This is a genomic window from Leptolyngbya sp. CALU 1928 (assembly GCF_056784215.1).
Genome location: NZ_JBXBCE010000020.1, coordinates 115,344 through 230,686, shown reverse-complemented (window position 1 = coordinate 230,686; position 115,343 = coordinate 115,344). Strand labels below are relative to the sequence as shown.

The window sequence follows — 115,343 nt, the reverse complement described above, 5'->3', positions numbered from 1 at the left end:
GAGGATGAAGAAGGGCTGAAAAGATTCTTCAAGCAATTCTCTTTCCCTGGCGGCATTGGTAGTCACTGTACTCCTGAAACTCCCGGTTCCATCAATGAAGGGGGTGAACTGGGCTACAGCCTCTCTCACGCTTACGGTGCCGCTTACGACAATCCAGACCTGATTGTTGCCGTGATGGTCGGTGATGGCGAATCCGAAACCGGACCCCTGGCAACCGCTTGGCACTCCAACAAGTTTATTAACCCTATCCGCGATGGAGCAGTGTTGCCAATTCTGCATCTAAACGGATACAAGATCAACAACCCGACCATCCTTGCTCGTGTGAGTCATGCAGATCTAGAAGACCTGTTTAAAGGCTATGGCTACAAGCCTTACTTCGTGGAAGGCTCTGATCCTGAAACGATGCATCAGGCGATCGCTGCGACGCTTGATCGCTGTATCCGAGAGATTCAACAAATTCAGGCGGAAGCTCGCAGTACGGGGGTGGCGAAGTGGGCACGCTATCCGATGATTGTCCTCCGTAGCCCCAAAGGATGGACATGCCCAAAAGACATAGACGGGCACAAAGTCGAGGGGTTCTGGCGCGCTCATCAAGTGCCAATGTCAGATGTGGCTAAAAATGAAGGTCATTTCCAAATTTTGGAACAGTGGATGCGGAGCTACAAGCCAGAAGAACTCTTTGATGCCAGCGGCAAGCTAATTCCTGAACTAAAGGATCTGGCACCTACGGGCAACCGCCGTATGAGCGCGAATCCCATTGCGAATGGTGGTGTGGTGCGTAAAGCACTCCGGATGCCGGACTTCCGCTCCTATGGGGTTGAAGTCACTGATCCCGGTGCGATCGAGATTGGGAATACCAAGCCCTTGGGTGTCTTCCTGCGCGACATCATGCAGATGAACATGAATAACTTTCGGGTGTTCGGTCCTGACGAAACCACCTCGAATAAACTTGATGCGATCTACGAAGTTAGTAAAAAGCTATGGCTGGAGGAGTACTTCCCTGAAGATCAAGATGGTGGTGAATTAGCCACTGACGGTCGGGTGATGGAGATGTTGAGTGAACACACGTTGGAAGGATGGCTAGAAGGGTATGTGCTGACCGGGCGGCACGGTTTCTTCTCCACTTACGAATCCTTTGTTCATATCATCGACTCTATGATCAATCAGCACTGTAAGTGGCTGGAAGTGTGTCAGCATATTCCCTGGCGGTCTGCGATTTCTTCAGTGAATCTGTTGATTACCTCTACCGTTTGGCGGCAAGACCATAACGGCTTTACCCACCAAGATCCCGGCTTTCTGGATGTGGTACTCAATAAAAGCCCATCCGTTACTCGGATCTATCTGCCCCCTGACGTGAACTGCTTGTTATCAGTCGCTGACCATTGTTTGCGGAGTGTCGATTATGTCAATGTGATTGTGTGTGACAAGCAACTCCACCTCCAATATCTAGACATGGATGCTGCGATCAAGCATTGTACAAAGGGTCTTGGCATCTGGGATTGGGCAAGCACCGATCGCGGCAGTGAACCTGATGTGGTTGTGGCGTGTGCTGGCGATGTTCCGACTCTGGAAGCTTTGGCGGCGACCGTCATGCTCCGAGAGAACTTCCCCGATCTCAAGCTCCGATTCATCAACGTCGTTGATTTGTTCCGGCTACAGCCAGATACAGAACATCCGCACGGTTTATCCGATCACGACTTCGACAGCCTATTTACCCTTGATAAGCCCATTATTTTCAACTTCCACGGCTATCCCTGGCTCGTTCATAGACTCACTTATCGGCGCAACAACCATCACAATTTGCACGTGCGCGGTTACAAGGAAAAGGGAAACATCAACACGCCATTGGAGCTTGCCATTAACAACCAAATTGATCGATTCAGTATCGCGATCGATGTAATTGATCGCGTTCCCCAACTTCAGGTTGCAGGTGCCCACGCTAAGGAAGCGTTCAGGAACCAGCAGATCGAATGCCTCAACTATGCACATGAGCAGGGCATCGATATGCCAGAAATTCTTAACTGGAAGTGGACTGGCGCGCTCATAGGAACAGTCCCTTCTCATGAAGATGCTCCACACTGAATACTTTAATTCAACCATTTTTGAATTCAACCATTTTTGGAGTGCTTATGTCCTCTTTCTTAGCTCAAGGTATTCTCGTCACAATCATTGGTGAAGCGGTATTGCAGGATCGTTTGATCCAACTGTTAACTAAGTTTGGCGTGTCCGGTTATACGATCATTCCAGCGCAGGGTGCAGGGAGTCATGGTAGACGAATGGGTGATATAGCGGGCTACAACACCAATATTGAAGTCAAGACTATTGTCACACCAGAAATATCTGACCAGTTGCTGGCAGATTTGGAGCCATTGCAAGCGGCTCACGCCTTGATTACGTTTCGGCAAAAGGTAGAAGGGCTATTTGACTAGACATGCCTGGCGTTGCTGAATACAAGTATGATTTTTGACTGTAGGGGTAGGTCTTGTGCCTACCCTGACGGGTATGAAGGGCAACCACAAGGGATTGCCCCTACAAATTTCCTCCCCAGATTCAGCAACGCCACATCCTTTCGGTTCAGCATGAATCACGCTTTCAAAACTGCGATCGCAAGACCCAATTCAAAAGTTTGACTACTGTCCAAACAGTTTAGCCCCATAGATCAATTGATAATTAAATTACCACCATCTTTGGATGGTTAAAGAGTGAAATATGAGTCCCTGGTATATGTTGGACTCAGCCGAAGTACTCCAGCAACTAGACACAAATGTTGCTGATGGTTTGAGCCAATCGGAAGTTACTCGCCGTTTAAAGAAATATGGCTATAACGAGTTGACAGAGCAGCCAGGAGAAAGCCTCAGGCAAATTCTGTGGAAGCAATTGACGGCAACAATGGTTGTGGTTTTAATCGTAGCGGATGTTGTTGGCGAATGTACTACAGTCAGTTTGGAACTCAACACAAAGGTGAATCATTCGCTAACGCAGCGAAGCGAGAAATTCGAGTGTGAACATGAGGAATTCCCATCAACCAAGATGTAATTCTTGTGATATTCATAGCGATACCAGTGAGAACGTGTTGAAGATGTGTTTTCGCTAATCCAATGTATCGAGTGCGTCGTAATCCCAAACAATGGATTCCTTGCGATAAGGTTCCTTCAATTCCGGCCCGTTGATTGTACTTTTCCTGCCATTGTTGAGTTTGCTGCTGCTGTCTCAGGCGCTGCAATACCTCATATTCTGCTTGAGGACGCAAGCCAATTGAGCGAGCTTCCGTTGCCGAGCGAGTACATAGTGCTCGCTTTGAGCATAAGCGGCAGTCTGTGCGGGAGAATTTGACATAGATTCCAGGGTTTCCCCACGGGTCTTGTTTGGCTGTCCAACTCTTACTTTTCTTTCCTTGTGGACAGGTGACTCGATGGGTTCGCCAATTCACTTGAAACTGGCTTAAATCATAAGCTTCCGGTTGCTTGGTCTGCCAACTTCCGTTCGGGCGCATTGGTCCCACCAATTCAATGCCGTATCGCTTAGAACTACCAATAAACAATTCGCTGTCCATATAGCCTGCGTCCACTAAATGCACTTGAGGCAGGAGTTGTTTCTTTTGCAGAGCTTTGTGAACCGCTTCAGTTTGTTCAATGTCTGGGATGTTTGCAGCAGATGTAATGATATGAGTGACTAAATGCATCTGATGTTCATCGCAAGTTTCTGTGAGGTGGACTTTGTATCCTGTCCAAGTCGTGGAGCGCTTGTTGCCATAACGGGCTTCCGGGTCATACGGGGAGTCAGATCGTTTTCCCACAGGCGGTAAATCCTTGGCATCGCGCAGGCGCAAGCGACCGTTATCCACCCAAAACTGACCCATCCAGGTTTGACGTAGGTGGTCTACAACTGGAATTTCCCGTAAGTACTGCGGGGCTGCGGCTGACCAAATTCGTCCTAACAACTCCATGCCGTCCTTGCCAATCATTTCAGCATAGCTTTGCCGAGCTTCCTTCCCTTTAGGCAAGCGATACTCCTCGACCGGTCATCCATAACGCTCAAACCACTCTTGGGGAACCCAGCTTTTTAGCCACTCTGGTTCTACGGTTGCGACGGCATTGAGCGCGGCTCTAAGCGCCTCTCCAATGCTCTCTAACCGATTGAGCGTTCGGATCGCAGCGAGCACGTGGGTAGAATCGGTGCGTTGCTTGCCGCGCTCCTGAAGCCAGCCTTTTTGTTTGCATTGTTCCAACAATTGATCGAGCAGTTGTTGCTCCAGGTGCCCTGCAATGATCCGGCTCCGAAACTCTGAGAGCACCGAAAAGTCAAAGCCTGAATCCCCTAAATCTAGGCTTAGCAAATACTTCCAATCGATCCGACTCCGAACAGCATCTGCTGCTTGGCGATCAGTCAAATCCTCGAGAAACTGCATCACACAAATCAGCGCTAATCGCCAGGGACTAATGGCAGACTGACCTTGAGCCGAGAACAACACTGCGAATTCGTCATCAGTGTAAATGGTGCCTAACTCATCGCGCAACAACAGATAGCGATTGCCTTTGGGAAAAGCTTGGCGAGCAACACGAGCCGTGGATTCAGGAATCGGTTCGATCAGACGAGGATGCAACGACATGGTTGTTCCCTCCTAAAACTCATCAGGACAACTTGATCGTAGGAGAAATATTTCGGGGTTCGGTACTGCGTTTACCCTTTGTCACACCCATACTACACAAACAACGGTAAAATCAGCCTTTCAGCCTCCTCAAAGCTATTCGCCAACAACATCCGTAGCGGCACTGATCTCTATTGCGTTGCGCGACTACACCAATGCCGTCGCAATTTTCGCCATCGTTGCATTTAATGGCATTTTGGGAGTCCGACAGGAATATCAAGCAGGACACGCGATCACAGCACTCAAAAAGCTTACCGTGCCCACCGTTAAAGTGCATCGAGATCATTGCGTGCAGGAGATCTCAGCCCGTCAGCTTGTACTGGGTGATATCGTTCTCCTTGAAACCGGAAACCTAGTGGCAGCCGACTACCGTTTGCTGGAAAGTTCCAGTCTGCGAATTCAGGAAGCTTCTCTCACGGGAGAATCGGAGCCAACTGATAAAGATGCTCAGAAGCTGGAGCAGGCTGACTTGTCAATTGGCACACTGCCGCAGGCTGTTTCTTCTGAAAGATCAGGTTGAATATTTGATTCGTAAATGCTAAAGGCTGATTGATATTCTTCTCAATAAAGTACTGTTGTAAAAGTTTTTCCTCAGTCGAGACGGGATATAAACTCCTCATTTCTTCCGCATCACCATCTGCAACCAGTAAATCTTTTAAGTTTGAACCGAGAGCAAATTCAAATTCATGAAAACTAACGGCTGTTCCCATTCGGGTTAATGCTTCTTCAGCAGTGTTAGCACCCAGTTTGTCACGATGATGTTTGAGTCCTAGCTTAACCATCTCCCTAGGAGATCGTTAGTAATACTCCACCGCTAAATCTAGAGGCAAGAAATGGAAAAATGGCAGCCAGGACGTGTGATGGTCAAAATAGGTTAAGCGATTTGGAGTTTCCGCCACAATCAAAATTCCGTCGGGTAACAGCAGATCCCACGCCTCCTTCAAAGTGTCAAGTCGCTCTTGAACGGTCATGTGTTCCAGTACCGCAAATAATAAAACGACTGACACTCCAGAACGATGGTTTGATTTCAATGTTTCTAGTAAATCATCCGGCTCAGACTGGATAATGGAAACATTATCAATTCCCATAATCTGGATTCTTGCCTTAGCCGCTGAAGTAGACGACTCGGAAACTTCATAGGCGTAAATATGTTTAGCAAAATGAGCAAAGGCGGCGGTGCTAGAACCTGTTCCACAGCCAATTTCAACGATCGCTTTATCACTTAGATCGAATACTTTTGTGACCCAAGGAATATATTGAGTTAAAGTTCCCTCGTATCGCCGAAAGACATGATCTTTGATGTCATTCTTCACCTCTTCAGTTTCAAATAGGTGTTCATCAATCCCTTTGTAGTAAGTTTCACGTAAAGCCTGTTCTATCTCAACACGAAACTTAGTCTGTTCAAGCCGAAATTTCTCAATGTCTTTTGCTAGTGTCATTAATTTTTCCCTTGAACCCAAGTTTTTGAGCGTAGAAACTAAGCTTCGACATTAACTTTATCGGAAACTACCCAGTTATGATACTCATGAAAGCCTCTTTGCCCTACCGCCCAATACCCGCATAGCGAAACCCATCGACTTCCAAAATCTGCGGCTGCAACCAGTTGTGTCCATCGATTAGGCAAGGTGGTAAGTTTGGTCAATTTCCAGGCGAATTGGCTCGGTGATCTCGTGGCGGATCAACTCGAAATAGGGATGCCCGATCCACTTCAGCACGCTGCCTTTACGCCCCGTATAAAAGTTGTCCAGACAGATGACTTCGTGCGCCTCTGTCATCAGGCGATCAATTAGGTGAGAGCCAATGAAACCAGCGCCGCCTGTGACCAATATTTTTATCGGTGGAGTCATCTCTAGAATAAGCGGTACAGGAAATACCAGCGATGATTGTAGGCTGAAAAACTAACTGCAATCAATGCTGGATTTCAATTAATTCTGTTAGAGAAGTTAACTCAAAATTAGCATTGTCGAATATTTAATTAATCGTGGCTAAAGATTCAACCTCTTTTTAGCTCCAGCATATTTCCAAGGAATCACGACGTGTACTGAACAAGTGTTCAAGGTCATGAAAACTCGCGATAGCCAACAAGTTACAAAAAGACCTGAAATTTGCCCAAAAGACCCGACAATTATGATTTGGGTGTAAGGATTACCAAAGATGGCTACAAGCCTTTGTTAACAGCTTTGAGCACTCGATTCGTAATCGAGCGGTCGTGGGTTCAAATCCCACCATCGGCTTTAAATAACCTCCCCTTAAATCCAGGCGTTTAAGGGGTTTCTACATTATTGGCTACTTTTAGGAAATAGTACAGATAGTACAGAGGTTTCAGAAAACAGCGGAAGAAGTAACCATAGAGTCCTTTCGGGAACGGTTACGATTACGGTGCAGATTCATATAGGCTACGATCTTTATCTGGCTATAGAGCGTGAAATAGATGAATGGGTTCAGGCTATTGATGGCGTAAAATTATCTTCCATCCAGCATTTCAAACATCATCATGTGCGACTACCTGCAACAAATTTTGACGGCGCGTGTCTATGATGTCGCCCAGGAAACGGCGTTGGACTATGCATCCAACCTCTCCACGCGGCTGAACAATCGATTGCTACTGAAACGAGAAGATATGCAGTCGGTCTTTTCCTTCAAGTTGCGCGGTGCTTACAACAAAATGGTGAAGTTGCCGCCGGAGGTGCTGGCGCTGGGCGTGATTGCCGCCTCAGCCGGAAACCACGCTCAGGGGGTCGCACTGGGGGCACGACAGTTGGGCACGACGGCGCTGATTGTCATGCCTGTGACCACGCCTCAGGTAAAGATTGATGCGGTTAAGGCGCGAGGCGGCGAGGTGATTCTGCATGGCAATACTTATGATGATGCTTACGCCCATGCCCGACAACTGGAGGCAGAGAAGGGGCTGACCTTCATCCACCCGTTTGACGACCCGGATGTGATTGCCGGACAGGGCACGATCGGGATGGAGATTTTGCGCCAGTGTCAGCAGCCGATCCATGCGATTTTTGTGGCGATCGGGGGCGGTGGGTTAATCTCTGGCATTGCGGCTTACGTGAAACGAATTCGCCCTGAGATCAAAATCATTGGGGTGGAGCCAGTGGATGCGGATGCTATGTCTCAATCGTTGAAAGCAGGACACAGAGTCCGTTTGCCACAAGTGGGTTTGTTTGCCGATGGGGTAGCAGTGCGAGAAGTGGGAGCAGAAACCTTTCGCCTGTGCCAGCAGTATGTAGATGAGGTGATGCTGGTGGATACGGATGCCACTTGCGCGGCAATTAAAGATGTGTTTGAGGACACGCGATCGATTTTGGAACCAGCGGGGGCGCTAGCGATCGCCGCTGCCAAAGCCTACGTCGAGCGGGAACAGATCAGCGGGCAGACTCTGATTGCGATTGCCTGCGGTGCCAACATGAACTTCGATCGCCTCCGATTTGTAGCAGAACGGGCAGAATTTGGCGAACGGCGAGAGGCAGTGTTTGCGGTCAATATTCCCGAAGCACCGGGTAGTTTGCGCCAATTTTGTCGATGTTTGGGCGATCGCAACCTCACCGAATTTAGCTATCGGATCGCCGATCAGCAATCGGCTCATATTTTTGTAGGCGTGCAAATTCAAAATCGTGCTGATGCCGTCGCCATGGTGATCAAATTTGAACAGTGCGGCTTCAAAACCATTGACCTCACTGACGACGAACTCACTAAACTACATCTGCGGCACATGGTCGGCGGACACTCTCCCCTCGCCCATAACGAGCTGCTCTATCGCTTTGAGTTTCCCGAACGCCCCGGTGCCCTGATGCAATTTGTCACCAGCATGAGTCCCAATTGGAACATTAGTCTGTTTCACTACCGCAATCATGGTGCAGACTACGGGCGCATCGTAGTGGGAATGCAGGTGCCCCCCGAAGAAATGACAGAATGGCAAGCATTTCTTGAAACGCTGGGCTATCTCTATTGGGATGAAAGCCAAAATCCTGCCTACAAGCTATTTTTAGGTTAAACGCTAGATTGGAAGAATTGAGCGATCGCCACCCTCTCACTCAGGAGTCACGATGCAAGTTCAGCCCAAAATATACACCGCCGAAGAATATCTTGCCCTAGAAGAAACCGCCGAGTTTCGTAGCGAATATTGGAATGGAGAAATCATACCAATGACAGGAGGCTCATTTGACCACAACACATTATTTATCAACTTCTGTGCGCTGCTAAAATTTGCATCACGGGGCAAGGACTTTACAGTTCGAGCCGGAGATATGCGGGTTTGGATACCTCGCTACAATCTCTATGTTTATCCTGATGTTTTTGCGATTCAGGGACAACCCGTATTTCAAGAAAACCGCAAAGATGTGGTGCTAAACCCTAAGTTGATTATTGAAGTGCTATCGAAATCAACTCAAGATTATGACAAAACTGATAAATTTCGCTACTATCGCTCTATTCCTGAGTTTCAAGAATATCTGTTAGTCAATCAATATGAAATATATGTAGAACAGCATACAAAAACTGATGACGGATGGATTTTGAGAGAGTATGAATCGGATTCTGCAACTATTCATCTTTCATCGATTGGGGTAGAAATTGCGATCGCTGACATCTATGAAGGAGTTACCTTTGAAAGCGAAACAGAAACCGCAATATCACCGTCAGAAAACTTTGAATAATTACTCAGATTTATTGATTTAGCATGATTGAAAAACAGGTTCAATATCTTAATATTGACTTTCTTCAGACTTCCAATCCTGCACCAGCGGCTTACCTAGAACAGGGTCAGGGAACACCAGTGCTAATGCTGCATGGGTTTATGGGCAGCGGTAAATGCTGGTTGCCACTGATGGCACATCTAAAGACTCACATGCACTGTGTCGCGCTAGATTTATTGGGTTTTGGCGACTCTGCCAAACCTACCATTCAATATGATGTTGCCAAAGAAGTTGAGTTTATCCGACAGTTTATTCAGGCTCAAAATTTGGAACCCTGCTATCTCATGGGGCATTCTTTCGGCGGTTGGGTCGCCGCTGCCTATGCGTTGGCTTATCCCAGTTCAGTCAAAGGATTGATTTTGCTGGCTCCAGCAGGAATTCGAGATGACAGCTTTGCTGGACGCTATGATCATTTGCGTCCGATTCTGTGGCAAACGCCCCTAGTAGACTGGGTGCTGAATGGAATTAAGCCTTTTTCAAGCTGGTTTGGGCAAAAAGAGACCCTCGAAACAATTGCTTGGATGCGGGGCGAATTGAACAGCCAGCCAGCCGCGCGATCGTTTTTAGTCGATCGCATTCGCCCTGAAGACGCGATCGATACTGTCGAAAAAGAAATTCATCGCCTCCAAACTCCAACCCTGGTGATTACGGGCGATCGCGATGACACGATTCCCCTGTGGCATAGTCAAACCTACGCCAATGAGATTCCCCAAGCTCATCTGGTAATCTTGCCAGAAGCGACCCACTCCTTACCGCAAGATTACGCCGCTGGAGTTGCCGCTCATGTTTTACCGTTTTTGATGGCGCGATCGCCGCAATCCTGACAATGCGTTGGGAGATAAAGGGTGTAAGCGATCGCCCGATTCCTTTTCAAAATCCTCGAAATCCTCACAATATCCAGTTTTCAAGGGATAGCCTCTCTTGTTATGATTATTCATATCGATTAACACATCGCAATAGAACAGGTAGGGAGACATTGTGACCGGATTTATCAGAGGTTTATTTTCCAAGCGGCAACCCGACGACGAAGCTGCACCAAAACCTGAAAAGGTGAAACCTGCACCTCAACGAGTTCAGAAAAATTCTGATGCCTATTTCTTAGATGCAGATAGTGCAACCAGCATGGGCAACATAGACTATATGCGAACCGTGAAAAGTATCAAGCGCACCTATGCAAAAGGTGTTAATGGAATAGTGCCTGATCTAAACGTAGAAGTCTCTTCAATGACGGCTAAGAAGCAAAAGAAACTGGACGCAGCACAGTCGTCTTTTGGTGCTGCCCAACCCGACACTCCTGCGGCAACGCCGACTCCAGCCCAAGTGCGTGAGCGTCGCCGCGCCGACTCTAGCATGGATATGTTCCGCGATATGGCAAAGGATATTCGCAAGCCATAAACCATGCCTAAGCTCAATTCAAGGTGAGTTTTCTCTAAAAAAGGAACTTTCTAGGCAGAAATGGGAGCGTTAAGGAATGCTCCCATTTTTATAGAATCTATAAAGCCCCATCGCTTCTGCAATGGAGTTATCCCTTAAGTTTTTGAAGGATTGAATGGATGGCTAAGAAACTGATACCGCGACCGCCACTAATGCTGCAATTAATCCCATTCCTAGTACCCCTAAAATGATGTAGTTGCGCTTTTGGTTTCCGTTTGGGGGTTCTGCCTTATACATCTTTGGCTCGATCGCAAAGTTGTTTAAGCGCCCACCATCTTCTACGGTGTATCTCATAAATAATCCTCAAATTTGTCTTAACCTACCTGAGAACAGTATAAATTGATATTTCTCTTTGCAAATCTTCTAGCTTTAGAAAAAATCTACGATTTTGAAAAAGTCATTTCTCATGGGTAAGGGTTTCATTTTTATCAGAATGCGACCATACCAATGTACTGAAAAGTAGAGGTTAGAATAAGCGAAATTTCTTCCTACCTCCTCTTAAAGCAAATTCAGTTGTGACTAATAGTAAGCCGGTCGTTTTTACAGCCCTCAGCGTTTTCTTAATGGCATTATCTGGGCATTCCACTTTGGATACCGCCCAAGCATCTAGCAAACGGGTTATTTATCTGCAAGTTGCTCAACCTACCCAAAGTCCCACGCCTCAAACCGTCTCAAGCCCTGCTGCTCAACCAATTAACCCTCCTAGCACTCCATACAAGCAGGTTATTGAGTGGGTCAAGCAGCATCCGCTTCAAGCAAGTGTGACAAGTACATTTTTCATTTACTTAAGTGTGGTGATGGGTAGCTGGATATTTTATCCTCGGCTGCTTCTGAGACTGATCCCATCAACAGAGATCAAAATACCGAAGACGGAATTTAAGCTCCCGATTGGAATTCTACTCTGGCTTAAGTATCCACCAAGAACTTTAGATGCATGGGTTAATCAACAAATTGCTCCGGCACAGGAAGAATTTTATCAACGACGAACCGTTGGAGAACGGAGTATCCATATTCCTATACCAGTTGAGTTAAACGGGAGTCAGCCATCGATCGCAGATTTCAGTGCTAACGATTTGAAAACTATTTTTTCCAAACGGAACACTCGCTTGTTGATTGTGGGAGAAGGCGGTATTGGTAAAACAAGCCTTGCCTGTCAAGTTGCAAAGTGGGCAATGGTAGAGAACAAGGCTGAGCGATTATGCAAGCATCGAATGCTGCCTGTATTAATTGAGGAAGAACTGGAAGCTGGTGAAGGAAAGTCGCCCTTGCTGGAGGCGATCGCTCGTCAGATCAAAAATTTGAGAGATGAGGAAAAGCCCGTTTCAGAAGAACTCTTGAAACAATTACTGGAGAAGCGGCGAATTCTAGTGATTGTGGATCACCTTTCAGAAATGAGTGAGGTAACTCAGAAAGCTGCTCGTCTGAAAGATTCAAGTTCTCCAGTGAATGCGTTGGTTATCACATCGCGAACTGAAGATATTTTAGGCAAGGAAGTGACTCACACAACGCTTAAGCCCCAGCGAGTTTCGGGTAAGCAGTTGTCTATTTTTATGGATGCCTATTTGACCCAGCGAGGAAAACGTGACTTATTCGACGACTCAGAATACTTTGATGCGCTGCGTCGCTTGTCGCAAATCGTGACGGATGAGCGAGATGTTACCGTTCTGTTCGCTAAGCTCTATGCCGATCAAATGATTGCCATTGCAGAAGGGTTAGTTGCAGAAGATTTGCCAGACAATGTACCGGATTTGATGTTGAGCTACGTCAATGAGGTGAATCGGGAGAAGGACGGCAAGCTAGATGACGACATTGTGCAACGAGATCTAAAGGCGATCGCCTGGGAATGCCTGAGGCACACGTTCAAACCAGAAACGGCTGAACAAGAACAAGTGATCAACTGTTTGGCAACTTTGGAAGGTGAAGGCGAAACAGCAAAGGAAAGTGCTAAAAAACGACTGAAATACTTAGAAGAACGCCTTGCGCTAATTCACACCGTTTCACCTGCCAAAACAAAAATTCGTTTTGCGCTCGACCCTCTTGCTGAATATCTTGCAGGTTTGCATCTGGTGGAGCTTTACGGTGAAGATGGGCAGAAATGGCAAGCATTTCTAGACGAGGTGCGAAATAAACCAGGTAATTTAGAAGAAATCCGAGGTTTTTTACTTGCAGTAAGAGATTGCTGCATTACCAAACTAAGAGAAGCAAAAATCCCTAATTTTGTCATTGAAGAACTTAACGAGCTTACGGGTATAGATCCAGAAGTTTTAGAACGAGAGCGACTAAGACGGAAAATCAAACTTTTGATACTCGATCTTGATGTGATAGATGATAAAGAAAGAGTTTTATATGCAGCACAAAGACTAGGAATAATCACTGAGGATATAAAAGCTAATACACCAAGTCTAATTAGTCTCTTAAAAGATGTGATTCCTAGTCTAACTAAGTTGATTAGAGTTGAAGATGAGCAACTTCGCAGCTCTGCTCAGTCAACATTAACTAAGATAGGTTCACTAGCAGTTCCTGCTTTGATATTTTTGCTAAAAGATAAAAATGTCGAAGTCCGTCAGTTATCTGTTGGAATCTTAAGACAGATAGCCTCAGAAGCTACGGCAGCAGTTCCTGCTCTTACAACGGCACTTAAAGAAGATCAAGACCCTACTATACGCTGGAACAGTGTCATTACTCTAAGCAAAATTATAATGACGGCAAAAGATGCAGTCATTATTTCTCCTCTTGTTAAAGCTCTCATCCAAGCTTTCAAGAAAGATTCAGAAGTAGGTGTGCGTTCCTATTCTGCCTTTGCTTTAGGCAAATTAGGTTTAGACGCTGAAGAAGCAATTCCTGTTTTCCTTAATGAACTTTCCAAGGAAAAGATTGAGGACTTTAATTTGTTCCTGGCAATTGTTGAGGCGCTTGATGCTATTGGATTTGATCTAGATTCGATAAAAGTTGAAATTATTCTAGACGGCACTAAGATAACTCCGAAGAAAGTAGTTTTGGATCGCAGGGAAAAACTACATAAAGAGGCAGAACTAAAACAACAATCATCTAAAGGAATTCATCTTGAATGGCTACCATTACTAGCCTCGTTTACACCTCCACAAAAAGATTTCTATGGCATAGGTGCGGACACTCCAAAATGGTTGTAAGTATTGAACTACCGATCGCTAAAATCACAGCCTTTTGTCAACATTGGCAAATCACAGAATTTGCGCTGTTTGGGTCTGTATTGCGAGATGATTTTCGTCCTGATAGCGACATTGATGTGTTGGTGACCTTCTCATCAGAAGCGCATCACACTTTGTTTGATCTGGTACATATGGAAAATGAGCTAAAGGAAACCTTTCGGCGAGATGTGGATTTAGTCAGTCGTTGATGCATAGAACGGAGTCTGAATTACCTGCGCCACGAGGAAACGCGCTAAGTAATCACTGTTGGAGTGGATCGGTTGGTGAATGTCTGAATTTGGGCAACCTCTGCGGCGATCGCAATTAACTCTTTCAAGGCAACTTGAGGCTTGAGCGCGTGATGGGCAACATTTGGCTCGTAGCGTTCTAAGTAAACTCGCAAAGTCGCGCCCTCGGTGCCTGTACCCGAAAGCCGAAACACGATGCGCGCCCCGTTGGTAAAGCCCAGTCGAATTCCTTGGTGGGCACTAATGCTGCCATCCACCGGATCGATGTAGCTGAAGTCATCGCAGTAGTTTACTTGATGGCTGCGAAACTGCCTACCTTTGAGGGTTGGCATGAGGCTGTGTAGGTTTTGGATCAAGGCATGGGCGCGATCGCTCTCCAGATTCTCGTAATCATGGCGAGCGTAATAGTTCCGTCCAAAAGTGTGCCAGTGTTCTTGGATGATCGCCGCGACTGACTGCTGCCGCACCGCGAGAATGTTTAACCAAAATAATGCTGCCCACAAGCCATCTTTTTCCCGCAGGTGATTTGATCCGGTGCCAAAGCTTTCTTCGCCGCACAGAGTAATCTTGCCCGCATCCAGCAAGTTGCCAAAATACTTCCAACCCGTCGGAGTTTCGTAGCAATCAATGCCTAGGTGAGCCGCAACCCGATCGGCTGCTTGGCTAGTGGGCATAGAACGGGCAATTCCTGCTAACCCAGCGCGGTAGGCAGGCACCAGTTTTGCATTGGCGGCAAGCACGGCAAGACTATCGCTGGGAGTGACGAAGAAGTGACGACCCAAAATCATATTGCGATCGCCATCCCCATCAAACGCCGCCCCAAAATCAGGGGCATTGTCTCCAAATAACTGCGCCACTAGCTCATGGGCATAAACCAAGTTTGGATCAGGATGTCCGCCGCCAAAATCTTCCAAACTTTCCCCATTTTGCACCGTGCCCAGCGCTGCACCCAATCGCTGCTCAAATAGACGATGGGCGTAGGCTCCGGTGACCGCGTGCATTGAATCGATAGACAATTGAAATTGCCCGTTGGTCAACAGTTCACGGATGCGATCGCAGTCAAACAACGACTCCAGCAGTTGAGTATAATCATTCACCGAATCGATGACTTCTATTGCCAAATTGCCCAGTTTGGTAACACCCAATTGATTCAGATTTATATCGGGTGCAGCCAAAATTTTGTAGCTACGAATCGTTTTGCTGCGGGAGAAAATCGCGTCTGTCAGTCCTTCTGGAGCAGGTCCACCATTTCCACTGTTGTATTTGATGCCAAAGTCGCCTTTAGCCCCCCCTAGATTGTGACTAGCAGAAAGAATGATGCCGCCAAACGCCTGATTTTTCCGAATAATGCAGGAAGCAGCGGGGGTAGAAAGAATGCCATCACGTCCGACTAATACCCGTCCAAATCCATTTGCCGCTGCCATCTTCAGGATAATTTGGACTGCTGGGCGATTGTAATACCGTCCATCACCGCCAACCACCAGCGTTTTTTCTTCAAACCCCTGCAAGCTATCAAAAATCGACTGAACGAAATTCTCTAGATAGTGCGGCTGCTGAAACACTGAAACCTTTTTACGAAGTCCAGAAGTTCCAGGCTGTTGATCGAAAAAAGGCTGGGTAGAAATAGTTTGAAGCATGAAAAGCAGGTTGTGAGTTTTGAGTGATCCGCGATCGCGTAGGGTGTGTTGAGCGTAGCCGAAACGTACTACAACTTCATTCTTGTTTACGATAATCGCCGGACTTGCCACCTGTTTTGCTAAGCAGATGAATATCTTCAATGCAAATTGATTTTTCCAACCCTTTTGCCATGTCGTAAAGCGTCAGAGCCGCGATCGCCACGGCAGTTAGAGCTTCCATTTCAACGCCTGTTTCGGCTTTGATCTTCACGATCGCCTGAATGTGATAGCCCGGTAGCGTGGGGTCAGGCGTAATTTGAACGTCTACTTTGTGAATGGGTAGGGGATGGCAGAGCGGAATCAGGTTGGCGGTTTGTTTTGCTGCCATAATTCCCGCTAGTCGCGCCGTTCCGAGCACATCACCTTTGGGCGTGTTGCCAGCGGCGATCGCGGTAAGGGTTTCAGGTAGCATCCGCACTCGTCCCACTGCAACGGCTTCCCGAACCGTTTGAGCTTTACCAGAAACATCCACCATCTGCGCCTGTCCCTGTTCATCGAGATGAGTCAGCGCCGGAATGGAATTGTCAGAAAGGGAAAGAGAATCTTGTGTCATTTGAATTGAATGTGTTAGTATAGCAAAGCTAATAAGGGTGTGTAGCTCAGTGGACTAGAGCACGTGGCTACGAACCACGGTGTCGGGGGTTCGAATCCCTCCTCGCCCGTTTTAATAATATGGTTAGAAGGACGCATTAGACCGCGTCTTTCTTTTTATCTAGTGGTCTTCCGATGCTTTATTCGGTTCATCCGCCTAGCCCGTTTATGTATCGGTATGCTGATCAACTGTTACCCGGTTGGTCGTGTCCGATCGCGTCTATGTTGATTGTGCTACAGCGGTCAGAATGCAGGTTGAGCGATCGATCGGCGCTCACAGAAACGCAAAAGCGTTTACTGCGCGATCGCTTTTTGCAGATAGGCGGCGCGATCGCGACAGAATTACACGCGCACGGGCATCATGCCGATTTATTTGATCCTAAAACGGGGTTGCCAGTTTTGTCTGAAGCAGGGCGATCAATGGATGATGTCGCGGTGGTTAGAGCGTGTTTGGGTTACAATACAATAGACATTGATGGCTGTTCTATTCTGCTGCATCCAGAGTGGGGAACGGCGGTTTATCCGGCTGTTTTAGTGTCGTCGGCAGTGCCTACTGTAGTAGAACGAGTTGCCAACCGGGTTATAGGTGTCGGCGGGTGGATAGACAGGGACACATCTCCTTTGAGGCGATCAGAATACCACCATTCATTCATTGGTTGCGGCAGCTTCACCCAGTAACAAGTCAAAATCATGGGTTCCAAGGAGTCTATTGATTGGCTACTGCGGCCTTGCTCGACCATTTCAACGCTATAGGTTGGATGAGCGCGACTTGCCATATCTAAAATTAACCGCCGCCCAATTCGCCGCCAACTGGGTTCTTTGCTGTGCCACTGCAATCGGCAACAGGGCCACGGCAACTGTTCGCGATCAAATAATCGACAGCAAGCGCCAATCACCCGATAGCTAAAATGGCAGCCGGGGCTGGTGATGATTTGTCCGTGTTGCATGGGATGAAGCATGGCAGTGATTTTGCCACACTTTGCCGCCTTTATGAGCCGCGATCGCCGAAAATCTCACAAACGATGCCCCCGCCGCTCCTCTAAAAGCCGAAATGTACTCCATTTAAGGCATCTTCATCATTGGTATAGACACAGCCTATTGTCTAACCCTGACAATGCCCACACCACGGCAACTCGTTGAGCAACCCCGCTTTTCCTAGCCGATTAATCATGGCTCGTGGCGGCTACTGTATCCAATCACCGCAATTTTGTGTCGATAAATCAGTTCAGCGCCAAACCATCCTGTAATTCCTAGCAGTGTCGCCACAACTGCCGAGATAATCAACCCGACGGGTAAGATTGCCCCTTCCACGTTGTTCAAACGCAGCACCCAATTGACTAAGGTTAAAACCATTGCGGCTACATTGCCCGCCATATGAATCCAGCCAGCACTATGCTTCTTGACGCGATCAATTTTCAGGAAATCCAACATGCCAGTGAGCGCTGCGACTAAACCTGCAACAAACCCAGCACCGATGAGCCATAGAGAGGCGCGTGCCCAAAAAGGATCTTGAGTGAACCAGTAGCCTAGATCAGTCGCAAATGCGCCCGTCAAAAAGGCGATCGGAAAGGTGACGATCAAAGGATGAAGCGGATGACCTGAGATCGCAACAGTGCTAGGAATCCCACTATCTTGATATTCACGCTCATCCCCTTCAATGAAGGGTGGAATATTAGGGGTTTGTGTCATGGTTTCTCCTGAAGATTACTAATAAAAGTAGGAAAAAGAAATGCTCAAATGATGTTTAGTGAACACTATTCAAAAATTACTGTTTAGTGAACACTATTCATCAACTACTACATTTCCCCTACATTAGGTTTTTGTTACGATCTAACTTCTTTCATTGATTAATAATTTCATTGATTAAGAAGTCGATACTCATCCCTTCAATTTCTATTTATATTTCAGCAGAGATAGATTAAAGGTCAATCTATCTAAAGAGATACAAGCACTCAATAAATAGATACAAAAGGCTCAGAAGCAAGTTGGAAATCAATCTATCTAGAGAAATATAATTCTCAAAAGTCTGGTTTTCTTAATAAAAATAGGAATAAATTAGACTGATTTGTTGTTAGGAAAACTTGCATACAGCTTGGAAAGTGGGATGCACCCTTGGAAAGTTTTTACAGTTCTATAAATTTAAACAACCTATCCGTTTTAAGTTGAAAACTATAACTTTTGCTAGAGGGATAGCTTTTTTTTTGCAAGTAGGCTTAGGTTTATGTTCAAAATTTCAGGTGACTTCGAGAATTAGCATCCCGAAAACACCCATTTTGTGCATTCAAACTTGAAAAAAATATCAAATACTCTAAGGAGTTGTAGCATGATGAATTTGTTTTCCCACGCGATCGCTTACATTCGTTTCCAATTTAAGAAACTTCACCTTCAGCAATACTTTGCTTTCGTTTTAGTGGGTGTTGTATTCCTTACCACCAATGCGAATGCTGCACCTCACAATGATGCATTAGGGGCAAAGGTTCGTGAAAGAATTGAACAAACCGATCAGGCAGATCGACCTAAAACAACGGGTGAATGGAACCGAGAAGCTGAAGAGACTGAAGGGAATCCTGGTGAACGGCTAGGCAGAATTGCTAAAGAGTCAGGAGAAGCCTTCAAACAATTTGGTTCAGGTTATATCAAAGGCGCTCAAGAAACTGCAAGCGACATAAAAGGCGGTGCAGCCCGAATCGAGCGCGAGTAAGCAATGTGCTTGAAGCCAGTACATGAAGTCAGTACATATAGATGCTTAGTTGAAGAGCGTTTGAATTAAGCTCACATCTATTTGGCGAATATTTTTGGCGAATATTTGCTTTTCTCTAAGTGTATGTAGGTTCTGGACAGGGCGTATTAAGGTATGCCCTACATGATTGGTTTAAGCAGCATCTAGTCTGAGCAGAACATACAGCAATTGATCAGCTTGAGTAACGTGGATTTTCAGCAGTAGATTTTCAGTGCCGGATGTCGCCATATTGGGTTGACCCATCTTGATTTTAATTATGCTGGCAGCTTAGAGGATTTTCCAAATGCGATCGCCCATGGGATGCAACCTGAAATCGTCCAATAATCACTACTAGAGGTATTGAGTATGAGCCAATCCATTAAGGTTGAAAAAACATTAACGATTAATAAACCAGCCGCAGAGCTTTATCGATTCTGGCATGACTTTGAGAACTTGCCGCATTTCATGAAGCATCTAAAATCGGTGACCGTGCAGGATGCTAAGCGATCGCATTGGGTAGCCAGTGCTCCTTTAGATAAAACCATTGAATGGGATGCCGATATCATCGCGGATCGCGAAAACGAACTCATCGCCTGGAAATCTACGCCCGGTGCAGATGTTGATAATTCTGGGTTTATTCAGTTTCAGCCAGCCCCCGACAATCGTGGAACCGAGGTAAAAGTTGTTACTGAATATACTCCGCCGATGAAGGAACTCGGCTCCGTGATCGCAAAGCTGTTTGGCAAGTCTCCAGAACAACAGATAGGCGATGATTTACGTCGCTTCAAAATGTTGATGGAAACAGGTGAAATTGCGACGACCGAAGGGCAATCGCGGGGTAATGAGTAGGTTGCACGAATAGTCATTTGTCAAGTCGCTTCTATAGGGGCTTGGGCTGCTTAGTTCACAAGAGTTTGTTCTATGCAAGCTCAAGTTCAATGCGTATAACCACTTTAATGTAGGAGATTTCAAGCGATGAAAGCAGTATGTTGGCATGGTGCTAATGATGTACGGGTTGAAACTGTCCCCGATCCTAAACTGATTAACCCACGAGATGCGATCGTAAAAATTACATCCACTGCAATTTGTGGCTCTGATCTTCATCTATATGATGGCTTCAATCCCACGATGCAAAAGGGCGATATCTTAGGTCACGAGTTTATGGGTGAGATTGTTGAACTAGGCAGTGGCATTCAAAATAAGCACCTAAAAGTAGGCGATCGCGTCGTGGTTCCTTTTACCATTTCTTGCGGTAGCTGTTTCTTTTGCAATCGCGACCTCTGGTCACTCTGTGATAACTCTAACCCTAACGCTTGGATGATCGAGAAGGTGATGGGCTATTCACCAGCAGGCTTATTTGGCTACTCTCACCTCACTGGCGGCTATGCAGGCGGGCAAGCAGAGTACGCTCGTGTCCCTTTCGCAGACACAGGATTATTCAAAGTTCCAGAAGGTTTGTCCGATGAGCAAGTGTTATTCCTAACGGACATTTTCCCTACCGGATATATGGCAGCAGAAAACTGTAATATTCAGCCGGGTGATACGGTGGCAATTTGGGGCTGCGGACCTGTGGGGCAGTTTGCCATTCGTAGCGCTTATATGTTAGAAGCAGGGCGCGTTATTGCGATCGATCGCGTTCCTGAACGCCTACAAATGGCTAAAGAGCAAGGCAAAGCAGAAATTTTGAACTACGAAGAAGTCGATGTAGGTGAAGCCTTAAAAGAAATGACTGGAGGGCGCGGTCCTGATTCGGTTATGGATGCAGTGGGAATGGAAGCTCATGGTATGGGATTAGAAGGACTGTATGACAAAGTGACGCAGGCAGTGCGAATGCAAACCGATCGCCCCAATGTGCTACGTCAAGCGATCGTTGCCTGCCGTAAAGGCGGCACCGTCTCAGTTCCGGGTGTCTATACGGGCTTTGTAGACAAGATACCCATGGGGGCTTTTATGAATAAAGGACTCACCATGAAAACAGGACAAACTCATCTACATCGATACCTACGTCCGCTACTTGACCATGTTCAAAACGGCGATATCGATCCATCATTCGTTATCACTCATCGTCTTTCCCTAGATGAAGCCCCTCATGGTTACGAAATTTTCAAGCACAAAAAAGACAACTGCATCAAGATTGTCCTTAAGCCCTAAAGTCAGCTACTTTTTTGATACCACCTTCAAACTAAAAATAAGCTTGGCTAGTAGATAAGTTTCTCTGGTCAAGCTTATTTTCTTGTTTGAATAGGATGTCTGTTTGAGCGGTCTTTCGGCTTGCTCCTTCTCATGGCGGGGTAGAGTGCGCCAAGCAAAAGTTATGGAATAAGGGCAGTCTGACGATTTGCCAAGTTGACAGACTCTTGATGCTTTCTACTTTGGTGCACTTTTGGCAGGTTGTACCAAGCGATATCTGGATACTCATGATGCTCCCAGTGATAGCCAAAATGGTAGCAGGTGAGGAATGACCAGATCAAAGGATAAGGACTACTGACAGCATGATGACGATCTTGGCTATCAATATCACTCGATCCATGGGGTAGATAAGTTCCAAAAAAGAATAGCTGCAATGAACTAAGAACAAGCGGCAAAAGCCAAAATAAGAATATGTTAGGACCTGCGACATGAAACCCAAATCCTAGACTGATGGAGCCAACAACTATGAACCAAAACAGCTTCTGCCGTAGCTCTACGTCTACATATTCTTTGGTCATAAACTTGAAATACCAGTCAAAAAAGCCCTGATGCACTCCATCATGAAAATCAGGGTCATCGGCTTGTCCTGGCGATCGATGATGTTTCCAGTGATTCAAAGACAACTTCTTGTAAGGCAGAAACCCATACAGTGTAATCGCCAAGGTTCCAACCCAATCGTTTAAGGTGCGACTTTTAGGAAACACGCTGCCATGGATTGCATCGTGAACTACGATAAACAGCCCAGTTTGAATAAAAGTGCGCCCTATGACAGCAGGGAAGATCCACAATAATCCGCACTGAGAAAAGTTCGTAGACAAGGTAAAGACCAAGCTGCCAATCCAGAGAAGAATGATTACTAAGGCGGCGAAGGGACCTACCCACAGATCTGATTTCAGTTTACGTTGCATAGAGATCTACTTCTTGAAGAAACACCATAGTCTCTGCGCCAATTCTGCCGAAGTTTGGGTTAGTCCCTAAGGGCATTTCGACTAAATAAGTCCAACGTCCTGCTTCGTGTTTGCAGCTTCGTATAATGCCTTCTCCACCCATAAAAGTTACCCTTTGAGCCTGATGAAAACTAGATGGCTGAACTAGAGTTGTAGTCATGGACACTCCACAAATTGATATCAATCAGCTTAACTGTTCTTAACATTAACAAAAGTTCTCTGAGATCGCTTGTATCTTTTTAGAGAAAAATCAATTTAATCTCTATATCTTTTGAAGGGTTTTCTAATTTTGTGTCATCAAACAGTTTTGTAGGCGAACACAAATCTGTAGTGGCAAAGACAACGCAACGATTGGAACAGGTGAATGGCGTTGTCTTTGCATTGTTTTTGCAGGCATAGGGTGAATTGGCAAGCGATCGCTCTTTCGCATTAGCAAGCGATCGCCGCCGATTTTGATTGGATTCACCTCAACTAGCCATACCCTCTAAACTGGCACTATCAGTCAAATGGGCTTCATTTAAGATAGGGCAGGCGACAGACTTTTCTCCAGACCCATCGGTGAAAGTGGTCTCATCTTTATAGTGTCGAGGAGTTTGCAGCATGATTTGCCATGCTTTGCCAGCATCCAGTAAATTAAATCGCTCTGGATAGTGAGTTTGTAGCAGAGTTTGAACCATTGGGTAGTAGTCAGAACTTAGACCCGGAAAAATATGATGTTCAGTGTGATAAGAAAAGTTTAGGTGGAGCAAGTCGAATAGTTTGGGTACGCGAATCGATAAACTATTGACCAGAACATCATTGAGACTCGTCATCCGACACGCCATATGGTTTGTGTAGATGTAGAACATTACGCCAGCGTAGCCAATCCAAATTGGTAAGAAATAGCTCAAGAGTAACTTCACAGGATGCCACCCTAAATAAGCTAGCAACCCTAGATGAAGTCCCACAATCCCCAAGAGTTCAAGCGCGATCGCTCTTCGCTCTTTGTTGCTAACCTGAAAGGCAAAGACCGGATATTTGGTTTTGCCGTCATTAAACAGCAGCACTGAAGTGAGATTCCGAAACCCATGGACTCCCCAAGCGTGTGCCATCCCAATCGTGAGTAAGATGGGGTTTACTTCAGCCGAAGGAACGAACGCATTCTGAATCCATTTTCCCCAAGTGTTGGGCTGAGAGGATAGATAATTGCGATCGGGATCTTGCAAAGAATTAGTCTTGCCATGGTGTTCGCGGTTATGCACGGCTTTCCACAAGGTTGGCGGCATCCAGAATAGGGCTAAACCCAATAAACTGATGATTTTCCTAACCCACAGATTGCTAATTGCGCGGCTGTGCATAACATCATGAGTGCTAAATAGAAGCACAATCACACTATTTCCCATCACCAATGTCAATGGCAAATAAAGCCAAAGAAAATACCATTGCCACTGATCAAGATGATTGGCGATCACCCACCCTGCAAGTAAGATCGCCAGATTAATTAACAAGATCCAGACTTTATCTGGATTCGGCAGAAACGCTTCGGGTGGAAGGAGCGGGCGCAGTTTTTTTGCGTAGTCTGCTTGGGTCATCCAAGCGACCGGTTCAATAGAACCCATAAATCTTTGTAAGTTCCTTTAAAGAGTAATTAGATCAATCTCGTGTGATTTTTGAACAAAGTGAAGTTCGCTTTCTCACTTTTTATGTCACAGCTAACTTGCTTCTAATCAAAGCTAGATTGACATTAATCGTAACCCTAATCGTCAATTAACCTTCTCTACCTACGGGGAAATATTTTGCATAAAATCCGGCGTTGCATAACAAAGCCATGAATTGAGGCTAAATCTGATGCAATCCCCTGAGGATGGATTGCCAGCATTCTCGCTATGAGTCAACCCACACTTCCAAAGTTAGATTCTAGAGTTAGCAGGGCGATCGGCTTGATACACTAAACGGTGTAGTGCTTAACCTAGGTGGTGCCCCTTGCTGAACGAACAAGCAAAAAAAACGATGCTCCGTAAAATTCCCCATGGACTCTACATTTGTGGCGTAAAAGAAGGGGATGAAGTGAATGGCTACACTGCAAGCTGGGTGATGCAAGCCTCTTTTACGCCGCCTCTCGTAGTCAACTGCGTTAAACAAGATTCTAAATCTCACGCTATGCTCAAAGCCAGCGGCGTTTTTACTCTCAGCATTTTAGAAGCTGGACAAAAAGATTTAGCGCAAGCCTTCTTCAAGCCGCAGCGACGGGTTGGCAACAAGTTTGAAGATGTAGAATTTTACCTGGGTGAAACAGGCTGTCCAATTATTACCGATTCTCTAGGATATGTAGAATGTCGCGTGGTTGGCTCCGTTGAGCAAGGCGACCACACTGTCTTTGTGGGAGAAGTGATCGCGGCGGGAGTTCACCGAGAAGGTGAACCGCTATTGCTAGAAAGTACGGGTTGGCAGTATGGAGGATGAGTCGGGTCATAGGGGGCAGATAACAGAAGTCAGAGATTTATCATGTCATCTGAAACCCGTTCGCGTAGCGTCTCCGAAGGAGTTAACCCGAAACCTTGCACCTATTCACTTAACCAAGCGATCGCGGCTCGAATCCATTCTTCCGCATCATCCCGTTTAGAGAGTGTTGTGCTGGTGCCAACGGCTTGGAGTGCCTGAGAAATTTCGCTGTTGGTGTAGCCCAAGGCTAACAGTGTCATTTCTACGTCTTCTTGAAGGGCGATCGCGGGACCTGCGGCGGGAGCGGTAAGGATGCCTGCTTGCTGTCTCCATTCGGCTAATTTGGTTCGCAGTTCTAGAGAAATCCGTTCGGCTGTCTTGCCGCCTACTCCCGGCGTTTTCGAGAGGGCGCGGGTGTTGCCAGAGACGATCGCCTGCACCAAGTCTTGTAAACCGAGGGTATCCAATAGCGCCACCGCAAGTTGGGGACCAATGCCGCTGACGCTGACCAATTGACGAAACAAATCTCGTTCGGCAGCGGCTCCAAAGCCAAACAGGGTTACGACTTCTTCGCGAATTTGGAGATGGGTAAACACCTGCATGGTTTCGCCAACCGTGGGCAACTGCATCACCAGACGCGGCACAATCTGCACGTCATAGCCGACTTGATTGACTTCCAGGGTGAGAATCACGCGATTTCCAGCTTTTTGGATGCTGGCAATAGTGCCTTTGAGGTAGCCGATCATGGTGTTTGGATGTCGATGCCGCGATCTCGTAGCTGCTGCAACAACTCTGCTCGTAACTGCCGCTCTTGAGCTAGTTGTCGCTCTGCCTCTTCTGCCCGTTGTGCTGCTACATCAGCCCGTTGCTCTGCTTCAGACCGGGCAACAGTTTCAGCTTGCAGAGCTTGGGCAAGTTCTTCCGGCAACAGCAGCTTTTCACCCGTATCCAGCCTATAAAACCCGATCAGTTTCCCTTCAATTTGTAGCTGTAGGTTGAGCGCTCTACTTTTGAAATCGTCAATGGGGCTATAGCGCCGGATGGCATCGGGTTGCAGCACATCATCAATGAACCGATAGCCCACAAGTTGACTTGCAATCCATTCACCCTTGGGGTCGAACAGCCAGTACTCCTCAACTTCAAGCTGTTCGTATAAGTTTTTTTTGTATTCAAAATCCTCGTGTCGGGTGCTTTTGGAGGTGATTTCAAAAATCACTTTAGGCACTTGCCCTTCTTCCCAGGTCTTGTAGTTATCCCTTCCACCCGGTTCCACCCCAAAAATGACCATGACATCGGGAGCGATTCGCAGTTTTGAATTGCCCTCGGCATAGTACAAAAACTGATTTGCTAGCACCGTGGCTTGTTGTCCTTGCAGGAATCGCCGCAGGACTTCCAAAACCATCACGATGGCGTAGAAGTGGTCGTAGGTTTCAGCCACGGGCTTTCCGTCTGAGCTTGGATAGTGAACGATGCTCGGTGATTGAGAGACAGGGGCGATCGCGCTCATACACACTAAATAAAGGGACGAGTTACTCCAAAATTAGCACGTCTATTTGCGAACGGAAGAGTTATTCAGATCAACCAATCTTCAAGTTGCAGATTGGAAATGTTCTCAAAATGGCGAGTGTTGTTAGTAACAAGAACAGATTGATGCGATCGCGCAACAGCAGCAATCATGGCATCTTGTTCGCCTGTTGGTTTACCAATCTGTTTGAGTTCGCCTTGAATTTTACCAAACTCCACCGCTGCCGCTCGATCGAAATCAATGACTCCAACCAAGGTAAGAAAATTCTGTAACCCAGTCGCGTTCCTCTCAAATTGCTTTGAGCAATAAACGCCTTTGTAGAGTTCAGCCAGTACAATCGTTGAGATGTGGCAGTCGATCGCTTTAACCTTGAAAATTTGCTTTGGCACTGGGTTTTCTTTAATCAAAGCGATGCAAATATTTGTGTCTAGTAGGTACATTGTTGAAATTTAATCATCAAACAAATCGATTTGTCTTCCTCGATTAGCGTGGCGTTCTCGATCAATTTCAGCGAAGAGTTCGTCCAGATTAGGATCGTCTTTCCAGCCACCTAGTGCTGAATCGATTTGCTTATGCCTTTCTGCTGGCATAAGTTGACTTAGTGGATGCACTCTAGAGACTTCAATCATGACTTGCTCCCCGTCGGGAATATCAAGTGTTTCAACGAGTTCGATCGTCTGTCCGCGTTTGATACCTTTGACCTTCATCGCTACGCTGCCTCTTTAACCTACGCTGCCTCTTTAACAATATTAAAATTCAGGCGTTGCTGTCTTCCTACTTCTCTCTTCTCTCTTCCTAGCGTTTTTTCTTTTTAGCGCGATCGCCTTTAAATCCAAAAGCGGTGTTCCCTGAGAGCGATCGCGCTTGTTTGGAAGCCTGACCCATGGACGAACCGCTAAACAAAACTTGCTGCTGTTCCTGGGCGCGAGTTTTTGCGTCTGCCTCGCCATAGAAGAAAGTCAATAAAGCAAACCGTTGTCCTTGAGTCACAGGCATTGCTTCATGCAGTAGCGAACAGGAAAAAATGACAGCCTCGCCCGTATCAGGACGGTAAAGCGTTGAGCCGTATTCGGGAAATCGCAGATGCCCACCCTCATAGGCTTCAGTATTGAGATTGAGGGTCATGGCAAAGCGGCGATGTCCCGTTCCCGGCAAAGTATTATCGCGATGGGCTTTGAAAAAACCGCGATCGCTTTCGTCATAACAGCCCACCACATAGCGTTCAAAGTTGGTGATCTTGAACTGGAATGCTTTTTCAATTTCCGGTTTTACCCGTCGCCAAATCAGATCGTTTACTTGCTTGAGTATCTCGGCATCGCTCAACACCCAATCTTTGCGGCGTTTCACCTGGGGATTCGTCACTTCCGTTAGCTTGTCGCCCACGGTTTGCATAAAGCCCGATTCTCGTCCGCCATTGCGCTCGTATTGTTGAATGAGAAATTGACAAAAAGCGCGATCGAATACGTCGGGCACAAATAGCACGGGGGCTTGTCGAGTGGCAATGTTGGGAGAAGTTTGAGTAAGCGCAGTCAGTGTTTCCACAGTTTCTAGCAACCGCTCCACATAGCCCACGGGTTCCTCAAAGGGAAACACAGCCCGAATCCGCAGGTTTTCATCCACGATAAAGGTGGTGAGCTTGTAGCGCAGATGTCCACTGATGCCTTCTGCTTCCAGCGATTCGCTCACTCCATATTGGCTGCTGACCGTGCGTTGAAAATCCCATAACATACCGCAGTGGGTCGTTTTTTCGATCTGCTCTTTGAGATAGACATCATTCGAGTCAATGCTAATGCCAAAAAAGCGGAGACTGCGTTGTTCAAATGAGGACTGAAGCGCGAAAACAGTTTCTAGCGTTTCGCTGACATGCTCGATTTGGGAACTGCCAAAGAAAAATAGCAGGCTGTAGCAACCGCCCATTTCATCCAGTGCGGCTGTGGGGTTGACAGTGGATGGAACGGAAAAAGCAGGAGCGGGATCGCCCACTGTCAGTAGTGGCATAACACACTAAAAATCAGAGCATAGACAATTGTTACTGTATCAGGCAACCTCGCGTTGCGGCAGGAAACCAAAATATTGAAGTCCTTCCAAGATGCCACCCGCACAGGTTCTTTGAGCTAGGTAACGGGTAGAACTAGGGTTGGCATGATGCCAGGTGAGCAGTTCTGGCATGGCGTTACCCACGATGATGCCTCGCTCGGCGCGATCGCAAAACATCGACAAATCATTTCCTGAATCGCCACAGGCAACGGTGAGATCGGGCGATATATCTAAGTTTTTTCGTACAAACGTTAGAGCTTTCCCCTTATTCGCTCGACGCGGCAAAATGTCTAGGTCTTTGTTGCCGCTGTAGACCAATTGGGCAGCCAAGCCTTTAGCATCTAACAAGGCTTGGAGTTTGGGTAAGAGTTCCACCGCGATCGCTTTCTCTAGAAAATAGCTGACCTTAAATGGACGCTGCTCGGATATGGGCTGAGGAGTTAGGTTGAACTGGCTGGCGATCGCTACCACTTGATCTCGATCCCAATTAACAGATAGGACTTCTGCCCACGTTGGATCAGGCGAATCATTACCTGCGAAATAAATCTCGGTGCCGACGGACACAATCAATATATCGGGATCGAGCAGGGGCTTTTCGGCTTTGAGTTGGCGATAGCTGGTCAGCGATCGCCCGGTGGAATAAACAATCGTTGTGCCATGCTGCCGACGATGAGCATCAAGCTGATCGTTCAGATCCGCCATGGCGGGGTCATCGCCCACCAGCGTATGATCCAAATCGGTCACAAACAAAAATGCAGCCACAGTCATCCCTTAAGTCATCTCGATTCCAACTCTTTCTATCATGACTATGCAACTAATTCACTCTGTTTGGAACCGATTTATCTTCAAATCGATTGTTAGTTTTGCTTTGCTGGTTAGCATGACTGTCAGCGCGGTTACCCTAGGGTCATCCCTGAGTGATGGGCAACCGCTCCCTTTAAAGAGCGCATCAACATTGCCGATTTCAGCCACTTCCACTCAATCAAGTCCCAATCTTCCATCTAATTTTGGTAATTTAGTACGAGCATCCATTCTGCTAGATGGACGCGAGATTTTTGATATTGCTGCTGTCGATTCTGAGCATCATCAAAATGACAAGCATGCACTGAATCCTATCAAAAACCGCGTTCAGCAGATCGAAACGCAACTTTATAGCGCGATCGCTCTTTCCCGTGATCCTACGACTCTTAAGACGCACATTGAAACCGTTAAAGGGGAACCGATTATCATCGCCGCCGACCAAGATAAGCTGCCGAATTTACCCATTATGCGGGTCACGGCGATCGATGCTGGTATTCATGGATTTACCCAATTAACTTGGGCAGAAGAACTAAACTTGAAAATTCAAACGGCGCTGGTTCAAGCTCGTCAAGAGCGACTGCCATCATCATTAGCACGGCAAGCTTTCATTGCAGGAGGAACCCTGCTGGGGCTAATAGCATTCAGTGGACTTCTCTTTTTAATCCAAAAATGGCTTACTCAGCAACGCCGCAATTTTCAATCAACGCTTGTGATGGAGACTTCAAAAGCTATTAATTTGTCTGATGTCTCTACACCTATCGTAAACACTTCATCCCCTGAGGCTCAGCGTTTTGCCCGACTTCGTTGGTTAGACATTAATAATCTCAAACGGCTGCTCATTTTAACTGCGCTAATTTTAGTTTGGGTGGTTGGCTTTGCCTGGATTGCTGGACTATTTCCTTATACTCGCTGGGCACAAACTGCAATTCTAAAGGATCCAATTGAACTTCTTCTCATTGGTCTAGGAACAGCTTTGGCAATGCGAGTGATAAATGTTTTTATTGATCAATCTTTGAAAGCTTTACAGGAAAGGTATTTTTTAGGATCGGCTGCGGCTCGCAGGCAATTTGCTCGCATACTCACTTACGGCATTGTCTTAAAGGGGATAACCCAAATTGGCTTTGTAAGCATCGCGATTGTGTTGATGCTTCAAGTTTTACAAATTCCTTTAGCCCCTGTCCTTGCGGGCGCAGGTATTTTAGGCTTCGCCGTCTCTTTTGGATCTCAAACCTTGATTAAAGACGTGATCAATGGAGTTTTTATTTTGGCAGAAGATCAGTTTGCGGTTGGCGACGAAGTAGATTTAGGTGTTGCCAAAGGAACAGTGGAAGCGGTCAACCTCCGGGTTACGAAAGTGCGTGGAGCGAAAGGAAGATTGAGTACGGTGCCAAACAGCAGTATTACAGTGGTTCATAACACGACCAAGGATTGGTCACGGGCTGAGATTGCTGTAGAGGTGAATCATGATGCAGATGTGGATAAAGCGCTGCACATTATGAGGGAAGTTGCAGAAGGAATGAGCCAAGAGAATGATTGGAGTTCGCAAATCATAGAGCCAGTAGCACAGCTAGGGGTGGGAGCGATCGCACGCAGTGGTGTCTTACTTCAAATCTGGATTAAGACTCAGCCTGGAGCCAGCGAAGCAGTAGAACGAGAATTTTATCAACGAGTTAAGTTAGCGTTTGTTGATCAAGTTATTTCGCTGGGAGTGCAACAAAAAGTGTGTGAGTGGTGAAAAATCAGCTAATTGTTTGAGTAGAGCCATTTGTTGGGCGGTTCAATCCAGTCAATTGTCCCTTCTAGAACGATGGTAGAAGGCAAGAAGTATCTGAGAATAATATATTTAGCTGGTTATGTAAGGTGAATGTGCCTCCTGTGCTATGAAATTACGGCGATCGAAATTGACTTCTTGGCTACCCCAGTTAAACTATCAGATTTGGATTTTGGCGATCGGGCGGCTGCTCTCACAAATGGGATCAGGCTTCACGCTGTTTTATGCACCCATCTTTTTTGTCAACCAGGTGGGGCTATCCGCAACCTTGGTTGGGTTGGGGTTGGGCAGTCAATCGATTTCGGGGGTGATTGGGCGCTTTTTGGGCGGGTCGCTTTCGGATGGACAGTTTGGGCGTAAACGCACGGTATTGTTGTCGGCAGTGATATCGGCGATCGCGGCATTTGTCATGGCGTTTGCCATCAACTTTCCATTGTTTGTGGTGGCTAACTTGCTGATGGGTTTGGGAATTGGGCTATTTTGGCCTTCTGCTGAGGCGCTTGTCGCCGATTTATCTGATCCTCAAGATCGCAATGAAGCCTTCGCGCTAAATCGGCTGTGTGACAGTTTAGGTTTAGGAATTGGGGTCGTGCTAGGGGGCTTAGTTATCAGTACAACAGGAGATTATCGATCGCTGTTTATCATTGATGGCATTTCCTTTTTCGTGCTGTTTGCCGTCGTGCTGTGGGCAGTTCGGGAAACCTTTCAAACCACGGGCGAACATTCCGGCTTGAAAGGGTGGAAGCTGGCATTACGCGATCGCACCTTGCTCATCTTTTGCGTCGTGAATGTACTGTTCACCACTTACATTGTGCAAATTAGCAGCACCTTACCGCTCTATTTCACCAACTTTGTGTCGGGGACAGCCGATGAAAAAGGATTCACGCCGATAGTAATCAGCGCCCTCTTTACTTGGCATCTCTTGGCTGCAGTGCTTTGCCAGTTGCCAGCCGCCCGATTGCTCAATCGATTTCGGCGCACTCGTGGATTAATGCTATCTGCGTTGCTGTGGGGTTTGGGTTTTGCAGTCGTTTGGCTAACTGGGGTGGCTTCTACAGGCAGCATTATTTGGGCAGTGCTGGCGTTGGGCGTTTTGGCGTTAGCAACAGTGACTTATATGCCTGCTGCGTCATCGATTGTGGTGGATTTGGCACCAGAATCACTCCGAGGAGTATATCTAGCAGTCAACTCTCAATGTTGGGCGATCGGATATTTTATTGGACCGCCGATTGGGGGGTGGGCACTGGATCAGACTCCCGCGATCGCCCATACATTTTGGCTAGGATTGGCGGCTACCGTTGGATTATCTATCCTAATTTTGCAGATTCTAGAGCAAAGAATGAACTTAAAGCCGCTCGATTGAACCAGTACACCCCTTCTCATGAAGATTGCGAGATTTAAAGAGAGTTTAAGAGTTTCATAGATTCGGGCGATCGCTGGGAAAGAATGGCTTAGAAAAGGAATCTTAGAAGAAGAGCGAATACTTAAGTCGTATTCAAGCCACACGAATGATCGCTAGTGACTGCGATCGCTGATTCAGTCAAGAGGACGCACCATGCCTGAAAAATTAGACATCATCAACTCTGGATCGCAACAACACGGAGTTACAAACCTTGAACATTCAACTCCCATAAACACAGCAGAACTGTTAGTTCAATGTTTAGAAAATGAAGGAGTTCACTACATTTTTGGGTTGCCGGGTGAAGAAAATCTGCATGTGTTGGAAGCCCTAAAGCACTCCTCAATCCAATTCATCACCACACGCCACGAACAAGGCGCGGCATTCATGGCAGATGTCTATGGTCGCCTCACCGGAAAAGCAGGCGTTTGCCTGTCTACTTTGGGTCCCGGTGCCACGAACTTGATGACGGGTGTGGCAGATGCTAACCTCGATCGCGCTCCCTTAGTTGCTATTACGGGACAAGTCGGTACTGATCGGATGCACATTGAATCCCATCAATATTTGGATTTGGTAGCAATGTTCGCGCCTGTGACCAAGTGGAACGCTCAGATTGTTCGCCCCAGCAACACCTCTGAAATTGTGCGGAAGGCGTTTAAGATTGCTCAGACTGAAAAACCCGGAGCCGTTCACATTGATTTGCCGGAAAATATTGCGGCGATGGCTGCCACGGGCAAGCCCCTAAAAACGGATGGGCAGGAAAAATCCTATGCCTCATTTCAAAGTATTGAAACCGCGGCAGCAGCCATTTCTCAAGCGAAAAATCCGTTGATTTTAGTCGGCAATGGTGCGATTCGAGGACACGCCAGTGCTGCGTTGACGGAGTTTGCGACCCAACTCAATATTCCCGTAGCCAACACGTTCATGGCTAAAGGCGTGATCCCTTACAGCCATCCTCTGGCGCTGTGGGCGGTGGGCTTGCAGCAGCGCGATTACATTAGCTGTGGCTTTGATAAGGCAGATCTGGTGATTTGTGTGGGCTATGACCTGATTGAATATTCGCCGAAGAAGTGGAATCCTGATGGCGCGGTGCCGATTATTCACATTGGCATGACTCCGGCAGAAGTAGACAGCAGCTATATTCCCCTTGCCGAAGTAGTGGGGGATCTCTCCGATTCACTAGCAGAAATTTTGGCGCGCTGCGACCGCACCCATCAACCTACTCCCTATGCTTTAGAACTGCGGGATGAAATCCGGGCAGATTATCTGCAATATGCCAAGGATGAAGCTTTTCCGATTAAGCCCCAGAAAATTGTTTATGACTTGCGCCAAGTGATGGGAGCCGATGACATTGTGATTTCTGATGTGGGCGCTCACAAAATGTGGATGGCGCGGCATTATCACTGCGATCGCCCCAACACCTGCATTATTTCCAATGGGTTTGCGGCAATGGGGATTGCGATTCCGGGGGCACTGGCGGCAAAACTGGTGCATCGCGATCGCCGCGTCGTTGCCGTGACGGGCGATGGCGGCTTTATGATGAACTGCCAAGAATTGGAAACTGCCCTGAGAGTCGGCACTCCCTTTGTCACCCTAATCTTTAACGATGGCGGCTATGGTTTGATTGAATGGAAGCAGCACAACCAGTTTGGCTCATCCTGTTTCGTCAAATTCAAGAACCCCGATTTTGTCAAATTAGCTGAAAGTATGGGCTTGAAGGGCTATCGCGTGGAATCTTGCGCCGATTTAATCCCCACCTTAAAAGAGGCGCTAGAACAAGATGTTCCGGCTGTAATCGATTGCCCAGTGGATTATCAAGAAAATCTCCGCTTCTCCCGTCGAGCCGGCGATCTGACCTGCACCATTTAAGAGTTACAAACTATACCGTTTGCGGGCTGGTTGCGTCCTATTCTGCGAAAGGAAGCTCAACTGTTTCCGAAACACCGCACACAAAGGAATTGGATTATTCATGGCAAGCGTTGAAATTCCCGCAATCACCCAAACCCTATTGGCAGCAAAAAAAGCTAAAGGCATCACCTTTACCGATTTGGAAGCCTTGCTAAATCGCGATGAAGTGTGGATTGCGGCGGTTTTTTATGGGCAGGCAAGCGCTTCGGAGGATGAAGCTAGCAAACTACTAAATGCCTTGGGACTTAGCCAAGATCTGGTTGCGGAGCTAACCGCTTTCCCCTCCAAAGGCTTGGGTGCGATCGTGCCCACTGACCCGCTGATCTATCGCTTTTACGAGATCATGCAGGTGTATGGGATGCCAATCAAGGAAATTATTCACGAGAAGTTTGGCGATGGAATCATGAGCGCGATCGATTTCACCTTGGATATAGACAAAGTAGAAGACCCCAAGGGCGATCGCGTCAAGATCACCATGAACGGTAAGTTCCTAGCCTATAAAAAATGGTAGTCCTCATTAGATTTATGTAGGCTTCAGATTTATGCAGGCTTCGCCTTAGCGATAATCTGACGTTTGAATATCGTTTAGGCGTGCTTCTGGGCGAACAAATCGATCCATTTGCGCCTCAAAGAATTTGCGGTTTGCCATCAAATGCTTGGGGTTGGGATCGTCCAGTGGATACAGTAAGGCTGCACGCAACGCTTGAATGACGGCGGATGTCACGCAATACATCGAGCGCTGAAAGGTGACCCCCAACTGAACCAGCATGTCATCTTCACCCCGGCAATGCTTTTGGTAGTATTCCACCAAGTAGGGCGGCAGAAAGTGCAGCATATCTTGGGCTAAGAGCGTGGGAGGAATGCCTGCGGTGCCTACCGGAAACTTATCGGCATAGAGTACGCCGTAGTGAAAATCCTGTTGGTCGTCGGGAACTTGCCCTGCTTGGGCGTTGTAAGATTTGGTGCCTCGGAAGGGCGCAGTCCGATAAAACACTGCTTCTACATAAGGAAGTGCCGCTTCATAGAGCCAAGTGAAGCCTTTTGACTTGGGAATAATTTCGTAGCACTCGCCTTTAATATAGACATGGTGATAAATGGGGCGACCGGCAATCGCAAAGATTCCGTTCACCAAAAAGTTCATCGCATCCGGCACGCTGGCAATTTTGCCCTCATCGTACAGGTCTGACATTTCAAAAAAAACGGGAGCCATCACTTCCCAGAACAAACCCAAATTGGCATAGTAGGAAGACTGACGGCACTGCTCCAAAAACATATCTGGGAAGAGTTTGTATAAGCCCAACATTGCCGGATTGCCTTTGAAGTAAGCCCGAATTGCGCGATCGGCGTTGGCTTTATATTCATCACTGTCCAAATAGGGATCAAATTGATTGACAGGCGAATACATATTGCGGTGCCACAACATCGCTTGCATACAGGCTTCGGCAAATTCCATGTTGATGCGATCGTGCCAAAGATGATGCAGCAGGCGCGGCATATTTTTCGTTTCACCCTTCTGCATGAATTCTTCTAGTTCTGGGTGAACCGTTGCGGGTCCCCGCCAAAACCGCAGGTCAGCATCGTCGCCTGCGTAGTGGTTGTGACGTTGCAGGTATTCATCGGAAATAAAGTACTTGAAAAATGGCAACGGATTCAGAAATACCTGTTCGCCAATATATAAAAGGTCGCGCCAGTAAAAATCCATTGGCACAGCATAGGCTTTGTAAATCCCGATGATTTGCATCAAGTTTTCTGGAGTATCGGGCAGCATGGCTCCCCCTGCTTCCAGCCGATAGATGATGTCAGCGTGGGGATGGTTGGAAGGGGGAATTTTGGTGGTTGGGGCGGACATATTCATAGCGCTTAAGCCAATGAGGGATAGGGGTTTGATGAATTTGATAAAACTTTTTAGGAAGCAATGAACCGTTTTTGGAAGGCTTGCAGCGATCGCCGCAATGTTGCCCTTAGGAACTTCCGTTGATCCAAGCTATGGAGTAAAACAAATGCCAGAAACGAGTAAGACAGCCAGAAATGGAGACTTCTGCCCACTTCTGCAAGTTAGGTAAACGACAAGTTCTGACACCAAGATTAGACACCAAGATTAGACGCTTACCCAAGTTCCGAAGTTCATCAACGAGCAGCCTGGTCTACAGGTTGGGCGATCGCCGTTAAGGAGACGCTTTGCGAAATCCCAGGTTGATTGATCGCGATCGAGCGATTGATGGGAGCCGCTGCTGCTAATGCTGTCGTGGTGGTTTCGCTCCACCGCACTAACCAAGCAGGCTGCACCCCTAGGAAAACAATTAACCCAGTCAAAATCAAAGCGGGAGTCTGCTCTTTCCAGGTAACACGGGGATAGTAAGCTGTTTTGTTGTCTAATCGACCGAAACAAGTCCGGTTTAGCAAAATGACAAAATAAACGGCGGTCAGTCCGGTTCCAGCCACGCACAACAGGGTGGGTAGCGGAAAAGTTGTAAAGCTGCCTTGAAACACGAGGAACTCTGCAACAAACCCGACCATTCCTGGAATTCCGGCGCTTGCCATACCTGCTAATACCAACAGAGAACTGGTGAGCGGTAATCCTCGAATTGGGTTGAGCAGCCCATTCAACACATCGAGATCACGGGTGCCCACTTTCACTTCAATCACACCCACAATGTAAAACAGCAGCGCCAAAATCAACCCATGACTGACCATTTGGGAGACGGCACCGACCATTCCCAAGGGCGTGAAAGCCGCCATTCCCAGCATCACATAGCCCATGTGCCCGATGGAGCTATAGGCAACCATGCGTTTAATATCCTTTTGGGCGATCGCTGCCAATGCCCCATAGATCACACAAATTGCCGCCAGCCAAGATAATGCAGGGGTGACTAATGACCAAGTTTCAGGAAATAAGCCAATGCCAAACCGGACTAAACCATAGGTGCCCAGCTTCGCCAACACGCCGCCGAGCAAAATCGCGGTGGGAGTTGACGCTTCCACATAGGCATCGGGCAACCAAGTATGCAGCGGAATCAGGGGAATTTTAATGCCAAAGCCAATCAGCAACAGAGTCAGCAAAATCAACTGGGTTCGCTGGGGTAAATCAGCCGTGGAAATGGCATTGTAGTCAAAACTGCCCGACCCAGACAGCCAAACCGTCGCCAAGAATGCCGCCAGAATGAGAATGCCAGAGGTTGCCGTATAAATCAAAAACTTCATTCCGGCATACTCGCGTTTGGCTCCACCCCAAATCACGATCAACAGATAAAACGGAATTAGCTCCAACTCGTAAAACAAAAAGAACATCAGCAGGTTTTGTGCCATCAAGGCTCCTGCCATGCCTGCATTAATTAAAAAGACTAGGGAATAGAACAGGCGAGGACGCTGCATCACCTGCCCTTGGGCAACTAAAGACTCGGCGCTGTAGATTACACCCAAGGTGAGTAAGTTACTTAACATCACCAAGGGAAGCGATAAGCCATCGACCGATAAGGAATAGTTAATGCCCAAGGTGGGAATCCAAGACAGATATTCCTGCATCTGCATGGCGGCGGTGGAAATATCGAACTGGGTAAACAGTGCTGCCGTCCAGACAAAAAGCACGCTGGCGATCGCGATCGCCCCTAAACGAAATTGACTGGTCGCGATCGTTCCCGGCAAGAAACCCATCACAGCAGCACCGAGCAAAGGCAACCAAATTAAGGTACTCAGCATAGATTTAAACAGCAGTAATAAAGATCTAGAGGGATGCTAACCAACGGTTTGATGCATGAAATTTGCCGCAAATACCAATGCCATATTGGTTAAGAACGGAAAGCACAGGAAGAATCCGAACAACACCACTCCGAATAAAATAGTGAGTGCGTAAAACTGCGACTGTCCAGAGGTGCTGTATTTCAGATTTTGTCCACCCAGAATAGTGACGGAGCCAAACAAATTCACCACCCCGTCCACTAAATATTTATCGATCCAGGCGGTTATCCGAGAAATCAGATCGACTCCAAACACAAAGCTAGACCGGTATAACGTGGGGGTGTAAAAGTCGTAAGCCACAAGATTTTGCAGAGATTGCACTGGAAAACGCACAGGCTTAGGAACAGCATTACCTAGGTAGACCACGGCGCTGAGGCTGCCGCCCACAATGCTAGACCCAAGCAACAGCAGCGCCATGGGCACATCGACTGCGACCCAGGTTGGCAACAGGTCACAGGCTTGTAACACCAAGGGCACATGCAACGTGAAACCTAGCAGAACCATCATGGGAAGCATCATGGGCCAATGGACTTCAGGCGATCGCTGTGCCATGGGTTTCGCTTCTCCACCAAACAGCAAGCAAAACACCCGTGTTAACCCAAACGCCGTCAAAACATTCACCAGCAGCAGCACACCAACCAACCAAGGGTGAGTTTCTCGCAGCCCATCAACCAACTCCAACAGCGCCCAAAAGCTGCCAAATGGCGGAAATGCCACCAGCCCAACTGCTCCGACAATAAATGCCAGCCCAGACATGGGGCGACGAGACCACAGCCCCCCCAACTGGGTCACATTCTGGGTAATGCTGTTCCAAATAATGCCGCCAATGCTCATAATCAGCAGCGCCATAGAGATTGCATGGGTAAACACGAGCATTAAAGCGGCTTGGGTTTGTCCCGTTCCTACTGCGATAAACACAATCCCCATATAGGCGCTGACCAGATAGGATAGGGTTCGCTTGACATCAATTTGCGCCAGTGCGATCAAAGAACCCCCGACTGCTGTGACTGCCCCAATAAAAATGGTCGTAGAAAGGACAAAGGGCGACAGCGCCAGGATCGGCTCCAGCTTCACCAAAACCCAGGCTCCAGTGGCAACCACCACCGAGTTCCGCAGGATTGTTGAAGGAATCGGACCTTCCATTGCCTCATCTAGCCATAGGTGCAGCGGAAACTGAGCGCATTTCCCCATGGGACCTGCAATTAGCCCTAATCCAATTAAGGTGATCACCGTCGGATCAACCTGCGCGGTAGCTGCCCACACCGCCATCTCAGAAAAATCCCAGGTGCCTGTCAAGGGATAAATCGCCAGCACCGACATCAGCAGAAACAAGTCCCCGATCCGTTTGGTGAGGAACGCATCGCGTGCGCCGGTGACCACTAGGGATTGGTTAAACCAGAAACCCAACAAAAGATAGGTGCCCAGAGTTAATACTTCCATGATCATGTAGCTGAAAAACAGAGAGTTGCATAAAACAAGCGCCGTCATCCCCGCTTCAAATAGCGCTAACAACGAATAAAAGCGCGCCCAGCCCCAATCCATTTCCATGTAGCCGATCGCAAAGATCTGCGCCAGCAAATTCAGCCCCGACACAAGGGCGATCGCGCCAACGGTGAGCGATGAAACCTGCACTGGCAGGGTCAAATCTAGCCCAGCCACATTTAGCCATTCAAAAGACACGTCATAGGCAGGCTGATTCCAGGTTAGTGGCAATGCCAAAAGCGCATGAATAAACGAAAATAAGGTCATCCCTGCATTAATGTAACCAGCAGGGCGAGGACCAGTACGTCGGGTAATGGAAGGAAACCAGACCACCGACAGTGCTGCCCCAATGAGTGAGTAAACAGGCACTAGCCAGATATTTTGAACGAGCAGAGGAGCCATTCAACCACCTTTATTAGAATCAAAATTTTAATTATGAAAAACTAGCGGCTCAGAAAAAAGACCTAGCACCACAACCAGGCAGGGTATTTAGTTTTCTCAATCTTCAACTTCATTACTATTTAGCATAATCAATGTCCAAAGGTGAATATGCTTAGTCGATAAAAATAGAGACATTTAGCTCTGGGTTGCGACTACAGCGTCATTCAAGCAAATATCAAAATCTATGATGATTGGTATGAATTTTATCTACTCATGTCGTCCATTGAAAAGATGCCAACAAACTATAAATTAGGCTCTATGCTAATTTTACTTGCTCTAGCTAAGGCATCTTGAAGCTTGTTTAACACAGAAAACAGAGTAGGAAAAAAGCTTTTTTGCCGATCTCAGAAGAAATCACAATCTGATTCCAACCCGTTATTTGATTGATGAAATTTTCTTTTCGACCTGAGTTTTTCTGCTAGTGGAACATAATTATCCCACGGGTTGAGGCAGGCAAACTATCCCATTAACATCACGGTATCAATTACATGAATGATGCCATTATCGGCTTCTATATCTGCTGCTAAAACAGTTGCATTCTTCACTTCAAAAGCATCTGAGCAGTCAATCGGAATAGTCGATCCTTCCACTGAAGTGACGGTTCCTAATTGAGCTAGGTCAGCTTTTGTTAGTTTTCCTGAAACAACATGAAACGTCAGAATACGGGCAAGCTGAGGGATATTTTGAACTAATGTTTGAATGGTTCCAGGTGGAAGTTTGGCAAAGGCAGCGTCGTTAGGAGCAAACACTGTGAACGGTCCTGGGCTTTTGAGTGTTTCTACTAACCCTGCGGCTTGAACAGCGGCTACAAGTGTAGTAAATGATCCGGCACCTACTGCAATATCAACAATATCTGGCATAGAAAACAGGGGATAGGGAACAGGTGACAGGAAAAAAGGAGGCTTGGATTAGCTTATTCGTATCGCTTAGATCAAGCGGCAGCTTTGTGCGATCGCGACAGAATACAATCTCTTATCAAGAATAAGTTAACCACTTAACCTTGCTAAAAAGTCACATATTAAATTTTATTGGAATAGATCCAGAAAATTTAAATAAGCGTTGCACGTATCAGACGTTAGCATTATTTGGTTTTTTCAGAAAAACTTGGCTTGTCAGAAATTTTGCTAAATGTCTATCTGTGCAACGCTGTTTTGGAAGGGAGCATAGACTCTTGAAAACTATAATAACGTTTCAGTCCATAAACAAAAATCATTGTTTCCGATTAAAATAATCGAATCTAATCTATGATTCTTACATCGTTTGGGAGATTATCTCTTGAGGCAAGCCACCCTCCATCAGCTCAAAGTTTTTGAAGCCGTCGCTCGTCATAATAGTTTTACGCGCGCTGCCGAGGAACTATTTTTAACTCAGCCGACTGTCTCAATGCAAGTGAAGCAACTCTCTAAAGCAGTGGGACTGCCCTTATTTGAGCAAGTGGGTAAACGGCTGTATCTGACGGATGCAGGCAAAGAACTCTATACGACTTGTCAAGAGATTTTTGAGCGCTTGTCCCAGTTTGAGACGGCGATCGCCGACATAAAAGGACTCAAGCAAGGGGCGCTAAAACTGGCGGTGGTAACCACTGCAAAATATGTGATTCCTCGATTGTTGGGACCGTTTTGTCAACGCTATCCAGGGATAGATGTTTCGCTGATGGTGACGAACCACGAATATGTGATCGATAGCTTGATAAATAATCGCCACGATTTATATATTCTCAGTCAGCCACCCGAAGATTTAGATGTCACAATTCAGCCGTTTTTAGAGAATCCTTTGGTGGTGCTGGCGTGGCGCAACCATCCTTTAGCTAGTGCATCAAACATTCCGCTGAAACGTCTAGCGGAGGAAACATTTATCATGCGAGAACCCGGCTCTGGAACGCGCAAATCCATTCAAAAAGTGTTTGATGAGAGTGGGTTGCCCTTGAAAGTGAAGCTAGATTTGGGCAGCAACGAAGCGATTAAGCAAGCGATCGCGGGGGGGCTGGGCATTTCCGTGCTTTCGCTCCACACGCTTGCCTTGGAAGGTCTTAATAGCCAACTCACCATTTTGGATGTGGAAGACTTTCCGATTCAGCGGTATTGGTATGTGATTTATCCGGCTGGCAAGCAGTTATCGCTGATTGCCCAAACTTTTTTTGATTATTTACTGAACGAAGGCAAAACTATTGCCGAACAAACCGCTTTTCAAGGCGTTTTTAGCCAGGGACACAAGACCGATGGACATGATGGGGCTTCTGAACACTGAGATCACCACCCAATTTCTGGAAAAGTTTTTATGAAACTTGACAGTAACAACCACGCAATAGAGATTATGGATATGTTTTAAGTTTAAGGAAGAGACGATAGCATAAATAAGTTAGAAACAAGTTCCATAGAGTTTCTTACGTCCATAGCCTAGGCGTATTCAGTATCCATGCGTGTTCGGTGGGATGAAGCAAAACAACAGCGAGTTTTAGCAGACCGTGATATTGACTTTGATCAATTGAACGATTTGCTCTACACTCCCTACCTTGAAGACCAGCGCTCTGAGATTCCAGAACAATATCGAATCGTCGGTTTTGCAGATGGGAAATTGACCACATTCATTGTTGAATATCGAGCAGATGATGTGGGTGAATATATTTGGGTTGTCACAGCTTGGAGATCAACGAAACAGGAGCGCAGAAACTATGAACAGCAAATCTACAGAGATTAAAGACATTGAAGAAATTGCTCAGCAGGCTCAATTAGGAGCCGATGTCTCTGAGCATTTCACAGGTCACTTTCAAGCAAAACAGCAAATTAAAATCACTTTGCCATTAGAGTTGCTGCGAAGCATTGAGGCAGAGTGCCAACTGCAAAAAATTGACCAACAAGACTGGATCAAAATGGTTTGTGCCGAAAAAATTCGTGATCTGCAAGTGAGCCGAATCTCAAAAGCTGGTTAACTCTAGTCCATCCTGAACATTCCCCGCACAAGGCGAATTGCATGGAGGTTGGCGATCGCGGCGACAAAGTTAAAAGCACTTTATTAAATTTAGTAACTAAATCCTAAAAGTTTTCGGGTTTAAGTCACGAAGTAAGAAATATGCAAGTAGGTCTACTAAATAGCTCCTTCGCTAGAAGTATGCATGGATAGCCGCGCAAAGCATCAGGGCAATTTAGTTTATACCAGCATAAAGATCTTCAAGATGACCACTCCTCAACCAAAACCTTTAGAACTTGCTAAACAGGGTAATGAACAAGCAATTGCTTTCCTGATTAATCGATCCTTAATATCTAAAGGCATTACAGCAAAGACCGCTTTTAAAGATGGTTGCTTGCAGATAATGCTAGAAGCTGCTCAAATACCAGACAAACAAACTCTCGCTCCATTCATTCATAGAGGCGTAAAAGGTTTAGGAGTAGCATCAGTCCAAAAATTGAAAGTTTATGGAAGGCAAGCAGGCGTAGCACGTCCAGCTTGGAGTCAAGAATTTGATTTGTCAGAATTGTCTGAAACCTCTGCTAATAAGCTAGGCGGCAAACAAACTGAGCAGATTAATGAGGCGCGATCTGCATCTCCAGCAAGTTCTAGTTCGGATGGTGAAGCTAGGAACAAAGAACTCGATGGGACAGATAAAAACCTTTTTGAGAAGATCCAAGCCATGTCAACCATAACCCTTCATCCCTTGGTTGAACCAGCGATTGGTGTTTTGATTTTTCTTATTATTGGTGGACTTTACATGGTTAGTTCATCTTCTAGCAGCAAGCAGTCTAACCGTCGTACTGTAAGCAGTGCAGACTTTCCGGGCGAATGGATGCTGACTATAGATAAGGGTGAATTGATCTGTAAAGCTCCCAGTACCATCGTGTTCATCGCCCCCGACGGAGCACAATACGCTGTGAATGGCACAGCAACCAGTAGAGGTTATGCTGATATTCAACCTATTTGGAAAGATAATCCTGAAATTCCTGGTACTAGAATTAATATTAGTCCCTTGATTAGTAAAGGTCTGGAACTTTGTAAGTAGGGCTAGGGATGGAGTATGGTACAAGCAACTGCGAAGCATTACGCTAATTGCTTATGTGCTACGTAGTCGGCGAAATCGCATGTCAATTTTTTATTGGTGAGCCAATTAGTTCCATCTAGCTGCAAAGTTTCTGTTCTCGACTTAATAACTTTATCAATGCATCATCGATCGCACCGCTGGAAAACAATTGGAATGTATGTCCTATTAGGGACGATCGCGATCGCGATGCTGATTCCGCTGGTGTGGCTGGTCAGCACCTCGCTGAAGTCGCCGACGGAGGATATTTTTCAGTTTCCGCCGCGTTTGATTCCTAGTCAGCCGACGTTTCAAAACTTTGCCACGGTTTGGAAGTCCCATCCGTTTGGGCGCTATATCACCAATAGTGTGATTGTTTCCGTGCTAACGGTAGCCCTGAATTTACTGTTTTGCTCTCTGGCAGCGTATCCTTTAGCGCGGCTCCAGTTTCGGGGGCGGGAGGCGATTTTTGCGGCGATCGTGGCAACGATTATGATCCCGTTTCAGATTGTGATGATTCCGCTGTATGTGCTGGCGGTGCAGTTGGGCTTACGGAATACTTATTTAGGAATTATTTTTCCAGCGATCGCGTCTGCTTTTGGCATTTTCCTATTGCGACAAGCGTTTCAAGGGGTGCCCAAAGAACTCGAAGAAGCCGCGCGGATTGATGGCTGCACTGAGCTTGGCATCTGGTGGTATGTGATGCTGCCGTCCATTCGTCCCGCTTTAGTCACTCTGGCAATTTTTGTTTTTATTGGCTCTTGGAGCGATTTTCTGTGGCCCCTGATTGTCCTCGATCGCCCAGAATATTACACGCTGCCTCTGGGCGTTGCTTCTCTAGCTGGCACGTTCTCTCTGGATTGGCGCTTAATTGCCGCCGGGTCTGTGATTTCCATTGCGCCGATTATCCTATTCTTTTTGCTGATGCAGCGCTATATTGTGCCGACCGAAGCCGCCAGTGGAGTGAAGGGGTAATCTTGCTAGACTAAGTGAAACAAAGAAGGATTCTTTAATGCTGACTGCGCTGCTGTTTGATTGAGATGGCACCCTGACGAAAACCGATCCGATTCCGAACCTGGAAAGAGATATTACGGGACTATGGGCTGGAGATAGACCGCCTATTTTATGACGGGTAGGTGTCTAGCTAAGTAGCTTTTCATGCCTATCTGAATATTTGAAGGACTATTCTGTATGATTCGCCCTTTTTTTGGTAAAAAATCCATCACGGCATCGATCGCCCTAGCGATAGGAATAGCGATCGCAATTTCGCCCCTCGTTGCCCTAGCCCAACAATATACGCCTCCTAGGCGCGGCATCCCAGGACGACGAGACGGGGCAGGAACCCGTAGCCCCAATGACTGTGTTTCTAGTAAAATGCCACTGACCGCTTTATCTCCAACGGATAGTTTTAGCACCACCACGTCTCAAACTCCGACGCTATTTTGGTATATTCCCAAAACGAAAGCTGGGATGGGAGAACTGCGAATCACAGATGATAGCGATCAAGATATCTATAGCGCTCTGATTCCTTTGAAGGGTGGCTCCGGGGTATTGAGTCATCTATTATCCCAGTCGGTGACCAATGACATGGAATTAGGAAGAGACTATCGCTGGCAATTTACATTGATCTGCGATGCCGGACAGCCAGCCAGAAATCCATTTGTGGAGGGTATTGTCCAGCGAATTGAGATTAGTAGTGGGCTGACCAGTGCGTTGCAAAAGGCGACCAATGTCCGCGATCGCGCTTCAATCTATGCGTCTTCTGGTATTTGGCAAGATGCGATCGCGACTTTGGCACAAGAACGCTGCACCAGCCCCAAGGATCTGGCGTTGCTTACCAGTTGGAACACCTTGCTAAAATCGGTGCGGTTAGAAGCCGTTGCCCAGGAAACCCTCAGCCTGACCTGCACAACGATTAGCGACAAAAAATAGGATGGACGAATATTAAGCTTGCAAAACTAAATGCCGATCTAGTCCCTGAGGATGCTACAACATTCACAATATTTAGGCACGGGTATGCGCCCTCACGTTTCGATTGTCATTACGACTTACAACCGAGCAGCTTTTTTAGGCACCGCGATTGCCAGCGTTTTACAGCAGACCTATCAAGATTTTGAGCTATTGATTTGGGATGATGGCTCCACCGATGGGTCGTTTGAACTGGCTCAGGCGTACGCTCAACGCGATCGCCGAGTGCGGGTGATTAAAACTGAAAATCGAGGGCGAGTCGCCGCGCTTGCTGCCGCCATTGCTCACACCACTGGCACCTATCTCGGCTGGGTGGATAGTGATGATTGGCTGGCACCCACTGCCCTAGAGAAAACGATCGCTGCCCTAGATGCGGATGCCAGCACTGGCATGGTTTATACCGACTATGTAGATGTGGATCAACAGGGGCAGATCCTCCAACGGGGGCATCGCTGTCATGTGCCCTATTCCAAAGAGCGACTGCTGGTTGAGTTTATGACCTTTCACTTTCGCTTGCTGCGGCGATCGCTCTATGAACAGGTGGGCGGTATTGATGGTTCCATAAACTTTGTGGAAGATTACGATCTCTGCCTGCGTCTATCTGAAATTACCCAAATTCGCCGCGTCCGTGAGCCGCTTTACTACTACCGCATCCACTCTGGCAGTTTTTCTCAGCAGTTTGCTTTAGACCAGGTGCTGCATAGCCGAATCGTGATTCACCGGGCATTACAGCGGCGCGGGATGGCTCAGACCCATGAACTTGAGGTAGACCTACCCAACGGACGCTTTATTCTACGGCGTAAGCCTTCTCTCCCAACACCGTTTGCTCGACTGATTCCACTGCTAGCCGTGTTTCCAATCGTGGCAAGTATGGGCACCGTGGCTCAGGCTCAAATTGCGCCTGCTGCCGATGGCACGAATACGATCGTGACCCCTGCGGGCAACCGCTTTGACATTGGGGGTGGCTCTTTGTCGGGCGATCGCGCCAACTTATTCCACAGCTTCGAGCAATTTGGACTCAACCCAGGACAAATCGCCAACTTTCTTGCCAATCCTCAACTGCAAAACATTTTGGGGCGCGTAGTTGGCAACAATCCTTCGGTGATCAACGGGCTGATTCAAGTCAGCGGCGGCACTCCGAATCTATTTTTGCTCAACCCCGCCGGAATTGTTTTTGGTACGAATGCCAGCTTGAATGTCCCCGGTTCGTTTACTGCCACTACGGCAAACGCGATCGGGTTTGGCAATGGCGCTTGGTTTAATGCGATCGCTGCCAACGACTACGTTAACTTGACTGGCAATCCCAATCGCTTTGCATTTTCTGCAATCGCGCCAGGGTCAATTATCAACGCTGGCAATCTGGCAGTGGGACAAGGGCAAAGCATTACCCTCCTAGGCGGCACCATCGTTAACACGGGCAGTCTCTCCGCCCCCAATGGCAGTATTACGATCGCTGCCGTCCCTGGAGAAAACCTGGTACGCCTCAGTCAGTCAGGGAGTTTACTCAATCTAGAATTTCAGCCGCTTGCCGCCTCGGCTCTCCCTGCATCCCCCGCGCCAACCCTGCCCCAACTTCTTACAGGCGGCAATCTCAGCAACGCTACCGGACTGACCATTAACCCCAATGGCTCCGTTCAGTTAACCAATGGTGTCATCATTCCGACCACTGCTGGCACCGCGATCGTCAGCGGTCAAGTGTCTGTGGCAAATCCTCAAGCCTCGACTCTATCCCCTAGCTCCTCTATCACCGTTGTGGGTAGCAAGGTCGGTCTGGTTAATGCCAACTTAGATGCCTCCGGACTCAATGGCGGCGGCACTATCCGGGTTGGCGGCGACTATCAAGGCGCTACTACCCTACCCACTGCCAGTCAAACATACATCAGCCCTGACTCGACGCTCAAAGCCGATGCGGTGCAGCAGGGCAACGGCGGCAGAGTGATTGTCTGGGCAGATAAAACAACCCAATTTGGCGGTACTATCACGGCTCGCGGCGGTGCAATAAGCGGCGACGGCGGTTTTGTGGAAGTATCAGGTAAGGAGAAGTTGCAGTATCGAGGCACCGTGGATACGTCGGCGGCAAACGGCAACATCGGAAGGCTGTTACTTGATCCAACTGACATTTTTATTCAGGCAGGAGCAGGGACGAGCGGGTTTACAGGGCAACTACTCTTTGCAGATGTAGGTCCAACTACCATTTTTCAAAGTGAACTACAACCCTTAGCGAATCTTGTCATTCAGGCGACGAATAGTATTACGTTTGACCCCGCGATCGCAACGCTTACTTTTACTCCTATTTTGGGCAGCATTGCGTTTCAAGCGGGCGGCTCGATTAATACCAATGGAACAAATATTGTTGCCCCGCTAAAAAATATTACCTTTACCGCCGACAGCCTTTCCCTTGGAAGCATCAACACATCCGGTGGGACTTTTGGAAGTGGAGGTAATATTACATTGCAGGCAACCGGAAACATCACAGCAGGTGAGTTAATTGCCAATGGCTATGGCTATGGTTTGCCTCAAACAGGGGGAGCTATTCGCGTTACCAGTACTACCGGATCGATCGCAGTGGGTGCAATTCAATCCTCAGCAGCAGCGGGATCTGACGGTCCAGTTTCGGGCAATACCGTCTCCTTAATCACCAACAGTAATGGGGGAAATATCAGCTTTCAAAGTATTGACACCCGGGGTGCTGATTTCGCAGGTTCGCAGGGAGGCGATGTGATTATCTCCGCGATGGGGCAGGTGAGAGGAACGGGGCAGGTTGCTACGTCCCTAGGCAATACCATTGTGACCAGCGGAGGGGGAGGCGCACTCAGCGGCACGATTCGCATTACCCATGATGGCGGACCGACGAATCAACCGTTCACAGTGCAGAATGGGGCGATTACTGCGACCAGTGGTAACGGCACAGCATTTGCTCTCAACGCTCTTGATGTAGGAGCCGCAGATGCGCTAATTTCGGGGCAAACTTTTGGATTTTCCCCGGCTCCCTTTACGACCCCCAGCGGCAAGATTCAGATTACTTTCAATAACAGTACGCCAACACTCAATCCGATCGCGCCTTTACCTGCTACGACGATTAATCAACCATTAAATTTTTCAGTTGCCTCTTTAGGGTTAGTCACGGCTGACCTGAATGCGGATAGCCCTTTGACGATCCGAGTCGTCGCGATCGCCCCAGGAGCCATCCTCCGAATTAACGGAGTTGATGCCATTCTAGGGACGGTCATTCCACCAGATGCAACGTTGGAGTTTGTGCCGCCACCTGGATTTTCTGGGCTGCTGAGCAATGCGTTTTCCGTGACGGTGGATGATGTGATTTCGGTGTCTGCGCCACGGGCGATCGCCCTCAATGTTCGTTCAACTGATATTCCCAATATCTGCGTGTTAACGACTTGCCAAGTCCTTGATCCCAAATTTGATAATCCTGCTGCACCCGAATTTTCGCTTGAGAGCATTGCTGCGGAACAGCGCTTTACCGATGCGTTTTCGGTTCATTTAGGGCTACCTGAAACGCCACCGAAATCCATTGATCAGCAAAAGGAAATTGCCCAAACGATTGAGCGAGAAACTGGGGCAAAACCGGCTTTTATTTACATTAACTTTGTACCGGAATCTTTGAGGGCGGCGGATGAAGCGATTTTAAGCGGGAATGGAAGCAGTGAGGTTAGCCGCGATCGCCCTACCGATCAGCTTGAAATTTTGGTGGTGACTGCAAAGGGCGATGTGATCCGGCGACGGATTCCGGCGGCAACCCGTGGCGAAGTGCTGGCATTGGCGCAGGCATTTCGGCTGGAAGTCTCTGATCCGCGTAAAACTCGGACTAAGCGCTATTTGGAAATGGGTCAAGAGTTGTATGGCTGGTTGGTTGCACCCGTGATTGAGCAACTCCAGCTTCGCGAAATCACCAATTTGGTGTTTTTGATGGATACCGGGCTGCGATCGCTGCCGATTGCCGCCCTGCATGATGGGCAAAGCTTTTTGGTAGAAAAATATAGCATTGGCTTAATGCCTAGCCTTAGCCTAACGGATACGCGCTTTCGGAAGATTCAAGACTTAAAGCTGTTGGGGCTAGGCATTTCTGAAAGTACGGGAGGACAAATTCCGCTGCCAGCCGTGCCCGTAGAAGTTTCGACCCTGGTGAATCAGCTTTGGTCAGGGAGATCTTATCTGAACGAAACTGCTACCCTCGACGCTCTAAAAGCGGCTCGACAGCAGCAGCCCTACGGAATTATTCATTTGGCGACTCACGCAGACTTTCAACCGGGCAGCATTGGCAATTCTTTTATTCAGCTATGGAACGAACGGCTGCGAATGGATCAGATCCGTCAACTGGGCTGGAATGACCCGCCTGTTGAACTGCTGGTGCTGAGTGCTTGTTCAACGGCACTGGGCGATCGCGATGCCGAACTGGGCTTTGGCGGACTGGCGGTGCAGGCGGGCGTGAAAACCGCCGTTGCAAGCCTGTGGGCAGTCAATGATGTGGCAACCACCGCGCTGATTGCCCGATTTTATGGAGAGTTGCAATCGGCACCGATTAAAGCCGAAGCGCTGCGCCAAGCCCAAATTGCCATGATTAAGGGACAAATATCGATTGACGGCAACCAAATTTTAGGCGCAAAAGATACGCCAATTCTGTTGCCGGAAGACACCCTCACCACCCGCGATCGCGTCCTCAGCCATCCCTATTACTGGGCACCCTTCACCATGATTGGTAGCCCGTGGTGAAAATGACGAAGTGCGAAGTGCGAAGTGCGAAGGATAGAGTTTTAAGTTTTGAGTTTTGTTCGCGTAGCATTGACCTAGGAAATATTTTGAGTTTTTAATTCGTAATTCGCCACTCGTAATTCGCCACTCGTAATTCGTCACTCTCGTTCGACCAAAATGACATTTTCAGTGACTTTTTCAAAGGTGTCGTCGTGGCTGATGACGAACAGTTGGCGGAAGGTTTTGATGTTGGCGATCGCTTCGGCGAGTTGATCCCGGCGCATTCGATCCATGTTGGTGGTGGGTTCATCGAAAAAGGCGATGTCGATGTCTGCCAGAATTTTCAGCAGTGCCAGCCGAACCGCGAGGGCAGCGCACATTTGTTCGCCCCCGGACAAGTTCACAAAGCGGCGAGGATGCGCGCCTTCTTGAATCACAATTTCGTAATCCCGCGTCCATTGCAGGCTGACATTGGGACGGTTGAGCAGTTCTCGCAAAAGTTTGTCGGCTTCACGGGAAATGCTGTGGATGTAGCGTTCGGTGATGCGAGGTCCCGCTTCTTTGTAGGCTTTGCGGGCAAATTTGATGAAGCGTTCGGTTTCCTTTTTCTGGTCTAAAGCAGTCTGAGCGATCGCCCGTTTTTGGCTCACGGCTTCCAGTTTGCTCAACTGCTGATCCAGTTCTGCCAATAGTTTGAGTTCCACGGGCAGCAAAGCGCTAAGAGCAACTTTTTGATCATTCGCGGCTTGATAGCTTGCCTGCACGGTTTGAAAGTGGTTTGGGTCAAAGGTTTGCTGGAGGCGATCGCGTTCTTCCGTGGCTTTGAGGGTTGCCTGCTGCAATTGTTGTAAAGCAGCGGTAGCTTCCTCAACGTGCTGCTGGCGTTGTTTGCGGGTGTTTGCCAGTTCTCGCTGTGCCATATAGGTTTCGTAAGCAGCGCGATACGTGTCTTTAATAGTCTGCTGAGCCTCTACCTGTTCTGAAAGGGTGGCAAAGGCGGTAAGTTGAGTGTTGATGTGGGAGATCGCGGCTTCCAAAGTGCTGAGGACGGCTTGAAGTTGGACGGCTTCCGTTTGCACCGTTGCCGCTTGCTGCAATTCTTCTTGCCGCAGTTGAATTCGTCCTTTGGGATTATTCAGCGTTTCTAATTCTGCTGCCAGAGTTGCCTGCTGCTGGCGCAATTCGGGTTCTGCGGTTAAGTGATTTTGTAGCTCCACTAGGCTGGCTTGTAAATCTGTTTGCTCTTGGCTGAGTTCCGCCTGATTATCCAAAAGCCGCTGTAAACTGGCAACCTGCGCCTGGTGCTGACGGGCGGTTTGTAGGGTCGTTTGAATCGTCTGTAACTGCTGCTCTAGTTTGGTAACAGCGGTTTGTTCTGACAAATCCTTCAAAATAGTTTGCAACGCGGTAATAAATTGTTGCTGACAATCGGTGCCGCTTTGCAGCGTGATTAACACTGCTTCCAGCGAAGCTGCCCAGGGTGGAGCTTTTTGCTGAAGATCTTTGAGCGTGGCGATCGCCTGTTGTGCCTGAGTAGAAAAGCGATCGCTGGCTACCTGAGATTGAGTGAATAATCGCTGCAAATCGGCTTCAAACTGGCTGGCGGCGACAATTCGGCTCAGATGTTGTTGTAGGCGCTGTTGCTGTTGCTCCAGCATCGGAATTTCATCCACGGATAGCTGTAACTCTCGCAGTCGGGCAATGTCTTTGGCAAGCTGAGTTTGGCGGGTTTGCGTTTGCACCAGTCGTTTCTCTTGTTGCTGGAGGGTTTGCCGCTGGCTGAGGCAGTTTTGTAGATGCTGAGTCAGTAATTGCTGCGCTTTTTCTAGCTCAATTTGGCGGTGGGCAAGCGGTTCTAGCTGTTGGATTTCTTGCTGAGCATTTGCCAGACGGGCAAGCTGCACGGTGACTTTGGCAAGAGCCGTTTGGCGATCGCTGCGGGTTGCTTCCTGCTGTCGCCGTTCTTTCTGGAGTCTCTGTTCGACTTGGCGTTGTTGTTCGAGATCTTGCTGGGCTGACTCCGCTGCCAAAAAAGCCTGATACGCCTCTCGCTGTGCCGTACAGATCGCCACGGCTCCCTCTGCTTGAGCAAGATCATTCTGAGATCGCTGCAACTGCACCGTTTGAGTTTGGTGCTGCCCTGCTAATTGCGCTAGCTGAGTGTCCAACTGCTGCGATCGCGTTGCCAAGGATGCCAGAGTTTCCTGCTCCTGCCTCAAGTCCGCCAATCGTGTTTCTGATTGCGATAATTCTGCTTGGGCTTGGGCGATCGCGGTTTTCTGCGCCAGTCGTTTCTGCTGCAACTCCTCTAACTGCTGCAACTCTTCATCGTAATGGGCGATTTCTCGCTCCAATAGTTCCACCTGGTTTTTGGCATATTTTTCCAGGTCGTTCAGTTGCTTATACGTCTGCTGGTATTCCTCAACCTTAAGGATTTTGTCAAAAATTGGTTTACGCTTTTCCCTAGTCAGCAAAAAATCTGCGGTGAAGGTGCCTTGGGGAACGCCAATCGTGCTGGAAAAAAGCTGGCTCAAATCCGTGCCCGGTGAAACGCCCAAATGCTGCCGCAACCAAGGCAACACTTCCTCCTTAATCCGGCTGTAGGGCAGGCGCTCGTTTAGTTGAGGATCATACAAAGTGTAGCTTTTAGTCGTGCAGCGCTGAACTTCATAGGTGCGCCCATCGCGCGTGGAAACAAAAGTGACTCGCACTTGGGCACTCGCCGCCCCGTTGCGGATCAGGTCGTCTTTGTTATAGTCGCCGGAATAGTCAAATAATACCCAGGCGATCGCTTCTAAAATACTGGTTTTGCCTGCACCATTTTCACCGCAAATTGCGTTGGTTCCCGGTTGAAACGCAAAATGGCGATCGCTGTGAGATTTAAAGTTGTTGAGCGTAACTGAAAGAATTTCCATAGACCATCTAACTAAAAAGAAGAGAGAAGGAAGAAGAGAAGGGAAAACATGTCACTTTCAACTTCTTACCCATCTTTTCCAAGAGTGATTGAGTCTCCTAAAGCAATGGGATACTCTTAATCTAAGAGGGATAGGGAAGTTTTGAGTTCTGAGTACAAAGATACTTCCTTTTTGCCCCTGCCTCCTGATTCCGTTTGGCTGACCCTGCCCTTTGCTTCTCGCCTTAAGTATGCCCGTTAGATTGAAGGACGATTCGATCGCTCGCAGTATGATGATGCTGTGTTTAGGAACGGCGGGAGTGCTGGCGCTGACTCAATGGCAAATCATGGCGGGTCGTTTTGATGGGGTAACTTCTCAAATGGTGGCATTGCCAGATAAAGAGCGATCGCAACAGTCGCTTGTGGTCATAAACCAATCCATGCAACCGCCCACAAACCCCGATCCTCAACCTGCTGCCAATTCTGCAATTACACCGCTAGAAGCAAAATCTGACCCTGTAGCAAAAACAGATGCTCGTGTGGTTGTGAATTTAAGTGAACGGCGAGTTCAGGTTTATCAGGGTAGCCAACTGCTCGATAGTTACGCGATCGCGGTTGCCAAACCGGGCTGGGAAACGCCAACGGGCACCTTTCGAGTATCAGAAATGGAGCCAAATCCTACCTGGGTACATCCCATCACAGGGATTGCCGTTCCACCGGGAAACGATAATCCTTTGGGGGCTGCCTGGATTGGCTTTTTGTCGAATGAAGCAGGGGAAATCGGTTTTCACGGCACCAATCAAGAAGAACTGATTGGAGAAGCGGTTTCCCATGGCTGTCTGCGGATGCGAAACGAAGATGTGAAAGCGCTATATAGTCACATTGTCACAGGAACGCCAGTGGTTGTTGAGCAATAAAACACCGCCTGTGACATGGGTTGCCCTGTCTGTACTCTAGTGCGATCGCCCCAACTCACCTGGTTAGAAACCGCCTAACTTTGATCAATCGAAGTAGCCGCAGGGTGTGCAAAGCAGGGTTAGAATAAGGGCGAATTAGTTGGCACCGCAGATAATGTCATCTCAAATTAGAAAACTTACGGGTATCCCGACTCAGCAACGCCCTAAATTTATAATTAAAGATTAAAGCTTGATTTCCTAATGCTGAACGTACATTTAAGCCCGTAAAAGTTATTTCAATTTTGCCAACCAATTCGGTGCTTGACAGGTTTTATAGGTCGTTTGAAGGGGTTGATTATGCAGACCGAGTTTTTCCCATCCGGGATGCAAGAGACTTTTTCCGACTTGCAGCAGCGATTGCGTGATTTGTGGCGATCAGTAGAAGCGCTTGAGTTAGGGGATACCGATATTGTTGTGGTGCCATCTCTTAGCCTCGATCAACGAGAACTGCAAAAAATTGATGGGTTTCACCACTACGAAGAGCGGCTACTGTTTTCGCTAATTCGGCTGCAAAATCCTCGTACCCGATTGGTCTATGTCACTTCACAGCCGCTACACCCTAGTGTGATTGATTATTACCTGCAACTACTTCCCGGCATCCCTTTTTCCCATGCCCGCGATCGCCTATTGCTACTCTCCACCTACGATTCTTCACTAAGCCCCTTAAGCCAAAAAATTCTCGATCGCCCCCGGTTGATTGCCCGGATTCAGCAGGCGACCCGCCCTAATCGTTGTTTCATGATTTGCTACAACTCCACAATCACAGAGCAAAACTTAGCCGTTCAACTGGGAATCCCCCTCTATGCGCTTGATCCCGGCTTGTTGAAGTGGGGCACTAAAGGGGGTAGCCGCCAAATTTTTGCCGAAACAAACGTTCCCCATCCTGATGGCAGCGACTCGGTGTGGAGCGTCAGTGAACTGGCAACTGCTGCCGCCGAGTTATGGGAGCGCCAACCTAACCTTAAACGGATGGTAGTCAAGCTAAATGAAGGGTTTTCGGGTGAAGGGAATGCGCTGCTGGATCTTCAGCCGATTCAAAATGCTGCACCCGATCGCACCAGTCACTTAGCGCGAGTCGATGCCTTAACAGAGCAGTTTGATCATCTACGTTTTGAAGGAAAAGGCGAAACGTGGGATAACTTCAGTCAGCGTATTCCCGAAATGGGCGCAATTGTCGAAGCCTTTTTGGAAGGAGAAAAGCGATCGCCCAGTGTGCAAGGGCACATCACTCCTCTAGGCGAGGTTGAAATCCTGTCTACCCACGATCAAATTTTAGGTGGACCCAGTGGGCAAATTTATTTGGGCTGTCGGTTTCCAGCCGATGAAGCCTATCGCTTAACGCTGCAAGAGTTAGGAATGCGAATTGGGCGCAATCTGGCACAAAAAGGCGCGATTGAGCGCTTTGCCGTCGATTTTGTCGTGATACATCAACCCAATCAGCCCCAAAAACCAGAATGGGACGTGCAAGCGATCGAAATCAATCTACGAAAAGGCGGCACCACCCACCCGTTTATGACGCTCAAGTTTCTAACCAACGGACGGTATGACCTATCCAGCGGCTTATTTTATAGCCAACAAGGACGACCTAAGTACTACATCGCTACAGATAACTTGCAAAAAGACCAATATCGTGGCGTGCTACCCAATGATCTGATGGATATCATTGCTCACCATCAGCTTCACTTCGACACCAGCACCGAAACAGGCACCGTATTTCACCTCATGGGCTGCCTGTCTGAGTTTGGCAAGCTAGGGCTAACCAGCATTGGCAATTCGCCGCAACAAGCAGAGGACGTTTACAAAAAACTGACCCAAGCAATGGACGAGGAGACACGGTTACTGCCCAAAAACCAGGTCAATCACCACCTCCGCCTACCCATGAATTGGCGAGAGCAGTGTTAAGCCCAAAGGGTTAAGCCAGAAAAGTGAGTATCCGCTTATCGAAGGAGCGGCGTGTTCTGAGATGGAGATTGGATGGTAGATGGAGATTGGATCGATTGAGAGGGAAACAAATCTGGATAGAGTTGTTGTTCTAAAGTTGGGGTTGCAGTTGTTGGAGTTGCAGTCGTTGGAAAGTTTGTAGGGGCAGCAGGAATATTATTCGTCCCATTGATGGGTTGGGTCGTCCCAGCGCTAGATCCGTTTGGCGCGATCGCACCGGGAGTAGTAACAGTAGGAGTAGAGCCATTAGGGATAGGGCGAACCTGCCCAGGCTGCAAAACTTGTCCAGGCTGCAAAACTTGCCCAGGCTGCAAAACTTGTCCAGGCTGCAAAACTTGCCCAGGTTGCAAAACTTGTCCAGGCTGCAAAACTTGTCCGGGCTGCAAAACTTGTCCAGGTTGAGCAATAACCGTCGTGGCAGCCGATGGGGGAGGGGGCGTGAGTCCTAGTAAAGATTGAGCCGTAGGATAGTAGGTTGCCCAACGACCCGCATTAGGATTACTACGCCACTGGTTGCGATTAGCGCGTAGAGTCAATACTTGAACCGTAGATCCTTGATTTTGCCCAGTGACTACGACTGAAAGATCTGAAATTGAACTATTACCATTAAATGCGCTCTGCGTTGCGGCTCTGGCGGCGGCGGTTGCTCGTTGCATAAAGGCATCATAGGTTTCCCCAGCCTGCACATCCAGCACCACATTGGCACGCAGAGGAGCAGTTTGAGCCACCACAGGCGCGATCGCAGTTTCTAGCATCCAGCCTGCCGTCAAGCAAGTGCAGGTGATACTCATCCAAGCGGCGCGCTGCCATTGCTGATGCGTAGTTTGAGCGTTGGAATGCGATCGATTTAATAGCAGCATAACGGGATTCCTAGTCTTAATAAAAGTAACGAGTCAGTCAATAGTTCTTTGATAGTCCGAAAAAGGAAAGCTTTACCAATTGGAGTTAGCCCTTATAGTAGTGATACAGCTATCCAAATAGTGAAATAATGCTAGTGATGAAGCGGTTAGCTGCAAACTACTAATAAGCTCACAAACTAGCTCGGTACTCACTCAATAATCCCTTCTTTAACCCTAGTTCAAAACTATCTTAGGAAAGACTTAGAAAGATGATATGGCCTTCCTTAGACGGATAAAATAAGGTGTATGTCACCTTTGCGCCTTCACCCTAAATCTGGGGAAAGGAGCTGGGGGATGTAGCTTGCTTCCCGCAGAGTGGGCAGTTCTGGAGTCTTCCAGACTGATATACTTCCGTAAAAATACGCCTTAGCGCTAATCAAAAGGAGCCTGAGTCACTTGTCTGCATCCTAACTTTACGTCAGTAAGTTATATCAAGAAATTTAAGATTTTGTCGTGTAAAAACTCAGTTTGGGCACGTTAGTAATAGAAGACATGGGGCATCTGTGATGAAACACTGGGCAATCTTAATTGGAATTGATAACTATCAATCTTTTCAACCTCTGAACTGCGCTCAGCAAGATGTTCAAGCACTGCATCATTTTCTGGTATCTGAAGCAGGTTTTCCCCTAAATCAATGTCTTTTGTTCACGGAACTATCTCCTTTTATAGCAGGACGCTCAACCTATCCCAATCAAGAAAATCTATGTAATTGGATTGAGTTTCTTGCCCAAAACTATTTTCAATCGGATGATCAGGTTTGGATTTTTTTAAATGGCTATGGGGTTTGTCATCATGGGCAGGACTACTTTGTGCCGATCGATGGAAGCCCTGCCGAGATCGAGACAACCTGCATGGCGATCGCGCCTTTGCTGAAGCGGCTAAAAGCTGCCTTACCCACTGGACAGCCGCTTTTGTTGCTCGACATCAACCGCAGCCAAGCAACGATTGCTCATGAAACCGTTGGCATTCAAACTGCCCAAATCGCTCATCAAATCGGCATCCCCACGATTCTCTCTTGCCAACCGGGGCAATTCTCTCGCGAAATTTCTAGCCTAGGACATGGATTGTTTACCGCATCGCTGTTAGAAGGGTTGCGCTACCAACAAGGGGCAACGTTAGCAACCCTGAGTCACTATCTTAGCGATCGCCTACCCGAACTCAGCGAACACTATTGGCAACCTAACCAACATCCCGTCACCATTTGCCCGCCTCAGTTCGTTCACCAACCGCTGTTATCCGTCGCCGCGTCTGCATGGAATGGTGCCTCAACCAATGGACATACTCCTCCAAGCATGACTGAAATTCACTCACCTGAAATTTACTCTGCCGTGAACACGCTGAACTCAACTACAGCATTCACACTACCCACTATAAATACTCTGCCTCAAACCTACTCCACCCATCAAAATGAGCTTGTTAGTAGCCCGTTGCGATCGCCCAATCACCTCCCTCCCCTCCCCCATCATTCGACCCAAGTTGAATCGTTAGAAAATTCCTATCGTCAGGCGGCTCCTTCAATCGCTACTCCAGCTAGTGTTCCCCCTGCCACCCTGGATGTCATTGAGCCTGAGCCGATTGAAGAAGCGACCTTGTGGCGACCTTTTTTGCTGTGGGGCGGCTTAATTTCGGTGATTCTATTGAGTGCAGTTTTATGGCGTAACTGGTCTGTTGTGCTAGCCGCGCCTCCCTCTCAACCATCGCCAGTAGAACAGCCAGCAGAGCAGCTACCAGAGCAACGAGTGGCAAACTTCAATTCTTCTGTACCTCAGCAAAATGACTTTCGCGGACAAGCCATTCTGCAATCTGCGCGTTTACTGGTGCGAAGCGATCAGGCAACCCCTTACCGGAATGCAATTCAGCAAGCCAGACAAATTCAGGTAGATGACTTGGTGTATCAAGCAGCCCAGCAAGATATTGCTAATTGGAACCAAACAATTTACGTCATTGCTCAAGAGCGGGCATTGCGACAGCAGTTTGATACGGCAATACTGGCAGCAGATCTGGTGTCTTTAGAAGACAAAAAACTACGTCCCCAAGCAGATGCCGCGATCGCGCAGTGGTGCGGCTTTTTACGTCAGCAAAACGGTCAATCGTTTCAACAGCCGATAAAAGCCAATTGTGAAAAGTTCATGCCACGCCTATGATTTTGCTGAGCTTATACCACTGTGGAAAATAGCTGCACTCCGCATTTTCCACAAGCACTTCTTTGATGACTGCCCCGTCTAACAGAAGACTTAGAATAGTATTTGGTCTTCGTTGGTTAAAGTCATCATGGTTACGCTGCCGTCTGATTTGCAAAAACGCCTTGCTACACCGCTAAAAATTGGTCACTTTGAACTCCATAGCCGTGTATTGCAATCGCCCTTATCCGGCATATCAGATATGGTGTTTCGGCGACTAGTACGGCAATATGCGCCCACTTCGATGATGTATACCGAAATGGTGAATGCGACTGGGCTGCACTATGTGAAAGAGCTACCCAAAATTATGGAAGTTGACCCAAACGAACGCCCCATCAGCATTCAGCTATTTGACTGTCGTCCTGATTTTTTGGCAGAAGCCGCACAAAGGGCAGTCCAAGAAGGTGCGGACACAGTGGATATCAACATGGGCTGCCCCGTGAACAAGATTACCAAAAATGGGGGCGGCTCCTCCTTGCTACGACAACCAGAACTCGCAGAAGCCATTGTGCGATCGGTGGTGAATGCAGTTGAGGTGCCTGTTACCGTTAAAACCCGCATTGGTTGGACTGATCAAGAAATCAACATCCTCGATTTTGCTAGCCGGATGGAAGCGGCTGGGGCGAAAATGATTACCGTGCATGGACGTACCCGCGCCCAAGGCTACAACGGCAATGCTAAGTGGGAATGGATTAAAAAAGTGAAGGATATTCTTTCGATTCCGGTGATCGCGAATGGCGATATTTTTTCGGTGGAATCGGCGGTGAGGTGTTTAGAAGAAACTGGAGCGGATGGCGTGATGTGTTCTCGTGGCACGATGGGCTATCCTTTTTTGGTTGGCGAAGTCGATCATTTCCTTAAAACGGGGGAACTGAAACCAACCCCAACCGCGATCGCCCGTTTGCAATGCGCGAGATTGCACCTGCAAATGCTGTATGACTATAAGGGCGATCGCGGGGTGCGTGAAGCTCGAAAACACATGACTTGGTATGCCAAAAGTTTTGTAGGTGCTGCCGATCTGCGTGGACAGCTTAGCCTGATTGAAAATGTGCAGCAAGGGTTAGATTTGATCGATCGGGCGATCGCGTGCTTAATGACTACTGCTGAACCCGATGTTCAATCCCTCTTAAACCAATTAGCGGCAGTCCCTGCCTTCAGCGAAGCCGGGTAGGCAGGGTGGTTTCATACGAGCAATTCAAAAGATAGACGCGATCGCCCAGTTTTACGAGGCATTGATCCAGCACTTCATCCATGCGGAAATGCAGAATTGGCAATCAACTACACACGCCAAGAATGGAATTAATACTTGAACAGGCGATTTGAACTTTTATGACGTGGCTGCATAAAAGACGTTTTACAAGTCCTATGGTTCAAATGGCTGCTCATCATGGGGTTGGATTATGATACCGCCAAATCGCGCTTCATCCGCCCAACACTCCACTCCTTCGATGTAGCAAATGTGACTTAAATACTCTTCTTTGGTATCCGCTACAGTCGCTTCAAAACCTCCACCCATTGAAACATTGTAAAAATTCAACTTTCGCCCCCTATCATCACAAGCTTTGTCGTAGCAAGCACTACATGCAGTACGTGGATACCTTGCCCAATGGGGCACTGGGGTTGAACAGAGTGGACAGGGATGAAATGCGTATCACTCATATCTCAACTTACACAGTGGACATACATTTAAGATTCTAACCTCCCCAATCTAGCCTTATCGCCAAATTTCTGAATACCTTACTTATGAGGAGCGATCGCCCTAAAGCTCCTACCTATTGCACGGCTGTTAAGGATAAGTTTTCTACAGTTATCTAGCAAAAAGCGCTAGAGATAAACACACCTCTAACGCCATCATTGCAAATTAGTTGAAAAGTCTAAACTACCAGCTAGATTTAACTACGCCAGGAAGCAAGCCTTGGTGTGCCATTTCTCGGAACACATGGCGAGACAGCCCAAAGTCGCTGTAATACCCTCTAGGGCGACCCGTTGCCCAGCAGCGATTGCGGTGGCGGGTAGGGGCGCTATTGCGGGGAAGCTGCTGGATTTGACGGTGGATAATCAACTTCGCTTGCTGATTGGGTGCCGCTGCAAATTGCTCTTTCAAATCTGCCCGCTTTGCCGCGTATTTTGCGATTAGTTTCGTGCGCTTTTTCTCGCGCTCAATCATGCTTTTCTTAGCCATGGATCATCCCAACACTTTTCCGAATAACACAGTCTTTCATGGTACCTGAATATCCTTCTCCAGCGCTACTGATTTGAGAAGTTTTTTGGATGCGGTGGCTTTGACAGTTGTTTTGCTCAGTTTTTTTGCAGGACTATGGGCAGTGGCATTGAAAGCAGACGGACACAGATCGGCAAGCAGACAGCGATCGCAGGCGGGTTTACGGGCGTTACACACGGCTCGACCATGATAGATCAGCCGAATCGACCAATTTTCCCAATCGGGGCGCGGCAACAATTTGATCAGATCTTGCTCGACGTGAACCGGATCAAGATGTTTCGTTAAACCCAAACGATAGCTCAAGCGTTTCACATGGGTATCCACCGTTACGCCCATATTGATACCAAACGCATTTGCCAGCACCACATTGGCAGTTTTTCGGGCAACTCCTGGCAGGGTCAGCAATTCTTCCATGGTCTGGGGCACTTCCCCCCCAAACTCCGTCATGATCAAGCGGCAAGCCCCTTGGATATTCTTCGCCTTGTTGCGAAAAAATCCCGTGGACTTAACCAAGACGATGATGTCATCCAACTCCGCAGCCGCGATCGCAGCGGCATCGGGAAAGCGGCGAAACAATTCTGGCGTAACCTTATTCACCCGTTCATCGGTGCATTGGGCGGACAGAATCGTGGCGATCAACAACTGCACGGGCGTTTCATAATCTAACGAGCAGGTGGCATCGGGATAAAGTTCCTTAATCCGTCGCAAGACTTCCAGCGCCCGTTGCTTGGTTGAAGGTTTTCGAGTCTTCGTGTTCGCCTGAGTATTCACTGTGGAATTAGGTTTGCCGTATCGCGGATGATCAAAAAGATGCCCAAGCCTAACAGCAGCATCAATCCGGTTTGCATTACACCATCTTGAATTTTGCTAGGGACGGGCTTGCCACGCAACCCTTCTAGCAAGAGAAACGCCAAATGTCCACCATCCAAAGCGGGTAGCGGCAAAATGTTGATGATTGCCAGGTTGACGCTGATTAAGGCGGCAAAGTAAAACAGATTGGCTGCGTCAGATTGAGTAATCCGAGAGCCTGCCGCCACGATCGCCACGGGGCCTGCGACCTGATTTGCCACGGTGTTAAAGCGGCTGACCAACATGCCGAAGCCTTCTATCGTGTCGTAAACAATTTTTTGGAACTCATTGGCGGCTGCACTAAAGGCGGCTAATCCACCCACCCGCTTTCGGGCTAGAGCGCCATTTGCATCCAATCCTGCCCCAATGCGCCCTTCACCCGTCGCGATCGTGTCTGGAGTGACCGCCAACGTCAATAGTTGGTCGCCTCGCTGCACGGATAAATCAACGGGCTTGCCCGGATTGACTTCAATAATTTTTCGCAGCGCCCCTTGTTCGTCTATCGCTTGACCAAAGGTGCGCCCATCGGCGGACACAATCACATCTCCTGGCTTAAGTCCGTAGCGCATAGCAGCATTAGGCTTCAACTTAATGTCAAGGACAGCGTTTGCAGGCAACGATATTTTGGCAAGTTCTGGTTTGCCACCCTCACTTTTATGCTGCACAGGCAACTGTACGGCTTGCTCAGAAGGCTTGACCACCAACTGGGCCGTGTTCGCTTGCGAATTATAGGTGTAATCAAATTTTTGATCAAAAAAGACCGTATCCCCGACTTTGATGCCTAAGTCAGCGACCTGAGGACTTGCCGCAGTCACTTCGGACACAATGCGCGACACCAAAACTCCTGGCTTCTCGGCTTGGGGCGCGCCCACGGTTGCCATTTGCAACACCAAAACCAAATAGGCAAATATGAGGTTGGCAATCACGCCAGCGCTCATGACGATCGCTCGATCCAAAATAGGACGGTTTTTCAGCAGATTTGGATCTTTGGGATCAATCGTATTCTCTTCTGGGTCTTCTTCCGGAAAGCCAACAAAACCACCTAAGGGAAATGCACGCAGGGCATATTCGGTTTCAGGACCTTGATACTTCCACAAAACGGGACCAAACCCAATGGAAAACTTGTTTGCGTAAATTCCTTGGAGACGGGCTGCCATGAAATGCCCCAGTTCATGGACGATGATGAGAAGCGCCAGAACTGCGATCGCTGGCAAAGCATACAAAATCCCCGAAATTGACATAGAAGTTTACAACACGTTAATTTGCGATTTATCTATTCTAAAGGGTGTTTCAAGGTTCATGCCTTAAATCCACCCTCTAGACCGTTCGGAGTTCTTTCAACCAAAAGTCCAGAACCATGCGCTATCGACGATTTGGCAAGACCAACTTGCCGCTATCCGTTTTTTCGTTGGGAACGATGCGCTGCTTGTCATCGGAATCGGTGGCGATCGAAACGGTGCAGCGGGCAATCGCGCTAGGCATCAATCATCTGGAAACCGCCACGGGCTACGGAGACAGTGAACGCTATTTGGGGGAAGCGTTGCGATCGAGCTTAACATTGCCTCGCGCTCAGCTTTACCTAACCAGCAAGATTCCGCCCACGTTAGATGCGGATGCTATGGAGCGCACCATTGACCAATCCCTAGAGCGTTTGGGTGTGGATTATCTAGATGCTCTGGCAATTCACGGCTTAAACACGGAGGAACATTTGGCGTGGGTGACTGCACCCGATGGCGGTATGAAAGCTGTGGGAAAAGCGATAAATGATGGACGAGTGAAACATGTCGGATTTTCGACTCATGGTTTTTTGGAGTTGATTTTGCAGGCGATCGCGACTGACCAGTTTGAGTTCATTAACCTGCACTACACCCTATTTTTTCAGCGAAACGATGCTGCGCTTGACCTCGCCCACCAAAAAGATATGGGCGTGTTTATTATTTCTCCTGCCGATAAAGGCGGTTTACTCTACACGCCATCTCCAACTCTAGAAGCCCTATGTCACCCTATTTCTCCCTTGGCATTGAACTATCGCTTTTTGCTTAGCGACTCACGGATTACCACCCTCAGCGTGGGAGCGGCGAATCCGACAGAACTGGAGTTGCCTCTAGCACTGGCTGATCAAGATGGGGAATTATCCGTGGCGGAGTTAGAAACGCTGGAGCGATTGCAAGTGCAGCAAGAACTGGCACTGGGCAGCGATCGCTGTAGCCAATGTTATGCTTGCTTGCCCTGTCCTGAAGGCATTCATATTCCTGAGGTGCTGCGGTTACGAAATTTAGCCACTGCTTACGATATGACTCAGTACGGAGAATATCGCTATCGCATGTTTGAAAACGCTGGACATTGGTTTCCTGGGAACAAAGGAAATCGCTGTACAGACTGCGGCGACTGCCTGCCCCGATGCCCAGAAGCTCTGAATATTCCTGCCTTATTGCAAGATACTCACGAAAAGTTAAAGGGTGCTGCACGACGCAGACTTTGGGAATAAAAATTAGCAATAAAAAAGGGATGCCTGATTGCATCCCTTTTTTAGACTAAAGCTTACTTAAAAAACAGGATTTGAGTCTTAGCTTGCCAAATATTCTCCAATGGTGGCTTTGCGCTTACGAAGCTTGCTCAAAGCTTCTCGCTCAATCTGACGAACTCGCTCACGGCTAATGTTGAGATAGTCACCAATTTTTGCCAGAGTCAATGCCTGACCATCTTCTAGCCCAAACCGCATAGTCAACACTTGACGCTGCTGGGGAGTTAGATCCGACATTAAGCGCTCCAAATCCATCCGCAGAGAAGATTGAAGCGTGAACTCTTCAGGAGATGCACCCGTGTCTTCTAACAGTTCGCCCAGTTCAGTATCCTGGTTATCCCCTACACGTAGGTCGAGGGACAAAGGAACACGAGCTTGCTCCAAATAATCTCGAACCTGCTTGGGAGTCAGTTCTAATTCAGCAGCGAGTTCAGTGGCGGTCGCCGCCCTGCCTAGCTGTTGAGATAGCTGGCGCTGAGCTTTTTTGATCTTGTTGAGTTTTTCGGTGATGTGAATCGGTAAGCGAATGGTGCGCCCTTTTTCAGCGATCGCACGGGTAATTGCTTGCCTGATCCACCAATAAGCGTAGGTCGAAAACCGATAGCCTTTAGTTGGATCAAACTTTTCAACGCCGCGCTGCATTCCAATCGTGCCTTCCTGGATCAAATCCAACAAATCCACGTTACGTTTTGTGTATTTTTTGGCAACTGACACCACGAGTCGAAGATTGGCTTCTACCATTTTGCGTTTTGCAGCTTCGCCCTCGGCGATCGCCTGTTTAAGGTCTGCTTCAAGTAGGTCTGCTTCCTGCGCCCACTCCACCAAAGTAGGCTCATATTCTAGACGAGCAGCCAAAGCTTCTTTGATGATGTGCAATGCTACTAAACGCTGCACTTGCTTGCCTAATACGACTTCCTGCTCATGAGTCAGCAGAGGAACACGACCAATTTCTCGTAAGTAAGTGCGGACTAGATCCGATGATGTCTGAGCGGTTTTCATAACGCTACCTGAAGATGAGAAGAGTAAATAGAAAATGGATCGAGGAGCAGCAAGCCCTAGGTAAACGAACAGGCGCAAAATGGCAACCAACTCAACAGATGAGGGCTTGATAAGGCGAATCACTTCCCAAGGGATCTATTTTTCGTTGGAACGGATAGGAATTGGAATCGCGGCTGGCTGTTGATCTGCCAAAGCGTTCAAGGCTAGTCCTACTAAAGCAATTGCGGTCAATCCCAAAGCAGAGTTGAAAAATAGGATAAATGAAGTTTCCATAAGTTTTGAGCAGTTTTTTAATTGGGTATATTAACTATTGTATCTTTCCTGAGTCACATTCCTCTATCAAATGAGAGATTATTTGCGATTTTGATAAAAAGCTTTAGGAGCATTGAGCTTAACTGTCCTGTAGAAAGATTACCCGCAATCTTCTCTGATAAATGCATCCTGGAAAACAAAATATGCATACTTTGAGTGGGCGTGCGTTGGGTGGCAGAGGGCGATCGCCAATCATCCGAATACAAAGGCTGACTCGCTCTCAGGAAAATTTAATCTTTATTAATGCTTAACTTTAGCAGTGTAGTAAAAAGCAATGCAGTAAAAGTAGGTTCGGTAGCCCATAGCAAGCAAAATAACGGTAATGGCAGGATGGGGAGTGAGTTTGCAGCTTTGGTTTTTCGCATAAAACTGCTCTACCCCAACGGTAGCTTTGTCTCTCACAATCCTGATCTCTCAGAAATCTGATTATTCTGAGAGATGTTTAAGTAATCGGCTGAGAGCAACGCGCTGGCTTACTCGTTTGAAGGGCTTCTTGTCGAAAATTACTTGAGGTCTCCCACTAATTTAGGAAATCTCAACCAGATAGGAGACAAACACAGCGTAAATGTCAATTTTTAGCCAAGGTATTCTTGTAGCGCTTTGACGGAAAGGGGCTGAGATTGCAGGGATTGAATCGCGGCAGTCGTGGCTTTAGCGCCTGCCATCGTTGTGACAATCGGAATTTTATAGGTGAGCGCAGTCCGACGAATCGTCCGACCATCGGCTCTGGCTTCCTCTCCCGTAGGAATATTCATAATGAGTTGAATTTTCCCATTTTTGATCCAATCCACAATGTTAGGTCGTCCTTCGTGCAGCTTAAACACCAGATCAACGTCTAATTCATGATCGATAAGGACGCGCCGCGTACCTTCAGTGGCGATGATATGAAATCCTAAACCGATTAGGTCCTTCACCACTGGCACCACGGCATTTTTATCGCGATCGCTCATGGAAACAAACACCGTGCCTTTCAGGGGTAGGCGCTGACCCGCCGCCAGTTCTGCCTTGGCATAGGCGGTGCCAAAATCTGCGTCAATCCCCATCACTTCACCGGTTGAGCGCATCTCTGGTCCTAACACAGGGTCAGTGCCAGAGAATTTTTCAAAGGGCAACACGGCTTCCTTGACTGAAATGTGGCTAGGAATAACTTCTTGCGTATAGTTTAGCTCAGCCAACGTTTTGCCAGACATGACGCGGGCTGCCATCTTTGCCAGCGGAATCCCAGTCGCTTTCGAGACAAAGGGCACGGTTCTTGAAGCGCGGGGATTTGCCTCTAGGATAAACACGGTTTCGCCCTGACAAGCAAATTGAATGTTCATTAGCCCGATCACCTTCAGCGCTTTTGCCAATCCGATTGTCCAAGTGCGGATTTGATCTAGCACCGTAGGGCTAAGGGACACGGAGGGTAAAGAACAGGCAGAGTCGCCAGAGTGAATCCCGGCTTGCTCAATGTGTTCCATGATGCCGCCAATCACCACGTTTCCACTGGCATCGGCGATCGCGTCTACATCCACCTCGATCGCGTTTTCTAAGTATTGGTCGATCAAAATCGGATGATCCGGCTCCACCTGAACCGCGTAGGTCATGTAGTGCTTCAGTTCATCATCGGAATAGACGATTTCCATCGCCCGACCGCCTAACACATAGCTAGGGCGCACCACCACGGGATAGCCGATCCGGTGAGCCACCGCCAGTGCTTCGTCTGTGCTGCGGGCAAGACCATTATTCGGCTGGCGAATGTCTAGCTGGCGCAGGATTTTTTCAAAGCGCTCCCGGTCTTCTGCCACGTCGATCGAGTCCGGTGAAGTCCCCCAAATCGAAGTTTTAGGGGAATCACCTGTAATCCCTTCTAGATATTTTTGCAAGGGCAGCGCCAATTTCAGGGGCGTTTGTCCACCAAACTGAATAATAATGCCTTCAGGATTTTCGGCTTCGATGATGTTCAGCACATCTTCTTTCGTGAGTGGCTCAAAGTACAGGCGATCGCTGGTGTCGTAATCGGTGGAAACCGTTTCAGGATTGGAGTTGACCATAATGGTTTCAAATCCATCTTCTTGTAAGGAAAAAGAGGCATGACAGCAGCAATAGTCAAACTCAATGCCTTGACCAATCCGGTTAGGACCGCCGCCTAGAATAATCACTTTGCGCCTTGTAGAAGGCAGAACTTCGTTTTCTTCCTCGTAGGTAGAGTAGTAGTACGGAGTCAGCGCTTCAAACTCAGCGGCGCAGGTATCCACGGTTTTGTAAACGGGAATTACGCTCAAGCTCTTGCGGTAGGCGCGCACTTCGTCTTCAGTGGTTTTGGTAGCAAAGGCAATCTGGCGATCGCTAAAACCCTGCCGCTTCACATCCAGCATTTGCTCTTTGGTCAAGCTTTTAAGCGCAGTCCGCTTAAGAAGTTTCTCGGTCTCTAATAACGCCTGCAACTTATCCAAAAACCAGGGATCGATCGCGCTGAGTTCATAGATTTCTTCTGCCGTCATGCCCATCAAAAAGGCGTGGCGCACGGTGAAAATCCGGTCTGGCTGAGGGGTTCGTAACCCGGCTCGAATATGTTCCAGGCTAGGTAGTTTTTCCGGTTTGTCGCAGCCCCACCCCGCTCGACCCGTCTCCATTGATCGCAATGCTTTTTGAAACGACTCTTGAAACGTGCGCCCGATCGCCATCGCTTCCCCCACGGATTTCATTTGGGTGGTTAAAGTAGACGTGGCATCGGGAAATTTCTCAAAGGCAAACCGAGGAATTTTAGTGACGACATAATCGATCGCGGGTTCAAAGCTCGCAGGCGTTTTCTTCGTGATATCGTTGGGAATTTCATCCAGCGAGTAGCCCACCGCCAGTTTTGCCGCAATTTTGGCGATCGGGAAGCCCGTTGCCTTCGATGCCAGCGCCGAACTGCGAGACACGCGCGGGTTCATCTCAATCACAATAAAATCGCCTGTATCGGGATTAACCGCAAACTGAATATTAGAACCGCCTGTCTCCACGCCAATCTCACGAATGATTTTGATCGACGCATCCCGCAGCCGTTGATATTCCTTATCTGTCAGGGTTTGGGCAGGGGCAACCGTAATCGAGTCGCCCGTGTGAACGCCCATGGGATCTAAGTTCTCGATCGAGCAGATAATCACCACGTTATCTGCCAAATCCCGCATCACCTCTAGCTCGTATTCTTTCCAGCCGAGTAAGGATTTCTCAATCAAAATTTGGGATACGGGACTGGCATCAATCCCCGATGTAGCAATCTCCTCAAATTCTTCCTGGTTGTAGGCAATGCCGCCCCCCGTACCGCCCATAGTAAAAGCCGGACGAATAATCAGCGGATAGCTGCCAATTTGGCGACCCACTTCCCGCGACTCTTCCAACGTCGTTGCTAAACCCGATGGACATACAGGAACATCGATCCGCGCCATTGCTTCTTTAAATAGCTTGCGGTCTTCTGCCATTTCGATCGCGGGTAGTTTCGCCCCAATCAGTTCCACGTTGTACCTGTCTAACGCGCCGCTTTTCGCCAGAGCCACCGCTAGGTTGAGCGCCGTCTGTCCGCCCATCGTTGGCAGCAGTGCGTCGGGGCGCTCTTTTTCAATAATCTTTTCAACAATTTCTGGGGTTAATGGCTCAATATAGGTGCTGTCTGCGGTATCTGGGTCAGTCATGATGGTGGCTGGGTTGGAGTTGACCAAAACCACTTCATAGCCCTCATCTCGCAGCGCCTTACACGCTTGGGTGCCGGAGTAGTCAAACTCGCAGGCTTGCCCAATTACAATCGGACCAGAGCCAATCAGCAGAATTTTGTGGAGATCATTACGGCGGGGCATAGTCAAACAGTCCAAGAAATTCCCAAATATTGTAAAGGAAAGCTCACACTATATCGGTAGTGATTTAACTAATCCCACAGTTTTTTGACAAATTTGCTCTAAATTGCTGGCTCAATCAGGTCTGTTTGCTCTGTGGTTGTGCCATTTTTTAATTCGTTTAGGCTGTCAAACTCATACTAACTGAGCATCTTTGGTGAAATACTGGCGGCAGATACCCCGAGTGATGAGCAAAATGATGATGAGCGTGGCAAGAATGATCATGAACAGCACCACAATTTGGTAAGCCGTGGCGGTTAGGGGCGGAACGCCACCAAGGAGTTGAGCCGCCATAAAGGTGGGGACGGTGGAAAGCCCGATGATAGTGGCGGTGTTAAGGGTGGGGAGTAATCCTGCACGGATGGCATCGCGACGGTAAGCCGCGATCGCCTGCTCTGGTGTCGCCCCCAAACTCAGATGCGTTTCAATTTCCAGGGGATTTGCGTCCAGGGCATTGACTAGGCGTTCTCCAGCGATCGCGGCTCCATTCATGGCATTTCCTAAAATGATGCCCGTCAGCGGAATCAAGTATCTTGGGTCAAACCAACTGCGGGGTTGGATGACTAACAGACTGGTATAAATCAAGGTCAAAGCGACACCAATTAACAAGGATGCTGCGACAATCGGCACCAACTTAGGAATCTTTTGGCTAATCCGGTTGCGGGTGACGATCGCAGTGACCACAAGCATGACACCAACAACACAGAGTCCAAACCAGGGATTATTCACTTCAAAGGCAAGGGCGATCACATACCCCAACACCACCAACTGCAATACGCTGCGCCCGGTTGCCAATGCTAGATTCCACTCTAAACCCAGCTTTTGCCATGCGGAAAGAGCGATCGCGATCGTCATCAATCCCAACGCCAACGCCAACTGCAACAATGAATCCATTTGCTCTGCTTGAGATTACTTTTTAAGCCATTACCATACCGCCATCCACATTCATCACTTGTCCGGTAATATAAGCAGCGGCGGGATCAGCGGCTAAAAAGCGAATCATTCCCGCCACCTCTTCGGCTTGTCCGTAGCGATTCAGCGGGATAAATTTCAAAATTTCGTCCGATTTTACGTCGGCAGTCATATCGGTGGTGATGAACCCTGGAGCGACTGCGTTCACGGTAATCCCCCGACTCGCCAATTCTTTTGCCACTGTTTTTGTGAAGCCGATTACGCCTGCCTTGGCAGCGCTGTAGTTCGCCTGCCCCGGATTGCCCATTTGCCCCGCAACGGAGGTGATGTTAATCATGCGTCCTGATTTTTGCTTCAGCATGATTTTACTGACCGCACGGGTACACAGAAACACGCCCGTCAGGTTAAGGTCAATCACCGCTTGCCAGTCTTCTAGTTTCATCCGCAGGAGCAACGTATCGCGGGTAATGCCAGCGTTGTTAACTAGCACATCCACTCGCCCAAATTTTTCCATCACTGCATTGATTAAGCCATCTACTTGATCAGCTTTCGACACATCGGCAGGCAGGGCGATCGCTCCACTGCCCAACGCTTCAATGTCAGCCACAACCTGTTCAGCAGATTCTTTAGAATTAGCATAGTTAACCACCACACTTGCCCCCTCGCTTGCCAATGCGATCGCCGTCGCTCTCCCAATTCCGCGTGAGGCTCCTGTGACGATCGCCACTTTTCCCTTTAACCGCTGTAATCCTTCTGGCAGTGCTTCCATGATTATTTCTCCCAACGCCCCCTAGTTAAATTGAGGCTAAACTAATCGCCCAATGATCATAGAGGAAAAGGGGAAAGGGAATAGAAAGCGGAGAATTAGAGCACAGGGATTAAAGATAAAAATTAGAGAGTGAAATAGGGAAGTTAAGTCCCTAGCGTTTATTGTTGCTTTTAAGAACTAGATCACTAGAGAGTAAGAGCCATGACTACGAAAAAAGAATTTACGAGCTTTGATGAAATGATTGCGGGATCAGAGCTACCCGTCTTGGTTGATTTCTACGCAACTTGGTGTGGTCCTTGCCAGATCATGGCGAAGATTTTGGAACAGGTGAATGCTCAAATGAAAGAGCAAATGAAAATTGTCAAAGTTGACACGGATAAGTATCCTCACATTGCATCTCAACACCAAATTCACGCGTTGCCCACCTTGGTTTTATTTAAACAAGGGCAACCCGTGGATCGAATTGAAGGAGTTTTGCAAGCCGATCAACTGGTTCAACGGTTGCAACAGGTAATTTAAGTGAGTTTCAGTCGTCAGGCACGTAAAGTTTTAAGACAACGCTTTTGGTAAACGTGGCTTATGGATGGAGCCGTGATCCAACGCGATCGCGGTCGGGGCTGATCTGCTTGAAAATCCTAATTTTTGTCATTTTTAAAGCAGCGTTTAACCAAAAATACAGATCATATTTCATCAGCAAATCCTATACCTACTAAGCTTTTCGAGCGTCGAGATCGGTTTTAGGACAAAGAGATTTGCGATCGCATTTGGTTACCCAGAGCGATCGCGTTTACTTGAAATGAAATTGCTTAAAAGTTAGTTTGAGCCGTTGTAGGAAGGCTTTTTGATAGGAGTGGCTTATACGCCTAAAACACAGAATCCTAGGGGAAATGCCCAAAAGCCAAATAACTTAAAGGTTTTGGGGATGCGGATTTGAGAAGCAGACCCTAGAATAGAGCATTGAAAACTTTAGTCAGTAAGAGTTTCAGCGTTTTAGTGAAACTTTTTCCACCAATGGGATTTTGTAATGAGATCCTGTTTCCAATTTGTCCTGTAGTAGAAGGAAATTCCATGAACAAAGGTGAATTAGTGGATGCAGTGGCTGATAAAGCCAGCGTGACTAAAAAACAAGCGGATGCCGTTCTATCGGCGGTATTGGATGCCATTGTTGAAGCCGTTGGCAGCGGTGACAAAGTGACTTTGGTTGGGTTTGGTTCATTTGAGCCACGGGAACGAAAAGCACGGGAGGGGCGCAACCCCAAAACTGGCGCTAAGATGGATATCCCGGCGACAAAAGTTCCTGCTTTTTCGGCTGGAAAGCTGTTTAAGGAAAAAGTCGCTCCGGTTGGAAAAAAATAGTAGAAATTTGGGTGGGGCATCCATGCCTGCTTATCGTCCGTCGCACGGGGGAAACTTGGTTTGGGCTGCATCGCTTGCCCACTGTTCTCCCGCTGCGATTCTTGATTTTTCGGCTAGCATTAATCCTCTGGGTCCTCCAGCGTCGGCGATCGCTGCTATCCAAAGCGCTTTGGGAGATCTAAATGCCTATCCCGACCCGACCTATTCCCAGCTTTGCCACGCTATCAGTGACTTTCACCACATTTCACCAGAGTGGATTTTACCCGGTAACGGCTCCGCAGAACTGCTGACTTGGGCATGTCGAGAACTCGCAGACCTAGGCTCAACCTATCTTTTTACCCCTGCATTTAGCGACTATCGGCGGGCACTCACAGCATTTGGGGCAACCATTCAAGCGCAGCCTCTGAAGGAATGGAGAGTTCCGAGTTCCGAGTTCCGAGTTCCGAGCAACGATTTTCGGGTAGCATTCGACATTCAACATTCGACCCTCGACACTCGTTCTGGTTTGCTGTTGAATAATCCCCATAATCCCACTGGTCAGTTGTTTACACGGGATCAGATCGCGCCCTATCTGGATCAGTTTGAACTGGTGGTGGTGGATGAAGCCTTTATGGATTTTTTGCCGCCCGGTGACGATCAAAGCGTGATTGACTGGGTGCAGCAGCATCCTAATTTGGTAGTGCTGCGATCGCTGACCAAGTTCTATAGCTTGCCCGGTTTGCGATTAGGCTATGCGATCGCCCATCCTGATCGAATCCAGCGCTGGCAGCAGTGGCGCGATCCATGGTCGGTGAACTCGCTGGCCGCCGCCGTGGGCAGTGTGATTTTGCAAGACACCGCCTTTCAGCAACAAACCTGGGATTGGTTAGCCACTACACGCTCAGAATTTGAGCAGCAACTTGCCCATATTCCCGGCATACAACCCCTGCCCAGTGCCGCAAATTTCTTCTTGGTTGAGAGCGATCGCAGTGTGCCTGACCTGCAAGCCCACCTACTAAAACACCATCAGATTTTAATTCGCGACTGCATGAGTTTTCCTGAACTGGGCGATCGCTTCTTTCGAGTCGCCATCCGCACCACAGAAGAAAATCAGCGCCTAGTTGAAGCGTTAAGCGAGGGAATAGGGAAGGTTCCTGAAACCCGAAACCTGAAACCCGAAACCTGAAACCCGAAACCTAAAATTCTGCCTTCTTTGAAAGCGGCTTACCACTCCCCCCGCGACGTACCAAAATTAGTTCTGCGGCAATGCTCACGGCGATTTCTGCGGGAGTGAGTGCGCCGATATCTAACCCAATGGGTGCATATACCGTTGCTAGTTTTTCTAGAGAATTATCTGTTTCAAGGCCTTGATACACTTGCTTTACCCGCTTTTGGCTGCCAATCATGCCGATATACTCACAGGGGATTTCGCGGTGGAGCAAAGCTTGGAGAGCAGCGCGATCGTATTGATAGCCGCGAGTCACCAATGTGGCAGACAGATGTAAATGTTGGGTGAGTTGTGCCAGAGTGTCTGGGATTGATTCGTTGAAAATGTGAGTGGCTTGGGGATAGCGATCGCGGTTTGCCCACTCTGGGCGATCGTCCTGCACGACAATTTGAAATCCAATTGAATGGGCGACTTGGGCAAGTTGTTCGCCCACATGACCTGCACCCACAATCAGCAGTAAGGGAGGAGGAAGCAGGGTTTCGGTGAAGGTGGAGTTCAGAGTGCGGGGTTCGGAGTTTGGGGTGATTAGGTGCGGCAGTGAGGTCGAGGTGAGCGAGGTAACCAGAGTGGTGGGCTGTCCAGCTTCGAGACGGGTGAGGATTTGATCAACGAGGGCGATCGCCCAGTCTCCAGACCAGCGCTCGACTAAAACTTGCATCCTGCCACCACACACGCCTTGAGTCTCCCGTTGGGGCGAACCGGATAGATCAATTTCTACCAATTGCTTGTCGCCCGTCCCCAATACGGTTCTTGCGTGTTGAATAACTTTTGCTTCGCCAGCACCGCCGCCAACAGTGCCAAACGTACGACTGCTCCCCCAAATAATCATCTTGGCTCCCACCTCACGGGGAACAGAACCTTTAATGGAAATGATGGTTGCCAGGGCGATCGGCTCAGTCTTTAAAACTTGAGCCAACTGACGGTAGAAGTCACAGATCATAGTGCATCACTCCTCATTCACTGATGACGTGCTAAATGAGTACATTCACTCGGTTTATCTCTCATCCTTGAATGGGCATCCCGCTGTTTAAGCAGAAATAGGATAGGGGAGGCTCATTTTCTGAGGCAGACTTGGACGAGGGGGCAGTGGTTAACGGATCACAATCATCTTGCAAATAATAGTGATAGCGCTGTTGATCAAAAATTGGGTGCCGTGGGGAGACGCAGTTTACTGGCGTGGTTTGGGCTTGTTCTGCGATCGCCACATTATTAAACAACTCCTGCACAATTTGCCGTCCCTGCTGGGTCGCTTGCAGGTAGCGCAAGGCTGGTTGAATCAAAGGATAAACCACCGTGCGGAAAAATTTAGGAAAACTTGACCGTAAATCATCCGAGGTTTGATAACCCATCGTTTTGTTGGTTCCAGATTCGGCAAATTCATGAAAGAGGGCAGGTAGTTTTTCTAGGTAGTGGGGATCTGCCAATTGCCCAATTAAGTCGGCTGCCCGTGCCAAACCAGGATAGTTGTCTGTGTCTTGATAGTCCGCATGATCGGGAATCGGAAAGCGGGTTAGCTCAATCATGCGTTGAATGGTTTCTACCTGGATCAGATGATAATTGCCAAAGGTTTCTGCCATAAATTGTTGGCTGCGATCGACATGGTAAGGGGCAAGGCTGGCATCCGTTGCACTCGGCGCGATCGCCACCTGTTCAGTCCCAACACCCGTTGCATAGCGGGATTGATTGGGCTGGTCATTACGACAAATGCCCTTGAGATACCCCACATCATGACACAGCAAGGCAAGGATGAAATGAGTCCATTCTGGCGGAGTGACTGCGCCTTCGAGCAGATGCTTACCCCGCAAAATTTCTTGCCCAACCATGGTAACCAAAATGGTGTGTTCCACATTGTGATATAGGGCATCAGTGTGGGCGATCGCCGTCAGGGTCGTCATCGCGGCTTGACTAATCAGATGCAAATACTTGGGCTTGAATGAGCCATAGACTTGGCGATAGCTCGTTTGCAAGCCTGCGATCGCAGAGTAAATCATCGTTTGAGTTGGGTTAAATGTGGGGGTAAACATCGTGACGATCCTCTAGTAAATTTAGCTAACTTAAAATGAAGAATAACTGCGTAAAAACCTTAAAAGGTAAATGCCCGTTGTGAATACCTTCGCAAGTTTCTAACCAAACGAGAACCAAGAAAGCTCAGTTTATAAGTGATCTTGATCAACTATCTGAGTGATTAAAAAAACTCATAAAAACCTGTTGCCAAATCAATTAGAGAGAACCTCATAAAACCTCATAAAACCCTCATTAACGAAGATATTTTTGAAGGTTTAAGGGATTTTCAGTGGCTTCCTAGGTATTCATCTAGAAACCTATCAATCGATTTTTACTTAAGCAGACCGCGTATTCATCAAGGGTTTAATATTGCTGTAAGCTTAAAAAATATTCTCAGTGTGATCTCGATCAAGGTATCAAATTTCGTTGCCACTAGAATTAAGCAAGATGAGAGCAAATACTAATGCTCATTCATTTTCAACTGGGTGCTATCTAATTCGTTATAACTACCTTACAAAAGTGACCATAGTGGTTACTAAAAATGGATATTAAAGAAGCTCTAGAAATTACCGATCGCCTGCTTTATCTTCACACTGGAAAATATCTAACTGACTTGGAACGGGAGATATTTATGGGTTCCTGGAATGGGAAAACCTACGAAGAAATTTATCCAATTAATCCAGAATATGTTGAGAAATATGTTGGTTATAAATTGTGGCGAAAACTTTCGGATGCGTGCGGTGAAAAGGTTACTAAAAAGCAATTTCGAGGTGCTTTAGAACGAGCATTACAACACCAACCACTCTCCACGGCTACTTTAGTTCAGCCTGCTATTGGCTCCATTCAAAAAGTTTTTATTAGCCATCGCCATCAAGAACCAGATAGGAGCTTGGCGCAAGAATTTTCTGAGGCGATCGCCGCCGCTGGACATGAACCCTTTATCACCGACGCTAATCGGTCTACCACTCCCTCTTATAATCAAGACTGGCTTCAACAAATTGATAGTCACCTGCAACAGTGTGATTATTTTTTACTGCTGCTGTCTCCAGAAGCAGCGGTCAGCGAAATGGTAATAGAAGAACTGGAGCGCGCTAAATACCTCCAAGGTATTCGCAACAATAGTAAACCCGTCGTTCTCTTCATTTGGGTTAATTGGCAGTCTCACACGCTGCTGAATCATGATGTGCAAACCTACCTGAAAGATAGCCCCCAACGAGAATGGCATAGCCCCGTTGATACGCCTGACCTCGCTCAAGCAATTGTGCGGTACGTCAACGGCACCGAATCCTGGACGCTCAGCGATCTCCCAATCCCAGACCAGCCTCAAGACCATCACACTATCCAACCCAAAGAAACTTCAGCCACTCAACACCTTCTAACTCAAAACTTAAAACTTAAAACTCAAAACTCTTCCCCCCCTCACCCCTCACCTTTTCTGCCTACCCCGTCCCCCACTGCCGATCCCGAACTCCCCCAAGGACAGGTGCGCCTCGACTCTGCCTTTTATATTGAGCGATCGCCCCACGAAACCCAGTGCTATCGAGAAATTTTGCAGCCGGGAACCCTAATTCGGATCAAAGCACCCCGTCAAATGGGCAAAACCTCGCTGATGTCGCGTATTTTATATCAAGCCAGAGAGCAAGGCTTTCAAACAGTGCCCCTCAGCTTTCAACATGCAGATGTGGGCATTTTCTCCAGCTTGAGCGCCTTGCTGCAATGGTTTTGTGGCAAAGTCGCCCGGAAACTCCGCCTGCCCCATCAAATTGACCAATATTGGACAGATACCTATGGCAGCAAAGATAATTGCACCTTGTATTTTGAAGATTGCCTCCTATCCAAAATCGAAAGTCCCTTAGTACTGGGATTGGATGAAGTCGATCGCGTCTTTCAATATCCCAAAATTGCCGATGATTTCTTTGGCTTGCTGCGTGCCTGGTATGAAGAAGCCGGGTATGGCGGCAATGACAGCGGATTGTGGGAAAAGTTGCGTCTAGTCGTGGTGCATTCCACCGAAGTCTACATTCCCCTGGATGGCAACCAATCGCCTTTTAACGTCGGCTTGCCGATTGAGCTATCGGAATTTAACCCTAGCCAAGTGGCAGATCTGGTGCAGCGGCATGGATTGGACTGGCACCCGATCGAGGTTGAGCAACTGATGGCGATCGCCGGAGGGCATCCCTATCTAGTTCGGCTGGCGCTTTATCACCTTGCTCAACATTCGCTCACCCTCAGCGACCTCATCCAAACTGCCCCCACCGAAGCAGGCATTTACGGCGATCACCTGCGCCGTCACCTATGGAACCTGAAACAGCATCCCGAACTCGTCCACGCCTTTAACCACGTCGTCACGAACCCCGACCCCACGGAACTCGATTCTATCCTCGCCTTCAAACTCCACAGTATGGGCTTAGTTCACCTCCAAGGAAACGAAGTCACCCCCCGCTTTGATCTCTATCGTCACTATTTCCGCGATCGCTTAGAAAAAGATTAAGGGCGTAGCATTCGGCAGAGAGTCTTTGATTGAGCCATCAAGGGATTGCCCGTAGCTCGCTTCCCGCAGGGTATGCCACGCCCCTACAGGAATCTGAAAATTAAATTCCACCATTCGCCACCACCTGCCCATGTCTAACTTACCCTTCACCTACAAAGTCGGCGGACACCTGCCGCTCGATGCGCCCAGTTACGTGGTGCGGCAAGCCGATCGCGATTTATATGAAGGCTTAAAAGCAGGAGAATTTTGCTATGTGTTGAACTCGCGGCAAATGGGCAAAACGAGTTTGCGAGTGAGGGCACTGCATTACTTGCAAGCGGAGGGTATTGTGGGGGTGGCGATCGACCTCAACAAAATTGGTAGCCAAGAGATTACGCCCGATCAATGGTACGCGGGGTTGATGCGGCGATTAGTTACCAGTTTTAACCTGCCTGTAGAGTTGCGAGGTTGGCTGCGCGATCGCGAATATTTGCCGCCTGTGCAACGATTAAGCGAATTTTTGGAACAAGAACTATTGGCAGCAGTTCCCGAAAAAGTAGTGATTTTCATTGATGAAATCGACAGTATTCTGAGCTTAGGATTTCGGACTGAAGACTTTTTTGCCTTCATTCGTGCCTGCAATGAATATAATCGATTGACCTTTGCCTTACTGGGTGTTGCCACTCCTTCAGACTTGATTCAAGATAAAAACCGAACTCCCTTTAACATTGGTCGCGCCATTGAATTGAATGGCTTTAAACTCTCAGAATCTCAACCGTTAGTGGATGGGCTAATTCATAAAGCGAGTCATCCTTGGGCAGTGCTGGAAGCAATTCTAGAATGGACAGGTGGGCAGCCTTTTCTAACTCAAAAATTGTGTAAGTTAATCGATGCCTCTAACCAAGTAATTCCCACTGGAAAAGAAAGCTTGTGGGTTGATCAATTTGTGCGATCGCACTTGATTGACAATTGGGAAGCAACCGATGAGCCACCCCATTTAAAAGCCATTCGCGATCGCTTACTACGGATTGGGCAGCATAGCCGAGGCGTAGTTGATGTCTACCAACAGCTTTTGAAACAAGGGACAGTGGAAGCCGTGGAAACTCCCGAACAAATGGAGTTACGCCTTTCTGGATTAGTCGTCAAACAAGCTGGAAGAATCCGCATTAGCAACCAACTTTATAGCACTGTTTTTAACTACAGTTGGGTGATCAAAGCCTTGACTGATTTGCAAGCAGACTTTATGCAAGTGGTTTCCAGTCAGGAACAAAAGCTGCTCTCCATGCTCAGCGTCATGGAAGGGAAAGATTTTGCTGATATTCTCTATGAAATTTTAGGATCAATTACCCTGCGGATGGGCGATTTATTGGGTGCCGATCGCACCACCATCTTCTTTATTGATGAAGAAAAAAATGACATCTGGTCGATTATCGCTCGACATGAAGGAGCCGATTTTCCTGACATTCAAATCATTGCCAATCAGGGTATTGAAGCGCAGGTGACTAACATCACAAAAAAGGTGTCGCGGGACGAGTCGGAAACCAGCGATGGCTACCATATCTACAATGAAATACTGCTGCCACTGATGAATGATCATCATAAAGTGGTTGCCGTGGTGCAGTTGGTTAACAAGCTGAAACGATACTCACCGTCCCAGCGGCTCACTGCTGTGCCCCATGCCATGAGGCCCCTGAGCGATCGCGTCAATCTCCACGGCTTCACCCAATCAGAGCAACGCCAGCTAGAAGAATATGCCCCCGCCATTCTTCGCATTTTGGCGCGCTGTCAAGACTGCTATAAATTGACCCAGCGGTTGCAGGCATCGGAAGCGCTCACAGAAGCCACGAGATCGGTGTCTCAAAGCAGCCTCGATTCAGACGAAATTATTGGGCGGGTGATGGAAGCGGCAAAAAAACTGATGAACGCCGATCGCACCACACTTTGGCTGATCGATCGCGTCAACAATCAGCTTTGGACTCGCATTCCATTTCAAGATGGCACCTTCAAAGAACTGCGAATTCAAATTGGTAAAGGGTTTGCCGGCAAAGTTGCCGAAACAGGGGAACCGCTGAACATTCCCTTCGACCTGTATGAAAATCCTGATTCTGATACCGCCAAACTAACCGATCAAAAAACTGGCTATCGCACCTGTAGCCTCCTTTGTATGCCTGTTTGGAGTCCCGATGGGGCGTTGTTGGGCGTGACCCAACTGGTGAATAAGCGTCGCCAAGGGGAATTTCCTGATTACGATCCGGCTGGTTGGCCCCAAGCTCCAGACTGCTTTCAGGCGAGCTTTGACCACAATAGCCAGCGATATATGCAAATTTTTAACGCCCAAGTGGGGGTAGCCCTTTACAACGCTCAACAGTTTGCCGCCATGAAATATCAGGCAGAAAACCACCCCCAAAGCGTCGTGCTGCAAACCCTGTCGATGCTGAATCAGGTGATGGATAATCAGGGTTTTGATGACATTCTGGATACCACGCTGCGATCGATTACCTTGAAAGTTGGCAAATCTCTGGGTGCCGATCGCAGCACTATTTTCCTGCTAGATGACGAGCGCAATGAACTGTGGTCAATTGTGGCAGAGTCGGAACAAAGCGATGCCACCGCAGGAGGGCGATCGCTGGAAATTCGGATCTCAGCCGATCAGGGGATTGTGGGCGAAGTCGCTCGTTCGCAGCAGGCAATTCTGATTCCCTACGACTTTTACGATGATCCGCGATCTGCCACGGCAAAGGAGCAAGATCGACGCAATGGCTATCGCACCTACACCATGCTGGCAATGCCATTGATGAGCGATCGCGGCAAACTGATTGGGGTGATTCAACTGCTGAATAAACTCAAGCCAGATCATCACTCTCAGACCGATCTGGTAACTCGCATCGATCCCCAAGGCTTCACGGATGAAGATAGGCAACAATTCACCGCCAATACGCCCCTGATTCGGATGATCTTGGAAAGTTTTTGCTCCTACCACACCACCGCCAGAGGACAGCGGGTTGCGGCGGCATTGATGGCAGCCACACGATCAGTCAACCAAAGCAGTTTAGAACCCGAAGAAATTTTGGTACGGGTGATGCAAGCGGCTAGAGAACTGATGAACGCCGATCGCAGTATCCTGTGGCTCCTCGATCGTGCGACTCACGAACTCTATACTCAGATACCCTTTGCAAAGGGTGATAGTCCAAAAATGCGTGTGCAGGTAGGAGAAGGCTATGCGGGGCAAGTTGCCGCAACGGGCAAAACCTTAAATGTTCCCTGTGATATGGGCGATCGCCCAGAGTTAGAAACTGCCCAAAAAATCGGTCTTCACCGCGATTATCGCACCTATAGTTTACTCTGTGTTCCTATTCTCAACCCGGATGGAGAACTGATCGGAGTCACCCAATTGCTGAATAAAAAGAAGCCAGGAACAGAACCAGTAATCGATCGCGCTGGTTCAAAAGAGATTCCAGATTGCTTCCAAATAAGCTTTGATGAAACTGATCAAAGATATATGGAGCTTTTTAATAATCAAGTAGGAATCATCTTACAAAATGCTGAACTACTCGCCGCTGTGAAGCAACAAGAACAAAGCCTTCGCACCAATTTAGAAATTAATTGATCCACTTTCACCCGTAAAGGCGGTAGGACTGGAATTTTAGCAGGCTGAGTTCTGATTGAGATGGGCTAGCCAATCCACAATCAGAGGATTTACCGCATCAGGGTTTTCATCGTGGGGGCAATGCCCCGTGTTAGGAATGGGGATGAAGGTCAGGGGATGAGTTTTAGCAAAGTCTTGATAAAGGGCGGCTCCGGCGATCGGAGTCCAGGGATCGGCTTCGCCCCACAGCACCAGCAGGGGTGCTTTCACCTTGGGTAATAGCTCTGTGGGAGACGGACCTGCGGCAGCGGTGAGGACAGAGGCAAATACTTGCTGGGCACCGGGATCACAGGATGGATTGTAGAGTAGATCGACTAAATCATCGGTTACAGCCGTGCGATCGCGATACACCTGATATAGAGTGCGGCGCAGACGAGCTTTTTGGCGGATGCGGTTGAACAAAAAGGGACCGATAAGCTTAGAACTGACGACTTTGGTAAAGCCACCCATCACCAACCGCATGGGCAAATTAAATTCATCAGGGCGATGGTTCAATCCACCCGCGCAGTTAAGCAGCACTCCGCCTGCTGCCAGTTCAGGATAGTCTGCCATCATGATTAGGCACAACAAACCGCCAATCGAATTGCCCACAAATACAGTGGGCTGTTGGATGTGTGCTGTCCAGAAATCTTTTAGTTGCTCTTGCCACAAATCGAGGGAATAGTCCAGCGCGGGTTTATCGGAACCACCAAACCCTAACAGGTCGATCGCATACACCCGGTAGCCTGCGGCAGCTAACACCGGAATATTTTTACGCCAATGCCCCAAGGATGCACCAAATCCATGCACCAAGAGCAATGGCTGTCCAGTGCCCATGACGGTGTAAGGAATTTGGTGCCCTTTCCATGTCCAGGTCTGAATTTCAAAGGGGCGATCGCTGATAGAAGTTTGGGTTAACACGGTATATGTAGATTGATAATGGGTCAGTTCTTAATCTATCTTCATAATACAAGAATCTTCAAACGGGGGCAGGGAGCAGAGAAATGCAAATGCAGAAAGAGGTGATCCGTCATACCCAGCGATTGCTTCATAGTTTTCACCATTGGACGGGAAAGCCTCTATTCACAAGTCATGGAGATGAAAGTGAGATTGCCCAAGCACTCTTTGAAGCTCCTTTTGTGGTGGTGTCCCATGGTACGGAAGCCGATCCAATTTTGAATTATGGCAATCGGCAAGCATTACAGCTATGGCAGATGGAGTGGGAGCAGTTTACCCAAACCCCTTCCCGCCTGACGGCTGAACCGATGGAACGAGCAGAGCGCGATCGCCTCTTGCAGCAAGCAAAAGCTAATGGCTTTATCAATAATTATCAGGGTGTGAGAATTTGTAGCACTGGGCAACGGTTTGAGATTCAGAATGTCATCCTGTGGACGGTGTTAGACGAAAACGGGGTTGGTTGCGGTCAGGCAGCCACCTTTGATCACTGGACTTTTCTCTAGATTATGGACTTGCCCATCGTTTATCACCCCGATTATGTGGCACCCCTGCCAGAGGGTCATCGGTTTCCCATGCCCAAATTTCGGTTGCTCTACGAGCGGTTGCTAGGGGATGGGGTGGCGACTCGCGCCCAGTTTCATCGACCAGAGCGATCGCCCTCAGCCTGGATCGAGCAAGTCCATACGCCAGAATACGTGCAGGCTTACTGCGAAGGCAGCTTAGATGCAAAAGCCCAACGACGGATCGGGTTACCTTGGAGTCCTGCTTTGGCAAATCGGACTTGTGTGGCGGTAGGCGGGACTATCTTGACGGCACAACTCGCATTACAGCACGGATTGGCGTGCAATACAGCAGGCGGAACCCATCATGCGTTTCCTGCCTATGGATCGGGGTTTTGTATTTTTAATGACATTGCGATCGCGATTCGTCACCTGCAACATCAAGGACTGATCCAAACCGCACTCATCGTCGATTTGGATGTGCATCAAGGAGACGGCACCGCGTTCATTTTTCAGTCAGATGCCAGTGTGTTTACCTTTTCCATGCACTGTGCGGTCAACTTTCCCGGCACCAAACAGCAAAGTGATTTAGATGTGCCGCTGGCTGAAGGCATGGAGGATGACGAATATTTGCAAATGCTGGCAGCCCATTTGCCCGACTTGCTGAACCAAGTAAAGCCCGATCTTGTCTTCTACGATGCTGGAGTTGATCCCCATGTGGGCGATCGCTTGGGTAAACTTGCTCTCACCGACACCGGGTTATTTCGTCGCGAGATGCAAGTATTAGACACCTGTTTGTCTCAAGGGTATGCCGTCGCCTGTGTAATTGGGGGTGGCTATGCAGACGATATGCCAGCGTTGGTTTACCGTCACTCGTTACTACATCGCGCTGCGAGTGAAGCATACCGCTATCATCGCCTTTAGAGATTGATTTGAGAGAATAAGCAGCTTGGACTAGCAAAATTTCTTTAAGCCAGCAGGAATCATCTTGAAAACTGCTTGTGCCTTCGGACCAAATACGATGGCATCCTCAGACTTCAACTCCGTTAAGCGACACTTTTTACCATTGATCATTAAGCCATTCGTGCTAGGTTTACCACTCAAATCGCCATCAGTAATTTGGTAAGCCACCGTTTCGTTGGCATGATTAACTCGTTCCAATACTGCATGGTGGCGCGATACAAACTGAGAATGTAAACAAATATCGCTTTTAGGATCACGCCCGACTGAATAGCGATCGCGCTCTAGCAAAATTTCTCGTTTTCCCCAATCATCTTCAATGACCAACAGCGGTTGACCTTGAGGAATGGGGAAAATTTCATTTTCAAAATCAGAGTTTGAGGCAAACACAATGTTGGAATCGGTATCGCCTTCTACGAAGGTTTGATCAGCATAGCCCGTGGTATAGACGGGGCTAGTGGTAGGTTGTGGATAGGGCAGTCCTGATTTGCCAGCCGCCAGATTCCGCGCTTCCCAACACACGGAGTCATCTGGTTTCAATGCTAAGGCGTGATCATAACTGGCGATCGCCGCATCATAGCACCGCAGTTCTGCTAGAGCATTTCCACGGTTTCGCCAGCACAGTTCATAGTCTGGGTTTATTGCCAATGTGCGGTCATAGCAGGCGATCGCGTCCTCTGGAAGGCTCATGCCATAGAACAGCAAATTACCGCGATTATGCCAAACCTGCTCGTGGTCAGGAGAGAGTTTTAAGGCTTGGTCGTAGCAAGAAAGAGCTTGAGTGTAATCACCTACGCCATAGTGAAAGGCATTGCCGCGCTCATGCCAAATTTCACAAGCAGAGGACGGACGAGGCTTTAAGCTTAAGGCGCGATCATAACTCGCGATCGCCTCAATGTAATCGCCGCCACTTTCCAAAGCTAAGCCGCGCTCATACCAGACTTCATAACAGTCTGTTTGAATATCCAATACACGGTCATAATAAACAACCGCCTGTTCATAGTTTAAAGAAGAGGCAGCAGCAAGTCCCTGACGAAATAATGTCAGAGCTTCCCTATTCAGCGCTATTTGACCAGTATCAAGCATGATCGTTATCCTGTCCTGATGCACTGAGTATTCATTCGAGTGAATACCATACATAAAGCAAGTAGCCCAAAATTTATCGCTGCTACTTACCAGATTTTACCTATTCTCTATCAAGCTAGCGTGAAACCCGTAGTTTCCTCACACTTTCTTTAAAGAAGAACAGATGGATAAAGTCACAGCGTTTGAGCAGCCACTTGAAATAGGCTCAAGAATCATGTCTAAGTCAAAAATAATCCTATAGGCTTTCTACCGACTCCTCAGTCAAAACAACGATTTGTTTGTAAATGAGAATACGAGAACTTTGCAGATTTGGATCTATGGTTTGCGATTAGGGTTGCGATCGCGCGCTTGTTGGCATCGTTTTTAACGGTCAGTGCGGTGCAACGAGAGCGATCGCTGTACTATCTAGATGACAGTCATCGTTCGTTATTTAGTCAGGAGACACCGCCCTATGGCTATGCCAATCCGCGAGGGAGACACCGCTCCCAATTTCACATTGCCTTCCCAAACCGGGCAGATGATTGAATTCAACCAGATTTTAGGTGAAAAAGCGATCGTGCTTTATTTTTATCCGAAAGATGACACACCCGGCTGCACAACAGAATCTTGTGCTTTCCGCGATAGTTACACAGTATTTCAAGACGCAGGCGCAGAAGTGATTGGCATTAGCGCAGATTCGCCTGAATCCCATAGTAAATTTGCCACAAAACACCAACTTCCCTTTATGTTGCTTAGCGACACAGGCAACCAAGTTCGTAAGCTATTTGGCGTTCCTTCCACCTTCGGAGTACTCCCTGGTCGCGTCACCTATGTGATTGACCCACAAGGCGTGGTCAGAAAAATCTTTAATTCTCAGCTTAATTTTAAGGGGCATGTAGAAGAATCCCTTAAAGCCCTACAAGGAGGATAACAAAAGGTCTAAAACAAATCTCGATACATCGCAATCTCATCGATCCGCAGTTCAAAGGGAATCCCCAGCCCCGCTGGAGGGCAAATACAGATCTTGGCGTTGGGTGTAAACCGCCCTAAAGAGTGACCGATCGCGGCTAAATTACTTAACACTCGCCAGTTAATAGTCATATTGGGGCAGGCAATCACTAGGGTTAAGGCACGGGCTTCAGTAGTTAGGTGCCACTCGCACGCCAATAGCAATGCTTGAGTCACGCCACTACAGGCTTCATAAAAGCCCTTACTCAGAGCCTCCTTTAAATGGCGATGCATCGCTTTGTCATCTTTACCAAGCTGTACAGGAGCGCAATCATCTGAGGGGAGAGAAGATAGAGCCATGAACCAGTAAATGCATAAGCATTTTATGAATAGTTGCCTTAGTGTAACTCTAGAGAGAAAGCAAGGGCGGTTTGCTTAAGCTTTGATCCTGGATTGTGTAACAGTTACGTCACGTTTTAGTTTTTGGGGGAAATCGCGATCGCTTAAAAAGCCTACAATCAGCCGACATTTCGCTAAAAGTTAGGATAGAAAATATATTACTTCATCAGGAAAATAACGTGTTGCAAACAACGATAGTGAAGGGATTAAACCACTGGATTAAATTGAGCCTAGTCCTTGTTTTGATGGTTAGTCTGGCTGCTTGCACAATGTTGGGTGCCCAAACGAGCCAATCACCCACGCCTCACCTTGGAAAATCAACCCTTAAACCAGTGACGCTAGAGTCCAAAAAAATTTTGGCAGGGCAAACTGTTTACGTCCCTGTCTATTCCTATATTTATCACTACGATACGCAAAATCAAGTAATCAACTTAGCCACCACGCTAAGCATCCGCAACACTGACCTGAAGCACCCTATGATCATTACAAAGATTGATTACTATGACACCAGTGGCAAGTTAATTAAAAACCTTCTAGAGAACCCTTCAGAACTTTCTTCTATGGCATCTGCGGATTACTTTCTACCTAGAAATGAAGTCAGTGGCGGATTAGGTGCAAATTTTTTGGTGGAATGGGTGGCAGAACAGGCAATATTTGAGCCAATTGTAGAGGCTGTGATGGTCAGCACTGAGTCTGGACGCGGCTTATCGTTTGTGAGTCCTGGCAAAGTGCTAAAACAGATTGCCGCGAAGACATCTTCTTGAATCTGCGGATTTTGCAATGCAGCCGTTAGTAAAACTGCGATCGCCCTATCAGGCTTCTAGACTCGCCAATACTGCCTCATCTGCTGCACCATTTTTTCTATCCCTGTGCCGCCTGCATTATTTCATTCTGGCTGCTTTTTGGCGCATTTTTCGGAATAATAGAACGAGCAGCCCTTGTACTCAGTTGTAGCAACTTCCCTATGGCAACGATTAACGATAACTATCTTAAGCTCAAAGCGGGCTACCTATTTCCAGAAATTGCCCGACGAGTGAATACTTTTGTGGCGGAGAACCCCGATGCCAAAGTAATCCGGTTAGGAATTGGCGATGTCACAGAACCGTTGCCGGAAGCTTGCCGTAGTGCCATGATTCGGGCAGTAGAAGAAATGGGCGATCGCGATGGGTTCAAAGGCTATGGACCTGAGCAAGGCTATGGATGGCTGCGAGAAAAGATTGCCCAGTTTGACTTTCAAGCGCGGGGCTGTGACATTGATGCCTCAGAAATTTTTGTCTCTGACGGCTCCAAGTGCGACTGTGGCAACATTCTCGATATTTTTGGCAGCACCAACACGATCGCCGTTACCGATCCCGTCTATCCGGTTTATGTGGATACGAACGTCATGGCAGGGCATACGGGCGATGCCAACGATCGCGGTGAATATGGGGGCTTAGTCTATTTGCCCATCTCGGCTGAAAACCACTTTACCGCCAGTATTCCCACTGAAAAGGTGGATCTAATTTACCTCTGCTTCCCCAACAACCCCACAGGAGCCACTGCCACCCGCGAACACTTGCAAGCCTGGGTCAACTATGCCAAAGCCCATGGCTCCATTATTTTCTTTGATGCTGCATACGAAGCATTTATCACTGACCCAGAATTGCCTCACTCCATTTATGAAATTGAAGGAGCGAGAGAATGTGCGATCGAATTCCGTTCTTTTTCCAAAAATGCCGGGTTTACTGGGACTCGCTGTGCCTTGACCGTGGTTCCTAAAACTCTGATGGGCAAAGCCTCCGATGGCTCCGATGTATCGGTGTGGCAACTGTGGAACCGTCGTCAATCCACTAAATTTAACGGTGTGCCCTATGTGATCCAGCGAGGGGCGGAAGCCGTTTATTCCCCTGAAGGACAAACTCAAGTTCAGGCGCTAGTTCGCTTTTATATGGAAAATGCCCAAATCATTCGCGAACAGTTAACCGCCGCAGGCATTCAGGTCTATGGTGGCGTAAATGCACCGTATGTGTGGGTGAAAACGCCTCATAATCTTTCTAGCTGGGATTTCTTTGATAAACTTTTGAACACTGTCAACGTGGTAGGAACCCCTGGTTCGGGTTTTGGTGCCGCAGGTGAAGGATACTTTAGAGTTTCTGCGTTTAACAGTCGTGAGAACGTCAAAGAAGCGATGCGACGCATCAGTGAAAAATTTAAGGTTTAGTGTTACTTTGAGAAAAATAGACATTCAGGGCAGGTTATCCTGCCTTAAATTTTAAGCCTTGGGAAAGATGACCCTAAGCCCTTAGTAACCAATTATGGACTAGGCACGAGAGCAATCCGTCCGGCATCCATCTCTGCCATCAACAATTCAAGTGCTTCAAAATCTGAATCTGAAATATGTCCTAGTCGAGTTAACTCATAGTTAATTTCGTTTTCGATACTACAAGTCAGCCTTTTGACATGAAGGGCTTCTTCAACCAACTTTCGGATCATGCTGATATGGTTCATGATTATCTACAGAACTCCACGCCCTTATTGTCTTCTAACGGCTCAATTAAATGAGTGATTGAGGTCGGAATGCTCAGTGATCTAAGTCACTAGATGCTAAGAATACTGCGTTTTTCTTTGAATTCCCGTTCTTTGCAAGGAGATTGGTTCAATTGGGTCTGCGATCTCTTTCCAAAATTAATGGTTTAATGCCTTGATCGATCGCTCTGTACCTCCGATTAATCCGACTGCAACGCCTATTCATCAGGTGGATCAGGCGATCGCAAACCTCGTTAACCGCAAACAGGCTTGGGTGCAAACCTCGATTCCAGACCGTATCGTTTACCTGCGGGACTGTGTAAATGGGGTGATGACAGTTGCGGAAGCTTGGGCGATCGCGGCAAATATCGCCAAGGGCATCGATCCCCAATCCTCATTGGCGGGAGAAGACTGGCTAACCGGACCCGTGGCAACGCTTCTGACCTTGCAAGGGCTAATCAAAACTTTGGAGGCAAACGGACAACTCAAGCCGCTGGCGATCTCCTCTCATCCGAATCGGCAGTTAGTGGCTCACGTGTTTCCCGACAACTGGATAGATCGGCTGATGTGGCTAGGTTTCAAAGGAGAAGTCTGGATAGAACCGGATCAGCCTGCTACGCAAGGAAAAATTTATCGGCATGATCAAAACCTTCAGCAAGGGAAAGTATCGCTAGTCTTGGGAGCGGGGAATGTCTCGGCGATCGCTGTATTGGATAGCTTGTATAAGCTATTTGCTGAGAATCAGGTTGTTCTATTAAAAATGAATCCTGTGAATGCTTACGGGGGCAAATTTTTAGAAAAAGCCTTGCGGTCATTGATTCAAGCTGGCTTTTTGGCGATCGTTTATGGCGATGGGGACTTGGGACGCTACCTGTGCGAACATCCGCAGATTGAAACGATTCATATTACCGGGTCGCATCATACTCACGACGCGATCGTCTGGGGTAGCACGTTGGAGGAACAACAGAAACGCAAAGCGACTGATAATCCGGCACTCACTAAACCGATTACCTCCGAGTTGGGCTGCGTCACTCCCATTTTAATCGTGCCAGGAAACTGGTCTGCGGCAGATATTGCCTTTCAAGCTCGACAGGTTGCTAGCATGGTTGCCCACAATGCAAGCTTTAACTGCGTCGCGGCAAAAGTGGTGATTACGGCAAGCGGTTGGAAGCAACGAGACGAGTTTTTGCACCAGTTGCACCAGGCACTCGCAGTTATTCCGCCGCGCAAAGCCTACTATCCCGGTGCCCACGATCGCTATCAGGCATTTTTGGATCATTATCCCCACGCAATCGCCCTGAGAACTTCCACAAAAGACAGCATCCCCTGGACAGTGATACCCAATGTGCCGCCTCATGCTGATGAATATGCCTTACAAACCGAAGCTTTTTGCGGAGTGCTGGCAGAAGTCACCTTAGAAGCTACTGATGCACCAGAGTTTTTGGCAACCGCGATTCCGTTTGTGAATGAATCAGTCTGGGGCAATTTATCTTGTGTGCTGCTGATTGATCCGAAAACTCAACGGCGCTATCAGACTGAGCTAGATGAAGCGATCGCCCAGTTACACTACGGAGCGATCGGGATCAACGCTTGGACAGGGATGATGTTTATGCTGGCAGGATCAACTTGGGGCGCATTTCCCGGCAATCCCTTAGAGGACATTCGCTCTGGACAGGGCACTGTTCACAATGCCTACTTATTTGACCATCCCCAAAAAACTGTACTGCGCGCCCCCTTTCGCATTTTCCCCACACCGACCTGGTTTGCCGACCACAAAAATCTGCGCCAAGTTGCCATACGCTATGCCGACCTAATCGAAAAACCCAGCTTAGACAAGTTTTTGGGCGTTGTTGCGGCAGCAATTAGAGGATAAGCTGCTGCTGCGCCGACGAGCGGTCGTTGAATCTGTCATTGACCAGCTAGCTTAAGACCATTTCTCAGATTGAGCATTCCCGCGATCGCTCGCCCGTCAACTGCCTCATCAACCTAGTCTGTGGGTTGATGGCAGTAGGCGATCAACCCAAGAAGCCCTCCCTGTTCATTGATGCCGCTTTGCCTGCTTTTGCTTAAGCCTAACTGACGTTAGCTAAATCTTGATTTCACGAATCGTAGGGAGACGGTCTGCCACACTCTCAACATACAAGGGTGGGGGTAATTGAGAAAGTCGTCCATCGCGTGAAGTAGTCATTGACACTATATGCTACGCTCAACTTTCTCTATCCCGACAGTCAAAGGGGTTTCGAGGGTTTGATGAGTGTGGGCAAGAACGGTTTGTAGATGGTGCCACAAGCGATCGCGCTGTGGTTGATTGAGTCGATAGTGGTGATCGTGTCGAGAAAAGAGTGGAGCCGCTGTCAATGCTTGATAATCGGCATTTTGACTAGATTCTAGGGTGAACAGGGTTGTGGCTTTTGACGGCACTAGTCCGGTTGGCAACTGCCCATCCAAGAAGCCGAGCAGGGTAGATTTGCAAGCGGCAACATTCACTCCTTGCTGCTCTAATCGCTGCAAAATCTGGCTGGCTGATAGGGCTTCGTTTGCCTGAATCGGCAGTTTGAGCAGTTCTTTTAACAGAAAATAATCGCTGTATCGATGCCGAGTGTCCTCTAAAATTTGGGGGTAACACGGCAGTAAAGCGAGTCCTTTGGCGATGCGATCGCGTATAACCTCAGTGCTGTTTGAACTAGCCCCATCTTGGACAATTTCCGCTTGGGGAAACTTTTGCTGTAGCCATTGGGCGATCGCGGGAATTGAACCCGTTCCCCCAGTAGAAACGACCCGCTGAATCTGATCCGTCGTCATTCCCGCTTGGCTCAACAGCAAATTCAGTTCTCGATTAAGCTGCTGCAAATAGGGAGATAGCACCCAGCTATAAAAATCTTCATATTTAAGTACTGTTTTAGGACTATCGGCGATCGCCTCAATATCATGCTGACAAAAAGTTAGTTTAAATTTTCTGACAGCATCTAATAGTTTTTGTCCTCGAAGGCTGCCCTCTAAATGCTGCTGTAAAGCATAACGAGCATTTAAATCGGGTTCACCGGGCAATGGTAAATCTAAATGCCCCAACTTTAAGTCATCCCAATCTCCCACTTTTGGGTAGATCAATTGGCAAATAATGTCTTGATCGATCGCATTCCCTGCATAAGGAAGGCGACGCTGCTGCACCTCTGCACGAGTTAAATTGACTCCCGCTTGCACCTTCTGTGCCAGTGCAAGCTCAGTGGTGGTTGCCCCAGCGCTCACCACTAGCAGCCCGCCGCTGGGCATCAAGGGGACTTGCAAAACGGTGGCTCTTACTGCGGTTTTAATATCAGGTTGATGCAATTCTGCTAACAGGGCAGCAACCCCTTCCTCAATCAAAAAAATGTTTTCCGGTTGACTCACTAAGCCAGTTGCCAATACTGCCTCTCGGATATTAAAGCGGTAGGCATCCGATGCGCCCATAGGCTGGTTGACCACGATGCCAGCAAGGTGTTGGAGTGCTGCGTGAAAAACAGAATTGTCTAGCCCTTCTGCCGTGCAACGCAAGTTGGGATCAGCCGATCTAAGAGTTGTTAGCAAAGCCGTTAACTGGTGCTGAACCTGAATTAGGGGAATAAGCTGAGTGGACGATCGCAAAATCAGCGGTTCCCATTGTTGCGTTATTGGTGAAAGATAAGGAATCGCACTGTTTAGGTAGGGCTTGAAGCTGGGTAATTCTGATGGGATCACTGCCCAAAATGACTGATCTTGTGGCGTGTTTTTCACCCAAGCGATCGCGGAGTGTTGACTTGTCTCTCCATTGAATAAGCTAGCTGATACGGCAGTTGTGCCAATATTAATGCCCAAATACCAGGGCGATCGCGGGGTTCTGCCCACCTCATTGACATGAGCGCGCCCCAAATTTTCCTTATCCAAATCCTTTAGGACGTTTGCGGTTAGAGCGCCTTTTTTTTTTCTTTATCCTGCTCGTCTAGAGTGGAAGGCTGTAACGGAGTAGGCTTACCCAACAAACTTTCAAAGGCTTCATCTAGCCCTAGGTTCGTTGGGGTATCAGGCGGCTTTTCTGGCAAAGAGGCAGTGACTAGCGAATTGTTCGTACTCTTTTGTGAGCCAACATTCGGTAAATCCTGCGGCTGGGGTAACGTGTCTATTAACAAGGAGTCTACTTGTTCGAGATGATTGAGTGGGTCTAGTTTGACAGGTGTTGATTCCTCGGCGGGCTGCTGCCCATAGTCAGGTTTGAAGGGCGAAATTTCTTGGCTGGCTGGGCGTGCGGCAGTTGACGCAGTGCTCTGAACTGAAGGCGCATCCCTAAAAAGATCATCCATGCCTTCTAAGGTGAAGGGCAGGGACTCTATATCAGGGGATTGGGAGCGAGGGTCAGCGTCCAAGAAATCCTGCATTCCTAAGGAAGAGAGAGCAGAATCAAAAAGATTCGGGATCTGAGGTGCGGGGGGTAATGACACGGGCACGATATCTGGGGCATCTCCAAACAAATCGTCCATGCCTTCTAGGGTAAAGACTGAAGAGCCATCATCTGCGGCTTTGGGCAGCGGTGAGGGTTGCAGGTTGTTGCTCGTATAGGGTTCAACGACGCTTTGAGTTTCCTGAAGTGAAAGGGTTGATGGGCTAGAACGGACAGCCGGGGGCGGTGGCAGGGATGGGCTGACGGTAGGAGCATCATCAAACAGGGTGCCAAAGTCTTCAACGGTAAGGTCGGTGGCTTTGGGCAGCGGTGAGGGTCGCAGGTTGTTGCTCGTATGAGGTTCAGCGACGCTTTGAGTTTCCTGGAGTGAAAGGGTGGGTGGGCTAGAGCGGACAGTCGGTGGCGGTGGCAGGGATGGGCTGATGGTAGGAGCATCATCAAACAGGGTGCCAAAGTCTTCAACGGTAAGGTCGGCGCTGAGATCGGTACTAAGGTCGGCGCGATCGCTGAACAAGGGTTCAGGCGGCTGTACTTCTTGGGTTTCTTCTAGAAACAGGGCAAACTCATCTAAAGATGGCACATCATCGGCAGCGAGATCGTCGAATTGCCAGGTTGTGGAAACTTCTACGTTAGACAAATCTTCACTCAGGCTGCTAAGCGTCACATCATCCAATTTAAAACTGACGTTGCCAGTTTCATGAAACGCATCAGGCAGAAGATTTTCATCCAGCGCCGCACGTGTAAACTGCTCTTCTTTCCCTTCTAAGGCAAATTCAGAGTCGGGCAAGCCAATCGTCAGAGCATCCAATGGCACCGATTTAGAAGGATTAGCCACAGGTGCAATATTTTTTAGAGAAGCCCAATCACGGGCGATCGCGGGTGGCTCAACGGGGATAGATTGCGCCAATTCTGAAGGAAGATCTTGAAATAAATCGGTTAGGGAGCTAATGCTATCGGGTGCTGAAGAGGAGGGATCTAGGTCGGTGAGTAATGATTCGGTTTCAGCAGTGAGGGGAAATGACTCTAGAGATGGAGCCACACTAGAAGCATCATCAAACAATCTGGCAGGTAGCTCCGTGATGATTGTTGTTGCTGTCTTGGCTTCTTGAAAAAGTTTGGGCAACTCCAAGTCACTGCTGATGGATTCAAAGGTGAGATTAGCCAAATCCGCCACCTGATCAATGTTGTCAAGTTCGCTTTCAGGTTCAGTCGCTTTGGGCTGTATGGCTTCTGGTAATAAATCCTTGGATCGGTCATTTAGAACCGCGATCGCGGCGGGTTCATCAGGATTAGTCGCGCTATCTCCAAACAAGCTTTGGTAAAACTCATCCTGTTCAACGGAACTATCGTCTACTGGTGGAGCAGCGGCAGGAGCGTCTAGTTCACTGCTTACTTCTTCCAAAGATTTGAAGGCATCATTCAACTCGGCAGTCTCTTCATCGGTTCCTGGTTCAGATACAGGCAAATCGAAGAGTGCGATCGCCGCATCACTATCACTTAGAGAAGAAAAATCAATTTCAGCTTGTGCAGGGGGTGACTCATTGAATGGAATGCCAACATCCAAAGAGTTTGAAATGAGTTCTGTGACATCAAAATTGCCACTGTCTGCTGAGCGCAACCAAAATTCTAAGGCTGCATCCAACTCTGGCATCGACGGCAAGCTATCGTCTTGAGCCGCGATGGATTTGATTGGGTCAGTGGTAGATAAATCCGTTGCCAAAGCTGACCTGCCGGAATAGGGGAAGCTCGGGTTAGAACTGGGAGCGATCGCTGGATTCGCGATCGATTCCGAAAAAGGGTCAGGCGTAGGGTTAAACACCTCGCTGGGGGTTAGATTTGCAGCTTTGGGATCTGTTGCGGCTTGCCCTTGAGCTAACGAGAGCAAATAAGAGGACGCTTCTTGATTTAACTGTTGCGCCAACTCTTTACTAAGGGTCTTAAACGCTACTTCGCCCTGCGCTCCCATGCTATGCATCCGCTCTAGCCCTTGGATCAGCGATGCTTGATAGGCTTGAATATTACGCTGGAGGGACTCAAAAACAATATTGAGCGTGGAATCTAGGTTCACTAGCATCTGGTCAGAACGCGATCGCAAAGCTTGCAACTGCTCATATTGAGGATTAGCAAGGGCGCTCGGTGACGGGTCTCCCGAATTGCTAGGCTTTGCCTTGTAGGACAGTGCTTGAGATTGAACATTGCCTAAAGCCTGCCCAATTTGCTGAGACAAACTCTCTTGTAAGCGACTCATTAACACTTGAACCAGTTCATCAGCGAACTGTTGGGAGTTGGGAGGATGGTTAGGAGTGAATTGAGCAACCGTCTGATTTTGTCGTTCAGCTTCTAGGCGACTCAGTTCTTTCGTTAGCAACTCTCGCCGCTGCCGCAGATTCTCAAGATCCGCCTGCATTGGCTGCATGACGCTTGCCCTCAGATAGCTCATCTCTTGCAAAATGGTTTGCATGATTTGTTGAGCATCTCCCCCCAGCGATCGCGACTCAGAAATATTCGATGGATAAAATTCTGGCGGATAGCCTATGGGCATTGCATAAGTGACTTCTTGCCGCTGCCTATCCATAGGCGACTGCTGCTGAAGCACCACTAAATAGTTCCGAACACGCTCCAAAACCTGCCGCTGTTGAGCCATCTCCCTGGACATAACCCACGGCAAACGCGGATGTGCCTTTTGTAAGACGCTGTCAATTTCAGCAATTAAGGCTTGGATTTGATCCTTCTGAGAAGTCACAATGTAGCCCCTGACTAAGTAAACAAGGAAGGAGAATGGACGAGATAGCAGCTTCTAGCTCATACGATCAAGCAAAAACATTTCAGAACTTTGCCTCTGGGAAACTCACCTTGCAAGCATAAATGAAGCTGAAACTTAGCACTTAGATGGCAGACGCTAGATATTGCCCATACTCAATACTTTAGTGTGCCCATTGCCTGCGGTTACTGTCCTATCTTCAAAATGTGTCACAATTCTACCAGCACTATCTTGCTGTATGAAGTGATTGAAGTGTACGTCAGGAAGTCCAGAAAATAATAATTTTTTGGACAATGCTATCTGCCGTAGAGCAAATGACGACCCTAAGGCGATCGCGTTTGCAAATTTTTATTGCAAATCATTTGAAGATGCCCCCATCAAAACGTGATGAAATTACGGAATACGTCATGCTGAGTCCCCCTTTTTAAGATTATTGTGTTGGTTGGTAGAGACACTTGAAAAATGTCATGATCTAAAAAATGTGAATCTTTTTTTACAAATCGGTCTTCATAAAAGGTGAGAAATGACCCTAAAAATGAGAAATGAACCTGATTGAATTACTTGAATCAGATCCTAACAAGTAAACTATTATCTATCCTGTACCTGAAGTTTATTGCTGTATCCTGAAGTATCGCTCGATGGAAGATCGATTGAGTCCTCGAGACATTCCCGCTAGTATTCTAATTCGCTCATCCCTCTTTTTTGAAGGATTGCCCGAAGCGGCAGTAGAAAGAGCGACGATGAACGTAGTAACCCGCAACCATCCTCCAAATCAAGTGATTTTATTGGAGAACGATTGGGGAAGCTCTGTGTATTTTATTTTGAGTGGATGGGTCAAAATCCGTACCTATAACCTGGATGGCAAGGAAGTTACTCTAAACATTTTGGGAAAAGGTGAACTATTTGGCGAAATGGCTCCCCTCGATGAAGTGCCCCGATCAACAGATGTAATTACTCTTGCGCCCACGGTGATTGGCAACATGCCTGCTCAAGACTTTGTGCGGCTTCTAACCACGGAGCCACAGTCAGGAATTCGCCTTGCAAAGCTGATGGCGCGTCGTTTACGGCAAGTGAATCGCCGCCTGCGCCTACGAGAGTCGGATAGTACGTCGCGAGTCGCAGATATTTTGCTATTCTTGGCGGAAGGACAGGGTAAAGCCAGCGCTAGCGGCACGGGAACCGAAATTCCCAATTTACCCCATCGCGAACTTAGCAGTCTCAGCGGTTTGGCGCGGGAAACCGTCACTCGTGTACTTAGCAAGCTAGAAAAGAAAGGGTTGATCACTCGCGATCGAGATTTTCTATGTATTTCAGATGCCCACGCTCTAGAGCAATTAATGCTGTAGCGGCTGTTGAGCTAGGCAGAGTATAGGGTTAGTGCAAAATAAAGTTTCAAAGTTTGAAGTTTGATGACCAATCCTCGCGTCCTTTGTCTTGGCGAAATTTTGTTTGACTTCTTGTCAGACCAACCTGGTTTACCTTACGAGCAAGTCGCCTCTTGGACTCCCTACCCCGGTGGCGCACCCGCCAACGTCGCCTGTGCGTTAGTCAAACTGGGGACTGCTAGCGGGTTTGTCGGCTGTGTGGGTGAAGATGATCTAGGCAATATTTTGGTGAAGCTGCTGCAAGAAACCCAAGTGAATATAGACGGGGTACAGCGCCATCCAACCGCACCCACTCGTGGAGTTTATGTGGTTCGCTCGGAGACGGGCGATCGCGCCTTTGCTGGGTTTGGAAATATTGACACGTCTGAATTTGCTGATACGCAGCTTCAAGCCGATCAGCTTCCTGTTCAATTATTTAAGGCAGCGGAGTTTTTAGTGTTAGGCAGTTTAGAAATGGCATACCCTAAGAGCCATGAAGCAACCATGCAGGCAGTTCAGCTTGCCAAACAGTTTGACACTAAAATTTTGCTAGATGTGAATTGGCGACCCGTATTTTGGGCTGATCCCGCAGCGGCTCCCGCCATCATCCGCCAGTTAGTGAACCAGGCAGATTTTCTCAAGCTATCGGATGAAGAGGCAGAGTGGCTATTTGAAACAAGCGATCCTGGCGCGATCGCGGCGCAAGTTGAGCAGGTATCCGGTGTATTGGTGACGGCTGGAGAAAAAGGCTGCGCTTACTGGTTGCAGGGAAATCAAGGCACCATTCCAGCTTTTGCGATCGATGTTGAAGATACCACTGGAGCCGGAGATAGTTTTTTGGCAGGTTTTTTACACCAACTGTGTCAACAGGGTATTCAAAGCTTAGAAAATGCAGATAGTGTTCAAGCAATTGTTCGCTATGCCAGTGCCGTTGGCGCGATGACAACCACCCGCCCCGGTGCGATCGCGGCGCAGCCAGTTGCTGCTGAAGTAGAAGCTTTTTTGCAACTCAATCGATAGAAATCGACCGATGACTGAATCTTGTTCGTTTAGCTGAATCATTGGCTTTGGCAAAGATAGGGGCTATCGCTTCTAGCTTTGCCAAAGATTTATGGGCTTAAGAAATTTGGGAGCAATTCTTATTTTCTGACCCAATGCCCTTATGCTAGAGAGCTAAAAATATATAGCTCTGTCTAAGAATTCTATGGATCGCTTTACGGTTGAAGTCATTGCTCAAACTCCAAACCCGCAGCAGGTTATTTATGCCGCTATGCATCAAGATTATGCAGAAGAGTTTGTTTGGGATGAACGCGATCGCTTTCCTGATGAAAACAAATGTGGGGAAGTCATCGTTAAGCAATTACTCGCAGGCAATCGTGGACATTACGGTCCATTAGAGCATCCGCAAATCGTGCTGAACTGTGGCTGGTTTCCCCACAGCACCATGCAGCAAATTCGGACACATCGGGTTGGGATTTCTTTCGACGTACAGTCTGGACGGTATACAGGGCAACGGGTTTTAGACGTGGTAGAGGGCAAGCGCGAGGTGGAGGATGTATTCTATCTGCGTCCGCTAGGAGCTTATTCCGACCGTCAGGGAAAACATTATGATTATACTGAGGAGCAACGGCAGCAAGATATAGAGTGGTGCTTAAAGGCTTGCCATCGCTATCATGAACGGATTCACCAAGGCTTTTCTGAAGAACATGCTCGTGGCTTGATCCCGTTTGATGTCCGGCAGCATTGGGTGATGTCGGCAAATGTGCGATCGCTGATGCACTTGCTAGATTTACGATGGAAGTCGGATGCTCAGCTTGAAGCGCAGAAATTGTGCGAAACCATCTTTCCTCATTTTGAAGCGTGGGTGCCCGTGATCGCCCAATGGTATACCGCTAATCGTCTGAAGAAAGCGCGCCTAGCTCCATAGACCGAATTAAAACTTTTGTGATTTAGTGAGCTACTCTGCCTTAACTTATGCAATTTGCCCCGCTCTACCCAGTTATTCATCAAGTTCTTAAGCCGCTCTTTCCTGATTGTCTTTGGGTTGGGGATCGGGCAATCCCCGCGATCGCCCTCACCTTTGACGATGGCCCCCACCCAGACTACACCCCTCAATTGCTTGATGTTTTGGATCGCCATGGAATTGCAGCCAGTTTCTTTCTGCTAGGAATTTGTGTAAATCGTGCCCCGGCGATCGCCCACTCAATTTATCAGCACAACCATTGGTTAGGGCTACATGGCTTTGACCACCGCTCTTTCACCAACCTATCATCGACTGAGCTAAAGCAAACGTTAGAACAAACTCAAGCCGAAATTACCAAAGTCTGCCAGATTCCCTCTACTGCGATTCGGGATGTTCGTCCACCCAACGGTTTTTTCACGCCCAAGATTTTAGATTTGCTACAGAAGTGGAGCTATCGCCCCGTCATGTGGAGTGTTGTCCCCGAAGATTGGGTCAATCCTGGCGTTTCCACAGTGGTCGATCGCATTTTGCAACAGGTCGCCAATGGGTCAATTATTGTGCTGCATGATGGATATACCGGAGGCGTAGATGTTGCGGAGGTAGTGGATCGATTAATTCCGCTTTTACTACAGAAAGGCTATTTCTTTGTCACAATTGATCAACTCTGGCGGCAAGAAAATGTCTTCAAACCAAAGCAATGAGTTAACCATCGCTGTCATTAGGCAATCTATAGTGCCACCTCTAGTTCTCGACGAAAAGAACGTTTTTATCTTCAGATTTTGGTTCGTTGATACTATCCAAAGCGGCATGTATTATCGCAATGAGTTGTTCTGTCAGTTGATGACGGTCGAGTCCCATCAGCGATCGCAGCTTTATCAACTAGGTTGCAAATTTGCTCAAAACGGAGAATTTGTAGTGACCTGTTCCCAAACACATTGTCGGCTTTGGGGAAGTCTTCGAGATGATTTTGTCAAAGAGCTACTCCTTAATCCATCAACACTCGAACTACCAGCAAAATTTTCACCTTGAAAATCGCACCCTATTGTGAATAATCATGAATAAAATTGTTTGTTTTCTTTAATTTCTATAATCAGTTTTATAGCTTCTACTTATATAAACCCGATTTCTTTAAAAACCTAATCGAGCAATCATCCCTCAATTTTAAGATCTTAGTAATTCAATTCACTCAGCGTGAGAAGCTCCTATACAGTTCTGCTAAAGCAGATAGAGCAACGGATCTAGGCTTCTAACCTAGAGATTTTTTAACTTCATTCAAATGGCTGAGAACCTTAAGCCATTTCTAGGAACATTTGATGATTCTCACCAATTCCTTAGAAATAGCGAACTAAATTAATATGGATTCAGATCCTATTTCAGACGATCTGAGTTAATTTAGCAGAAGGAGCTTGCGCTTTTCAATTCTCGTCTACCATTAGAAATAGATCTAAGTTGCAGTCTTGGCTTACTTGGCACAGACACTCACTACCAAATGAGTTACAGCTTGCAGATGGTTTATCTCAAGCCGGACACAGCACTTAGGAATTTCGGAGATAAGATTAGTAAGGCACTCAGCAGGACAATCGATTCATGTTCCACTTTGCTAGTTACGGTTCATGCCTTATTTGAGTGATGACTGTATTCAAAAAGAGAAAAATAGCATTGTGAAAAGACCTGTGATCGAAACATCCTAAAGCATCACCTTTCCACGAATGGCGAGGCGGTTGATTTGAAGTTTGAACTATGAGGTAAGGAGTATACTGTGTATCTAGCTAGACTTTATTCGCTAGCGCTACAAAGTTTTCTCTCTATTTGCAAATCCTTTAGCTGATGTTGGTAAACAACATTAGCGATTTCCATTTGTTAGTTAAGGAGCATGAGGAACACGGCATGACCCAGGTCAATAACGTACTCGAAATCGAGTTGCTAGGTAGCGCTTCTGATAGTTTACCCGACAACGATTTAGTCTTCATCGATGAAGATGATGATGATTCAGATGATGGCGTAGCTGCATCAGATGAGGATGGCAAGCCAGGTAAGGCTAAACCAGGTCGCCGCCGCGCGCAAGCAAAGAAAAAGCACTATACAGAAGACTCTATTCGCCTGTATTTGCAGGAGATTGGGCGTATTCGGTTGTTGCGCGCCGATGAAGAAATTGAGTTGGCACGGAAGATTGCTGATTTGCTTGATTTGGAACGGATACGTGAAAGCTTGTCTCAGCAGTTAGAGCGCTGTCCTCAAAACTCTGAGTGGGCAAATGCCGTAAATATGCCATTAACCGCCTTTCTCCATCGCCTTCATTTGGGGCGGAGGGCAAAAGACAAGATGGTTCAGTCCAACTTGCGATTGGTCGTTTCCATCGCAAAAAAATACATGAATCGCGGGTTGTCTTTTCAAGATTTGATTCAAGAAGGCAGCTTGGGGTTGATTCGGGCGGCTGAAAAGTTTGACCATGAGAAAGGGTATAAGTTTTCAACTTATGCGACTTGGTGGATTCGGCAGGCAATTACGAGAGCGATCGCGGATCAATCTCGCACCATTCGTCTTCCGGTTCACTTATACGAAACTATCTCTCGAATCAAGAAAACGACAAAATTGCTTTCTCAAGAAATGGGTCGTAAGCCCACTGAAGAAGAAATTGCAACTCGGATGGAAATGACCATTGAGAAATTGCGTTTTATTGCCAAGTCTGCCCAACTTCCGATTTCCTTAGAAACCCCCATCGGCAAGGAAGAAGATTCTCGTTTGGGTGATTTCATCGAGTCCGATGGCGAAACCCCAGAAGACCAAGTTGCCAAGAACTTGCTGCGAGAAGACTTGGAAAATGTGTTGGATACTCTTAGCCCTCGTGAACGCGATGTGTTGAGATTGCGCTATGGCTTAGACGATGGACGCATGAAAACGTTGGAAGAAATCGGTCAGATTTTCAACGTGACTCGTGAACGAATTCGCCAAATTGAAGCGAAAGCACTCCGCAAGCTGCGCCATCCTAACCGGAATAGTGTTTTGAAGGAATACATTCGGTAGACACAAGAAAATCAGTTCATTGTTGAAAGCTCAGTGAGTGGTCACTGAGCTTTTTGTATGGTTTGAAAAAATCTGCTGCGTTCGGATTCAGATAACTCGCGTCCATTTCAACGACTTAGTTTAATTGACTCGATATTAATGGTGAATTTAAGCCAACCCCTAGTAGAATAGCGTGCATATTTTTAGTTCTGCTCTGGGCAAACAATGAAGATTGTAAAGATGCAATTGCGTCAAGGAACAGTAATAGCGGTGGTGGGCTGGATAGGAATTGGAAGTGGGTTGTTCACGGCATCCCTGCCAGGGTTGGCTGCATTCGAGACAGTTCAAGTTGCCCAAACTAAACCTGCTCCTAGTGGGGCTTCAGCAGAAGCAGTAGTGAACCAAGGTTTACAGTATATTCAGCAAGGAAAATTGAATGATGCGATCGCGGCATTTCGCCGAGCCGCCCAACTCGATCCCCGGATGGCTGCGGCTCACTACAACTTAGGCTTAGCGCTCCGCCAGCAGGGACAACTACAGCCCGCAGCCAGCGCTTTTTATCAGGCAACTCAGGCAAACCCCCGATTTGCCCTTGCCTATGCAAATTTGGGTGCAGCGTTGCTAGAAGGCAGCAATGTGGCTCAGGCAAGAGATTATTTAAAACGGGCGATCGACCTCGATCCCAACTTGGGGTTAGCTCACTACAACTTAGGGTTAGCATTGGAGCAGCAGAAAGCCTACGATCAAGCCGCGATCGCCTTTAAAAAGGCGATGCAGCTTAGCCCTACTGCACCTGAACCGTCCTATCATTTGGGCTTAGTTTATTTACAGCAGCGTAAAGATGCCGAAGCGCTAGCGGCTTTTCAGCAAGCATTGCGGGTTAATCCTAAGTATGCTGAAGCCCATTACAATATTGGCTCAATGCTATTTAGGCAGGGCAAGCTAGACGATGCTCTCAACGCATTTCGCCGCGCAGCAGATGCCAACTCAAACTATGCCAACTCCTACTATGCAGCAGGTTTGGTCTTTATGAAGCAAGGAAAGTTTAAAGACGCTCAGGTTGTTCTTAAATATGCCAAAGACTTATACGCAAAGCAAGGCAACACTCAATGGTCAAGCAAAGCGGATCAAAGCTTACAGAGAGCCACGGTAGGACAGAATTAAGGCTTATTTCTAATCATCTACCCGAATGAATCTAAGTCTAAAGCTTTAGAGCCGCCTTCTTGAAGCTGAATAAGGATTTTACCAAGCTGAAACCAAATCAACCAGGCAATCAGGACTGTGAGCGGCAGGGCGATCGCGTAAGCAAGATTAGCAGGAAATCCGAAAATCTCCATGCCTGACGATAAGAAGACACAGACTCCGGCAGCAATGCCTAGAAATGGGAGCAACAGTTGCAACCCTCTCAGGCTCATCAAATCCTGTTTAGAACGACTTATAGACCAGCTTTTAACGGACTGTTTTAAAACAGCATTAAAAGCAGCACCAGAAGCGAAGCTAGCCAATAAGCCAGCAATTAGTAAAAAATAAGGAGGTTCAGGAAAACTGTACATTTAGGTTCATAACTCTTTACAGTCAACCATACACTGTTTTAGAGAGTTAATTTACCGGAATCAGGTTTCGGGAATCAGGTTTTGGGGATCAGGTTTCAGGGATCAGGTTTCAGGGGCAAAAGCAAGTGAGAGAAATTCTGCTCCTTTTGCTTGCTGAACTTCATAGGATTGCTGAATCGATATACCAGTTTTAGAAGGCGCAAGCTTAAGCTAGAAAAATAGAGACAGTTTACGAGAGATTTGATGGAAATCGGTATCCCGAAGGAAACGAAAGATCAAGAATATCGAGTGGGGCTGAGTCCCAGTAGTGTGAGATCGCTGACCGAACGAGGGCATCATCTCTTTGTTGAAACCAATGCTGGAATGGGAGCAGGGTTTAGCAATGAGGACTATACGCAGGCAGGAGCCAGCCTAGTTTCAACAGCAGCAGCATGGAGCCAGCCTTTAGTCGTCAAGGTGAAGGAACCTTTGATTCCGGAATATGAATATTTGCAAAAAGGACAACTGCTGTTTACTTACCTTCATTTGGCTGCCGATCGCCGTTTGACAGAACAGTTATTGAACTGCGGGGTGACCGCGATCGCCTACGAAACGGTGGAACTACCCGATAAACGCCTGCCCTTACTAGCACCGATGAGCATTATCGCTGGACGTTTGGCAGTGCAGTTTGGTGCCCACTACTTAGAGCGGCAGCAAGGCGGACGAGGGGTTTTGCTCGGTGGAATTCCGGGAGTTGCGCCAGGTAAGGTTGTGATTTTGGGCGGCGGCATTGTGGGCACCGAAGCAGCCCGAATCGCGATCGGCATGGGTGCCCAAGTGACCATTTTAGATATCAGCGTCGATCGCTTGTCCTATCTAGAATCCATCTTTGGCTCTAGGGTAGAGCTACTCTACAGCAGCGCGGCTCAGATTGAAGCCGCCGTTCTCACAGCAGATTTATTAGTGGGAGCAGTGTTGGTACTAGCAAGCAAAGCGCCCGTCTTGGTTTCTCGCAAGCTAGTTCAAGCCATGCGTCCCGGCTCTGTGATTATCGATGTAGCAGTGGATCAGGGCGGCTGTATTGAAACGATCCGTCCCACGTCTCATTCTCACCCGACCTATGAAGAATCTGGCATTGTTCACTGTGGTGTTCCCAATATGCCTGGAGCCGTTCCCTGGACAGCAACCCAAGCATTGAACAACAGTACCCTGCCTTACGTGCTAAAACTGGCAAACTTCGGAGTAGCCGCCCTAGACAAAGATCCCGTCTTCGCAAAAGGGTTGAATGTTCAAAATAACCGCCTGATCCATCCTGCTGTACAAACAGTGTTTCCAGATTTAGTTCATTAATCTGTCAAGAATTTCATATTTAAAAGGAACAGACTAAAAAGCATAAACCAGCCGCAAGACCCATTCCCAAATGGTGCCAACAGAGCGATTATTGGGATTTCTCACGAGCAGCAAAGCGGGGCTAAAGCTAACGCGGTCATTCAAATTGAAACTGTAATAAGCTTCAAGATTAGTTTGAGTGGCGTTGCCTAGATCTGGTTCAATGGATGGCATCCCGATCGCTACTCCTGCCACCGATCCAGGAATACCAATATTTCGAGCAGTGCCACCGACTGCCCAAGTGATGGGCGTTAACTTGAGCATTTGGTTGAGCGCGGTGTTGAATCCGCTGTAGCTGCCAATACCCACCCGCCCAAAAACTGCAAACTGCCGATTCAGTGCCCATTCAAAATTAAATCCACCGGCATTAATTGCTGTGCCGTTAATCGTGGCAGAGGTATATTGCAGTCGAGTTACCAAATTTTTATCGAAAGCATATTCTAATTCAACGCTGCCCTGGTTGCGATCGCCAAACAACCCACCATTGTTACCATTATTGACCGTTGAATTAGGTTGGTTCTCATCAGTGGCGATATAGAGCGATCGGATTGTGAAAGGCGAATTTTCACTCGGCTTCCAACTTAAAGCAGCCCCCGCGCCACCCGGACGATCCACTGGGTTTTGCACAATCAGCGGATTGTTCATAAAAAAGCTGGAGGAGAAATTGGTGAGTGAGTCATTGGCAAATCGGTTGTAGTCAATAAAATCACGCGGATTTAGCCGAGCGCCTAGGGTCAACGTTAGGGTTTTGGCAGGGCGAAACGTGTAATAAAGTTTGCTGATTTGAACCGCATTTGACACCGCAACATAATCTAAGCCGCCGCCATCTGCCAAGATCCCGATCGTGCCGAGCAAATTTGCTCCCCGATTTTGGCGGTTGCTGATGGCATCGCCGCTGTTTGTGCCTGCTTCTAGCTGAGTTCGCAATAGGTCGCTACCGGAAAAGCTGGTATCAAGGGTAAGGCGAACTCTAGCTAACGTGGTCGTTTGGGCGTTGGTGCCATCGCTGAGCGCCGCGACGACTTGAGTTGATAATTTAGTGGTGGTGGAAAACTGCTGTTTTTCTAGTTTGGCAGTCAGCAGTTCCAACGTGTTGACGCGATCGCTTTCTCCTTTCAAAATACTGCCATAAGAAGCTTGCAGTCGCCGGATCGTCGCCACATCTTCACGGATTCTTCCTAAGTCGCCTGCAATAAACAACTGTTCGATTTTGGTTGCGACCTGATTTAATACGGCGACAAATTCGTCGCGGCTCAAAGGACGATCGCCCCGAAAAGTGCGATCGCCATATCCAATCACTACACCATACTTTTCCACCAATGCTTTTACGGCTTGATATGCCCAATCGCTCGGTTGCACATCCTGCAACTCAGCCACCGAGCGCACTTGTCCCAAACCATCAGCGTCCTCTGGTGAACACAATAGCGGATCGGCGGCAAACGTGGGGATCAAATCAGGGCATGGGGTTGATGGCGCGGTTGAAACTGGAGGAGAATCCGAAGAGTGCAAGCTTTCTGCTATACCCGGTTCTATATCCATAGCCAACCCCAACAAAACCAGTAATAGCCAATTTTTTCGTAACACGCGATCGCTCCTCACCCATACTCAAGACAACCAGCAAAGCTGCTCAAATTAAACTCTATTAGATGAGAGATGATGAAGGATGGCTTTCAACTATTTATTCATGCTTCTATGGAAAATGCTGCCTGCTAGCGATCGCCATTACAGTGATGTGTCGCTTGTATGACTTCCCACGGGAATCAACTGACTGTGTGCTAAGACAGGAAAGATAAATAAGATTGAAATTCTATGAGAGAAATTCTTGCAAGTGCGTTAGATGTCTTTAACAAGCACAGCGGCTGGATTATTTGGAATCTATTTCTGGCATTTATTCCCTTTGCCTTAAGCTTTTATCTTTATCGCCGCCGCTCCACTTCTCGCACCCTGCTATGGTGGGCTGCCTTTGCGGTTTTTTTCGCTTTTTTGCCCAATGCACCTTATTTGCTGACGGATATTATTCATCTGATTCGAGCCACGCGATCGGGCTATTCTGCGTGGATTATTGCTCTTATTTTTATTCCATTGCATCTTTTTGCCATTTTAAGCGGATTTCAGATGTATGTGATTTCTCTGCTCAATCAAGGACATTACATCAAACGAATTGGCTTAGAAAAATATATTAATAGCTCTGAAATTGCGACCCATGCTCTTTGTGCATTGGGTGTTTATATGGGAAGATTTCGTCGCTTTAATAGTTGGGATTTAGTCAGCGACCCAGCAAATGTGCTGTTGATAACGCTGGATGATTTGACTAGCAAACGCCCTGCGATCGTGATTTCTATTTCGTTTATCGGTTTAACAGTTTTGTATTGGGTTGCCAAACAAATTACATTAGGACTCGTTCTGCGGTTTCGTGAAATGCAGGCTAAACAGGAATGGTTTGAGTAGAACGAATCAATTGCTGTTTGTAGAGTGAACGTCACGACAAGGGAACCCCAACTGAACCACTATGCACTTTCAGTGCATAGGTTCCTTAAGGGCTAAAGCCCAAGTCGGGGATTCGTTGAATGCATCATTAGGTGTGAGATTTGTAAAATGGTGAAACTCACCTCGAAGAGCCATCTAGCCCAGAAGTGTGTAGCAACTAAGTCTTGCACTGAAAGTGCAGTAGTCTAAGGACTAGTGTGTTTAGGAGAATCAAAGCGAAGTTTGGGCAAGTGAATCGATGAATCGCATCATTAACGACGGGCTAGCCGCTGGTTATTAGCTATTTGCCCTTAAATGTCTTTCGATGCTTTTTATCCCTCTTAAATCACTCTGAGAGAGATTATCTAGAATAAGGTGTAAGTCTATTTCAATTCAATTGCTATGTCAGGGTCTAGAGCAGCTCGTACTACTATTTGCTTTGTGGATGAATACTGCCAATTGTATGAGGGATTATTTCCGAAGTGCGAAGCTATGAAAGCTTGAAGCTGTTGCACTTGGGGACGTATGGCAGTGAGATTAAACGTAAGTCTTTACCTGCTATTGCCAAAGCAGTGGGATTAACTCATCCACAAAACTTGCATCACTTTCTGACCGAATCCCCTTGGCAAGTGCACCCGTTACGCCAGAAACGATTGGAGTTAGAATCTTTAGGCGTGGCAACCCAAGGTCGCTGTATTTACCCTTATCGACGAAACCGGAGACTGCAAGGAAGCACTGATTACGTCAAACGGCAATACATCGGCAACGTGGGTAAGAAAGAGAATGGCATTGTCGCGGTCACTGCCTACGGCTTAGTCGATGGCATGATTCGGCCATTGAGTTTTGAGGTGTATAAACCCACAGAACGACTCAGAAGAAGAAGAAGCGTATCAAAGTAAATCGCAAATTGCCGCGAGGCTATTTGAGACCTGCAAGCACTAGGATTTAAATTTGAATTGGTGCTGGCGATAGCTTGTATGGCGAAAAAAGTCAAACTTTGTGGATGTGCTAGATGAGTTGAAACTGCCTTATATTCGGCCATTCGCAGCAACCATGCTCTGTGGCTACCGCAAGGACCAAGAAGTTCACCAAGAGCCTTGGCAGACCTTCAAGCGCACCTTTAGTAATGGCACCACTGAGACCCGTCATATGGCAGAGGTGATTTACGGACACCTTACCGCCAGCAGTACTGGGATTCGAATGCACCACCTCAGACTCCGCCAGACAATTCCACTTCCTTTGTCATGGTCTGTGCCCCGGGAGTAAGACTGGGTGAAATTGGCGACAGCTATGGCTTTAGAACTTGGGATTGAGTATGGTCTCAAGCAAGCCAAAGATGCCTTAGGTTGGGCTGATTTCCGGGTGACCCGCTATGAAGCAGATCGCGAAACGGTGCAAGTTAACTATGAGCGCGTTTCTCATGGTCAGCTTATCTGCGGATTATTGGACCATTTGTCCTCGCACATCAACAGTTCGTGCAACATCCCTGGTGGGACAATCAAAGCGGTTGGAAGAATTTACTCAACAATTTGCGCTTAATCATCCAACCCTTAATCGCTTCAATTGGCTCAAGCGTTGGTTAGTCGTAACATCCGCACTTTCAACTGGCAAAAGGATTTCCCCTCAACACAGCAAGTAGTACTGTCGGCAAGCAGAACCCAGGAATTGGATAATTGTGAGTCATCGTCCGTTAGATTCACGACCTGTTTAACGCCATTGAGCACCACCAAGTGGACTGCCATGAAACACTGAAACACCCAATGCAGGGTTGGACATGGCGTCCCTTTGCCCAGTTGATTGGAATTGTTTGATCTGCCCCTTGCAAAGGCAAGCGGAGTTGGCGTTGTCCCAGGTTGTACACCAGTAAGCACACGCCCATGATCATGCCGAGTGCCATAATCCGTTCTGGGGATTTGAGAAAGACACTGGAGGCGAAGAACATTGGGTCTTTGATAATCTAGCCTTGCTTGTTGCTTTGTTGCCCCTTGTACTTGGAAGTGCCGGTTGCTCTGTCCAATTGCTCGGAACTAGACATTGGTTGCCAGCACAAAGCGTCCAGCTCGTTGCTGATGCTGTGTCACAACCATCGAGTTGAGTGTTAATGACGCTTGTGGTTGATAGGTAATGCGGCTAGGAGAGTCTTCTGGTTTGGGTTTACCTGCTTTGATAATATCCCCAACGTTTGTTTCACGTTCATGTCCACTAATTGATGCCAGGGTCATGCCAACTCTTCAGTGCTGCTAATGCGATCTGCTTTGCAGCAAATTCTTGACTGCAAAGTCGACGCAATCGCGATTTCCAATGAGTCGTTGCCTTTGCCAATGTCTTGTCCAATTGTTTCAGGTCAGCCTGCTTGCGCTCAGCATCTTCGACCACAAACCAACGTTGCTCTACCCACTCATACTCACAGCAACAACTGTTGTGATCTGATACTCCTTTAGGGCTGCAGGAATTAACGCAGTATTGGGCAATGATTTCATTAACTCTGATGCCGCAGTCAGCGTCAAGGGCACCCGAGCCAGCCATCAACCCCTACAAACTGCTCCAGATTGTCCTGACTGTAGAGAGCCGCATCCGCCACATACAACCCCTCAAAGTTCCACTCGGACTTGAGCTCCTGTATGGAAGGTAGCAAAGCGTGTCTTATCAGATTGATTGCCATCGGCTACTCGACAAAGGCAGGAATATCACCATTGCCCCAACACACCAGGTTCATGACAAACTGCTTCAGGTCAGGACGATGGTCACGCCAATACCCATAGGTCAACGTAATCGGAACAGGCGCAAGCGCTGCCAACCACCTCTGACGCCTCATAAGCGCCCTCGACCGCAAACGAAGTGGCATCAACATGGGCACTTTTGCGCTCGATGCCAAACTTCTGAGCACACCTGACGCAAATCTTCAGAAATAGTTCACTCAGTGACTGCTATAGAGCGCATCGAGCACTCGTCCTAAGCGGTCGTCATTGAGATACTCGGGGAGCACTGCTCCCAGCAAATGCTCGCACGCTTTGCCCACTGAAGAATTGAAACAAGTACAACGGTGCTGAAACCAGCCTCAACCATTGAAAATCATGGCTTTTACTACTACTCCAGGGCTAATCTGTTCGGCGGGTCTTCACCCAAGTGTTGATTGACCTGTTCCACAATCTCCAACTGTCTACCAATCCGGCAACAATGCCTAGATGGTCGAGGCTTTCCTTGTTATCAACTCGATCCAGACGACAATAAGCATGGCGGGTAAATGACAGGTACTTGGCGGGTGAGAACAGCATTTCAAACTGCCAATCGTTAGTCAAATCTCATGCGTCAAATCAAGCAATGAAAAAGACACTGGAGGATCACCCATGCGGGAACCCTCCAATGCTGGAAAACGAGTTGAAATAAATCAAGTCAGAGTGTACATGAAATCACGAGAGTTCGGCTTAACCCAAGCCGAGTCTGCTGCTGTGGCTGGCTTTTCAGAACGCAGCGGGACAACGAATTGAAGGGGGCGACTACCAGCCGAATCGGGGCAAAGCGCGGGGATGGCGAACCTGTGCTGACCCATTAGCCGAAAGTGTGGAGAGCGAACTGGAAGTCTGATGCCAAGGCCGCCCCCGCACTCAAGCCGATGACGTTGTATGAGTACTTGCAGCTGACCCTGCAAATATGGAACTCTTGTGGACGCTCCAACGGCGAAGTGGCAACCTGGAAAGCGTTGGACGGAACCTGCGCCAGAGGTGATGTTCGAGTTACGACGAACCCGGAACCACGGGGTTTTTCTGACTTCACCGAGTTAAAAGGAGTCGAGATCACCCTGAACGGAAAAGTGTTTGAATATTCTCATCATCACTATTGCTTAGGGTACAGCGGCTGGCAATACGCCCAAATCATCCAGGGTGGCGAGAGCTTTATCGCCCTGTCCGAAGGGTTGTAAAATGCCCTGTTTGCTTGTGGGGGTACGCCGAAACAGCATCGGACTGAGAGTCGGAGTGCGGCGTACCGGACGGGTGGCGTTCGCAACAAGCCCTGGACCTGAATGACACGACGACCTCTGCCATCACCACCGCATGCAACCGACCTGAACAACACCAGCATTGCCCACGAAAACGGTTCGTACGCCTTCGGCGGAGCGAAGCTCGAGCCAGCTCGACACGGACACTTGAAAAACCGGATTAAGCAAGCCCTGCTGCTGCGTGGCAGTTGTGAGTTCAGCAGCATTGCCGTATATCAGGTTGATCAATCAAGCGGTGATGGACTCAATGCCAAGCACAGCGAGAAGATTACAGCGGGAGAACTCATTCGCAACCACTGATCCCCCAAAGGACGCGTCGCAGACGATGAGTTCTTGACGGCAGGTGAGTTGTCACAGTACGATTGATGTGCGCTGCGTGTTGTACACGGTGCCTGCCCGCTTGATTGGACGGCAACTGGGGCTGCATCTGTATCACGACCGGATTGTGGGGTATCTACCAACAGCAGGCGGTTGCTATGCCTTCTCTCCGACCCGATGGCAAGGGCAAACGTCGCGCCCCTGCTGTATCAACTACCGCCATGTCGTTGAAGGACTGCGGCGCAAACCCCGCGCCTTGCATTGCAACACCTGGCAGAGGATGACTCCCCATGAGCAATGGCAAGGATTGTGGCACCAAAGCAAAGAATAATTGAGCTGAACCCTGGCGTGCTTTTGATAGTCGAGCTATACATTGCGGCTACCAAACCTGGGATCGTAGGTCGCAACAACATGATTCCACACTCAATTGTGCAAAAGACCCTGACCCTTGCTAGTTCTCAACAGCACTTTGGCTTACTTCCTCCGATGCAGGTGCCAGCGCTTGCTCCACCCCAACAGGATCTTTCCTCCTATGACCAACTCTTGCCCCCCCCCGCACCAGACCAGCCCTTACCAGAGTCGAGCCTGCACCTCAACCACTATCTCTCCCACATGCTGACCCATTGGGAAACCCTCGAAGCCAAAGCGATGCAGGAGGGCTGGTCCTTACGTGGAAGTTCTTGCTAGCTCTGTGCGAATTAGGTGGCGAATGGCGTTGGAGTGCCAGACTTCAACGGGCATTGAGTGTTCGCGTAGCGTGTGCGTAGCGTGTGCGTAGCACTCAGCCCAATTGCCCAACGCCAAAACCCTTGCCAATTTTGACTTTGCTCATTGCCTCGGAACCAATGCTGCACCCTTAATGAACTGGCAGACGATGCACCTGGCTGGAACGGGCGGAAAACGTGTTGCTCTTCTGTGCCAGTGGCGTCGGTAAACTCATCAGCAGGCAGCGGTTGCCCGACGCATGGTCGAGTGGGGTAAACGGGTCAAGTTCTACTTTGCCATTGCCCTGTGCAGCAGCTTACAGCAGGCAAAGTTGCAGTTGCAATTGCAGAGTGCGCTCAAAAAGCTTACCGCTTTGATCATCGGCACACTCGATGCAATGGGCTATAAACCAAGCCAGAAGCCGAATGAGTGCGCTGTTTGAGTTAATCGCTCATTGTTACGAGCGCAGGTGCTTGCTGATTACTGCCAATCAGCCCTTTAGCCAATGGTAAATGCGATTTTTAGTGACTCGATGATGACCGTCGCAGCGGTTGACCGTTTAGTGCATCATGCTTTGATTGTGGACATTCAAGCCGAGAGTTCCACCGTAGTACTCAACGGCAAAGTCGGCAAAGTCTACGCAGCACTCCAGCCTCAGCCCGTCTCCTGATCCCAGTCGTCATTTCTATTCCCAATCGTCACTTTGATCCTACTGTCATTTTTATATCCTTGCGATCACCCTACAGCGATTGTTTCTTTTCATGACTTTGTATTGCTAACTTGATGCAGCTTTAGTCAATGTTGGCTTTGATCTTTGCTTATTTGTAGTGCTCGATGAAGTTCTTGCGATCCCATGCACCCGTCAAGTAGTTGTCATTGGCAAGATGCTTGACATTTGAGACAACTCATTGCAAATACCGCCCCTCCTTTGCTTCAAGCCTTGAAAAAATTATGCCGCTAAATTCTCAATGTGACAGTTCAAAGGGCGGAATGTCGGTTCAAACGTCGATGTGGCATGCACTCTGAAACGTTTGAGCAGATGGTCGCAATACTGCATCCTGCTCAGGGTCGCAGGGGAAAACAGGGTGGACAGTGCAAATTAAGCGTAGAAGACCAACTGTTGGTCGTACTTGAATACTGGCGAGAATATCGGACTCAGTTCCACATCGCTACCACGTGGGGATTGAGCGAGTCTGCTGTCTGCCGATTGCTCCAAAAAGTTGAACAGATATTGATCAACTCCGACCCGTTTCGGCTACCGGGCAGAAAGCAACTTTACCAGAATGCCAATACTTGGAGTGTAGTGGCAGTTGATGTGACTAAAAGTCCAATTGAGCATCCCCAAAAAAACAGCGAGGTGACTACAGTGGCAAGAAAAAGCGGCATACTCTAAAAGCTCAAGGTAGTGTTCTAGACATGGGGGCACTATGGTCAAACCGCACGTCCAAATTCATAGCGATTGATAAACAATCCAATCACGACATCATGCAGCCATTGGGACTTGTAGAAGCAAATGGTTTTGCGAGCTAATCGCTTAATTCGAGTTCGCAAGGTTAAGTGTTTCTGCTCAATTCTCTGGGTGTTCCACTTGCCAACCCTATG

Annotated in this window: 108 protein-coding genes, 2 tRNA genes and 3 pseudogenes (2 of these 113 cut by a window edge); 64 read left to right on the top strand and 49 right to left on the bottom strand. The window is 47.9% G+C overall.

The features are described 5' to 3' along the window. The 3 genes from AC1S5B_RS28155 to AC1S5B_RS28145 form a co-directional block, all read left to right on the top strand. Positions 1-2,082, top strand: the 3' portion of a protein-coding gene (locus AC1S5B_RS28155) for a phosphoketolase family protein (RefSeq protein ID WP_482038964.1). It extends 396 nt beyond the left edge of the window; 2,082 of the gene's 2,478 nt are visible here — the last part of the coding sequence; its start codon lies off the left edge, out of view; it ends in the stop codon at positions 2,080-2,082. 47 nt (positions 2,083-2,129) lie between these two features. Continuing rightward, on the top strand, positions 2,130-2,429 hold the full coding sequence (locus tag AC1S5B_RS28150; RefSeq protein WP_482038963.1) for a P-II family nitrogen regulator: 300 nt from the start codon (positions 2,130-2,132) through the stop codon (positions 2,427-2,429). 280 nt (positions 2,430-2,709) lie between these two features. Then, positions 2,710-3,036, top strand: coding sequence for a cation-transporting P-type ATPase (locus AC1S5B_RS28145; RefSeq protein ID WP_482038962.1), 327 nt, complete (start codon positions 2,710-2,712; stop codon positions 3,034-3,036). Here the strand turns inward: AC1S5B_RS28145 and AC1S5B_RS28140 are convergent. Together AC1S5B_RS28140 and AC1S5B_RS28135 are read right to left on the bottom strand one after the other, a co-directional pair. Beyond that, entirely contained in the window at positions 2,951-4,003 is a 1,053-nt protein-coding gene (locus AC1S5B_RS28140) for a transposase (RefSeq protein ID WP_482038961.1), read from the bottom strand. The genes AC1S5B_RS28145 and AC1S5B_RS28140 overlap by 86 nt on opposite strands. Positions 4,004-4,021: 18 nt before the next feature. Continuing rightward, positions 4,022-4,609: a transposase gene (locus tag AC1S5B_RS28135; RefSeq protein WP_482038960.1), complete on the bottom strand. Its 588-nt coding sequence runs from the start codon at positions 4,607-4,609 to the stop codon at positions 4,022-4,024. Between the two features lie 178 nt (positions 4,610-4,787). On the opposite strand from AC1S5B_RS28135, the gene AC1S5B_RS28130 reads away from it, so the two are divergent. Continuing rightward, on the top strand, positions 4,788-5,168 hold the full coding sequence (locus AC1S5B_RS28130; RefSeq protein WP_482038959.1) for a P-type ATPase actuator domain-containing protein: 381 nt from the start codon (positions 4,788-4,790) through the stop codon (positions 5,166-5,168). A 277-nt stretch (positions 5,169-5,445) separates the two neighbouring features. Here AC1S5B_RS28130 and AC1S5B_RS28125 read toward each other — a convergent pair whose 3' ends face one another. Both AC1S5B_RS28125 and AC1S5B_RS28120 read right to left on the bottom strand, forming a co-directional pair. Next, positions 5,446-6,087, bottom strand: coding sequence for a class I SAM-dependent methyltransferase (locus AC1S5B_RS28125; RefSeq protein ID WP_482038958.1), 642 nt, complete (start codon positions 6,085-6,087; stop codon positions 5,446-5,448). Positions 6,088-6,264: 177 nt separating this feature from the next. Continuing rightward, positions 6,265-6,495 carry an NAD-dependent epimerase/dehydratase family protein gene (locus AC1S5B_RS28120; protein ID WP_482038957.1) on the bottom strand — a complete coding sequence of 77 codons (231 nt, stop codon included), beginning with the start codon at positions 6,493-6,495 and terminating at the stop codon, positions 6,265-6,267. 317 nt (positions 6,496-6,812) lie between these two features. Here AC1S5B_RS28120 and AC1S5B_RS28115 point away from each other — a divergent pair. The 4 genes from AC1S5B_RS28115 to AC1S5B_RS28100 all read left to right on the top strand — a co-directional run bounded on the left by AC1S5B_RS28115 (position 6,813) and on the right by AC1S5B_RS28100 (position 10,175). Continuing rightward, a tRNA-Leu gene (locus AC1S5B_RS28115) sits at positions 6,813-6,882 on the top strand. A 257-nt stretch (positions 6,883-7,139) separates the two neighbouring features. After that, the gene (gene ilvA / locus AC1S5B_RS28110; protein WP_482039017.1) at positions 7,140-8,651 is read left to right on the top strand and encodes a threonine ammonia-lyase, biosynthetic; all 1,512 of its coding nucleotides are present in this window, start codon (positions 7,140-7,142) and stop codon (positions 8,649-8,651) included. Between the two features lie 52 nt (positions 8,652-8,703). After that, on the top strand, positions 8,704-9,312 hold the full coding sequence (locus AC1S5B_RS28105) for a Uma2 family endonuclease (RefSeq protein ID WP_482038956.1): 609 nt from the start codon (positions 8,704-8,706) through the stop codon (positions 9,310-9,312). A 23-nt stretch (positions 9,313-9,335) separates the two neighbouring features. Then, positions 9,336-10,175: an alpha/beta fold hydrolase gene (locus AC1S5B_RS28100; RefSeq protein WP_482038955.1), complete on the top strand. Its 840-nt coding sequence runs from the start codon at positions 9,336-9,338 to the stop codon at positions 10,173-10,175. Here the strand turns inward: AC1S5B_RS28100 and AC1S5B_RS28095 are convergent. Beyond that, entirely contained in the window at positions 10,140-10,328 is a 189-nt protein-coding gene (locus AC1S5B_RS28095; protein ID WP_482038954.1) for a hypothetical protein, read from the bottom strand. The genes AC1S5B_RS28100 and AC1S5B_RS28095 overlap by 36 nt on opposite strands. A 1-nt stretch (position 10,329) precedes the next feature. Here AC1S5B_RS28095 and AC1S5B_RS28090 point away from each other — a divergent pair, with 1 nt between their 5' ends. Further along, a complete protein-coding gene (locus AC1S5B_RS28090) occupies positions 10,330-10,746 on the top strand; it encodes a hypothetical protein (RefSeq protein WP_482038953.1) in 417 nt (138 codons plus the stop codon). Positions 10,747-10,908: 162 nt separating this feature from the next. Here AC1S5B_RS28090 and psb34 read toward each other — a convergent pair whose 3' ends face one another. Continuing rightward, a complete protein-coding gene (gene psb34 / locus AC1S5B_RS28085) occupies positions 10,909-11,079 on the bottom strand; it encodes a photosystem II assembly protein Psb34 (RefSeq protein ID WP_482038952.1) in 171 nt (56 codons plus the stop codon). Between the two features lie 221 nt (positions 11,080-11,300). Here psb34 and AC1S5B_RS28080 point away from each other — a divergent pair, with 221 nt between their 5' ends. Together AC1S5B_RS28080 and AC1S5B_RS28075 are read left to right on the top strand one after the other, a co-directional pair. Further along, positions 11,301-13,934 (top strand): HEAT repeat domain-containing protein, encoded by a 2,634-nt coding sequence (locus AC1S5B_RS28080; protein ID WP_482038951.1) that lies wholly within the window; start codon positions 11,301-11,303, stop codon positions 13,932-13,934. Beyond that, positions 13,925-14,161, top strand: coding sequence for a nucleotidyltransferase family protein (locus tag AC1S5B_RS28075; protein WP_482038950.1), 237 nt, complete (start codon positions 13,925-13,927; stop codon positions 14,159-14,161). The genes AC1S5B_RS28080 and AC1S5B_RS28075 overlap by 10 nt, the downstream gene beginning before the upstream one ends. 44 nt (positions 14,162-14,205) lie before the next feature. Here AC1S5B_RS28075 and AC1S5B_RS28070 read toward each other — a convergent pair whose 3' ends face one another. Then, on the bottom strand, positions 14,206-15,837 hold the full coding sequence (locus AC1S5B_RS28070; RefSeq protein WP_482038949.1) for an alpha-D-glucose phosphate-specific phosphoglucomutase: 1,632 nt from the start codon (positions 15,835-15,837) through the stop codon (positions 14,206-14,208). Between the two features lie 76 nt (positions 15,838-15,913). Continuing rightward, positions 15,914-16,429 (bottom strand): cyclic pyranopterin monophosphate synthase MoaC, encoded by a 516-nt coding sequence (moaC, locus tag AC1S5B_RS28065; RefSeq protein ID WP_482038948.1) that lies wholly within the window; start codon positions 16,427-16,429, stop codon positions 15,914-15,916. 35 nt (positions 16,430-16,464) lie between these two features. Here moaC and AC1S5B_RS28060 point away from each other — a divergent pair. Continuing rightward, positions 16,465-16,538 (top strand) — tRNA-Arg (locus AC1S5B_RS28060). Positions 16,539-16,602: 64 nt separating this feature from the next. After that, positions 16,603-17,145: a methylmalonic aciduria and homocystinuria type D protein gene (locus AC1S5B_RS28055; protein WP_482038947.1), complete on the top strand. Its 543-nt coding sequence runs from the start codon at positions 16,603-16,605 to the stop codon at positions 17,143-17,145. A 225-nt stretch (positions 17,146-17,370) separates the two neighbouring features. Here the strand turns inward: AC1S5B_RS28055 and AC1S5B_RS28050 are convergent, their stop codons facing one another. Continuing rightward, the gene (locus tag AC1S5B_RS28050) at positions 17,371-17,529 is read right to left on the bottom strand and encodes a hypothetical protein (protein WP_482038946.1); all 159 of its coding nucleotides are present in this window, start codon (positions 17,527-17,529) and stop codon (positions 17,371-17,373) included. A 105-nt stretch (positions 17,530-17,634) separates the two neighbouring features. Continuing rightward, positions 17,635-18,156, bottom strand: a complete 522-nt coding sequence (locus AC1S5B_RS28045; protein WP_482038945.1) for a DUF2231 domain-containing protein — start codon at positions 18,154-18,156, stop codon at positions 17,635-17,637. Between the two features lie 634 nt (positions 18,157-18,790). On the opposite strand from AC1S5B_RS28045, the gene AC1S5B_RS28040 reads away from it, so the two are divergent. The 3 genes from AC1S5B_RS28040 to AC1S5B_RS28030 all read left to right on the top strand — a co-directional run bounded on the left by AC1S5B_RS28040 (position 18,791) and on the right by AC1S5B_RS28030 (position 21,337). Further along, entirely contained in the window at positions 18,791-19,168 is a 378-nt protein-coding gene (locus AC1S5B_RS28040) for a hypothetical protein (RefSeq protein WP_482038944.1), read from the top strand. 384 nt (positions 19,169-19,552) lie between these two features. Beyond that, positions 19,553-20,035: an SRPBCC family protein gene (locus tag AC1S5B_RS28035; protein WP_482038943.1), complete on the top strand. Its 483-nt coding sequence runs from the start codon at positions 19,553-19,555 to the stop codon at positions 20,033-20,035. A gap of 126 nt (positions 20,036-20,161) precedes the next feature. Continuing rightward, entirely contained in the window at positions 20,162-21,337 is a 1,176-nt protein-coding gene (locus AC1S5B_RS28030; protein ID WP_482038942.1) for a zinc-dependent alcohol dehydrogenase, read from the top strand. A gap of 161 nt (positions 21,338-21,498) precedes the next feature. Here the strand turns inward: AC1S5B_RS28030 and AC1S5B_RS28025 are convergent, their stop codons facing one another. From AC1S5B_RS28025 to AC1S5B_RS28010, 4 genes are all read right to left on the bottom strand, one after another. Then, entirely contained in the window at positions 21,499-22,284 is a 786-nt protein-coding gene (locus AC1S5B_RS28025) for a fatty acid desaturase (RefSeq protein ID WP_482038941.1), read from the bottom strand. Next, a complete protein-coding gene (locus AC1S5B_RS28020) occupies positions 22,274-22,483 on the bottom strand; it encodes a hypothetical protein (RefSeq protein ID WP_482038940.1) in 210 nt (69 codons plus the stop codon). Before AC1S5B_RS28020 ends, AC1S5B_RS28025 begins: the two co-directional genes overlap by 11 nt. Before the next feature lie 123 nt (positions 22,484-22,606). Further along, positions 22,607-22,789 carry a hypothetical protein gene (locus AC1S5B_RS28015; protein WP_482038939.1) on the bottom strand — a complete coding sequence of 61 codons (183 nt, stop codon included), beginning with the start codon at positions 22,787-22,789 and terminating at the stop codon, positions 22,607-22,609. A gap of 1 nt (position 22,790) precedes the next feature. Beyond that, positions 22,791-23,921, bottom strand: a complete 1,131-nt coding sequence (locus AC1S5B_RS28010) for a fatty acid desaturase family protein (RefSeq protein ID WP_482038938.1) — start codon at positions 23,919-23,921, stop codon at positions 22,791-22,793. 364 nt (positions 23,922-24,285) lie between these two features. On the opposite strand from AC1S5B_RS28010, the gene AC1S5B_RS28005 reads away from it, so the two are divergent. After that, on the top strand, positions 24,286-24,765 hold the full coding sequence (locus AC1S5B_RS28005; protein ID WP_482038937.1) for a flavin reductase family protein: 480 nt from the start codon (positions 24,286-24,288) through the stop codon (positions 24,763-24,765). Positions 24,766-24,866: 101 nt separating this feature from the next. Here AC1S5B_RS28005 and ruvA read toward each other — a convergent pair whose 3' ends face one another. From ruvA to AC1S5B_RS27975, 6 genes are all read right to left on the bottom strand, one after another. Continuing rightward, positions 24,867-25,490: a Holliday junction branch migration protein RuvA gene (gene ruvA / locus AC1S5B_RS28000; protein WP_482038936.1), complete on the bottom strand. Its 624-nt coding sequence runs from the start codon at positions 25,488-25,490 to the stop codon at positions 24,867-24,869. Continuing rightward, a complete protein-coding gene (locus tag AC1S5B_RS27995; protein ID WP_482038935.1) occupies positions 25,487-26,251 on the bottom strand; it encodes a Uma2 family endonuclease in 765 nt (254 codons plus the stop codon). The genes ruvA and AC1S5B_RS27995 overlap by 4 nt, the downstream gene beginning before the upstream one ends. Before the next feature lie 65 nt (positions 26,252-26,316). Beyond that, on the bottom strand, positions 26,317-26,709 hold the full coding sequence (locus AC1S5B_RS27990; RefSeq protein WP_482038934.1) for a type II toxin-antitoxin system VapC family toxin: 393 nt from the start codon (positions 26,707-26,709) through the stop codon (positions 26,317-26,319). Positions 26,710-26,718: 9 nt separating this feature from the next. Beyond that, entirely contained in the window at positions 26,719-26,976 is a 258-nt protein-coding gene (locus AC1S5B_RS27985; protein WP_482038933.1) for a hypothetical protein, read from the bottom strand. Between the two features lie 88 nt (positions 26,977-27,064). After that, complete coding sequence (locus tag AC1S5B_RS27980; RefSeq protein WP_482038932.1) at positions 27,065-28,267, bottom strand: 2OG-Fe(II) oxygenase; 1,203 nt, start codon at positions 28,265-28,267, stop codon at positions 27,065-27,067. A gap of 39 nt (positions 28,268-28,306) precedes the next feature. After that, entirely contained in the window at positions 28,307-29,068 is a 762-nt protein-coding gene (locus AC1S5B_RS27975; RefSeq protein ID WP_482038931.1) for a sucrose-phosphate phosphatase, read from the bottom strand. Between the two features lie 40 nt (positions 29,069-29,108). Here AC1S5B_RS27975 and AC1S5B_RS27970 point away from each other — a divergent pair, with 40 nt between their 5' ends. The 4 genes from AC1S5B_RS27970 to cynS all read left to right on the top strand — a co-directional run bounded on the left by AC1S5B_RS27970 (position 29,109) and on the right by cynS (position 34,696). Continuing rightward, positions 29,109-30,842, top strand: a complete 1,734-nt coding sequence (locus AC1S5B_RS27970) for a mechanosensitive ion channel family protein (protein ID WP_482038930.1) — start codon at positions 29,109-29,111, stop codon at positions 30,840-30,842. A gap of 145 nt (positions 30,843-30,987) precedes the next feature. Further along, positions 30,988-32,241 (top strand): MDR family MFS transporter, encoded by a 1,254-nt coding sequence (locus tag AC1S5B_RS27965; protein ID WP_482038929.1) that lies wholly within the window; start codon positions 30,988-30,990, stop codon positions 32,239-32,241. 192 nt (positions 32,242-32,433) lie between these two features. Next, on the top strand, positions 32,434-34,146 hold the full coding sequence (locus AC1S5B_RS27960; protein ID WP_482038928.1) for an acetolactate synthase large subunit: 1,713 nt from the start codon (positions 32,434-32,436) through the stop codon (positions 34,144-34,146). 100 nt (positions 34,147-34,246) lie between these two features. After that, complete coding sequence (cynS, locus tag AC1S5B_RS27955; RefSeq protein ID WP_482038927.1) at positions 34,247-34,696, top strand: cyanase; 450 nt, start codon at positions 34,247-34,249, stop codon at positions 34,694-34,696. Between the two features lie 45 nt (positions 34,697-34,741). On the opposite strand, the gene AC1S5B_RS27950 is transcribed toward cynS, so the two are convergent. From AC1S5B_RS27950 to AC1S5B_RS27930, 5 genes are all read right to left on the bottom strand, one after another. Further along, positions 34,742-36,040 (bottom strand): CO2 hydration protein, encoded by a 1,299-nt coding sequence (locus AC1S5B_RS27950; protein WP_482038926.1) that lies wholly within the window; start codon positions 36,038-36,040, stop codon positions 34,742-34,744. 50 nt (positions 36,041-36,090) lie between these two features. Continuing rightward, the gene (locus AC1S5B_RS27945) at positions 36,091-36,231 is read right to left on the bottom strand and encodes a hypothetical protein (RefSeq protein WP_482038925.1); all 141 of its coding nucleotides are present in this window, start codon (positions 36,229-36,231) and stop codon (positions 36,091-36,093) included. An 81-nt stretch (positions 36,232-36,312) separates the two neighbouring features. Then, positions 36,313-37,881, bottom strand: coding sequence for an NADH-quinone oxidoreductase subunit M (locus AC1S5B_RS27940; RefSeq protein WP_482038924.1), 1,569 nt, complete (start codon positions 37,879-37,881; stop codon positions 36,313-36,315). Between the two features lie 36 nt (positions 37,882-37,917). Further along, positions 37,918-39,804 (bottom strand): NAD(P)H-quinone oxidoreductase subunit F, encoded by a 1,887-nt coding sequence (locus AC1S5B_RS27935; RefSeq protein WP_482038923.1) that lies wholly within the window; start codon positions 39,802-39,804, stop codon positions 37,918-37,920. Between the two features lie 497 nt (positions 39,805-40,301). Beyond that, complete coding sequence (locus tag AC1S5B_RS27930) at positions 40,302-40,703, bottom strand: fasciclin domain-containing protein (RefSeq protein WP_482038922.1); 402 nt, start codon at positions 40,701-40,703, stop codon at positions 40,302-40,304. 415 nt (positions 40,704-41,118) lie between these two features. Here AC1S5B_RS27930 and AC1S5B_RS27925 point away from each other — a divergent pair, with 415 nt between their 5' ends. The 7 genes from AC1S5B_RS27925 (at position 41,119) to AC1S5B_RS27895 (ending at position 50,548) form a co-directional block, all read left to right on the top strand. After that, positions 41,119-42,090, top strand: coding sequence for a LysR substrate-binding domain-containing protein (locus AC1S5B_RS27925; protein WP_482038921.1), 972 nt, complete (start codon positions 41,119-41,121; stop codon positions 42,088-42,090). A 168-nt stretch (positions 42,091-42,258) separates the two neighbouring features. Then, positions 42,259-42,540 carry a BrnT family toxin gene (locus AC1S5B_RS27920; RefSeq protein ID WP_482038920.1) on the top strand — a complete coding sequence of 94 codons (282 nt, stop codon included), beginning with the start codon at positions 42,259-42,261 and terminating at the stop codon, positions 42,538-42,540. After that, the gene (locus tag AC1S5B_RS27915) at positions 42,515-42,772 is read left to right on the top strand and encodes a hypothetical protein (RefSeq protein ID WP_482038919.1); all 258 of its coding nucleotides are present in this window, start codon (positions 42,515-42,517) and stop codon (positions 42,770-42,772) included. The genes AC1S5B_RS27920 and AC1S5B_RS27915 overlap by 26 nt, the downstream gene beginning before the upstream one ends. A 183-nt stretch (positions 42,773-42,955) precedes the next feature. Beyond that, positions 42,956-43,837 (top strand): DUF2511 domain-containing protein, encoded by an 882-nt coding sequence (locus AC1S5B_RS27910; RefSeq protein WP_482038918.1) that lies wholly within the window; start codon positions 42,956-42,958, stop codon positions 43,835-43,837. A gap of 156 nt (positions 43,838-43,993) precedes the next feature. Continuing rightward, entirely contained in the window at positions 43,994-44,827 is an 834-nt protein-coding gene (locus AC1S5B_RS27905) for a carbohydrate ABC transporter permease (RefSeq protein ID WP_482038917.1), read from the top strand. A 216-nt stretch (positions 44,828-45,043) separates the two neighbouring features. Beyond that, positions 45,044-45,784, top strand: a complete 741-nt coding sequence (locus AC1S5B_RS27900) for a DUF928 domain-containing protein (RefSeq protein ID WP_482038916.1) — start codon at positions 45,044-45,046, stop codon at positions 45,782-45,784. 51 nt (positions 45,785-45,835) lie between these two features. After that, positions 45,836-50,548, top strand: coding sequence for a CHAT domain-containing protein (locus tag AC1S5B_RS27895; RefSeq protein ID WP_482038915.1), 4,713 nt, complete (start codon positions 45,836-45,838; stop codon positions 50,546-50,548). Between the two features lie 137 nt (positions 50,549-50,685). On the opposite strand, the gene AC1S5B_RS27890 is transcribed toward AC1S5B_RS27895, so the two are convergent. Then, positions 50,686-53,442 (bottom strand): AAA family ATPase, encoded by a 2,757-nt coding sequence (locus AC1S5B_RS27890; RefSeq protein WP_482038914.1) that lies wholly within the window; start codon positions 53,440-53,442, stop codon positions 50,686-50,688. A gap of 229 nt (positions 53,443-53,671) precedes the next feature. On the opposite strand from AC1S5B_RS27890, the gene AC1S5B_RS27885 reads away from it, so the two are divergent. Together AC1S5B_RS27885 and AC1S5B_RS27880 are read left to right on the top strand one after the other, a co-directional pair. Beyond that, positions 53,672-54,337 (top strand): L,D-transpeptidase, encoded by a 666-nt coding sequence (locus tag AC1S5B_RS27885; RefSeq protein WP_482038913.1) that lies wholly within the window; start codon positions 53,672-53,674, stop codon positions 54,335-54,337. 336 nt (positions 54,338-54,673) lie between these two features. After that, positions 54,674-56,278, top strand: coding sequence for a peptide ligase PGM1-related protein (locus tag AC1S5B_RS27880; protein WP_482038912.1), 1,605 nt, complete (start codon positions 54,674-54,676; stop codon positions 56,276-56,278). Between the two features lie 35 nt (positions 56,279-56,313). Here AC1S5B_RS27880 and AC1S5B_RS27875 read toward each other — a convergent pair whose 3' ends face one another. Beyond that, positions 56,314-57,177 carry a hypothetical protein gene (locus AC1S5B_RS27875; protein ID WP_482038911.1) on the bottom strand — a complete coding sequence of 288 codons (864 nt, stop codon included), beginning with the start codon at positions 57,175-57,177 and terminating at the stop codon, positions 56,314-56,316. Between the two features lie 545 nt (positions 57,178-57,722). Between AC1S5B_RS27875 and AC1S5B_RS27870 the strand changes: the two genes are divergently transcribed. Beyond that, on the top strand, positions 57,723-59,360 hold the full coding sequence (locus AC1S5B_RS27870) for a caspase family protein (RefSeq protein WP_482038910.1): 1,638 nt from the start codon (positions 57,723-57,725) through the stop codon (positions 59,358-59,360). A gap of 127 nt (positions 59,361-59,487) precedes the next feature. Next, entirely contained in the window at positions 59,488-60,567 is a 1,080-nt protein-coding gene (dusB, locus tag AC1S5B_RS27865; RefSeq protein WP_482038909.1) for a tRNA dihydrouridine synthase DusB, read from the top strand. Between the two features lie 708 nt (positions 60,568-61,275). Here dusB and rpsN read toward each other — a convergent pair. From rpsN to rseP, 3 genes are read right to left on the bottom strand one after another with little or no spacing between them, the layout of a single operon-like run. Continuing rightward, positions 61,276-61,578 (bottom strand): 30S ribosomal protein S14, encoded by a 303-nt coding sequence (rpsN, locus tag AC1S5B_RS27860; RefSeq protein ID WP_482038908.1) that lies wholly within the window; start codon positions 61,576-61,578, stop codon positions 61,276-61,278. A 36-nt stretch (positions 61,579-61,614) separates the two neighbouring features. After that, entirely contained in the window at positions 61,615-62,388 is a 774-nt protein-coding gene (gene nth, locus AC1S5B_RS27855; protein ID WP_482038907.1) for an endonuclease III, read from the bottom strand. Next, complete coding sequence (gene rseP / locus AC1S5B_RS27850; RefSeq protein ID WP_482038906.1) at positions 62,385-63,707, bottom strand: RIP metalloprotease RseP; 1,323 nt, start codon at positions 63,705-63,707, stop codon at positions 62,385-62,387. The genes nth and rseP overlap by 4 nt, the downstream gene beginning before the upstream one ends. Before the next feature lie 116 nt (positions 63,708-63,823). Between rseP and AC1S5B_RS27845 the strand changes: the two genes are divergently transcribed. Beyond that, complete coding sequence (locus AC1S5B_RS27845; RefSeq protein WP_482038905.1) at positions 63,824-64,954, top strand: aldo/keto reductase; 1,131 nt, start codon at positions 63,824-63,826, stop codon at positions 64,952-64,954. Between the two features lie 78 nt (positions 64,955-65,032). On the opposite strand, the gene AC1S5B_RS27840 is transcribed toward AC1S5B_RS27845, so the two are convergent. The 6 genes from AC1S5B_RS27840 to fabG form a co-directional block, all read right to left on the bottom strand. Then, positions 65,033-65,989: an RNA polymerase sigma factor, RpoD/SigA family gene (locus AC1S5B_RS27840; protein WP_482038904.1), complete on the bottom strand. Its 957-nt coding sequence runs from the start codon at positions 65,987-65,989 to the stop codon at positions 65,033-65,035. 135 nt (positions 65,990-66,124) lie between these two features. Next, positions 66,125-66,262, bottom strand: a complete 138-nt coding sequence (locus AC1S5B_RS27835; RefSeq protein ID WP_482038903.1) for a hypothetical protein — start codon at positions 66,260-66,262, stop codon at positions 66,125-66,127. Between the two features lie 279 nt (positions 66,263-66,541). Beyond that, positions 66,542-66,703, bottom strand: a complete 162-nt coding sequence (locus AC1S5B_RS27830; protein WP_482038902.1) for a hypothetical protein — start codon at positions 66,701-66,703, stop codon at positions 66,542-66,544. Positions 66,704-66,876: 173 nt separating this feature from the next. Further along, positions 66,877-70,119, bottom strand: a complete 3,243-nt coding sequence (gene carB, locus AC1S5B_RS27825; protein WP_482038901.1) for a carbamoyl-phosphate synthase large subunit — start codon at positions 70,117-70,119, stop codon at positions 66,877-66,879. Between the two features lie 171 nt (positions 70,120-70,290). Then, positions 70,291-71,049, bottom strand: coding sequence for an ABC transporter permease (locus tag AC1S5B_RS27820; protein ID WP_482038900.1), 759 nt, complete (start codon positions 71,047-71,049; stop codon positions 70,291-70,293). Between the two features lie 22 nt (positions 71,050-71,071). Continuing rightward, a complete protein-coding gene (gene fabG, locus AC1S5B_RS27815; RefSeq protein ID WP_482038899.1) occupies positions 71,072-71,836 on the bottom strand; it encodes a 3-oxoacyl-[acyl-carrier-protein] reductase in 765 nt (254 codons plus the stop codon). A 201-nt stretch (positions 71,837-72,037) separates the two neighbouring features. On the opposite strand from fabG, the gene trxA reads away from it, so the two are divergent. The 3 genes from trxA (at position 72,038) to cobD (ending at position 74,357) form a co-directional block, all read left to right on the top strand. Next, on the top strand, positions 72,038-72,355 hold the full coding sequence (gene trxA / locus AC1S5B_RS27810) for a thioredoxin (RefSeq protein WP_482038898.1): 318 nt from the start codon (positions 72,038-72,040) through the stop codon (positions 72,353-72,355). A gap of 492 nt (positions 72,356-72,847) precedes the next feature. Further along, entirely contained in the window at positions 72,848-73,192 is a 345-nt protein-coding gene (locus AC1S5B_RS27805) for an HU family DNA-binding protein (protein WP_482038897.1), read from the top strand. Positions 73,193-73,214: 22 nt separating this feature from the next. Beyond that, positions 73,215-74,357 carry a threonine-phosphate decarboxylase CobD gene (gene cobD, locus AC1S5B_RS27800; protein ID WP_482038896.1) on the top strand — a complete coding sequence of 381 codons (1,143 nt, stop codon included), beginning with the start codon at positions 73,215-73,217 and terminating at the stop codon, positions 74,355-74,357. 10 nt (positions 74,358-74,367) lie between these two features. On the opposite strand, the gene AC1S5B_RS27795 is transcribed toward cobD, so the two are convergent. Both AC1S5B_RS27795 and AC1S5B_RS27790 read right to left on the bottom strand, forming a co-directional pair. Beyond that, positions 74,368-75,339, bottom strand: a complete 972-nt coding sequence (locus AC1S5B_RS27795) for an XdhC family protein (RefSeq protein ID WP_482038895.1) — start codon at positions 75,337-75,339, stop codon at positions 74,368-74,370. Positions 75,340-75,400: 61 nt separating this feature from the next. After that, on the bottom strand, positions 75,401-76,423 hold the full coding sequence (locus AC1S5B_RS27790; protein WP_482038894.1) for an Npun_R2479 family HD domain-containing metalloprotein: 1,023 nt from the start codon (positions 76,421-76,423) through the stop codon (positions 75,401-75,403). Positions 76,424-76,944: 521 nt separating this feature from the next. On the opposite strand from AC1S5B_RS27790, the gene AC1S5B_RS27785 reads away from it, so the two are divergent. After that, positions 76,945-78,894: an AAA-like domain-containing protein gene (locus AC1S5B_RS27785; protein WP_482038893.1), complete on the top strand. Its 1,950-nt coding sequence runs from the start codon at positions 76,945-76,947 to the stop codon at positions 78,892-78,894. Here the strand turns inward: AC1S5B_RS27785 and AC1S5B_RS27780 are convergent. Beyond that, complete coding sequence (locus AC1S5B_RS27780) at positions 78,880-79,008, bottom strand: hypothetical protein (RefSeq protein ID WP_482038892.1); 129 nt, start codon at positions 79,006-79,008, stop codon at positions 78,880-78,882. The genes AC1S5B_RS27785 and AC1S5B_RS27780 overlap by 15 nt on opposite strands. A 16-nt stretch (positions 79,009-79,024) precedes the next feature. On the opposite strand from AC1S5B_RS27780, the gene AC1S5B_RS27775 reads away from it, so the two are divergent. Further along, positions 79,025-82,480, top strand: coding sequence for a GAF domain-containing protein (locus AC1S5B_RS27775; RefSeq protein WP_482038891.1), 3,456 nt, complete (start codon positions 79,025-79,027; stop codon positions 82,478-82,480). A 36-nt stretch (positions 82,481-82,516) separates the two neighbouring features. On the opposite strand, the gene AC1S5B_RS27770 is transcribed toward AC1S5B_RS27775, so the two are convergent. Then, on the bottom strand, positions 82,517-83,419 hold the full coding sequence (locus tag AC1S5B_RS27770; protein WP_482038890.1) for an alpha/beta fold hydrolase: 903 nt from the start codon (positions 83,417-83,419) through the stop codon (positions 82,517-82,519). A gap of 83 nt (positions 83,420-83,502) precedes the next feature. Between AC1S5B_RS27770 and AC1S5B_RS27765 the strand changes: the two genes are divergently transcribed. Together AC1S5B_RS27765 and AC1S5B_RS27760 are read left to right on the top strand one after the other, a co-directional pair. Then, positions 83,503-83,958 carry an MEKHLA domain-containing protein gene (locus AC1S5B_RS27765; protein ID WP_482038889.1) on the top strand — a complete coding sequence of 152 codons (456 nt, stop codon included), beginning with the start codon at positions 83,503-83,505 and terminating at the stop codon, positions 83,956-83,958. Between the two features lie 3 nt (positions 83,959-83,961). Then, the gene (locus tag AC1S5B_RS27760) at positions 83,962-84,879 is read left to right on the top strand and encodes a histone deacetylase family protein (RefSeq protein ID WP_482038888.1); all 918 of its coding nucleotides are present in this window, start codon (positions 83,962-83,964) and stop codon (positions 84,877-84,879) included. Between the two features lie 30 nt (positions 84,880-84,909). Here the strand turns inward: AC1S5B_RS27760 and AC1S5B_RS27755 are convergent, their stop codons facing one another. Continuing rightward, positions 84,910-86,001: a tetratricopeptide repeat protein gene (locus tag AC1S5B_RS27755; RefSeq protein ID WP_482038887.1), complete on the bottom strand. Its 1,092-nt coding sequence runs from the start codon at positions 85,999-86,001 to the stop codon at positions 84,910-84,912. Between the two features lie 309 nt (positions 86,002-86,310). On the opposite strand from AC1S5B_RS27755, the gene AC1S5B_RS27750 reads away from it, so the two are divergent. Next, positions 86,311-86,526, top strand: a complete 216-nt coding sequence (locus AC1S5B_RS27750) for a hypothetical protein (RefSeq protein ID WP_482038886.1) — start codon at positions 86,311-86,313, stop codon at positions 86,524-86,526. Then, entirely contained in the window at positions 86,453-86,911 is a 459-nt protein-coding gene (locus AC1S5B_RS27745) for a peroxiredoxin (protein ID WP_482038885.1), read from the top strand. Before AC1S5B_RS27750 ends, AC1S5B_RS27745 begins: the two co-directional genes overlap by 74 nt. Before the next feature lie 8 nt (positions 86,912-86,919). Here AC1S5B_RS27745 and AC1S5B_RS27740 read toward each other — a convergent pair whose 3' ends face one another. Continuing rightward, entirely contained in the window at positions 86,920-87,288 is a 369-nt protein-coding gene (locus tag AC1S5B_RS27740; RefSeq protein ID WP_482038884.1) for a hypothetical protein, read from the bottom strand. A gap of 218 nt (positions 87,289-87,506) precedes the next feature. Between AC1S5B_RS27740 and AC1S5B_RS27735 the strand changes: the two genes are divergently transcribed. The 3 genes from AC1S5B_RS27735 to AC1S5B_RS27725 are packed head-to-tail and all read left to right on the top strand — an operon-like array spanning position 87,507 to position 89,527. Then, positions 87,507-88,091 (top strand): DUF3124 domain-containing protein, encoded by a 585-nt coding sequence (locus tag AC1S5B_RS27735; protein ID WP_482038883.1) that lies wholly within the window; start codon positions 87,507-87,509, stop codon positions 88,089-88,091. Between the two features lie 16 nt (positions 88,092-88,107). Next, on the top strand, positions 88,108-88,281 hold the full coding sequence (locus tag AC1S5B_RS27730) for a hypothetical protein (RefSeq protein WP_482038882.1): 174 nt from the start codon (positions 88,108-88,110) through the stop codon (positions 88,279-88,281). A 10-nt stretch (positions 88,282-88,291) separates the two neighbouring features. Continuing rightward, positions 88,292-89,527: an LL-diaminopimelate aminotransferase gene (locus tag AC1S5B_RS27725; RefSeq protein ID WP_482038881.1), complete on the top strand. Its 1,236-nt coding sequence runs from the start codon at positions 88,292-88,294 to the stop codon at positions 89,525-89,527. A 92-nt stretch (positions 89,528-89,619) separates the two neighbouring features. Here AC1S5B_RS27725 and AC1S5B_RS27720 read toward each other — a convergent pair whose 3' ends face one another. Next, a complete protein-coding gene (locus AC1S5B_RS27720; RefSeq protein ID WP_482038880.1) occupies positions 89,620-89,814 on the bottom strand; it encodes a hypothetical protein in 195 nt (64 codons plus the stop codon). Between the two features lie 193 nt (positions 89,815-90,007). On the opposite strand from AC1S5B_RS27720, the gene AC1S5B_RS27715 reads away from it, so the two are divergent. Next, on the top strand, positions 90,008-91,705 hold the full coding sequence (locus AC1S5B_RS27715) for an aldehyde dehydrogenase family protein (RefSeq protein ID WP_482038879.1): 1,698 nt from the start codon (positions 90,008-90,010) through the stop codon (positions 91,703-91,705). Then, a pseudogene (locus AC1S5B_RS27710) lies at positions 91,692-91,902 on the top strand (transposase); the annotation flags it as partial. The gene AC1S5B_RS27715 and the pseudogene AC1S5B_RS27710, both read left to right, overlap by 14 nt. Before the next feature lie 123 nt (positions 91,903-92,025). Here the strand turns inward: AC1S5B_RS27710 and AC1S5B_RS27705 are convergent. Continuing rightward, complete coding sequence (locus tag AC1S5B_RS27705) at positions 92,026-93,732, bottom strand: hypothetical protein (RefSeq protein ID WP_482038878.1); 1,707 nt, start codon at positions 93,730-93,732, stop codon at positions 92,026-92,028. A gap of 20 nt (positions 93,733-93,752) precedes the next feature. Next, complete coding sequence (locus AC1S5B_RS27700) at positions 93,753-96,986, bottom strand: hypothetical protein (protein ID WP_482038877.1); 3,234 nt, start codon at positions 96,984-96,986, stop codon at positions 93,753-93,755. A 668-nt stretch (positions 96,987-97,654) separates the two neighbouring features. Here AC1S5B_RS27700 and AC1S5B_RS27695 point away from each other — a divergent pair. The 6 genes from AC1S5B_RS27695 (at position 97,655) to AC1S5B_RS27670 (ending at position 104,498) form a co-directional block, all read left to right on the top strand. Then, positions 97,655-98,350 (top strand): Crp/Fnr family transcriptional regulator, encoded by a 696-nt coding sequence (locus AC1S5B_RS27695; RefSeq protein WP_482038876.1) that lies wholly within the window; start codon positions 97,655-97,657, stop codon positions 98,348-98,350. A gap of 63 nt (positions 98,351-98,413) precedes the next feature. Further along, on the top strand, positions 98,414-99,388 hold the full coding sequence (locus tag AC1S5B_RS27690) for a carbohydrate kinase family protein (protein ID WP_482038875.1): 975 nt from the start codon (positions 98,414-98,416) through the stop codon (positions 99,386-99,388). Positions 99,389-99,572: 184 nt separating this feature from the next. Next, entirely contained in the window at positions 99,573-100,295 is a 723-nt protein-coding gene (gene thyX, locus AC1S5B_RS27685) for an FAD-dependent thymidylate synthase (RefSeq protein ID WP_482038874.1), read from the top strand. 47 nt (positions 100,296-100,342) lie between these two features. Next, positions 100,343-101,032 (top strand): polysaccharide deacetylase family protein, encoded by a 690-nt coding sequence (locus tag AC1S5B_RS27680; RefSeq protein ID WP_482038873.1) that lies wholly within the window; start codon positions 100,343-100,345, stop codon positions 101,030-101,032. Between the two features lie 1,186 nt (positions 101,033-102,218). Next, positions 102,219-103,355, top strand: a complete 1,137-nt coding sequence (gene rpoD / locus AC1S5B_RS27675) for an RNA polymerase sigma factor RpoD (protein WP_482038872.1) — start codon at positions 102,219-102,221, stop codon at positions 103,353-103,355. A gap of 219 nt (positions 103,356-103,574) precedes the next feature. Next, positions 103,575-104,498, top strand: coding sequence for a tetratricopeptide repeat protein (locus AC1S5B_RS27670; RefSeq protein WP_482038871.1), 924 nt, complete (start codon positions 103,575-103,577; stop codon positions 104,496-104,498). 17 nt (positions 104,499-104,515) lie between these two features. Here AC1S5B_RS27670 and AC1S5B_RS27665 read toward each other — a convergent pair whose 3' ends face one another. After that, positions 104,516-104,887, bottom strand: a complete 372-nt coding sequence (locus tag AC1S5B_RS27665) for a hypothetical protein (protein WP_482038870.1) — start codon at positions 104,885-104,887, stop codon at positions 104,516-104,518. Positions 104,888-105,130: 243 nt separating this feature from the next. Here AC1S5B_RS27665 and ald point away from each other — a divergent pair, with 243 nt between their 5' ends. Further along, the gene (gene ald, locus AC1S5B_RS27660; RefSeq protein WP_482038869.1) at positions 105,131-106,216 is read left to right on the top strand and encodes an alanine dehydrogenase; all 1,086 of its coding nucleotides are present in this window, start codon (positions 105,131-105,133) and stop codon (positions 106,214-106,216) included. A gap of 33 nt (positions 106,217-106,249) precedes the next feature. On the opposite strand, the gene AC1S5B_RS27655 is transcribed toward ald, so the two are convergent. Further along, positions 106,250-107,839, bottom strand: a complete 1,590-nt coding sequence (locus AC1S5B_RS27655; RefSeq protein ID WP_482038868.1) for an iron uptake porin — start codon at positions 107,837-107,839, stop codon at positions 106,250-106,252. 225 nt (positions 107,840-108,064) lie between these two features. Between AC1S5B_RS27655 and AC1S5B_RS27650 the strand changes: the two genes are divergently transcribed. Then, entirely contained in the window at positions 108,065-108,703 is a 639-nt protein-coding gene (locus AC1S5B_RS27650) for a DUF1361 domain-containing protein (protein WP_482038867.1), read from the top strand. A 420-nt stretch (positions 108,704-109,123) separates the two neighbouring features. Next, positions 109,124-110,394 (top strand): annotated as a pseudogene (locus AC1S5B_RS27645) (IS701 family transposase). On the opposite strand, the pseudogene AC1S5B_RS27640 reads toward AC1S5B_RS27645, so the two are convergent. After that, positions 110,345-111,942, bottom strand: a pseudogene (locus tag AC1S5B_RS27640) (IS1634 family transposase). The pseudogenes AC1S5B_RS27645 and AC1S5B_RS27640 overlap by 50 nt on opposite strands. Positions 111,943-112,068: 126 nt before the next feature. On the opposite strand from AC1S5B_RS27640, the gene AC1S5B_RS27635 reads away from it, so the two are divergent. The 8 genes from AC1S5B_RS27635 (at position 112,069) to AC1S5B_RS27600 (ending at position 115,134) form a co-directional block, all read left to right on the top strand. Next, positions 112,069-112,209 (top strand): hypothetical protein, encoded by a 141-nt coding sequence (locus AC1S5B_RS27635; RefSeq protein ID WP_482038866.1) that lies wholly within the window; start codon positions 112,069-112,071, stop codon positions 112,207-112,209. A 125-nt stretch (positions 112,210-112,334) separates the two neighbouring features. Continuing rightward, positions 112,335-112,640, top strand: coding sequence for a hypothetical protein (locus AC1S5B_RS27630; RefSeq protein WP_482038865.1), 306 nt, complete (start codon positions 112,335-112,337; stop codon positions 112,638-112,640). A gap of 102 nt (positions 112,641-112,742) precedes the next feature. Beyond that, a complete protein-coding gene (locus AC1S5B_RS27625; protein ID WP_482038864.1) occupies positions 112,743-113,018 on the top strand; it encodes a hypothetical protein in 276 nt (91 codons plus the stop codon). A 43-nt stretch (positions 113,019-113,061) separates the two neighbouring features. Continuing rightward, positions 113,062-113,367 carry a hypothetical protein gene (locus AC1S5B_RS27620; RefSeq protein WP_482038863.1) on the top strand — a complete coding sequence of 102 codons (306 nt, stop codon included), beginning with the start codon at positions 113,062-113,064 and terminating at the stop codon, positions 113,365-113,367. Positions 113,368-113,447: 80 nt separating this feature from the next. Further along, on the top strand, positions 113,448-113,723 hold the full coding sequence (locus AC1S5B_RS27615) for a hypothetical protein (RefSeq protein WP_482038862.1): 276 nt from the start codon (positions 113,448-113,450) through the stop codon (positions 113,721-113,723). Positions 113,724-114,000: 277 nt separating this feature from the next. Beyond that, entirely contained in the window at positions 114,001-114,183 is a 183-nt protein-coding gene (locus AC1S5B_RS27610) for a hypothetical protein (RefSeq protein ID WP_482038861.1), read from the top strand. Between the two features lie 63 nt (positions 114,184-114,246). Further along, positions 114,247-114,411: an ATP-binding protein gene (locus AC1S5B_RS27605; RefSeq protein ID WP_482038860.1), complete on the top strand. Its 165-nt coding sequence runs from the start codon at positions 114,247-114,249 to the stop codon at positions 114,409-114,411. 369 nt (positions 114,412-114,780) lie between these two features. After that, on the top strand, positions 114,781-115,134 hold the full coding sequence (locus tag AC1S5B_RS27600) for a transposase family protein (RefSeq protein WP_482038859.1): 354 nt from the start codon (positions 114,781-114,783) through the stop codon (positions 115,132-115,134). 38 nt (positions 115,135-115,172) lie between these two features. Here the strand turns inward: AC1S5B_RS27600 and AC1S5B_RS27595 are convergent. Continuing rightward, the gene (locus AC1S5B_RS27595; RefSeq protein WP_482039016.1) for an IS1 family transposase occupies positions 115,173-115,343 on the bottom strand; it runs 571 nt beyond the window's last position. Within the gene, positions 115,173-115,343 belong to an annotated coding region that runs on past the window's edge; the region does not span the whole gene.

Coding starts and splice junctions, on each gene's coding strand:
- AC1S5B_RS28150 (WP_482038963.1), top strand. CDS start 2,130: ATGTCCTCTTTCTTAGCTCAAGGTATTCTCGTCACAATCATTGGTGAA.
- AC1S5B_RS28145 (WP_482038962.1), top strand. CDS start 2,710: ATGAGTCCCTGGTATATGTTGGACTCAGCCGAAGTACTCCAGCAACTA.
- AC1S5B_RS28135 (WP_482038960.1), bottom strand. CDS start 4,609: ATGTCGTTGCATCCTCGTCTGATCGAACCGATTCCTGAATCCACGGCT.
- AC1S5B_RS28125 (WP_482038958.1), bottom strand. CDS start 6,087: ATGACACTAGCAAAAGACATTGAGAAATTTCGGCTTGAACAGACTAAG.
- AC1S5B_RS28120 (WP_482038957.1), bottom strand. CDS start 6,495: ATGACTCCACCGATAAAAATATTGGTCACAGGCGGCGCTGGTTTCATT.
- AC1S5B_RS28105 (WP_482038956.1), top strand. CDS start 8,704: ATGCAAGTTCAGCCCAAAATATACACCGCCGAAGAATATCTTGCCCTA.
- AC1S5B_RS28100 (WP_482038955.1), top strand. CDS start 9,336: ATGATTGAAAAACAGGTTCAATATCTTAATATTGACTTTCTTCAGACT.
- AC1S5B_RS28095 (WP_482038954.1), bottom strand. CDS start 10,328: ATGTCTCCCTACCTGTTCTATTGCGATGTGTTAATCGATATGAATAAT.
- psb34 (WP_482038952.1), bottom strand. CDS start 11,079: ATGAGATACACCGTAGAAGATGGTGGGCGCTTAAACAACTTTGCGATC.
- AC1S5B_RS28075 (WP_482038950.1), top strand. CDS start 13,925: ATGGTTGTAAGTATTGAACTACCGATCGCTAAAATCACAGCCTTTTGT.
- AC1S5B_RS28070 (WP_482038949.1), bottom strand. CDS start 15,837: ATGCTTCAAACTATTTCTACCCAGCCTTTTTTCGATCAACAGCCTGGA.
- moaC (WP_482038948.1), bottom strand. CDS start 16,429: ATGACACAAGATTCTCTTTCCCTTTCTGACAATTCCATTCCGGCGCTG.
- AC1S5B_RS28055 (WP_482038947.1), top strand. CDS start 16,603: ATGCTTTATTCGGTTCATCCGCCTAGCCCGTTTATGTATCGGTATGCT.
- AC1S5B_RS28050 (WP_482038946.1), bottom strand. CDS start 17,529: ATGGAGTACATTTCGGCTTTTAGAGGAGCGGCGGGGGCATCGTTTGTG.
- AC1S5B_RS28045 (WP_482038945.1), bottom strand. CDS start 18,156: ATGACACAAACCCCTAATATTCCACCCTTCATTGAAGGGGATGAGCGT.
- AC1S5B_RS28040 (WP_482038944.1), top strand. CDS start 18,791: ATGATGAATTTGTTTTCCCACGCGATCGCTTACATTCGTTTCCAATTT.
- AC1S5B_RS28035 (WP_482038943.1), top strand. CDS start 19,553: ATGAGCCAATCCATTAAGGTTGAAAAAACATTAACGATTAATAAACCA.
- AC1S5B_RS28030 (WP_482038942.1), top strand. CDS start 20,162: ATGAAAGCAGTATGTTGGCATGGTGCTAATGATGTACGGGTTGAAACT.
- AC1S5B_RS28025 (WP_482038941.1), bottom strand. CDS start 22,284: ATGCAACGTAAACTGAAATCAGATCTGTGGGTAGGTCCCTTCGCCGCC.
- AC1S5B_RS28020 (WP_482038940.1), bottom strand. CDS start 22,483: ATGACTACAACTCTAGTTCAGCCATCTAGTTTTCATCAGGCTCAAAGG.
- AC1S5B_RS28010 (WP_482038938.1), bottom strand. CDS start 23,921: ATGGGTTCTATTGAACCGGTCGCTTGGATGACCCAAGCAGACTACGCA.
- ruvA (WP_482038936.1), bottom strand. CDS start 25,490: ATGATCGGCTACCTCAAAGGCACTATTGCCAGCATCCAAAAAGCTGGA.
- AC1S5B_RS27995 (WP_482038935.1), bottom strand. CDS start 26,251: ATGAGCGCGATCGCCCCTGTCTCTCAATCACCGAGCATCGTTCACTAT.
- AC1S5B_RS27990 (WP_482038934.1), bottom strand. CDS start 26,709: ATGTACCTACTAGACACAAATATTTGCATCGCTTTGATTAAAGAAAAC.
- AC1S5B_RS27985 (WP_482038933.1), bottom strand. CDS start 26,976: ATGAAGGTCAAAGGTATCAAACGCGGACAGACGATCGAACTCGTTGAA.
- AC1S5B_RS27980 (WP_482038932.1), bottom strand. CDS start 28,267: ATGCCACTACTGACAGTGGGCGATCCCGCTCCTGCTTTTTCCGTTCCA.
- AC1S5B_RS27970 (WP_482038930.1), top strand. CDS start 29,109: ATGACTATGCAACTAATTCACTCTGTTTGGAACCGATTTATCTTCAAA.
- AC1S5B_RS27965 (WP_482038929.1), top strand. CDS start 30,988: ATGAAATTACGGCGATCGAAATTGACTTCTTGGCTACCCCAGTTAAAC.
- AC1S5B_RS27960 (WP_482038928.1), top strand. CDS start 32,434: ATGCCTGAAAAATTAGACATCATCAACTCTGGATCGCAACAACACGGA.
- cynS (WP_482038927.1), top strand. CDS start 34,247: ATGGCAAGCGTTGAAATTCCCGCAATCACCCAAACCCTATTGGCAGCA.
- AC1S5B_RS27950 (WP_482038926.1), bottom strand. CDS start 36,040: ATGAATATGTCCGCCCCAACCACCAAAATTCCCCCTTCCAACCATCCC.
- AC1S5B_RS27940 (WP_482038924.1), bottom strand. CDS start 37,881: ATGCTGAGTACCTTAATTTGGTTGCCTTTGCTCGGTGCTGCTGTGATG.
- AC1S5B_RS27935 (WP_482038923.1), bottom strand. CDS start 39,804: ATGGCTCCTCTGCTCGTTCAAAATATCTGGCTAGTGCCTGTTTACTCA.
- AC1S5B_RS27930 (WP_482038922.1), bottom strand. CDS start 40,703: ATGCCAGATATTGTTGATATTGCAGTAGGTGCCGGATCATTTACTACA.
- AC1S5B_RS27920 (WP_482038920.1), top strand. CDS start 42,259: ATGCGTGTTCGGTGGGATGAAGCAAAACAACAGCGAGTTTTAGCAGAC.
- AC1S5B_RS27915 (WP_482038919.1), top strand. CDS start 42,515: ATGAACAGCAAATCTACAGAGATTAAAGACATTGAAGAAATTGCTCAG.
- AC1S5B_RS27910 (WP_482038918.1), top strand. CDS start 42,956: ATGGATAGCCGCGCAAAGCATCAGGGCAATTTAGTTTATACCAGCATA.
- AC1S5B_RS27905 (WP_482038917.1), top strand. CDS start 43,994: ATGCATCATCGATCGCACCGCTGGAAAACAATTGGAATGTATGTCCTA.
- AC1S5B_RS27900 (WP_482038916.1), top strand. CDS start 45,044: ATGATTCGCCCTTTTTTTGGTAAAAAATCCATCACGGCATCGATCGCC.
- AC1S5B_RS27895 (WP_482038915.1), top strand. CDS start 45,836: ATGCTACAACATTCACAATATTTAGGCACGGGTATGCGCCCTCACGTT.
- AC1S5B_RS27890 (WP_482038914.1), bottom strand. CDS start 53,442: ATGGAAATTCTTTCAGTTACGCTCAACAACTTTAAATCTCACAGCGAT.
- AC1S5B_RS27885 (WP_482038913.1), top strand. CDS start 53,672: ATGCCCGTTAGATTGAAGGACGATTCGATCGCTCGCAGTATGATGATG.
- AC1S5B_RS27880 (WP_482038912.1), top strand. CDS start 54,674: ATGCAGACCGAGTTTTTCCCATCCGGGATGCAAGAGACTTTTTCCGAC.
- AC1S5B_RS27875 (WP_482038911.1), bottom strand. CDS start 57,177: ATGCTGCTATTAAATCGATCGCATTCCAACGCTCAAACTACGCATCAG.
- AC1S5B_RS27870 (WP_482038910.1), top strand. CDS start 57,723: ATGAAACACTGGGCAATCTTAATTGGAATTGATAACTATCAATCTTTT.
- dusB (WP_482038909.1), top strand. CDS start 59,488: ATGGTTACGCTGCCGTCTGATTTGCAAAAACGCCTTGCTACACCGCTA.
- rpsN (WP_482038908.1), bottom strand. CDS start 61,578: ATGGCTAAGAAAAGCATGATTGAGCGCGAGAAAAAGCGCACGAAACTA.
- rseP (WP_482038906.1), bottom strand. CDS start 63,707: ATGTCAATTTCGGGGATTTTGTATGCTTTGCCAGCGATCGCAGTTCTG.
- AC1S5B_RS27845 (WP_482038905.1), top strand. CDS start 63,824: ATGCGCTATCGACGATTTGGCAAGACCAACTTGCCGCTATCCGTTTTT.
- AC1S5B_RS27840 (WP_482038904.1), bottom strand. CDS start 65,989: ATGAAAACCGCTCAGACATCATCGGATCTAGTCCGCACTTACTTACGA.
- AC1S5B_RS27835 (WP_482038903.1), bottom strand. CDS start 66,262: ATGGAAACTTCATTTATCCTATTTTTCAACTCTGCTTTGGGATTGACC.
- carB (WP_482038901.1), bottom strand. CDS start 70,119: ATGCCCCGCCGTAATGATCTCCACAAAATTCTGCTGATTGGCTCTGGT.
- AC1S5B_RS27820 (WP_482038900.1), bottom strand. CDS start 71,049: ATGGATTCATTGTTGCAGTTGGCGTTGGCGTTGGGATTGATGACGATC.
- fabG (WP_482038899.1), bottom strand. CDS start 71,836: ATGGAAGCACTGCCAGAAGGATTACAGCGGTTAAAGGGAAAAGTGGCG.
- trxA (WP_482038898.1), top strand. CDS start 72,038: ATGACTACGAAAAAAGAATTTACGAGCTTTGATGAAATGATTGCGGGA.
- AC1S5B_RS27805 (WP_482038897.1), top strand. CDS start 72,848: ATGGGATTTTGTAATGAGATCCTGTTTCCAATTTGTCCTGTAGTAGAA.
- cobD (WP_482038896.1), top strand. CDS start 73,215: ATGCCTGCTTATCGTCCGTCGCACGGGGGAAACTTGGTTTGGGCTGCA.
- AC1S5B_RS27795 (WP_482038895.1), bottom strand. CDS start 75,339: ATGATCTGTGACTTCTACCGTCAGTTGGCTCAAGTTTTAAAGACTGAG.
- AC1S5B_RS27790 (WP_482038894.1), bottom strand. CDS start 76,423: ATGTTTACCCCCACATTTAACCCAACTCAAACGATGATTTACTCTGCG.
- AC1S5B_RS27785 (WP_482038893.1), top strand. CDS start 76,945: ATGGATATTAAAGAAGCTCTAGAAATTACCGATCGCCTGCTTTATCTT.
- AC1S5B_RS27780 (WP_482038892.1), bottom strand. CDS start 79,008: ATGGTGGAATTTAATTTTCAGATTCCTGTAGGGGCGTGGCATACCCTG.
- AC1S5B_RS27775 (WP_482038891.1), top strand. CDS start 79,025: ATGTCTAACTTACCCTTCACCTACAAAGTCGGCGGACACCTGCCGCTC.
- AC1S5B_RS27765 (WP_482038889.1), top strand. CDS start 83,503: ATGCAAATGCAGAAAGAGGTGATCCGTCATACCCAGCGATTGCTTCAT.
- AC1S5B_RS27760 (WP_482038888.1), top strand. CDS start 83,962: ATGGACTTGCCCATCGTTTATCACCCCGATTATGTGGCACCCCTGCCA.
- AC1S5B_RS27755 (WP_482038887.1), bottom strand. CDS start 86,001: ATGCTTGATACTGGTCAAATAGCGCTGAATAGGGAAGCTCTGACATTA.
- AC1S5B_RS27745 (WP_482038885.1), top strand. CDS start 86,453: ATGGCTATGCCAATCCGCGAGGGAGACACCGCTCCCAATTTCACATTG.
- AC1S5B_RS27740 (WP_482038884.1), bottom strand. CDS start 87,288: ATGGCTCTATCTTCTCTCCCCTCAGATGATTGCGCTCCTGTACAGCTT.
- AC1S5B_RS27730 (WP_482038882.1), top strand. CDS start 88,108: ATGCAGCCGTTAGTAAAACTGCGATCGCCCTATCAGGCTTCTAGACTC.
- AC1S5B_RS27725 (WP_482038881.1), top strand. CDS start 88,292: ATGGCAACGATTAACGATAACTATCTTAAGCTCAAAGCGGGCTACCTA.
- AC1S5B_RS27720 (WP_482038880.1), bottom strand. CDS start 89,814: ATGAACCATATCAGCATGATCCGAAAGTTGGTTGAAGAAGCCCTTCAT.
- AC1S5B_RS27690 (WP_482038875.1), top strand. CDS start 98,414: ATGACCAATCCTCGCGTCCTTTGTCTTGGCGAAATTTTGTTTGACTTC.
- thyX (WP_482038874.1), top strand. CDS start 99,573: ATGGATCGCTTTACGGTTGAAGTCATTGCTCAAACTCCAAACCCGCAG.
- AC1S5B_RS27680 (WP_482038873.1), top strand. CDS start 100,343: ATGCAATTTGCCCCGCTCTACCCAGTTATTCATCAAGTTCTTAAGCCG.
- rpoD (WP_482038872.1), top strand. CDS start 102,219: ATGACCCAGGTCAATAACGTACTCGAAATCGAGTTGCTAGGTAGCGCT.
- AC1S5B_RS27670 (WP_482038871.1), top strand. CDS start 103,575: ATGCAATTGCGTCAAGGAACAGTAATAGCGGTGGTGGGCTGGATAGGA.
- AC1S5B_RS27665 (WP_482038870.1), bottom strand. CDS start 104,887: ATGTACAGTTTTCCTGAACCTCCTTATTTTTTACTAATTGCTGGCTTA.
- ald (WP_482038869.1), top strand. CDS start 105,131: ATGGAAATCGGTATCCCGAAGGAAACGAAAGATCAAGAATATCGAGTG.
- AC1S5B_RS27650 (WP_482038867.1), top strand. CDS start 108,065: ATGAGAGAAATTCTTGCAAGTGCGTTAGATGTCTTTAACAAGCACAGC.
- AC1S5B_RS27635 (WP_482038866.1), top strand. CDS start 112,069: ATGCGGGAACCCTCCAATGCTGGAAAACGAGTTGAAATAAATCAAGTC.
- AC1S5B_RS27630 (WP_482038865.1), top strand. CDS start 112,335: ATGACGTTGTATGAGTACTTGCAGCTGACCCTGCAAATATGGAACTCT.
- AC1S5B_RS27625 (WP_482038864.1), top strand. CDS start 112,743: ATGACACGACGACCTCTGCCATCACCACCGCATGCAACCGACCTGAAC.
- AC1S5B_RS27615 (WP_482038862.1), top strand. CDS start 113,448: ATGATTCCACACTCAATTGTGCAAAAGACCCTGACCCTTGCTAGTTCT.
- AC1S5B_RS27610 (WP_482038861.1), top strand. CDS start 114,001: ATGGTCGAGTGGGGTAAACGGGTCAAGTTCTACTTTGCCATTGCCCTG.
- AC1S5B_RS27605 (WP_482038860.1), top strand. CDS start 114,247: ATGGTAAATGCGATTTTTAGTGACTCGATGATGACCGTCGCAGCGGTT.
- AC1S5B_RS27600 (WP_482038859.1), top strand. CDS start 114,781: ATGGTCGCAATACTGCATCCTGCTCAGGGTCGCAGGGGAAAACAGGGT.